This is a genomic window from Roseateles sp. Mitsp63 (assembly GCF_059491535.1).
In genome coordinates, this window is record NZ_CP168509.1 from 5,487,437 (window position 1) to 5,599,272 (window position 111,836).

The 111,836-nt window shown below is 70.0% G+C and carries 101 protein-coding genes (2 of these 101 running past the window's edge); 58 read left to right on the top strand and 43 right to left on the bottom strand.

Annotated elements, in window-relative coordinates:
* From hisH to ACEN96_RS23865, 11 genes are all read right to left on the bottom strand, one after another.
* A protein-coding gene (gene hisH / locus ACEN96_RS23815) for an imidazole glycerol phosphate synthase subunit HisH (protein ID WP_495585501.1) crosses the window boundary here: on the bottom strand, positions 1–426 show its 5' portion. The gene continues 231 nt to the left of window position 1, outside the view; the window shows 426 of its 657 coding nt (coding positions 1–426); the start codon lies at positions 424–426; its stop codon lies beyond the left edge, outside the window.
* A complete protein-coding gene (hisB, locus tag ACEN96_RS23820) occupies positions 423–1,019 on the bottom strand; it encodes an imidazoleglycerol-phosphate dehydratase HisB (protein WP_495585502.1) in 597 nt (198 codons plus the stop codon). The genes hisH and hisB overlap by 4 nt, the downstream gene beginning before the upstream one ends.
* A 35-nt stretch (positions 1,020–1,054) precedes the next feature.
* The gene (gene hisC, locus ACEN96_RS23825) at positions 1,055–2,146 is read right to left on the bottom strand and encodes a histidinol-phosphate transaminase (protein ID WP_495585503.1); all 1,092 of its coding nucleotides are present in this window, start codon (positions 2,144–2,146) and stop codon (positions 1,055–1,057) included.
* Positions 2,143–2,661 (bottom strand): PIN domain-containing protein, encoded by a 519-nt coding sequence (locus tag ACEN96_RS23830; protein ID WP_495585504.1) that lies wholly within the window; start codon positions 2,659–2,661, stop codon positions 2,143–2,145. Before ACEN96_RS23830 ends, hisC begins: the two co-directional genes overlap by 4 nt.
* Complete coding sequence (locus tag ACEN96_RS23835; RefSeq protein ID WP_495585505.1) at positions 2,658–2,876, bottom strand: CopG family transcriptional regulator; 219 nt, start codon at positions 2,874–2,876, stop codon at positions 2,658–2,660. The genes ACEN96_RS23830 and ACEN96_RS23835 overlap by 4 nt, the downstream gene beginning before the upstream one ends.
* A 66-nt stretch (positions 2,877–2,942) precedes the next feature.
* The gene (locus tag ACEN96_RS23840) at positions 2,943–4,493 is read right to left on the bottom strand and encodes a methyl-accepting chemotaxis protein (protein WP_495585506.1); all 1,551 of its coding nucleotides are present in this window, start codon (positions 4,491–4,493) and stop codon (positions 2,943–2,945) included.
* A 146-nt stretch (positions 4,494–4,639) separates the two neighbouring features.
* A complete protein-coding gene (gene hisD / locus ACEN96_RS23845; protein WP_495585507.1) occupies positions 4,640–5,953 on the bottom strand; it encodes a histidinol dehydrogenase in 1,314 nt (437 codons plus the stop codon).
* A gap of 22 nt (positions 5,954–5,975) precedes the next feature.
* On the bottom strand, positions 5,976–6,617 hold the full coding sequence (hisG, locus tag ACEN96_RS23850) for an ATP phosphoribosyltransferase (protein WP_495585508.1): 642 nt from the start codon (positions 6,615–6,617) through the stop codon (positions 5,976–5,978).
* Between the two features lie 115 nt (positions 6,618–6,732).
* Positions 6,733–6,996, bottom strand: a complete 264-nt coding sequence (locus ACEN96_RS23855) for a BolA family protein (protein ID WP_495585509.1) — start codon at positions 6,994–6,996, stop codon at positions 6,733–6,735.
* Positions 6,997–7,024: 28 nt separating this feature from the next.
* The gene (locus ACEN96_RS23860) at positions 7,025–7,807 is read right to left on the bottom strand and encodes an ABC transporter permease (protein WP_495585510.1); all 783 of its coding nucleotides are present in this window, start codon (positions 7,805–7,807) and stop codon (positions 7,025–7,027) included.
* Complete coding sequence (locus ACEN96_RS23865; protein WP_495585511.1) at positions 7,804–8,760, bottom strand: ABC transporter ATP-binding protein; 957 nt, start codon at positions 8,758–8,760, stop codon at positions 7,804–7,806. The genes ACEN96_RS23860 and ACEN96_RS23865 overlap by 4 nt, the downstream gene beginning before the upstream one ends.
* A 92-nt stretch (positions 8,761–8,852) precedes the next feature.
* Between ACEN96_RS23865 and ACEN96_RS23870 the strand changes: the two genes are divergently transcribed.
* Positions 8,853–9,524, top strand: a complete 672-nt coding sequence (locus ACEN96_RS23870) for a TetR/AcrR family transcriptional regulator (RefSeq protein ID WP_343638340.1) — start codon at positions 8,853–8,855, stop codon at positions 9,522–9,524.
* Positions 9,525–9,683: 159 nt separating this feature from the next.
* Entirely contained in the window at positions 9,684–10,013 is a 330-nt protein-coding gene (locus tag ACEN96_RS23875; RefSeq protein WP_495585512.1) for a hypothetical protein, read from the top strand.
* A 70-nt stretch (positions 10,014–10,083) separates the two neighbouring features.
* On the opposite strand, the gene ACEN96_RS23880 is transcribed toward ACEN96_RS23875, so the two are convergent.
* Positions 10,084–11,505 (bottom strand): wax ester/triacylglycerol synthase family O-acyltransferase, encoded by a 1,422-nt coding sequence (locus tag ACEN96_RS23880; protein WP_495585513.1) that lies wholly within the window; start codon positions 11,503–11,505, stop codon positions 10,084–10,086.
* 271 nt (positions 11,506–11,776) lie between these two features.
* Here ACEN96_RS23880 and ACEN96_RS23885 point away from each other — a divergent pair, with 271 nt between their 5' ends.
* On the top strand, positions 11,777–12,028 hold the full coding sequence (locus tag ACEN96_RS23885) for an acyl-CoA-binding protein (protein ID WP_343638345.1): 252 nt from the start codon (positions 11,777–11,779) through the stop codon (positions 12,026–12,028).
* Positions 12,029–12,033: 5 nt separating this feature from the next.
* Here ACEN96_RS23885 and ACEN96_RS23890 read toward each other — a convergent pair whose 3' ends face one another.
* The 4 genes from ACEN96_RS23890 to ACEN96_RS23905 form a co-directional block, all read right to left on the bottom strand.
* Entirely contained in the window at positions 12,034–12,765 is a 732-nt protein-coding gene (locus ACEN96_RS23890; RefSeq protein ID WP_495585514.1) for a hypothetical protein, read from the bottom strand.
* A gap of 110 nt (positions 12,766–12,875) precedes the next feature.
* Complete coding sequence (locus tag ACEN96_RS23895; RefSeq protein WP_495585515.1) at positions 12,876–13,235, bottom strand: hypothetical protein; 360 nt, start codon at positions 13,233–13,235, stop codon at positions 12,876–12,878.
* A 121-nt stretch (positions 13,236–13,356) separates the two neighbouring features.
* Complete coding sequence (locus ACEN96_RS23900; protein WP_495585516.1) at positions 13,357–14,424, bottom strand: aminopeptidase; 1,068 nt, start codon at positions 14,422–14,424, stop codon at positions 13,357–13,359.
* A 25-nt stretch (positions 14,425–14,449) separates the two neighbouring features.
* Positions 14,450–16,540: a molybdopterin-containing oxidoreductase family protein gene (locus ACEN96_RS23905; protein WP_495585517.1), complete on the bottom strand. Its 2,091-nt coding sequence runs from the start codon at positions 16,538–16,540 to the stop codon at positions 14,450–14,452.
* A gap of 203 nt (positions 16,541–16,743) precedes the next feature.
* Here ACEN96_RS23905 and ACEN96_RS23910 point away from each other — a divergent pair, with 203 nt between their 5' ends.
* The 6 genes from ACEN96_RS23910 (at position 16,744) to gshA (ending at position 23,258) form a co-directional block, all read left to right on the top strand.
* Entirely contained in the window at positions 16,744–17,877 is a 1,134-nt protein-coding gene (locus ACEN96_RS23910) for an ABC transporter substrate-binding protein (protein ID WP_495585518.1), read from the top strand.
* A gap of 177 nt (positions 17,878–18,054) precedes the next feature.
* On the top strand, positions 18,055–19,269 hold the full coding sequence (locus tag ACEN96_RS23915) for a M20 aminoacylase family protein (protein ID WP_495585519.1): 1,215 nt from the start codon (positions 18,055–18,057) through the stop codon (positions 19,267–19,269).
* Between the two features lie 72 nt (positions 19,270–19,341).
* A complete protein-coding gene (locus ACEN96_RS23920) occupies positions 19,342–19,941 on the top strand; it encodes a DUF1415 domain-containing protein (RefSeq protein WP_495585520.1) in 600 nt (199 codons plus the stop codon).
* A 152-nt stretch (positions 19,942–20,093) separates the two neighbouring features.
* On the top strand, positions 20,094–20,636 hold the full coding sequence (locus ACEN96_RS23925; RefSeq protein WP_495588672.1) for a cysteine hydrolase family protein: 543 nt from the start codon (positions 20,094–20,096) through the stop codon (positions 20,634–20,636).
* Positions 20,637–20,680: 44 nt separating this feature from the next.
* The gene (locus ACEN96_RS23930; protein ID WP_495585521.1) at positions 20,681–21,670 is read left to right on the top strand and encodes a GlxA family transcriptional regulator; all 990 of its coding nucleotides are present in this window, start codon (positions 20,681–20,683) and stop codon (positions 21,668–21,670) included.
* Between the two features lie 121 nt (positions 21,671–21,791).
* Positions 21,792–23,258: a glutamate--cysteine ligase gene (gene gshA / locus ACEN96_RS23935; RefSeq protein WP_495588673.1), complete on the top strand. Its 1,467-nt coding sequence runs from the start codon at positions 21,792–21,794 to the stop codon at positions 23,256–23,258.
* Here gshA and ACEN96_RS23940 read toward each other — a convergent pair whose 3' ends face one another.
* Positions 23,259–23,750, bottom strand: coding sequence for an acyl-CoA thioesterase (locus tag ACEN96_RS23940; RefSeq protein WP_495585522.1), 492 nt, complete (start codon positions 23,748–23,750; stop codon positions 23,259–23,261). It abuts the gene before it with no gap.
* Positions 23,751–23,826: 76 nt separating this feature from the next.
* Here ACEN96_RS23940 and ACEN96_RS23945 point away from each other — a divergent pair, with 76 nt between their 5' ends.
* The 4 genes from ACEN96_RS23945 to fur all read left to right on the top strand — a co-directional run bounded on the left by ACEN96_RS23945 (position 23,827) and on the right by fur (position 27,556).
* On the top strand, positions 23,827–25,551 hold the full coding sequence (locus ACEN96_RS23945) for an FAD-dependent oxidoreductase (RefSeq protein WP_495585523.1): 1,725 nt from the start codon (positions 23,827–23,829) through the stop codon (positions 25,549–25,551).
* A 128-nt stretch (positions 25,552–25,679) separates the two neighbouring features.
* Entirely contained in the window at positions 25,680–25,862 is a 183-nt protein-coding gene (locus ACEN96_RS23950) for a hypothetical protein (protein WP_495585524.1), read from the top strand.
* A gap of 21 nt (positions 25,863–25,883) precedes the next feature.
* Positions 25,884–27,065, top strand: coding sequence for a PepSY-associated TM helix domain-containing protein (locus tag ACEN96_RS23955; RefSeq protein ID WP_495588674.1), 1,182 nt, complete (start codon positions 25,884–25,886; stop codon positions 27,063–27,065).
* A 29-nt stretch (positions 27,066–27,094) separates the two neighbouring features.
* The gene (gene fur / locus ACEN96_RS23960; RefSeq protein WP_495585525.1) at positions 27,095–27,556 is read left to right on the top strand and encodes a ferric iron uptake transcriptional regulator; all 462 of its coding nucleotides are present in this window, start codon (positions 27,095–27,097) and stop codon (positions 27,554–27,556) included.
* A 408-nt stretch (positions 27,557–27,964) separates the two neighbouring features.
* On the opposite strand, the gene ACEN96_RS23965 is transcribed toward fur, so the two are convergent.
* The 3 genes from ACEN96_RS23965 to phnX form a co-directional block, all read right to left on the bottom strand.
* Positions 27,965–28,876 carry an NAD(P)-dependent oxidoreductase gene (locus ACEN96_RS23965; RefSeq protein ID WP_495588675.1) on the bottom strand — a complete coding sequence of 304 codons (912 nt, stop codon included), beginning with the start codon at positions 28,874–28,876 and terminating at the stop codon, positions 27,965–27,967.
* Between the two features lie 355 nt (positions 28,877–29,231).
* Positions 29,232–29,867 (bottom strand): glutathione S-transferase family protein, encoded by a 636-nt coding sequence (locus tag ACEN96_RS23970; protein WP_495585526.1) that lies wholly within the window; start codon positions 29,865–29,867, stop codon positions 29,232–29,234.
* A 64-nt stretch (positions 29,868–29,931) separates the two neighbouring features.
* Positions 29,932–30,783, bottom strand: coding sequence for a phosphonoacetaldehyde hydrolase (gene phnX / locus ACEN96_RS23975; protein WP_495585527.1), 852 nt, complete (start codon positions 30,781–30,783; stop codon positions 29,932–29,934).
* A gap of 281 nt (positions 30,784–31,064) precedes the next feature.
* Here phnX and ACEN96_RS23980 point away from each other — a divergent pair, with 281 nt between their 5' ends.
* The 3 genes from ACEN96_RS23980 (at position 31,065) to ACEN96_RS23990 (ending at position 35,069) form a co-directional block, all read left to right on the top strand.
* Positions 31,065–32,792, top strand: coding sequence for an ABC transporter permease (locus ACEN96_RS23980; protein WP_495585528.1), 1,728 nt, complete (start codon positions 31,065–31,067; stop codon positions 32,790–32,792).
* A 10-nt stretch (positions 32,793–32,802) separates the two neighbouring features.
* Positions 32,803–34,128: an ABC transporter ATP-binding protein gene (locus ACEN96_RS23985; protein WP_495585529.1), complete on the top strand. Its 1,326-nt coding sequence runs from the start codon at positions 32,803–32,805 to the stop codon at positions 34,126–34,128.
* Positions 34,129–34,202: 74 nt separating this feature from the next.
* On the top strand, positions 34,203–35,069 hold the full coding sequence (locus ACEN96_RS23990; RefSeq protein WP_495585530.1) for a HEAT repeat domain-containing protein: 867 nt from the start codon (positions 34,203–34,205) through the stop codon (positions 35,067–35,069).
* Here the strand turns inward: ACEN96_RS23990 and ACEN96_RS23995 are convergent.
* Together ACEN96_RS23995 and ACEN96_RS24000 are read right to left on the bottom strand one after the other, a co-directional pair.
* Positions 35,027–35,623, bottom strand: a complete 597-nt coding sequence (locus ACEN96_RS23995; protein ID WP_495585531.1) for a DUF4411 family protein — start codon at positions 35,621–35,623, stop codon at positions 35,027–35,029. The two genes, ACEN96_RS23990 and ACEN96_RS23995, sit on opposite strands and share 43 nt — an antisense overlap.
* 1 nt (position 35,624) lies before the next feature.
* On the bottom strand, positions 35,625–36,491 hold the full coding sequence (locus ACEN96_RS24000) for a DUF8813 domain-containing protein (RefSeq protein ID WP_495585532.1): 867 nt from the start codon (positions 36,489–36,491) through the stop codon (positions 35,625–35,627).
* A 279-nt stretch (positions 36,492–36,770) separates the two neighbouring features.
* On the opposite strand from ACEN96_RS24000, the gene ACEN96_RS24005 reads away from it, so the two are divergent.
* From ACEN96_RS24005 to ACEN96_RS24045, 9 genes are all read left to right on the top strand, one after another.
* The gene (locus ACEN96_RS24005; protein ID WP_495585533.1) at positions 36,771–37,685 is read left to right on the top strand and encodes a LysR substrate-binding domain-containing protein; all 915 of its coding nucleotides are present in this window, start codon (positions 36,771–36,773) and stop codon (positions 37,683–37,685) included.
* 107 nt (positions 37,686–37,792) lie between these two features.
* Positions 37,793–39,472 carry a malonate decarboxylase subunit alpha gene (gene mdcA, locus ACEN96_RS24010; RefSeq protein ID WP_495585534.1) on the top strand — a complete coding sequence of 560 codons (1,680 nt, stop codon included), beginning with the start codon at positions 37,793–37,795 and terminating at the stop codon, positions 39,470–39,472.
* 59 nt (positions 39,473–39,531) lie between these two features.
* Positions 39,532–39,855 carry a malonate decarboxylase acyl carrier protein gene (gene mdcC / locus ACEN96_RS24015; RefSeq protein ID WP_495585535.1) on the top strand — a complete coding sequence of 108 codons (324 nt, stop codon included), beginning with the start codon at positions 39,532–39,534 and terminating at the stop codon, positions 39,853–39,855.
* Positions 39,852–40,760 (top strand): biotin-independent malonate decarboxylase subunit beta, encoded by a 909-nt coding sequence (locus tag ACEN96_RS24020; protein WP_495585536.1) that lies wholly within the window; start codon positions 39,852–39,854, stop codon positions 40,758–40,760. The genes mdcC and ACEN96_RS24020 overlap by 4 nt, the downstream gene beginning before the upstream one ends.
* An 18-nt stretch (positions 40,761–40,778) precedes the next feature.
* Positions 40,779–41,480, top strand: a complete 702-nt coding sequence (locus ACEN96_RS24025; RefSeq protein WP_495585537.1) for a biotin-independent malonate decarboxylase subunit gamma — start codon at positions 40,779–40,781, stop codon at positions 41,478–41,480.
* A 30-nt stretch (positions 41,481–41,510) separates the two neighbouring features.
* A complete protein-coding gene (gene mdcG / locus ACEN96_RS24030; RefSeq protein WP_495585538.1) occupies positions 41,511–42,191 on the top strand; it encodes a malonate decarboxylase holo-[acyl-carrier-protein] synthase in 681 nt (226 codons plus the stop codon).
* Positions 42,192–42,201: 10 nt separating this feature from the next.
* The gene (gene mdcB, locus ACEN96_RS24035; RefSeq protein ID WP_495585539.1) at positions 42,202–43,074 is read left to right on the top strand and encodes a triphosphoribosyl-dephospho-CoA synthase MdcB; all 873 of its coding nucleotides are present in this window, start codon (positions 42,202–42,204) and stop codon (positions 43,072–43,074) included.
* Between the two features lie 13 nt (positions 43,075–43,087).
* Complete coding sequence (locus tag ACEN96_RS24040; protein WP_495585540.1) at positions 43,088–44,005, top strand: ACP S-malonyltransferase; 918 nt, start codon at positions 43,088–43,090, stop codon at positions 44,003–44,005.
* 166 nt (positions 44,006–44,171) lie between these two features.
* Positions 44,172–45,542, top strand: a complete 1,371-nt coding sequence (locus ACEN96_RS24045; protein WP_495585541.1) for an SLC13 family permease — start codon at positions 44,172–44,174, stop codon at positions 45,540–45,542.
* Positions 45,543–45,558: 16 nt separating this feature from the next.
* On the opposite strand, the gene ACEN96_RS24050 is transcribed toward ACEN96_RS24045, so the two are convergent.
* On the bottom strand, positions 45,559–45,876 hold the full coding sequence (locus ACEN96_RS24050; RefSeq protein ID WP_495585542.1) for a DUF3331 domain-containing protein: 318 nt from the start codon (positions 45,874–45,876) through the stop codon (positions 45,559–45,561).
* A gap of 140 nt (positions 45,877–46,016) precedes the next feature.
* Between ACEN96_RS24050 and ACEN96_RS24055 the strand changes: the two genes are divergently transcribed.
* Together ACEN96_RS24055 and ACEN96_RS24060 are read left to right on the top strand one after the other, a co-directional pair.
* Positions 46,017–46,667 (top strand): TetR/AcrR family transcriptional regulator, encoded by a 651-nt coding sequence (locus ACEN96_RS24055; RefSeq protein WP_495585543.1) that lies wholly within the window; start codon positions 46,017–46,019, stop codon positions 46,665–46,667.
* Between the two features lie 148 nt (positions 46,668–46,815).
* On the top strand, positions 46,816–47,394 hold the full coding sequence (locus ACEN96_RS24060) for a thioredoxin family protein (protein WP_495585544.1): 579 nt from the start codon (positions 46,816–46,818) through the stop codon (positions 47,392–47,394).
* 36 nt (positions 47,395–47,430) lie between these two features.
* Here ACEN96_RS24060 and ACEN96_RS24065 read toward each other — a convergent pair whose 3' ends face one another.
* Complete coding sequence (locus ACEN96_RS24065) at positions 47,431–48,177, bottom strand: response regulator (protein WP_495585545.1); 747 nt, start codon at positions 48,175–48,177, stop codon at positions 47,431–47,433.
* Between the two features lie 197 nt (positions 48,178–48,374).
* Here ACEN96_RS24065 and ACEN96_RS24070 point away from each other — a divergent pair, with 197 nt between their 5' ends.
* Together ACEN96_RS24070 and ACEN96_RS24075 are read left to right on the top strand one after the other, a co-directional pair.
* Positions 48,375–48,980 (top strand): 2-hydroxychromene-2-carboxylate isomerase, encoded by a 606-nt coding sequence (locus ACEN96_RS24070; protein WP_495585546.1) that lies wholly within the window; start codon positions 48,375–48,377, stop codon positions 48,978–48,980.
* Positions 48,977–50,359 carry an ATP-binding protein gene (locus tag ACEN96_RS24075; protein WP_495585547.1) on the top strand — a complete coding sequence of 461 codons (1,383 nt, stop codon included), beginning with the start codon at positions 48,977–48,979 and terminating at the stop codon, positions 50,357–50,359. Before ACEN96_RS24070 ends, ACEN96_RS24075 begins: the two co-directional genes overlap by 4 nt.
* Before the next feature lie 454 nt (positions 50,360–50,813).
* Here ACEN96_RS24075 and ACEN96_RS24080 read toward each other — a convergent pair whose 3' ends face one another.
* The gene (locus tag ACEN96_RS24080; RefSeq protein WP_495585548.1) at positions 50,814–51,602 is read right to left on the bottom strand and encodes a fumarylacetoacetate hydrolase family protein; all 789 of its coding nucleotides are present in this window, start codon (positions 51,600–51,602) and stop codon (positions 50,814–50,816) included.
* A gap of 154 nt (positions 51,603–51,756) precedes the next feature.
* Positions 51,757–52,362, bottom strand: a complete 606-nt coding sequence (locus tag ACEN96_RS24085; protein WP_495585549.1) for a TetR/AcrR family transcriptional regulator — start codon at positions 52,360–52,362, stop codon at positions 51,757–51,759.
* 88 nt (positions 52,363–52,450) lie between these two features.
* On the opposite strand from ACEN96_RS24085, the gene ACEN96_RS24090 reads away from it, so the two are divergent.
* The gene (locus tag ACEN96_RS24090) at positions 52,451–52,918 is read left to right on the top strand and encodes a nuclear transport factor 2 family protein (RefSeq protein WP_495585550.1); all 468 of its coding nucleotides are present in this window, start codon (positions 52,451–52,453) and stop codon (positions 52,916–52,918) included.
* 13 nt (positions 52,919–52,931) lie between these two features.
* On the opposite strand, the gene ACEN96_RS24095 is transcribed toward ACEN96_RS24090, so the two are convergent.
* Genes ACEN96_RS24095 through ACEN96_RS24110 form a run of 4 tightly spaced genes read right to left on the bottom strand, consistent with a single transcriptional unit; the run spans position 52,932 to position 57,780 of the window.
* Positions 52,932–53,957 (bottom strand): NUDIX domain-containing protein, encoded by a 1,026-nt coding sequence (locus ACEN96_RS24095; protein ID WP_495585551.1) that lies wholly within the window; start codon positions 53,955–53,957, stop codon positions 52,932–52,934.
* A gap of 24 nt (positions 53,958–53,981) precedes the next feature.
* Positions 53,982–55,688, bottom strand: a complete 1,707-nt coding sequence (locus ACEN96_RS24100) for an NAD+ synthase (RefSeq protein WP_495585552.1) — start codon at positions 55,686–55,688, stop codon at positions 53,982–53,984.
* A gap of 11 nt (positions 55,689–55,699) precedes the next feature.
* Positions 55,700–56,932 (bottom strand): nicotinate phosphoribosyltransferase, encoded by a 1,233-nt coding sequence (pncB, locus tag ACEN96_RS24105; RefSeq protein ID WP_495585553.1) that lies wholly within the window; start codon positions 56,930–56,932, stop codon positions 55,700–55,702.
* 14 nt (positions 56,933–56,946) lie between these two features.
* The gene (locus tag ACEN96_RS24110) at positions 56,947–57,780 is read right to left on the bottom strand and encodes a cysteine hydrolase family protein (protein WP_495585554.1); all 834 of its coding nucleotides are present in this window, start codon (positions 57,778–57,780) and stop codon (positions 56,947–56,949) included.
* A gap of 217 nt (positions 57,781–57,997) precedes the next feature.
* Between ACEN96_RS24110 and ACEN96_RS24115 the strand changes: the two genes are divergently transcribed.
* Positions 57,998–58,669 (top strand): NUDIX hydrolase, encoded by a 672-nt coding sequence (locus ACEN96_RS24115; protein ID WP_495585555.1) that lies wholly within the window; start codon positions 57,998–58,000, stop codon positions 58,667–58,669.
* 71 nt (positions 58,670–58,740) lie between these two features.
* Here ACEN96_RS24115 and ACEN96_RS24120 read toward each other — a convergent pair whose 3' ends face one another.
* Positions 58,741–59,535, bottom strand: a complete 795-nt coding sequence (locus ACEN96_RS24120; protein ID WP_495585556.1) for an isocitrate lyase/PEP mutase family protein — start codon at positions 59,533–59,535, stop codon at positions 58,741–58,743.
* 359 nt (positions 59,536–59,894) lie between these two features.
* Here ACEN96_RS24120 and ACEN96_RS24125 point away from each other — a divergent pair, with 359 nt between their 5' ends.
* A complete protein-coding gene (locus ACEN96_RS24125; RefSeq protein WP_495585557.1) occupies positions 59,895–62,027 on the top strand; it encodes a TonB-dependent siderophore receptor in 2,133 nt (710 codons plus the stop codon).
* A 17-nt stretch (positions 62,028–62,044) separates the two neighbouring features.
* Entirely contained in the window at positions 62,045–63,163 is a 1,119-nt protein-coding gene (locus tag ACEN96_RS24130; protein WP_495585558.1) for a PepSY-associated TM helix domain-containing protein, read from the top strand.
* Here the strand turns inward: ACEN96_RS24130 and ACEN96_RS24135 are convergent.
* Both ACEN96_RS24135 and ACEN96_RS24140 read right to left on the bottom strand, forming a co-directional pair.
* Positions 63,062–65,905: a lipase family protein gene (locus ACEN96_RS24135; protein ID WP_495585559.1), complete on the bottom strand. Its 2,844-nt coding sequence runs from the start codon at positions 65,903–65,905 to the stop codon at positions 63,062–63,064. The genes ACEN96_RS24130 and ACEN96_RS24135 overlap by 102 nt on opposite strands.
* A gap of 70 nt (positions 65,906–65,975) precedes the next feature.
* Positions 65,976–68,567 (bottom strand): tetratricopeptide repeat protein, encoded by a 2,592-nt coding sequence (locus ACEN96_RS24140; RefSeq protein WP_495585560.1) that lies wholly within the window; start codon positions 68,565–68,567, stop codon positions 65,976–65,978.
* Between the two features lie 237 nt (positions 68,568–68,804).
* On the opposite strand from ACEN96_RS24140, the gene ACEN96_RS24145 reads away from it, so the two are divergent.
* Positions 68,805–69,887 (top strand): hypothetical protein, encoded by a 1,083-nt coding sequence (locus ACEN96_RS24145; RefSeq protein WP_495585561.1) that lies wholly within the window; start codon positions 68,805–68,807, stop codon positions 69,885–69,887.
* Here the strand turns inward: ACEN96_RS24145 and ACEN96_RS24150 are convergent.
* Positions 69,839–70,822 carry a LysR substrate-binding domain-containing protein gene (locus tag ACEN96_RS24150; RefSeq protein WP_495585562.1) on the bottom strand — a complete coding sequence of 328 codons (984 nt, stop codon included), beginning with the start codon at positions 70,820–70,822 and terminating at the stop codon, positions 69,839–69,841. The two genes, ACEN96_RS24145 and ACEN96_RS24150, sit on opposite strands and share 49 nt — an antisense overlap.
* Before the next feature lie 115 nt (positions 70,823–70,937).
* Here ACEN96_RS24150 and ACEN96_RS24155 point away from each other — a divergent pair, with 115 nt between their 5' ends.
* The 5 genes from ACEN96_RS24155 to ACEN96_RS24175 are packed head-to-tail and all read left to right on the top strand — an operon-like array spanning position 70,938 to position 76,869.
* Positions 70,938–71,939 (top strand): tripartite tricarboxylate transporter substrate binding protein, encoded by a 1,002-nt coding sequence (locus ACEN96_RS24155; protein ID WP_495585563.1) that lies wholly within the window; start codon positions 70,938–70,940, stop codon positions 71,937–71,939.
* Positions 71,940–71,955: 16 nt separating this feature from the next.
* Positions 71,956–73,503 (top strand): UxaA family hydrolase, encoded by a 1,548-nt coding sequence (locus ACEN96_RS24160; protein WP_495585564.1) that lies wholly within the window; start codon positions 71,956–71,958, stop codon positions 73,501–73,503.
* 13 nt (positions 73,504–73,516) lie between these two features.
* Positions 73,517–74,968 carry an NAD-dependent succinate-semialdehyde dehydrogenase gene (locus ACEN96_RS24165; protein WP_495585565.1) on the top strand — a complete coding sequence of 484 codons (1,452 nt, stop codon included), beginning with the start codon at positions 73,517–73,519 and terminating at the stop codon, positions 74,966–74,968.
* Between the two features lie 14 nt (positions 74,969–74,982).
* On the top strand, positions 74,983–75,783 hold the full coding sequence (gene hpaI / locus ACEN96_RS24170) for a 4-hydroxy-2-oxoheptanedioate aldolase (protein WP_495588676.1): 801 nt from the start codon (positions 74,983–74,985) through the stop codon (positions 75,781–75,783).
* Between the two features lie 21 nt (positions 75,784–75,804).
* Positions 75,805–76,869 (top strand): tartrate dehydrogenase, encoded by a 1,065-nt coding sequence (locus ACEN96_RS24175; RefSeq protein WP_495585566.1) that lies wholly within the window; start codon positions 75,805–75,807, stop codon positions 76,867–76,869.
* A gap of 184 nt (positions 76,870–77,053) precedes the next feature.
* On the opposite strand, the gene corA is transcribed toward ACEN96_RS24175, so the two are convergent.
* The 3 genes from corA to ACEN96_RS24190 all read right to left on the bottom strand — a co-directional run bounded on the left by corA (position 77,054) and on the right by ACEN96_RS24190 (position 80,395).
* Complete coding sequence (gene corA / locus ACEN96_RS24180) at positions 77,054–78,022, bottom strand: magnesium/cobalt transporter CorA (RefSeq protein ID WP_495585567.1); 969 nt, start codon at positions 78,020–78,022, stop codon at positions 77,054–77,056.
* A gap of 52 nt (positions 78,023–78,074) precedes the next feature.
* Positions 78,075–79,301 (bottom strand): Fic family protein, encoded by a 1,227-nt coding sequence (locus ACEN96_RS24185; RefSeq protein ID WP_495585568.1) that lies wholly within the window; start codon positions 79,299–79,301, stop codon positions 78,075–78,077.
* 98 nt (positions 79,302–79,399) lie between these two features.
* Complete coding sequence (locus tag ACEN96_RS24190) at positions 79,400–80,395, bottom strand: LysR family transcriptional regulator (protein WP_495585569.1); 996 nt, start codon at positions 80,393–80,395, stop codon at positions 79,400–79,402.
* 148 nt (positions 80,396–80,543) lie between these two features.
* On the opposite strand from ACEN96_RS24190, the gene ACEN96_RS24195 reads away from it, so the two are divergent.
* The 4 genes from ACEN96_RS24195 (at position 80,544) to ACEN96_RS24210 (ending at position 84,191) form a co-directional block, all read left to right on the top strand.
* Positions 80,544–80,798: a hypothetical protein gene (locus ACEN96_RS24195; protein ID WP_495585570.1), complete on the top strand. Its 255-nt coding sequence runs from the start codon at positions 80,544–80,546 to the stop codon at positions 80,796–80,798.
* 288 nt (positions 80,799–81,086) lie between these two features.
* Positions 81,087–82,304, top strand: coding sequence for a Fic family protein (locus ACEN96_RS24200; RefSeq protein WP_495585571.1), 1,218 nt, complete (start codon positions 81,087–81,089; stop codon positions 82,302–82,304).
* Between the two features lie 40 nt (positions 82,305–82,344).
* The gene (locus ACEN96_RS24205; RefSeq protein ID WP_495585572.1) at positions 82,345–83,322 is read left to right on the top strand and encodes a Fic family protein; all 978 of its coding nucleotides are present in this window, start codon (positions 82,345–82,347) and stop codon (positions 83,320–83,322) included.
* Positions 83,323–83,345: 23 nt separating this feature from the next.
* Positions 83,346–84,191, top strand: coding sequence for a phosphatase PAP2 family protein (locus ACEN96_RS24210; protein ID WP_495585573.1), 846 nt, complete (start codon positions 83,346–83,348; stop codon positions 84,189–84,191).
* Here ACEN96_RS24210 and ACEN96_RS24215 read toward each other — a convergent pair.
* Positions 84,161–84,952, bottom strand: coding sequence for a metallophosphoesterase family protein (locus ACEN96_RS24215; RefSeq protein ID WP_495585574.1), 792 nt, complete (start codon positions 84,950–84,952; stop codon positions 84,161–84,163). The genes ACEN96_RS24210 and ACEN96_RS24215 overlap by 31 nt on opposite strands.
* Positions 84,949–85,947 (bottom strand): diacylglycerol/lipid kinase family protein, encoded by a 999-nt coding sequence (locus ACEN96_RS24220; protein ID WP_495585575.1) that lies wholly within the window; start codon positions 85,945–85,947, stop codon positions 84,949–84,951. Before ACEN96_RS24220 ends, ACEN96_RS24215 begins: the two co-directional genes overlap by 4 nt.
* A 190-nt stretch (positions 85,948–86,137) precedes the next feature.
* Between ACEN96_RS24220 and ACEN96_RS24225 the strand changes: the two genes are divergently transcribed.
* A complete protein-coding gene (locus ACEN96_RS24225) occupies positions 86,138–86,884 on the top strand; it encodes a sulfite exporter TauE/SafE family protein (protein ID WP_495585576.1) in 747 nt (248 codons plus the stop codon).
* Between the two features lie 36 nt (positions 86,885–86,920).
* On the opposite strand, the gene ACEN96_RS24230 is transcribed toward ACEN96_RS24225, so the two are convergent.
* The gene (locus ACEN96_RS24230; protein WP_495585577.1) at positions 86,921–88,792 is read right to left on the bottom strand and encodes a methyl-accepting chemotaxis protein; all 1,872 of its coding nucleotides are present in this window, start codon (positions 88,790–88,792) and stop codon (positions 86,921–86,923) included.
* 242 nt (positions 88,793–89,034) lie between these two features.
* Positions 89,035–89,391, bottom strand: a complete 357-nt coding sequence (locus tag ACEN96_RS24235) for a hypothetical protein (protein ID WP_495585578.1) — start codon at positions 89,389–89,391, stop codon at positions 89,035–89,037.
* 310 nt (positions 89,392–89,701) lie between these two features.
* Between ACEN96_RS24235 and ACEN96_RS24240 the strand changes: the two genes are divergently transcribed.
* The 11 genes from ACEN96_RS24240 to ACEN96_RS24290 all read left to right on the top strand — a co-directional run bounded on the left by ACEN96_RS24240 (position 89,702) and on the right by ACEN96_RS24290 (position 105,612).
* A complete protein-coding gene (locus tag ACEN96_RS24240; RefSeq protein WP_495585579.1) occupies positions 89,702–90,919 on the top strand; it encodes a LacI family DNA-binding transcriptional regulator in 1,218 nt (405 codons plus the stop codon).
* A 315-nt stretch (positions 90,920–91,234) separates the two neighbouring features.
* Positions 91,235–92,500, top strand: a complete 1,266-nt coding sequence (locus tag ACEN96_RS24245; protein WP_495585580.1) for an ABC transporter substrate-binding protein — start codon at positions 91,235–91,237, stop codon at positions 92,498–92,500.
* Positions 92,501–92,514: 14 nt separating this feature from the next.
* A complete protein-coding gene (locus tag ACEN96_RS24250; protein ID WP_495585581.1) occupies positions 92,515–93,450 on the top strand; it encodes a carbohydrate ABC transporter permease in 936 nt (311 codons plus the stop codon).
* 15 nt (positions 93,451–93,465) lie between these two features.
* A complete protein-coding gene (locus ACEN96_RS24255) occupies positions 93,466–94,338 on the top strand; it encodes a carbohydrate ABC transporter permease (protein WP_495585582.1) in 873 nt (290 codons plus the stop codon).
* Positions 94,339–94,431: 93 nt separating this feature from the next.
* The gene (locus ACEN96_RS24260) at positions 94,432–95,790 is read left to right on the top strand and encodes a GH1 family beta-glucosidase (RefSeq protein ID WP_495585583.1); all 1,359 of its coding nucleotides are present in this window, start codon (positions 94,432–94,434) and stop codon (positions 95,788–95,790) included.
* Positions 95,791–95,804: 14 nt separating this feature from the next.
* Positions 95,805–96,905 (top strand): ABC transporter ATP-binding protein, encoded by a 1,101-nt coding sequence (locus ACEN96_RS24265; RefSeq protein ID WP_495585584.1) that lies wholly within the window; start codon positions 95,805–95,807, stop codon positions 96,903–96,905.
* Between the two features lie 209 nt (positions 96,906–97,114).
* A complete protein-coding gene (locus tag ACEN96_RS24270) occupies positions 97,115–100,171 on the top strand; it encodes a TonB-dependent receptor (protein ID WP_495585585.1) in 3,057 nt (1,018 codons plus the stop codon).
* Between the two features lie 134 nt (positions 100,172–100,305).
* Positions 100,306–101,031, top strand: a complete 726-nt coding sequence (locus ACEN96_RS24275) for a SapC family protein (RefSeq protein ID WP_495585586.1) — start codon at positions 100,306–100,308, stop codon at positions 101,029–101,031.
* Positions 101,028–102,026 (top strand): cupin-like domain-containing protein, encoded by a 999-nt coding sequence (locus ACEN96_RS24280; protein ID WP_495585587.1) that lies wholly within the window; start codon positions 101,028–101,030, stop codon positions 102,024–102,026. The genes ACEN96_RS24275 and ACEN96_RS24280 overlap by 4 nt, the downstream gene beginning before the upstream one ends.
* A gap of 10 nt (positions 102,027–102,036) precedes the next feature.
* The gene (locus tag ACEN96_RS24285; RefSeq protein ID WP_495585588.1) at positions 102,037–103,560 is read left to right on the top strand and encodes a tryptophan halogenase family protein; all 1,524 of its coding nucleotides are present in this window, start codon (positions 102,037–102,039) and stop codon (positions 103,558–103,560) included.
* 408 nt (positions 103,561–103,968) lie between these two features.
* Positions 103,969–105,612 (top strand): hypothetical protein, encoded by a 1,644-nt coding sequence (locus ACEN96_RS24290; RefSeq protein ID WP_495585589.1) that lies wholly within the window; start codon positions 103,969–103,971, stop codon positions 105,610–105,612.
* 118 nt (positions 105,613–105,730) lie between these two features.
* Here ACEN96_RS24290 and katG read toward each other — a convergent pair whose 3' ends face one another.
* A complete protein-coding gene (katG, locus tag ACEN96_RS24295; RefSeq protein ID WP_495585590.1) occupies positions 105,731–107,935 on the bottom strand; it encodes a catalase/peroxidase HPI in 2,205 nt (734 codons plus the stop codon).
* Positions 107,936–108,256: 321 nt separating this feature from the next.
* Here katG and ACEN96_RS24300 point away from each other — a divergent pair, with 321 nt between their 5' ends.
* Entirely contained in the window at positions 108,257–110,881 is a 2,625-nt protein-coding gene (locus tag ACEN96_RS24300; RefSeq protein WP_495585591.1) for a phosphocholine-specific phospholipase C, read from the top strand.
* A gap of 8 nt (positions 110,882–110,889) precedes the next feature.
* Positions 110,890–111,456: a cohesin domain-containing protein gene (locus ACEN96_RS24305; protein WP_495585592.1), complete on the top strand. Its 567-nt coding sequence runs from the start codon at positions 110,890–110,892 to the stop codon at positions 111,454–111,456.
* A 3-nt stretch (positions 111,457–111,459) separates the two neighbouring features.
* Here the strand turns inward: ACEN96_RS24305 and ACEN96_RS24310 are convergent, their stop codons facing one another.
* Positions 111,460–111,585 (bottom strand): hypothetical protein, encoded by a 126-nt coding sequence (locus ACEN96_RS24310; RefSeq protein WP_495585593.1) that lies wholly within the window; start codon positions 111,583–111,585, stop codon positions 111,460–111,462.
* Positions 111,586–111,824: 239 nt separating this feature from the next.
* On the opposite strand from ACEN96_RS24310, the gene ACEN96_RS24315 reads away from it, so the two are divergent.
* Positions 111,825–111,836, top strand: partial view of an ABC-three component system protein gene (locus ACEN96_RS24315; protein WP_495585594.1) — the beginning only. 936 nt of this gene lie beyond the right edge of the window; 12 of the gene's 948 nt are visible here — the first part of the coding sequence; it begins with the start codon at positions 111,825–111,827; the stop codon falls past the right edge of the window.

The following is a 111,836-nucleotide window of genomic DNA, read 5'->3' on the forward strand; positions in this document are numbered from 1 at the left end:
GCGCTGGCGCACGCGGTTCCAGCCCATCTGCGGCACCTTGTAGCGGCTGCCGTCGGGCTGCAGCTGCCCGTCCAGCCGGAAGCGCTTCACGCGGCCGGGAATCAGGCCCAGGCCCGGCGTGTCCTGCTCCTCGCTATGGTCCAGCAGCATCTGCATGCCGACGCACACGCCCATCAGCGGCTTGTTGGCCGCCGCGTCCAGCACCGCCTCCTTCATGCCGCTGCCGGCGAGCTCGCGCATGCAGTCGCGCATCGCGCCCTGGCCGGGCAGCACGATGCGCTCGGCGGCCAGCACGTCCTCCGGCCGCGACGTGATCACGACCCGCACGCCCTGGTCCTGCGCCGCGGCCATCACCGCCTGCGAGACCGAGCGCAGGTTGCCCATGCCGTAGTCGACCACGGCGACGGTCCGGGGGGCGCTGCTCACAGCGTCCCCTTCGTCGACGGGATGACGCCGGCCGAGCGCGGATCCAGCGTCATCGCCATGCGCAGCGCGCGGCCGAAGGCCTTGAACATCGTCTCGCACTGGTGGTGCGCGTTGTGGCCCTTGAGGTTGTCCACGTGCAGCGACACCAGCGCGTGGTTGACGAAGCCCTGGAAGAACTCGTAGGTCAGCTGCGTGTCGAAGGCGCCGACCGAGCCGGCGGTGAACTTGACGTCCATCTCCAGGCCGGGCCGGCCGGAGAAGTCGATCACCACGCGCGACAGCGCCTCGTCCAGCGGCACGTAGCTGTGGCCGTAGCGGGTGAGGCCCTTCTTGTCGCCGATCGCCTGCGCGACCGCCATGCCCAGCGTGATGCCGACGTCCTCGACGGTGTGGTGGCCGTCGATGTGCAGGTCGCCCTTGGCCTCGATGTCCAGGTCGATCAGCCCGTGGCGGGCGATCTGGTCGAGCATGTGGTCGAAGAAGCCGATGCCGGTGTTCAGCGTCGACTGGCCGGTGCCGTCCAGGTTGACGCGCACGCGGATCTGCGTTTCCTTGGTGTCGCGGCGGACTTCGGCGATGCGTTCGGAGCTCATGGGGATTCCAGCGAAATCAGGGGGACGGGACAGCTTCAGACCGCCTCGAGGCCGGCGCCCAGCGCCGCCAGCATCGCCGCGTTCTCGTCAGGCGCGCCCACGGTCAGGCGCAGGCAGCCGGCCAGCAGCGGATGCATGCCGGAGACATTCTTGACCAGCACGCCGCGCGCCTTCAGGTCGGCATGCAGCCGGTTGGCGTCGGGCACGCGCACCAGGATCATGTTGCCTTCGCTCGGGAATGCGCGCACCAGGGGCATCGCGGCCAGCGCGGCCTGGAGCTTCTCCCGCTCGGCGCGCAGCGCGGCGGCCTGGCGCTCGTACTCGCCGGCATGTTCGAGCGCGAACAGCCCCGCTTCCGCGTTCAGCACGCTGATGTTGTAGGGCGGGCGCAGCTTGTCGATGTGATGGATCAGCTCGGCGTGGCCCATCAGGTAGCCGATGCGCACCCCGGCCAGGCCGAACTTGCTCATCGTGCGCATGATCAGCACCTGCGGATGACGCTCCATCAGCGCCATCGCGTCGCGCGCGGCGAAGGGCTGGTAGGCCTCGTCCATGACGACCAGCCCCGGCGCGGCCTGCGCGATGCGCTCGATGACGGCCTCGTCCCAGAGGTTCGCGGTGGGGTTGTTCGGGTAGGCCAGGTAGACGATCGCCGGCTGGTGCTCGGCGATCGCGGCCAGCATCGCGGCCTCGTCGAGCTCGAATTCCGCCGTCAGCGGCACGCCGACGAAGTCCAGGTGCTGGTACTTGGAGGACAGCTCGTACATGACGAAGCCGGGCACCGGCGCCAGCACGGCGACCCGCTGCCCCGGCCTGCAGACCGCCATCGCGAGCAGCGAGATCAGCTCGTCCGAGCCGTTGCCCAGCATCAGCGCCTTGCCCTGCGGCAGCTTCGCGTGATCGGCCAGCGCCTGCGCCAGTTGCTGAGTGCGTTCGCCCGGATAGCGGTTGATCGCGACGGCGCCCAGACGCTCGCCCAGGGCGCGCTGGAGCGCCTGCGGCAGGCGGAACGGGTTCTCCATCGCGTCCAGCTTGATCAGGCCGGCGGAGGCATGCACCTGGTACGCGTGCATCGCGCGGACGTCGTCGCGCAGCACGCCGAGGGCTCGGTCGAGGGACGCTTTCATGGGGTCACGGCCAGGGAAGGAAGGGAATCGGACGGGGAGACGCCCGCCGGCAGCGCGCGCAGCGGGTCGACGATCAGGACGCTGTCGTAGAGCTGCCCGTGCGGCAGCGCCAGGCTCAGCAGGGTCTCGCAGCCTTGCGCCTTGGCGGCGGCGACGATCAGCGCGTCGGCATAGGGCAGCGCGAAACGGCTCTCGAGCGACCACGCCGACTCGACCGTCGCGTGATCCGTCGACCACGGCGCCCAGCGCTGGTAACGGCGCACCTCGGCGCGGGCATCGCCGTTGGGCATGGCCGGCGCGATGCGCGTCGTCACCGCGCGGTAGAAGTCATTCAGCACCTGGCTAGAGCTTCGGCCCAGCCGCCGCTGCCACAGCACGCGCAGCCAGAGCATCGCCTGCGCCCGTCTCGCGGGGTCGGCGCCGTCCTCGCTCAGGATCAGCACCGAGGTGTCGACGAACACCGGACAGGTCAGCTCGATGGAAGCGCCGATGGAAGCGTCGATGGCGGTGCTCACAGCAGCTCCCGTCCCGGGTAGGGCTGGCCGTCGGAAGCCCAGGTGCGCTCGCGATGCAGCCAGTCCTGCAACGCGCGCTCGTAGGCGTCGTCGTGGCGCATCTTCTCGGCGAGCAGCTCGCCCACCAGGCGCGACACGCTCGTGTTGCGCCGCGCCGCCTCCAGCCTCGCCCACTCGGCGACGCTGTCTTCCATGGTGACGGTGACGTTCTTCATGAGGGCCGCAGGGTAACACGAAGTTCGTGTTGCACGAACTTCGTGTGCCGTGAAGCCCTGGTTCCCTTACCCGTGCAGGCGGAACTGGCCCACCACATGCTGCAGGCTGCCCGCCTGCTCGCGCAGCGATTCGGAGGCGGCCGAGGACTCCTCGACCAGCGCCGCGTTCTGCTGCGTGACCTCGTCCAGGCGCCGCACGGCCTGGCCGACTTCCATGAGGCTGGTGCTCTGTTCCTGCGTGGCGGAGGAGATCTCCTGGATGATGTCCGTGACCCGCTGCACCGCGCCGACGATCTCGCGCATGGTCTCGCCGGCGTCGCCGACCAGCCGCGCGCCCGCCTCGACCCGCTCCACCGAGGAGCCGATCAGCGCCTTGATCTCGCGCGCCGCCTCGGCGCTGCGCTGCGCCAGCGAGCGGACCTCGCCCGCCACGACCGCGAAGCCGCGGCCCTGCTCGCCCGCGCGGGCCGCCTCGACGGCCGCGTTCAGGGCGAGGATGTTGGTCTGGAAGGCGATGCCGTCGATGGTGCCGATGATGTCGGCGATCTTGCGCGACGAGGCATTGATCTGGTCCATCGTGTTGACGACCTCGGACACCACCACGCCGCCGCGGTCCGCGACCTGGCTCGCGTTCAGCGCCAGTTGGCTGGCCTGGCGCGTGGCGTCGGCGTTCATGCGGACGGTGTCGGTCAGCGCCTGCATCGTGGCCGAGGTCTCTTCCAGGCTAGACGCCATCTGTTCGGTGCGGGCCGACAGATCGCTGCTGCCGGCGGCCACTTCGCTGCTCGACATCGCGATGCTCTCGGCGCTGGTGCGCACCGTCGACAGCGACCGGCTGAGCGCGCCCTGCATCGCCGACAGGGCCTGCGCGAGCTGGCCCAGTTCATCGCGGCGCGAGGTGTCGATGTCGACGGTCAGGTCGCCCTCGGCCACGCGGCTCGCGACGCCGACCATGTCGGTCAGCGGCTTCACCGTGCTGCGCGTCAGGTAGATCGCGATGGCGATGCCGGCGGCCAGCGCGCTGGCGATCAGCACCGTCATCGTCGTCAGCACCGCCTTGTAGGCCAGGCGCGATTCCTCGACGCTCTGCCGGCCACCTTCGGTGTTGATGTCGACCAGCTTCTGCACCGCGCCGACCACCTCGGCGAAGGCGGCGCCGGACTCGCCGGAGACGGTGGCCAGGTACTCGCCGCGATTGCCGGCCTTGCGCGCGGCGATCAGCTTGTCCTGGATGACGAGGAAGGCGGCGTACTTGTCCTTGGCGACCTTCCACTGCGCGGTCTCCTCGGGCGAGGACATGAGCCCCTCGTAGTCCTTGGCCAGTCCGGGCAGGACCTTCTCGCGCAGGGTCTTGATGCGCTCCTGCTCCTGCTCGACCTCCAGGATCACGTCCTTGAGGCACATGGACATCTCGGCGCGGCGCAGCTCGTTGAGCTGGCCCCGCAAGGCATTGATCGCGTTGATGGACGGGATCCAGTCGGAGCCCATCTCCTCGACGTTGCCCTGGATCACCTGGATGCGGGTGATCGCGACTACGCCCACCAGCACGGTGGCCAGCAGCACCGCCGCGAATCCCAACGTAATGCGTACGCCGACGCGCAGGTCAGAAATCTTCATGCTTCGCCGTCCTTGTTCTTGAGCAGGCAGCAGCGATGCTAGATCGGCGCGCAAATGGGCGAGCAGCGAAACAGCGGCGAAAGTGGCGGTTTATCCACGGGCCAGGGTTTGCCCCCGGTCACCGCGTGAAATCTGCGCGAGCCGGCTCAGCGCTTGAGCCGCAACTCCGCCGCCCGCGCGTGCGCCTGCAGGCCCTCGCCGTACGCGAGCGTCGCGGCGATCGGCCCCAGCAGCTGCGCGCCGGCCTCGCTGACCTCGATCAGGCTGGAGCGCTTCTGGAAGTCGTAGACGCCCAGCGGCGAGGAGAAGCGCGCGGTGCCCGAGGTCGGCAGCACGTGGTTGGGCCCGGCGCAGTAGTCGCCCAGCGATTCGCTGGTGTAGGCGCCGAGGAAGATCGCGCCGGCATGGCGCAGCAGCGGTTCCCAGCGATGCGGATCGGCGCTGGAGACCTCGAGGTGCTCAGGCGCGATGCGGTTGCTGATCTCGCAGGCCTCCTCCATCGAGCGCGTCTGGATCAGCGCGCCCCGCCCTTGCAGCGAGGCCCGGATCACGTCGCGCCGCGGCATGCCGGGCAGCAGGCGCTCGATGGCCTCGCGCACCTGCGCGATGTAGGCCGCGTCGGGGCACAGCAGGATGCTCTGCGCGAGCTCGTCGTGCTCGGCCTGGCTGAACAGGTCCATCGCGACCCAGTCCGGCGGCGTCGTGCCGTCGGCGAGCACGAGGATCTCGCTCGGTCCCGCGATCATGTCGATGCCGACCTGGCCGAAGACATGCTTCTTCGCGCTGGCGACGTAGGCATTGCCCGGGCCGGTGATCTTGTCCACGCGCGGCACGGTCGCGGTGCCGAAAGCCAGCGCCGCCACCGCCTGCGCGCCGCCGATCGTGAAGGCGCGGTGCACGCCGGCGACGTAGGCCGCGGCCAGCACCAGCGGGTTCTTCTCACCGCGCGGGGTGGGCACGACCATCACGATCTCGGGCACGCCGGCGACCTGCGCCGGCATCGCGTTCATCAGCACGCTCGACGGATACGCGGCCTTGCCGCCCGGCACGTAGATGCCGACCCGGTCCAGCGGCGTGACCTTCTGGCCCAGCAGCGTGCCGTCCTCGTCGCGGTAGCTCCAGCTCTCGCCGCAGGCCTGCTTCTGGCGCTCGTGATAGCGGCGCACGCGCTCGGCGGCCTGGGTCAGCGCCTTGGCCTGCTCGACGGGCAGGCCGTCGAAGGCGGCCTTCAGTTCGTCGCGGGTCAGCTCCAGCGCCGCCAGCGAAGCGGCCTGCAGGTGATCGAACCGGGCCGTGTACTCGAGCACCGCCGCGTCGCCGCGCGCCCGCACGTCGGCCAGGATCCCGGCGACGCGCGTCTCGATCTCGGCGTCGGTCTCGGCCGACCAGTGCAGCACGCGCTGGAACTGCGCGTCGAAGTCGGCATCGGTGGTGCTCAGGGTGCGAAGGGTCGTCGTCATGGGGAACTCCGGGTCTCTGGCCTCAGGCGGCGGGAATGGCCGAGCCGATCGCGTCGATCAGCGGCTTGAGCGCCTCGCGCTTGAGCTTGAGCGCCGCCTGGTTGACCACCAGCCGCGAGGAGATGTCCATGATCCGTTCGACCTCGACCAGCCGGTTGGCCTTGAGCGTGCTGCCGGTGGAGACGAGGTCGACGATGGCGTCGGCCAGGCCGGTCAGCGGCGCCAGCTCCATCGAGCCGTAGAGCTTGATGAGGTCCACGTGCACGCCCTTGTCGGCGAAGTGCTGGCGCGCGATCGAGGTGTACTTGGTCGCCACGCGCAGCCGCGAGCCCTGGCGCACGGCGTTCTCGTAGTCGAAGTCGTCGCGCACCGCGACGCTCATGCGGCACTGCGCGATGCGCAGGTCCAGCGGCTGGTACAGGCCCTGGCCGCCATGCTCGATCAGCACGTCCCGGCCGGCCACGCCGAGGTCGGCGCCGCCATATTCGACATAGGTCGGCACGTCGGTCGCGCGCACGAGCACGACGCGCACCTGGGCCTGGTTGGTGGGAAGGATCAGCTTGCGGGAGCTGTCCGGGTCTTCCAGCACGGAGATGCCGGCCGCCGCCAGCAGCGGCAGGGTCTCTTCGAAGATGCGGCCCTTGGAGAGTGCCAGGGTGATCATGCGATGTCCTCGGTGAACGCGCGCCTCGCGACGAAGCGCTTCGGGCTGTTCAGCGGGACGGCAGCGGGTTCACCGGACGGGCCACACCGCCACCCGCCTCACGGCCGGGTGGCTGTCAGTGATGGTGAGACGCGCTGCCTTGCTGCGCGAACTCGGCGGGGGTCAGCGTCTTCATCGACAGCGCGTGGATCTGCTCGCGCATGCGATCGCCCAGTGCCTGGTACACGCGCTGGTGGCGCTTGATCCGGCTCAGGCCCTCGAACTCGGCCGACACGATCGTCGCGAAGAAATGGCGCCCGTCACCCTCGACCTGGAGCTCGCTGCAAGCGAGACCCTGGGCGATGTAGCTCTGGACTTCTGCGGGGGTCGGATCGGCCATGATGGGGCGGGATTCTACCCGGGCGCTTTCAGTGACGGATCTTGTAGCCGCGGCGCAGCAGTTCCAGCGCGAACGCCGCGACGATCGCCAGCGCGATCGCCACCACGCCCAGGCTGATCCACGGCGAGGCGTCGCTGACGCCGAAGAAGCCATGGCGGAAGCCGTCGATCATGTAGAAGAACGGGTTCAGGTGGCTGACGCCCTGCCAGAACGCCGGCAGCGAATGCACCGAGTAGAAGACGCCCGACAGGAAGGTCATCGGCATCACGATGAAGTTCTGGAAGGCGGCCATCTGGTCGAACTTCTCCGCCCACAGGCCGGCGATCAGTCCCAGCGATCCCATCAGCCCGGCGCCCAGCACCGCGAAGGCCAGCACCCACAGCGGATTGGCCATGCCCGGCGGCGCGAACCACACGGTGGCGATGAACACGCCCGCGCCGACCATCAGCCCGCGGATGACGGACGCGCCGACGTAGGCCAGGAACCAGGCCCAGTGCGACAGCGGCGAGACCAGCAGGAACACCAGGTTGCCGGTGATCTTGCTCTGGATCAGCGACGAGGAGCTGTTCGCGAACGCGTTCTGCAGCACGCTCATCATCACCAGGCCGGGGATCAGGAAGCTGGTGTAGCCGACGGTGCCGTAGACCTTGACGTGGTCCTCCAGCACATGGCCGAACACCAGCAGGTACAGCACCGCGGTGAGCACCGGCGCGCCCACGGTCTGGAAGGCGACCTTCCAGAAGCGCAGCACCTCCTTGTAGAACAGCGTGCGCGCGCCTTCGAGGCGGATCGGGAAGTGGCTGGCGCTCATGCGCGGCCCCCTTGCATGATTTCGATGAAGACGTCCTCGAGGTCGGCGCGGCCGATCTCCAGGTCCTCGATCGGGACGGCGGCCTCGCGCAGCGTGGCCAGGATGCCCTCGACCTCCGCCGCGTCGTGCGCGGTGATCTGGACGATGCGGCCGGTGCTGCGCGCGCGCCCGGCCAGCGCCAGCGGCAGCGCCGAGTCCGTCTTGAACTGCAGCATCGTCGACGCGGTGCCGGCGAGCAGCTCCGAGGTCCGGTTGAGCGCCACGATCTTCCCCTGCTTCAGCATCGCGATGCGGTGGCAGAGCGCCTCGGCCTCCTCCAGGTAGTGCGTGGTCAGCAGCACGGTGTGGCCCTCGCGGTTCAGGCGCGCGATGAACTGCCACAGCGTCTGGCGCAGCTCGACGTCGACGCCGGCGGTGGGCTCGTCCAGCACGATGACCGGCGGACGGTGCACCAGCGCCTGCGCGACCAGCACGCGGCGCTTCATGCCGCCCGAGAGCTGGCGCATGTTGTTGTGGGCCTTGTCGGCCAGGCCGAGGTTGAGCAGCAGCTCGTCGATCCAGTCGTCGTTGTTGCGCACGCCGAAGTAGCCGGACTGGATGCGCAGCGTCTCGCGCACGCTGAAGAACGGGTCGAAGACCAGCTCCTGCGGCACGATGCCGAGCTTGCTGCGGGCTTTGGCGTAATCGTCCACGACGTCATGGCCGAGCACCGACACCTGCCCGCCGCTGGCGCGCGACAGGCCGGCCAGGATGCTGATCAGGCTGGTCTTGCCGGCCCCATTGGGACCGAGCAGGCCGAAGAACTCGCCGGGCTGGATGTCGAAGCTGACACCGTCCAGCGCGCGGAGCTGTCCGGCGCGGTAGGTCTTGCTGACGTTGTTGAATCGCAGGGCGGGCGGACCGCCGGCCGGCGCGGGCATGGCGGCCGGCTGTTGTGGGGAGCTTGCGGGCATGGGCGGCGATTGTAGGCAGCGGCCCTGTCCCGCGCCCGCCTGGGGACATGACAGAATGCGGCCACTTTCCCCCCCACCTCGCCCACGGGCCCATGGCCACCAAGAAGCCGCGCAGAACCGCCGAACGCATCCTCGAAGTCACGCTGGACCTCTTCAATCGCTTCGGCGAGCCGAATGTCTCGACCACGCTGATTTCCGCGGAACTCGGCATCTCGCCCGGCAACCTGTACTACCACTACCCGGCCAAGGACGAGCTGATCAACGCGCTGTTCAACCGCTACGACAAGGCGCTGTCGGAGCTGCTGGCCGCGGTGCACAACGTGCGCAACGTGGAGGACGCCTGGCTGTTCTTCCACATGCTGTTCGAGCTCATCTGGCAGCACCGCTTCCTGTATCGCGACCTGAACGACCTGCTGTCCAAGAACCGCAAGCTGGAGACCCATTTCCAGCACGTGCTGGAGCAGAAGACCCAGGCGATGGCGGGTCTGCTGGGCGGGCTGCAGGCCAGCGGCGCGCTGACGATGCAGGTGCGCGAGGCCGTGCCGACGGCCAATGCGATGGTGGTGCTGCTCAGCTACTGGCTGAGCTACGAGTACGTGCGCGACCCGCGCAACGCGCTCGAGCCCGAGCGCGCCGGCGAGGCGCTGATGCGCGGCGCCTTCCATGTGCTGGGGCTGCTGCTGCCGTACCTGGAGCCCGGCTCGCGGGATCACCTGTTCCAGCTCGCCGGCAAGTACCAGCCGGCCGGCGCGGGCACGGCCTGACCCCCGCGGCGCGGCCTCGATAGCATCGCGACCGCTGGCGGGCCTCCGAAGAAACCCTGGATTCGTGCGAAGCCGGACCCCCTGGTCGCGGTTGGCGCTGGAAAACGACACCCTATAAATTAGGGATATCGCATTCACCGACATCGAGGGACCGACTCCATGAAGCGCATCCTGATCTCCGCCGCCGTGCTGGCCCTGATCGCTCCGCTGGCGCAAGCCGCCACCGCCGAGAACGCCGACGCCAAGGCGCTGCGCGCCGAATGCGCCAGCCAGCACGCGGTGAAGTTCGAGCAGCCGGCCGACGCCAACGAATACCGCTTCGTCTACAACCGCGGCGAGTACCGCGGCGAAGCCACCGCCGGCCAGGCGGTCGCCTGCGGCCAGACCCAGTACGCCGAGTACCTGGCCAGCGCCGATCCGGTCCGCGTGATGAATGCCTATCCGACCGCCGCCGGCCGTCCGCAGCCGGCCAAGAAGGCCGCCCGGTAAGGCGTCCCTCCACAGCGACGAACGCCGCCCGAGGGCGGCGTTCTGCATGGCGCGGCCGGACGGCCGGCGCTCAGTCCTTCGCCTCCCAGGGGAGCATCAACGCGAGCGTCAGCAGGTGCTGGAACTCGGGCTCGAAGTGGGCCACGATGCGCTCCGGATCGGGACACAGGCCAGCATCGGCGATGAGCCCGAACTGCACCTGGCCGGCGTAGGTCAGGATGCTGATGCCCAGGCTCATGTCGCCGGCCTGGGGCGCCCAGAACATGACGCGCTCGACGGCCGCGCCGCACAGCTGCAGCGCCTGCGCGGGGCCCGGCACGTTGGTCATCAGCGCGGTCGCCTTGCGCGACAGCGTCTTGAGCATCGCGCGCTGCGCCGCTTTCTCGACCGAGCCGGAGGTCGCCATCAATCCCAGCGACAGCGCCGGCTGCAGGCTGTCCTTCACCGCCTGCGTCCGCGCGTGGACCGCATAGAGCCGCTTGACCGGATTGGCGATGCCCACCGGCATCGGCAGCGGCACCATGCCGAAGCGGTTGCCGAGCTGCCAGGCCGTCTCCAGCGGACGCAGGTTGACCGGGACCAGCGCGCGGATCTCCTGGTCCTGGAGGTCGTCTCCCTGCTCGCGCAGGTACAGGCCGATCGCGCCGGCGACGCAGCTCAGCAGCACGTCGTTGACCGACACGTTCATCGACTTGCCCACTGCCTTGACCGCGTCCAGTGACAGCGGCGCCGCCCAGGCGACGCGCTTGTCGCGGCCGGCCTTGCCCTTGAGGCGGGTCCTGGCATCGTCGGGCGCCTCGGTGAGCGCGGCGGCGTCCTGGAGCACCTGCCGGCCAAGCCGCTCGGCCGGCGAGCCGCCCTTGGCGCCCGGGGCCGAATGTTCCTGGATCTCGCGCACGGTCCAGGCGTTGATGGGCTTGACCATGGCATCGGCGAGCCATTCGGGTTCAAGAGGCTCGGCGGCGCCGGTGGACGGCGTGGATCCGCCGGCTTTCGATCTGGCGGTCCTGCCGCCCTTCTCCTTGGGCGCGAGCGGCGGCGCGGTCCCGCCGTCGGTGATCGACAGCAGCACCGCGATCAGCGCGATGCCGTCCGCGATGCAGTGATGGACGCGGGCGATCAGCGCGCTGCCGCCGTCGTAATGCTCGATCAGATGGAGCTGCCACAGCGGGCGCGCCGGATCGAGCGGCTCGGCGGCGAGCTCGGCGAGGCGGTCCTGCAGCGCGCGCTCGAGCGGCCGGCCGCGGCGGCGCTTGAGCGTCTCGGGAACGACGTGGCGGGCGATGTCGACCTCGGCATCCTCGACCCACCAGGCGCTGTCGCCGGACTCGACGACGCGCTGGCGGAAACGCGGGAAGCGCAGCAGGCGCTCGGCCACGCGGGCACGCAGGTCCTCGAGGGCGATGGCGGGCTTCAGCAACAGCACGCCGTGGATGATCATCCGGTTGGCCTCGGTGTCCAGGCGCAGCCAGGCGGTGTCGACCTTGGACATGGGCTCGGCGCCGCGGGGCAGTCCGGGAGCGGCCGGCCGGGGGGACCTGGCGGTCCTGGCGGCCTGGGCGGGCTTCGGTGCGGGCGCGGCGGAAGTGGGCAATGCGGTCTCCTGGTCGGCGGGGGCGGATGTCGCGGCGGCGAAGCCCGGATGATGCGTCATCTAGAGAGGCGGCCCCAGTCCGCGGCGGGGGATGGGGTGGGTAACATCGCGGCGATCCGTCCTGATTGTCGCCAACGGGACGCCCTGCTCATCGCCACGGGAGACACACATGAGCCTCAAGGACCAGTTCGACGCGGCCGTCGCCGATTCCAAGACCCTGCCCGAGCGGCCGGACAACCAGACCCTGCTGCAGCTGTACGCGCTGTTCAAGCAGGCCACGGCCGGCGATGTCGAGGGGGACCGCCCCGGCATGACGGACTTCGTCAACCGCGCCAAGTGGGACGCCTGGAAGGCCCATGAAGGCAAGTCCAGCGATGACGCCATGCAGGCATACATCGATCTGGTCGAAGGATTGAAGTAAGCCCTTCAAGCGCCGGCGCCCGCGCCGGACTCGCCTCGAGGCCGCCCCGCAAGGGCGGCCTTGCCGCTTCTACGGGTACGCGAGGAACGCCTTGGAAGGCGGCCCACCGACATCTCCGGCGCTCGTTGCGGGGCGAGGGGGTTGCGCGCGTGAACGTCCGCCCATTCCGCGCAATCACTCGCCCAGCCCAGCGCGTCCTGCGCAATGTCGTCGAACCGGCTGATCCGGAAGTTCGAGCCGATCGTCAAGGTCTGAGCCCAAGAAGCCAGACGACGCTCCGACAGGCGGTCCTTCGAGAACTTCTGCAAGCCTGCCACCAGGAGAAACGACACCTCAATCTCCCGGCCACATCCAGCGGTCAACGTGGCGATTGCCTGGTTCAGTGTCGAGTGATGATCGACAAAGTGCCAATCGACCAGCTGACTGAATCCATCGAGAAAGTCATGGCCCCAATACAGCAGCCTCCGACTGCCTTGTTCGAACAAGGATTTCGGGAGGGCGCCCTGGCATTCGACGAGAAGCAGGCGGGGCGCCAAGTTGAACTGTTTGGGCACTTGCGGAAGGGCAAAGTCAGCTCGCATGTCGCCGAGGCAGAGTTCGCGCGCGACATGCGTGGGAACGAGGTGCCGTCCGGCATGCGCCAACAGCGCGATTCGCGCGGTGGAACCGCCGAACCACGTCAAGAGGGGGAGCTCCTTCATACCCTCCTCGCCAGCGTCATCCAGCAATTTCGCCAACGAATGTCCCGCAACGATCAAGTCGGCGGGTGCATGCTCGCAGCGGTGGAACTGATTGCCTGGAAGGAGACCGGCAGCCTCCTTGCAACGGACACCTCGCTTTGCCATGCTCAGTTCGCCCCCCACGTCGGCAGCTCGTTGTAGAGCGCCATGATGGTCACCAGTTCCGGGGTCCGCCGCACCACCATGCAGTGATGCTGGAACCTCTCCGACAGCTCGGCGAGTTCGCACCCATTCGCCTTTGGCTCAAAGCTCAATCGATTGGCGGCAATCACGGCGTAGAGCGCCTGTTGACGAGAATGCGGCCACCACTCCAGAACACGTTGTGCGCCTGGGTTCACCACAATGCCGCTACGCCCGCGCGGTGGCGAGAAGCCGTACAGACAAGCCGGAATCAATTGGACGCCGTGAGCGCGGGCTCGACTCCACTTGGGCCGCTCCGCTCGACGAATCTGGTTGAAGGCGATCATGAAGGCTCCATCGAGAGATGAGAAGCCAATCACTCTAGGACTGCTGCGGGGAGAGAGTCAGCAGCTCGCCATGACATTTCTCAAAGGGCCGTCAGCCTCCCGCCTCGGGGGGAGTCTGTCATCACCGCGTCAGCTGCGCTCGCCGCTCGTCCTTCGGCAGCCCGGCCAGGCGCTTCACCTCGCCATAGAACCGCTCCCAGTCCCCGCCCTGCCGCTCGAACAGGCGCACGAAGTCCGGCACCAGGTCCGTATAGCTGCCCTGGATCGCCAGCGCCGGCGTGTTCAGGCCCGCCACCCAGCGGTCGAAACGCGTATCCCCACCCCATTGGTCGCGCTTCATCGCCGCGTAGTCGGCGCGCAGCTTCGCGAACGCCGCCGCCTTGCCCGCGCGCTTCTCGTCGTCGCTGGCCGTGCTGCGGAAGACCTCCTGCAGCTGCTCGCGCGTGGCCTTCAGCAAGGCCTGGACCTGATCCTGCCGCTGTCTCGAGAGCTCATCCTCCCGCAGCGCCTCCGGCCGGTCCTTCATCCAGCGCGCGACGCCGATCTGCTCGACCGCCGTCGCAAAGCTCTCGTTGAACGCCGTGTCGTCGCTCGCATAGGCGACCTGGTGCGCGAGCTCGTGGAAGATCATTCGCGCCAACTGCCCTTCCGGATACCGGATGAAGGTGTTGAGCAGCGGATCCCCGCCCAGCCAGTTGCTCCATCCCAGCGACGAATAGGCCGGCACACCGTACACATAAGGCTCGAGGCCCTCCTTGCGCAGCGACTGCGCCTCCTCGCGCGCGGCGTCCGGCGAGAAGTAGCCGCGATACCCCGCGCAGCCCATGATCGGATAGCACCAGGTCGTGAGCTGCAGGCTCAGCTCCGGCGTGGCCACCACGTTCCACACCGCCGCGCCGCGCTTGAGATCGGCATAGCGGCGGTAGCTGCCGTTGTCGGGCAGCTTCAACGCCGACGAGGCATAGTCGCGGATCGACTGCGACAGCACCAGCTGCCGCCGCACCTCCGGATCGAGGTCAGGCTGCGCAAGCCACTCGTCGACCGGCTTGGCCGAGCGCACGAGCGACAGGTGTCCCGACAGCGACTGCCCGTAGTACGACAGCTGCGCGCAGCCGCCGAGCATCAGCAGCGGCGCCGCCAGCAGCGCCAGCAAGGCCCATCGCGTCCACGCGGTCCGCCGTCCGGTCATCGCGCCTCCGATGCCCTCATGCCGCTCAGGCCGCGGCCACCTCGACGAGGCAGTCGTAGAAGCACGGCGCGCGGCCCATGTCGGTGAGCCGCTGATGCGTCACCTCGTTGACGTTGCGCCCGTCCGCGCCCAGCTTGCGCCACCAGATGCCCAGCCCGTGCACGACGCCCTCGCGCGCCCGGGGACTCACGTCCAGCCGGCACACATAGCTGCCCCGATCGTTGAACACGCGCACCGGCTGGCCATCCGCCAGCCCTCGCGAGGCCGCGTCGCCGGCGCTCATCTCCAGCACCTGCTCGCCCTCGATGTCGCGCAGGCTCTTCACGTTCACGAAGGTGCTGTTCAGGTGGTTGCGCGCCGGCGGCGAGATCATCGCCAGCGGATAGCGCGCCGCCAGCGCCGGCGCGCTCGCGCGGCTCTCGTAGTTGGGCACGTAGTCCGCGCCGCGCGCATCGGCCTTGCCGTCCCTGGACGGGAAGCCGCCCTCGGCGAACGGCGCCTCGGCCAGCGGCAGCTTGAACCAGCCGCGCTCGCGCAGCGCCGCCAGGTCGATGTCGTCGCGGAAGGCCTGCCGCAGCAGCGCCTCGTCGTCGTCCTGGAAGGCCGGCTCGTCGAAGCCCATCGCCGCGGCCAGGTCGCGGAAGATCCACGTGTTGGGCCGCGCCTGGCCCAGCGGCGCCACCGCCGGCTCGTTCACCAGCACGTCGGTGTGGCCGTAGCTGGTGTGGATGTCCAGGTGCTCCAGCTGCGTCGTCGCCGGCAGCACGTAGTCGGCCAGGTCGGCCGTGTCGGTCATGAAGTGCTCCAGCACCACCGTCAGCAGGTCCTCGCGCTGGAAGCCGGCCACCACCTTCGGCGACTCCGGCGCCACCGCGACCGGATTGCTGTTGTAGACGATCAGCGCCTCGACCTTCGGGCCGAACCCGGCCGAGGCCTCGCGCAGCAGGTCGTCGCCGATGGTGCTCATGTTGATCGTCCGCGAGGGCCGCCCCGCGCGCAGTTCGGGGCGCTCCAGCGCCGGGTTCTTGAACGGCGCGAACCAGCCCGAGCTCGACAGCAGCATCCCGCCCGCCCGATGCCGCCATGCGCCGGTCAGGCAGGGCAGCAGCGCGATCAGCCGCACCGCGTTGCCGCCGCCGCGCACGCGCTGCATGCCGTAGTTCAGCCGGATCGCCGCCGGCGCCGTGGTCGCGTAGTCGCGCGCCAGGCCGCGCACCTCGCCGGCCGTCAGGCCGCATTCCGCCGCCGTGCGCTCCGGCGTCCAGGCCAGCGCCCGCGCCTTGAGCTCGTCCCAGCCCTCGACATGGCGGGCGATGTAGTCGTGGTCGAGCCAGCCGTTGGCGATCAGCTCATGCATCAGTCCCAGCGCCAGCGCCCCGTCGGTGCCCGGCAGCAGCGCCAGGTGCTGGTGGCACTTGTCGGCGGTCTCGGTCTTGCGCGGGTCGATGCAGACCAGCTTCGCGCCCTCGCGCTTGGCCTGGTTCGCGAAGGTCCAGAAATGCAGGTTGGAGGCAATCGAGTTGCTGCCCCAGATCAGGATCAGTTTCGACTCGGCGAAGAACGGCAGATGCATGCCGACCTTGTGGCCGTAGGTCGCCGTGAGGGCCGCGCCGCCGGCCGACGCGCAGATGGTGCGGTCCAGGCAGGACGCGCCCAGCCGGTTGAAGAAGCGCCCCGCCATGGCCTCGCCCTGCAGCAGGCCCATGGTGCCGGCGTAGCTGTACGGCAGGATCGCCTGCGGGTCGCGCGCCGCGATCGCGCCCAGCCGGCCGGCGATCTCCGCGAGCGCCTGGTCCCAGCCGATGCGCTCGAAGCGCGGCGGCTCATGCTTGGCGCTGACGCGCTTGAGCGGATGCAGCACGCGCTCGGCGTGGTAGGTCCGCTCGGGATAGCGCGACACCTTCGTGCACAGCGCGCCATGGGTGCTCGGATGCTCCGGCTGCCCCTGCACCTTCACGACCTTGCCGTCCTCCACGGTGATGCGCAGCGCGCAGGTGTCGGGGCAGTCGTGCGGACAGGCCCCCTTCACCACTCGCGAGGGCGCGCCGGTGCGCGATGCGGGCGTCCGGGCGAGGGCCGGATCATCATGGCCGGGGGCCTGTGGCAAGGGGGTCACGGTCGGTTCTCGGAAGGCGGACAACGGGCGTCAACTATTGCACAGGCGCCACACCTTGCGTTTTCTTACGGAACATCGCGACAACGCTGGACTCACGAAACGCTAAGCTCGCGCGTTGGGGGGCCGGAATAGGTCGTGTCGAGCCCCCTGGCGCCTGCCGTCCGGCGCGCCACAACATCTATCGCACCCCCTGGGAGCTTCTCTTGGATCGCCGCCAACTCCTCGCCTCCGCCAGCGCCCTGGGCGCGCTCGCCACCCTTCCGATTCCCACGGCCGTCCGCGCGCAAGGCAAGCGTCTGGTGCTGGGCCAGTCCGCGCCGCTGACCGGCCCCGCCGCCCAGTTGGGCCTGCAGATGCAGGCCGGCGCCAAGCTCTTCTTCGACGCCCAGAACGCCGCCGGCGGCATCAACGGCACCACCATCGAGCTGCGCACGCTGGACGACGGCTACGAGCCCGACCGCTGCAAGGCCAACACCGAGAAGCTGATCGCCGACGACGTGTTCGCGCTGTTCGGCTACGTCGGCACGCCGACCTCGCTGGCCGCGCTGCCGCTGGTCAACCAGGCCAAGATCCCCTTCGTCGCCCCCTTCACCGGCGCCGAGGCGCTGCGCGATCCGTTCAGCCCCTGGGTCTATCACGTGCGCGCCTCGTATTACGACGAGACCGCCCTGATCGTGAAGCAGCTGACCCACCTGGGCCTGATGCGGATCTCGGTCTTCCACCAGAACGACGCCTACGGCAAGGCGGGCCTGGACGGCGTGCTGCGCGCGATGAAGCCGCTGTCGCTCCAGCCGCAGGCCACCTCCACCGTCGAGCGCAACAGCGTCGACGTCGCCAAGGCCGTCAAGGACCTGGTGCAGACCGGCTCGCCGCCGGAGGCGATCGTCATGATCAGCGCCTACAAGAGCTGCGCCGCGTTCATCCGCGCCGCGCGCAAGGCCGGCTACGGCGGCGTGTTCTACAACGTCTCCTTCGTCGGCACGCAGGCGCTGCAGGACGAGCTGGGCCCCGACGCGATGGGCGTGGTCGTCAGCCAGGTCATGCCCTATCCGTTCGGCACCCAGGTCGGCGTGGTCCACGACTACCAGCAGGCCGCGACCAAGGCCGGCCAGAAGTTCAACTACACCGCCATCGAGGGCTACATCGGCGCCAAGGTCATCAGCGAAGGCATCCGCCGCATGACCCGCCCGACCCGCGAAGGCCTGGTCGCCGCGCTGGACAGCCTGCAGAACTTCAACGTCGGCGGCTTCAACGTGAACTTCCGGCCCAACCGGCACGTGGGATCGAGCTTCGTCGAGATGACGCTGCTGACCAGCGACGGACGCGTCAAGCGCTGATCGCCCCCGTCCGCGCCCCATTTCCGGGCGCGCGGGTACACTGGCCCGACATCAGCGGCGCCGCCGTGAGCGGCGCCGCGGCTTTTCTGGCGGCGCCTCCCCGATTCGACTGGACGGCGGCGCGGCCTTCGCGGCAAGCCCGACGCGCTGTCGCGACGACATCGGAGTGCCCGCACCATGAAGCTGATCGAACCCATCCTGGCCGACGCGCCCGCCATCGCCGCGCTGCGACGCGACCTGCATGCCCATCCCGAGCTCTGCTTCCACGAGGACCGCACCTCGGACCTGATCGCCCAGGCGCTGGCCGAGTGGGGCATCCCGGTCCACCGCGGCCTGGGCAAGACCGGCGTGGTCGGCACCATCCACGGCCGTGACGGCGGCGCCAGCGGCCGCGCGCTGGGCCTGCGCGCCGACATCGACGCGCTCCCGATCACCGAGCACAACACCTTCCCCCACGCCAGCAAGCACCCCGGCAAGATGCATGCGTGCGGCCACGACGGCCACACCGCGATGCTGCTGGCGGCGGCCAAGCACCTGGCCGCGCACCGCGACTTCGACGGCACCGTCCACGTGGTGTTCCAGCCGGCCGAGGAAGGCGGCGGCGGCGCCCGCGAGATGATCAAGGACGGCCTGTTCAGGCAGTTCCCGGTGGAGGCGATGTTCGGCATCCACAACTGGCCCGGCATGGCGGCCGGCCAGTTCGCGCTCAAGACCGGGCCGGTCTTCGCGTCGAGCAACGAATTCAAGATCGTGATCAAGGGCAAGGGCGCGCACGGCGCGATGCCGCACCTGGGCACCGATCCCGTGGTCGTCGCGGCGCACCTGGTGCAGGCCTTCCAGACCATCATCACGCGCAACAAGCGGCCGATCGACGCGGGCGTGATCTCGGTGACGATGATCCATGCCGGCGAGGCCACCAACGTGATCCCCGAGCGCTGCGAGTTGCAGGGCACGGTCCGCACCTTCACGCTGGAGACGCTGGACCTGATCGAGCGCCGCATGCGGCAGATCACCGCCGCCACCGGCGACGCCTTCGAGGTGCAGTGCGAGTTCTCGTTCCACCGCAACTACCCGCCGACGATCAACCACCCCGCCGAGACCGAGTTCGTGCGGGGCGTGCTGACCGAGATGCTGGGCGCGCCCAATGTCCAGGAGTTCGAGCCCACGATGGGCGCCGAGGACTTCAGCTACTACCTGCAGGAAGTGCCGGGCTGCTACTTCCTGATCGGCAACGGCGACGGCAGCCACCGCGAAGGCGGCCATGGGCTCGGCCCCTGCATGCTGCACAACCCCAGCTACGACTTCAACGACGAGCTGATCCCGCTGGGCGGCTCGATGTGGGTGCGGCTGGTCGACGCGTGGTTCAAGCAGCCGCGGCCGGCCCGGGGCTGAACGGTCCCTCTTCCTGGCGCCCTCTTCCTGCCGCCCCTTTTCCGACAACAACGACTTCCCGCCCCACGCCCGATGACCGCACCGCTTCAGCCCGACCAGGAAAAGACCGTCCGCGACGACACGCAGCGCTGGCTGCAGCGGGCGGTGATCGGGCTCAACCTGTGCCCGTTCGCCAAGAGCGTCGAGGTCAACCAGCGCCTGCGCACCGTGGTCAGCGCCGCGCGCACGCCGGAGGAGCTGCTGAAGGACCTGGCGCATGAGCTGCTCTTGCTCAACCGCGCCGATCCGGAGGAGACCGAGACCACGCTGCTGGTCCATCCCTGGGTGCTGAACGACTTCCTGGACTTCAACGACTTCCTCGGCGCCGCCGACGCGCTGGTCGAGGACCTGGACCTGGACGGCGTGCTGCAGGTCGCCAGCTTCCACCCGGACTACCAGTTCGAGGGCACCGAGGCCGACGACGTCGACAACTTCAGCAACCGCTCGCCCTACCCCACGCTGCACCTGCTGCGCGAGGAGAGCATCGAGCGCGCCGTCGAGACCATGCCCGACACCGACGCGATCTACGAGGCCAACATCGACACGCTGCGCCGCATCGGCCGCAAGGGCTGGGAGGCGCTGGACGTCGAGGCCAAGCTGCCGCTGGCGCAGCGCGCGCCGCGCGACGAGTGATCGTCCGCGCCGATGTCCTGATTTGACCGCGACCGGTCCGTCGGCGGCGCGACGGACCGCGCCCCCGCCGGCACGATGGACCCCATCAACCCACCGATGGAGTCCTCGATGACCACCGCCTCCCGCGCCGCCCCTCGCCCGCCACCGCCGTCCTGCTGATCGACGTGCAGGAGTCGTTCCGCCACCGCCCGTACTGGAACGACACCGACTGGCTGGCCTTCCTGGAACGCACCAACGCGCTGCTCGACGGCGCCGCCGCCCGCGGGCTGCCGATCGTGCGCATCCTCCACACCGACGGACCGGCCACGGCGGAGAACCCGTTCTCGCTGGTCAGCGGCCATGTCCGTCCGATGGACGAGCTGGCGCAGGTGCCGATCGCCGCGGAGTTCCTCAAGCGCCGCCATAGCGCGCTGGTCGGCACCGGCCTGTCGGTCTGGCTGACCGAGCAAGGCATCCGCCGCCTGATCGTGGCCGGCATCCGCACCGAGCAATGCTGCGAGACCACGACCCGCCACGCCAGCGACGAGGGCTGGACCGTCGACTACGTGACCGAGGCGACACTGACCTTCCCGATCCCGCATGCCAGCGGCGCGGTCGTGGGCGTGGACGACATCAAGCTGCGCACCGAGGTCGCGCTGCAGGGCCGATTCGCCGACATCGTGACCGTCGAACAGGCGCTCGCGCGCGCCGCCTGAGTGCCGCCAAAGCGCCGCCATCGGCTCCGGTGCATACTGCGGCGATGTCCATTTCCGACGCCATTCCCATCGACGTCTGGATCCTGGCCGAGCGGCACACGCTGCTGCTCGACCTGGCCGGCGCCGCCGAGGCCCTGCGCCTGGCCAACCAGGCGCTGCGCCGGCGCGGCGATCCGGAGGCGTTCCGCCTGCGCTTCTGCGGCGCGTCCGCGTCGGCCGCCAGTTCGGTCGGGCTGATGCTCGCCGCGCTCGAGCCGCTGCCGGCGCTGGGCGAGCGCGACTGGCTGATCCTCAGCGGCCGCCGCCATCCGCATCCCGGCGACGCGCCGGACGGTGTCGCCGAGCGCGAAGAGGACCTGCGCATCGAGCGCTGGCTGCACCACGAAGGGTCCGCGCTGCTGGCCGGCGGCCAGGGCCGGCTGCTCAGCATCTGCGCCGGCGCGCTGCTGGCGGCGCGCGCCGGCCTGCTCGACGGACGCCAGTGCACGACCCATCACGAATCGCTCGACGCCTTGCGCGCCGCGGCGCCGCGCGCCGACGTGCAATCGAACCGCGTCTTCGTGCTCGACGGGCCACTCGCCAGTAGTGCCGGCATCACCGCCGGCATCGACCTGGTGCTCGCGCTGATCGCCGAGCACTGCGGCGAGGCGATCGCCGCCTCGGTCGCGCAGGTGATGGTGGTCTACCTGCGCCGCGGCCCGCAGGATCCCGAGCTCTCGCCGATGCTGGCGCACCGCCATCACCTGCACCCGGCGCTGCACCGCGCGCAGGACGCCGTCTGCGCCGATCCGCGCGCCGATTGGAGCCTGGCCCGCATGGCCGAGGCCGCGCATGTCACGCCGCGGCACCTCACGCGGCTGTTCGCGCAGCATGGCGGAACCACGCCGCTCGACTACCTGCGCGCGATCCGCCTGGAACTGGCAAGGCGTGAAATCGCACGAGGGGTACGTCCCGCGCAGGCCGCGCTGGCGGCCGGTTTCAGCTCCGATCAGCAGCTGCGCCGGACCCGCCGGCGCCTAACACAATCCGCATAACGCCCAGACGAGCGGGTTTCACTGAGTTCTGTTAACTTGCGCGCCCACAGTGAATGAGGAGCGGCTTTTGAACGATTGGCTGAAGCGACTGGAGGCCCTGGATCCGGCCCGTCTGGCGGGCATGCGCCGCGGGGTCGAGAAGGAAAGCCTGCGCGCCCTGCCGACCGGCGCCTCGCTGGCGCTCACGCCGCATCCGGTGGCGCTGGGCTCGGCGCTGACGCATGAGACCGTCACCACCGATTTCAGCGAATCCCAGCTCGAGCTGATCACCGGCGTGCATGCCTCCGCCGAGGCCTGCGAACGCGAGCTCACCGAGATCCACCAGGCCGTCGTGCGCAGCCTGGGCGACGAACTGATGTGGGCATCCAGCATGCCCTGCCTGCTGCCCGCCGACGAGACCATCCCGATCGGCCGCTATGGCGCCTCCAACATCGGCCGCGCCAAGAGCGTCTACCGCATGGGCCTGAGCCACCGCTACGGGCGGCGCATGCAGACGATCTCCGGCATCCACTACAACTGGTCGATGCCGGGCCTGGACAACGCGGACCACTTCGCGCTGATCCGCAACTTCCGCCGCCACTCCTTCCTGCTGCTGACGCTGTTCGGCGCCTCGCCGGCGCTGTGCGCGAGCTTCGTCGCCGGCCGCGAGCACGGCCTGCAGACCCTGACCGACGGCACGCTGCACATGCCTTTCGGCACCTCGCTGCGCATGGGCCGGCTCGGCTACCAGAGCGACGCGCAGGCCTCGCTCTCGGTCAGCTACAACAGCCTGGACGGCTACGCCGCCTCGCTGCAGGACGCGCTGACGCGGCCGTACGCCGCCTATGAGAAGGTCGGCATCGTGAGCCCGGGCGGCGAGTACAACCAGCTCTCGACCACGCTGCTGCAGATCGAGAACGAGTTCTACGGCACGATCCGCCCCAAGCGCACGATCCGCTCCGGCGAACGTCCGCTGCATGCGCTGCGCGAGCGCGGCGTCGAGTACATCGAGGTCCGCTGCATGGACCTGGACCCGTTCGAGCCGGTCGGCATCGCGGCCAGCACGATGCGTTTCCTGGACGTCTTCCTGCTGCACTGCTGGCTGACCGACAGCCCCAAAGACACGCCGGACGAACTGGGCGCGCTGGCGCGCAACCAGCATCGCACCGCGTCGGCCGGCCGCGAGCCGGGCCTGAAGCTGGAACGCCGCGGCGGCGAGGTGCTGCTGCGCGACTGGGGCCGGGAGCTGCTGGCCGAGTTCGCGCCGATCGCGGCCAAGGTGGACGCGGCGCTGGGCGGCTCGCTGTATCGCCAGGCGCTGGCGCAGGCGGCCGAGCGCTGGGAGCAGCCGGATCAGCTGCCGTCGGCCCGCGTGCTGGCGGCGATGCGCGAGCGGCATGAGAACTCGCACCTCGGCTTCGTCGCGGCGCAGTCCGACGCGGCGCGCCGCCATGTGCTCGAGCAGCCCTTGCCGGAGGGCCTGATGGCGCGCTTCGAGAAGTCCGCCCGCGCGTCGCTCGAGGCGCAGGCCGCGATCGAGGCGGCCGACACGATCGACTTCGAGACCTTCCGCCAGCAGTACCTCGATCCGGCGCAGCTGCAGGGCTGATCAGCCGGGGAGCGACGAGCTGCGCAGCTCGTCGTGACGGCGCTGCAGCTCCTGGCGCAGCTTCTTGCGCTCGAGCGCCGCCTCCCAGCGGCGCTTCTCGTCCGGGGTGGCCGGCGTCAGCGGCGGCACCGGCACCGGGCGGCTGTCCTCGCCCACCGCCACCATCGTGAAGAAGCAGCTGTTGGCGTGCCGCACCACCTGGTCGCGGATGTTCTCGGTCACCACCTTGATGCCGATCTCCATCGACGAGGTGCCGGTGTAGTTCACCGAGGCCAGGAAGCTGACCAGCTCGCCGACGTGGATGGGCTGGCGGAACATCACCTGGTCCACCGACAGCGTCACCGTGTAGCGCCCCGCGTAGCGGCTCGCGCAGGCGTAGGCGACCTGGTCGAGCAGCTTCAGGATGGTGCCGCCGTGGACATTGCCGGAAAAGTTGGCCATGTCCGGCGTCATCAGCACCGTCATCGTCAGTTGATGCGAGGGGAGGTCCATGGCGCGCGATCCTACTCTCCCTTCCGGCGCTTGCCGCTGGCACGCGCGTCGGTTAGGGTGCGCGCCAGGAGGTTCCATGGCCCAGGTCCAGCAGCCCAACATCGCGGAGACGCGCGGTGCCCAGATGTTCCCCGCGCTCGGCGTCGCCGACATCGCGCGGGTGGCGCGTTTCGGCCGCTTCCGGCGGTATTCCCAAGGCGAATGGGTGGTCCGCGCCGGCGACGCCGGCATGGGCATGCTGCTGATCCTCAGCGGCGAGATCACCGTCTCGCAGCGCGACAGCCTGGGCCACGTCACGCCGATCCACCGCCACGGCCCCGGCGGCTTCCTCGGCGAGGTCGGCCAGCTCAGCGGCCGGCCGTCGTTCATCGACGCGATCGCCGAGACCGAGGTCGAGGCCGTCGACGTCAGCCCGCCGCAGCTGCGCGCGCTGCTGATCGCCGAGGCGGACCTGGGCGAGCGCCTGACCCGCGCCTTCATCCTGCGCCGCGTCGGCCTGATCGAGGCCGGCGCCAGCGGCGCGACGCTGATCGGCCGCGCCAAGGCCGCGCCGGTGATGCGGCTGCGCAGCTTCCTCGGCCGCAACGGCTACCCGCACCAGCAGCTCGAGCCCGACCAGAACGACGACGCCCGCGCCCTGGCCGCGCAGTACATGACCGAGGGCGTGCAGATGCTGGTCATCTGCCCCGGCGGCGAGGTGCTGGTCGACCCGAGCGACGACGAGGTCGCGCGCTGCATGGGCATCGTCGACATGCGCGAGCGCACCGAGCTGTATGACGTCGCCATCATCGGCGCCGGGCCGGCCGGCCTGTCGTCGGCGGTGTACGCGGCGTCCGAGGGCCTGTCGGTGCTGGTGCTGGACTGCCGCTCGTTCGGCGGACAGGCCGGCGCGAGTTCCCGGATCGAGAACTACCTCGGCTTCCCGACCGGCATCTCCGGCCAGGCGCTGGCGGGCCGGGCCTTCGTCCAGGCGCAGAAGTTCGGCGCGGACATGCTGATCCCAGCGAAGGTCACGGCGATGAGCTGCGAGCGCCACGGCGTCGAGGACGAACTGCGCCTGTCGCTCGAGGACGGCCGCACCGTGCGCGCGCGCACCGCGGTGATCGCCACCGGCGCGCGCTACCGCCGCCCGGAGCTCGAGGCGCTCTCCCGCTTCGAGGGCCGCGGCGTCTGGTACTGGGCCTCGCCGATCGAGGCCCGCATCTGCAGCCGGCAGACGGTCGTGATCGTCGGCGGCGGCAACTCGGCCGGCCAGGCGGCGGTGTTCCTCGCGAATCACGCGGCCCGGGTGATCATGCTGATCCGCGGGCCGGGCCTGGCGGCCACCATGTCCCGCTATCTGATCGACCGCATCCAGGGCACCGCCAACATCGAGCTGCAGCCGCATCAGGAGCTCTGTGGGCTCGAGGGAGGCGATGCGCTCGAGGCCGTCTCCTGGCGGGACCGCCGCAATGGCAAGGAGCACCGGCTGGCGCTGCAGCACCTGTTCATGTTCATCGGCGCCGAGCCGGAAACGGGCCTGATCGCGGATTGCGGGCTGGAACTCGACGCGGCTGGATTCATCATCACCGGCCGGGCCTGCGCCTGCCCGCTGTCCGAGTACAAGCCCGAGCTGCTGGAATCCAGCATCCCGGGCGTGTTCGCGGTGGGGGACGTGCGCTCGGGCTCGGTCAAGCGGGTCGGCGGCGCGATCGGCGAAGGCGCGCAGGTCGTGGCCAGCATCCACCAGTACCTCGCCCGGCAGGACGCGGCGCGCGCGGAACGCGTCGGCCAACCCGCCGGCGCCCGCGCGCCGGCCTGAGCGCCCCGCGCGGGCGCCACGCCGCCCGCGCTTTCCTTTCCTCGCCCCGACGCACGCTCACGCGAGCACCGCAAGCGCGGCCTTGCCTCTAGAATGCGAATAATTGTTATTTGCAGGAAAGCCGCGTCATGCTTTCTCCCGAATCCCGCCGCCTCTGGGCCTGGCCGATCGCGCTGGGCCTGCTGAGCACGTCCGGACTGCTCACGGCGCTGGTCTCCGACGACTGGGGCGACACCTGGTCCTGGGTCGGGCTGGGCGTGCCGGTGTTGGTCATCGCCTGGTTTGCCTGGCGGCCCCAGCGGGCGGACTGAACTCCAGAGGACCCGACGATGCTGAGCTCGCGCGCCATCCGGATCTGGACCTGGCTCCACAAGTGGACCAGCCTGATCTGCACCCTCTTCATGCTGCTGCTGTGCCTGACGGGCCTGCCGCTGATCTTCCACCACGAGATCGGACACCTGCTGGGCGACGAGATCGAGGCGCCCGAGCTGCCCGCGGCGATGGACGGGCGGCGCGTCTCGCTGGACACGATGGCCCGGGCCGCCAACGCGCAGCATCCGAAGCTGATCATCCAGTACGCCGGCGAGAACGAGGACGACCCCCGCCTGTGGTGGTTCACGCTCGCCGCGACGCCGGAGCCCACCGCGGACTACAAGTCCGTCGCCGTCGACGCGCGCACCGGCCTGGTCGTGCGCGAGTACCGCATCGGCGAGGGCTTCATGGACCTGATGTTCCGGCTGCACGTGGACCTGTTCGCGGGCCTGCCGGGCAAGCTCTTCCTCGGTTTCATGGGGCTGCTGCTGCTGATCGCGCTGGTCAGCGGCGTGGTGCTCTACGCGCCGTTCATGCGCAAGCTCGACTTCGGCGCCGTGCGCAAGGACCGGTCCACGCGCGTGAAATGGCTGGACCTGCACAACCTGATCGGCATCGCGACGCTGGTGTGGTGCTTCGTCGTCGGCGCGACCGGGATGATCAACACCTGGGCCGAGCTGCTGGTGCAGTACTGGCAGTACGACAAGGTCAGCGCGCTGCTGGCGCCCTACAAGGACCAGCCGCTGCTCAAGGCCGGGGAACGCGCGCCGCTGCAGGGGTCGCTGGACACGGCGATGCACGCCGGCGAGAAGCGCAAGGTCTCGTTCATCGCCTTCCCGGGGACCGCGTTCTCCAGCCCGCACCACAACACCTTCTTCCTGAAGGGGTCGACGCCGCTGACCTCCAAGCTGCTGCAGCCGCTGCTGATCGACGCCCGGACCTCGCAACTGACCGCCGCGCCCGAGCTGCCGTGGTACCTGACCGCGCTGCTGGTGTCGCAGCCGCTGCATTTCGGCGACTACGGCGGCATGCCGATGAAGATCCTCTGGGCCCTGCTGGACGTGGCGACCATCGTGGTGCTGGGCAGCGGCCTGTACCTGTGGCTGCGCAAGCCGCAGGGCGCGAGGAAAGGTGCCAGGCGCGCCGCCGGAGCCGCCGGTGACCTGGACGAGACCCAATCACCCGAAACCGCGGCCGCCTGATCGCCAGTCCGCCCGATCGCTTCCCCGCAATGCCTGACTCCCACAAGCCCGACTCCCCGAAACACCAGATCGAGAGCCTGCAATCGAGCGGCCTGAAGGCCACGCTGCCGCGGATCAAGGTGCTGCAGATCTTCGAGCAATCGACCCAGCGCCACCTCAGCGCCGAGGACGTCTACCGCCTGCTGCTGCAGGACGGCGCCGACATCGGCCTGGCGACGGTGTACCGGGTGCTGATGCAGTTCGTCGAGGCGGGACTGCTGGCGCGCCAGCACTTCGAGTCCGGCAAGGCGGTGTTCGAACTCAACTCGGCGCAGCACCACGATCACATGGTCTGCCTGGCCTGCGGCCGGGTCGAGGAGTTCTACGACGCCGGCATCGAGCAGCGTCAGCGGGAGATCGCCGAGGAGCGCGGCTACGAGCTGGTGGAGCACGCGCTGGCGCTGTATGGCCTGTGCTCGGATCCGGCATGCCAGGCCAAGCGCCGCCGTTGAGCTGCATGCGGGCCGGCGAGGCGAATCCGCACAATCCGGCAGTTCCCTGTTGAATACTGGATGGGCATACAGTACATTTCCATCCATCGCAGCCATTCACGGCTGCCACAGGAGATGGCAATGCAGATGCTCAAGCAAACGGTCTGGTCTTCGTTGAACAACGCGGATGCCTGGGTGGTGTGCATCGGCGTCATGTCCTGCCTGGGATTGGCGACGGGTCTGCTGGGTTGAGATCCTAGCGAGCCGGCGCCTCCGGAGTTCCGTTCGCGGAGCCGCGGTCCCCTCTCGAGGGGACCTGTCTTTTTCAGTTCTCAAGTCTTGGTCCGCTGCCCTCACCGGGGCAGCGGATTTTTTTCGTCCGCGGCGTCGGGTCCTGCGCTTCACGCACTCGACGAAGGCCCGACGCGTTCACAGCGGCGTGAGCACCGGCTCACCGGCTTCCCAGCGCCGGGCGTTCTCCAGGAACAAGTCGATGGTCGCCTGGACCGACTCCGGCGACCAGCCGGCGATGTGCGGCGTGAGGATCACGTTGGGGAATCCGAGCAGCGCCTCGGGCGGCTTCGGTTCCGATTCGTAGACGTCGAGCGCGGCGCCGCCCAGTTCGCCGGCGGCGAGCGCCGCGGCCAGCGCGGCCGTGTCGACCAGGCTGCCGCGCGCGATGTTGACCACGTGGCCCTGCGGCCCCAGCGCCTTCAGCACCTCGGCATTGACCAGGTGCTTCGTCGCCGGCCCGCCCGGCGCGGCCACCACGATGAAGTCGGCCCAGCGCGCCAGCTCCACCGGCGTGGCGAAGTACGGGCAGCCGAGCGCGTCATGGCGCTCGCGGCGGTTGTGATAGCCGACCTCCATGTCGAAGGCCAGCGCGCGCCGGGCGATGCGCAGACCGATGGTGCCCATGCCCAGGATGCCCAGCCGGCGGCCGTTGACGCTGGGGCGCAGCGGCAGCGCGTCGCGCCAGACGCCGGCGCGCAGCGCCTGCTCCTGCTGCGGCAAGGCCCGCACCGAGGCGAGCAGCAAGGCCATCGCGTGATCGGCGACACAGGAGTCGTTGGTGCCCGCGCCGTTCCACAGCGTGATGCCGCGCGCCTTGGCGGCGGCCACGTCGATCGCCTCGTAACCGGCGCCCTGCGCGGCGGCCGCGCGCAGCTTGGGCATCGCGGCGATCTCGTCGGCGCGCAGGCCGATCGCGCCGATCGTCAGGACGATCTCGATGTCCCCGCCCTGCTCGGCGATCGCCGCCGCGCGCGCCTCGGCGGTCGGGGCGTAGATCACGTCGTGGTGCGCGCGGAGCTGCGACAGATGGGTCTCGGCCGTCGGCATCAGGACGAGCAACTTGCGGCGGGAAGCAGGGGAAGGAGTGGCGGACACGGCGACCTCGAAAGGGAAGACGGAGGAAGGCGGAAGGTTCGCCGGCCATGATAGGAGCGGGCTCCGCGACGTCCGCCGAGGCGCGCACGCGCTTCGCACGGCGGCGGCACTCGCTCCTTCTTACCCCCTCGCCCCCGCGGGGAGAGGGAGGGGAGAGGGGGCTCGTGCCACAGCGCTGCTGCCCTTCGAAGCACCCCCTCTCCCCTGCCCTCTCCCCCCTCGCGGGGGGCGAGGGAGTTCTTGCGCAAGGCAAGTGCGGGCAGCCCTGTCTTACCCCCTCGCCCGCTTGCGGGCGAAAGAGGGCGCCTCAGTCCTCGAGCGGAAACCTTGCGCGCCAGAAGTTCTGCAGCCGCGGGTCGGCATCGACACGCTCGACCACGGGCGTCATCCGCGGCGCCGCTTCGTGGAAGCGCTCGCGCCAAGGGCCGAAGCGCGACACCACCGCCACGTAGAGGTCCAGCACCGTCAGCTCGTCGCCGAGCAGGTAGCGCCCCGGCGTCACCTGCGCGTCCATGACGCTCCAGCAGAACGCGATCCGGTCATGCACCGCGTCAACCACCTGATCGCGCTGCTCCGGCCGGGCGCCGATGCGCGTCACGTCGGGCTTGATCCAGTGCAGCGAGTAGATCGCCGACGACACGAACACCATCCAGCGCAGGAACTCCGGCCGCCGCGGATCACCAACCAGCGGCGCAAGCCGCGCCTGTGGATGCGCATCGGCCTGATGAATGAGGATCGCGGCGCTCTCGGTCATGACGCGGCCGCCGTCGTCGACCAGCGTCGGGATCTGCCGCATCGGATTGGTCGCGCCGACCCGCACGCGGGCCGCCTCCTCCGCCCAGGTGGCGCCTTCGATCAGGTCGAAGTCGATGCCGAGCAGGATCAGCGCCGCCTCGACCGCCGTCGAGCCCGATGCCGCCGATCCGAAGAGCGTCCATCCCATGCCGCGTGCCCCGTGAAAGCAAAGGCGCATTGGAGGGGATGCCCTCCCCGGCGTCAATCCGCGCTCAAGGGCGCTCGCCGCGCGCCATCCGCGCGTCGATCTCGGCCAGCGCCTTCGGCAGCGAGGCGACCGAGTCGATCACCAGGTGCGCGCCCGCCGCCAGGAGGCGCTCCGCCGCGGCCGCGCGCCGAGCGGCGACCTCGGCATCCGGCAGCGCCTGCAACTGCTCGAGCGTCAGGCCGGTCTCATTCCCCGACAGACTCAGCCCCACGGCCCACATGCCGGCGCGGCGGCCTTCCTCGATGCCCGGCGCCGTGTCGTCGACCTTCACGCAGGCCCGCACGTCGCCGATGCCCAGCGCCAGCACGTTGGCCAGCGCCATGAACGGCCCCGGGCGGCCGCCTGCCGGGAGTTCGTCGCCCGCCACGACGTAGTCGGCCTCGATGCCATCGGCCTTGGCCTGTGGCAGCAGCACATCCAGCACCTGGCGCGGATAGCCCGAGCAGGAACCGATCTTCAGCCCCGCGCGCCGCAGCGCCGCCAGCACGTCGGGCGCGCCCGGGATCGGCTGCGAGTAGCGGCCGACCTTCTCGATCTGCATCGGCATGAAGCGCTCGTAGATCGCGTCGATGTCGGCATCGGTCGACGGCTGGCCAAGGCGCGCGCGCCATTGCGACTGCAACCGCGGATCCTCGAGCAGCGTGCGGATGTGGTCGCGCTTGGACAGGCCCATCGGGCCGCGCGCCTGGTCGAGCGTCAATGCGATGCCGAAGGTCGCGAACGCGTCGACGAAGATCTGCGTCGGCGCCAGCGAGCCGTGGTCGACGAGCGTGCCGGCCCAGTCGAAGACGACGGCCTGCAGATGCGGATAGGGCGTCGCGTGGGTCGGCGCCATGGCGGAAGCGGTGGAGGTCATGCGTGGGTCCCGAGGACGAGGCGGTGAGCGGATGCCGGCACTCTATGAAACGAACATGACAGCCGAGCCATCTGCCCGAAGGAGCGCCGCGATGGCCTCTTGCTGAACTCGTGCTTCGACGCCGCCGAAGGACTTCGGCGCTAGGCTCGCGGACGCGACAGGCTGCGGCCAGACCCCGGACAGGTTTCTGAAGGGCGGCCCGGGCATCCTGCGCAGCTCCGCGCGGCAGGCCTTCGAGGGAGGCCGCCCCGCGCGCCATGCAGAACGAGAAAGCGACGCTCATGGACCGCCGCCACTACTATCCGCGCCCGGCCGTCGAGGCCGGCACCAACCGCTGGGACTGGGCCCTGCTGCCGCTGGTGCTCGCGCTGCTGGTCCTGCTGGCCTACGGCGCCGCGCAGATGGCCCGCCCCTTCGCGCTGGGCGATCCGCTGCCGCTGTCGCTGGACCCGTCCCACCTGCCCTACTACCTGCTGCGCACCAACCTGCGCATGCTGGCCGCGATGGTGCTGGCGCTGCTCTTCAGCGCGGTCTTCGCGGTGCTCGCCGCCAAGGTCCGCGCCGCCGAGAAGGTGCTGGTGCCGATGCTCGACATCCTGCAGTCCATCCCCATCCTGGGCTTCCTGTCGATCACGGTGACCGGCTTCATCGCGCTCTTCCCCGGCAACCTGCTGGGCGTGGAATGCGCGGCCATCTTCGCGATCTTCACCTCGCAGGCCTGGAACATGGCCTTCAGCCTCTACCAGTCGCTGCGCACCGTGCCGTCCGAGCTCGACGAGGCCGCGCGCGTGTTCCAGCTCTCCGGCTGGCAGCGCTTCTGGCGCCTGGAGCTGCCCTTCGCGATGCCCGGGCTGCTGTGGAACATGATGATGTCGATGTCGGGCGGCTGGTTCTTCGTCGTCGCGTCGGAGGCGATCGCGGTCTCCGACCAGAGCATCAAGCTGCCCGGCGTGGGCTCCTACATCGCGCTGGCGATCGAGGCCCGCGATCTCGGCGCCATCGGCTGGGCCATCGTGGCGATGCTGGTCGGCATCCTGCTCTACGACCAGCTGGTGTTCCGGCCGCTGGTGGCGTGGGCGGACAAGTTCCGCTTCGAGGACAGCGGCACCGACGCCGCGCCCAACTCCTGGATGCTGAACTGGCTGCGCCGCACCTCGCTGACGCGGCGCGTCGCGGCCTGGACCGTGGCGCGGCTCGAGGGCAGCCTGGTCTGGTTCCGCCGCCACCATGACGGCACCTCCATCCGCGCGCGGCCGCGCATCGCCAGCGCCACCTGGCAGCGCGCCTGGGACGCGGTGATCGCCGCGGCGGTGATGGTGGCGCTCTACCACCTGATCCGCTTCGTCCACAGCGAGGTCGGCTGGGGCGAGGCCGGCCATGTCTTCGGCCTGGGCCTGCTGACGCTGATCCGCGTGATGGTGCTGATCGCGCTGGCCGCGCTGGTGTGGGTGCCCGTCGGGATCTGGATCGGCATGAACCCGCGCTGGTCCGGCCGGCTGCAGGCGGTGGCGCAGTTCCTGGCGGCCTTCCCGGCCAATCTGCTGTTCCCGGTGGTGGTGGTGCTGATCGTGCGCTGGAAGCTCAACCCGGACGTGTGGCTGTCGCCGCTGATGATCTTCGGCACGCAGTGGTACCTGCTGTTCAACGTCATCGCGGGCGCGTCCAGCATTCCGGCCGAGCTGCGCCACGCGGCGCGCAACCTCGGCCTGAGCGGCTGGCTCAAGTGGCGGCGCTACCTGCTGCCGGCGGTGTTCCCCAGCTTCGTCACCGGCGCGATCACCGCCAGCGGCGGCTCCTGGAACGCCAGCATCGTGGCCGAGTACGTCTCCTGGGGCGACACCACGCTGCAGGCCCATGGCCTGGGCAGCTACATCGCGGAGATGACCGCCAAGGGCGACTTCCCGCGCATCGCGCTGGGCATCGGCGTGATGTGCATCTTCGTGATGAGCCTGAACCATTTCGTCTGGCGGCGCCTGTACCGGCTGGCCGAGGACCGCATGCACCTGTGAGGACACCGGCATGACCGCATCCATCATCGAACTCCACGGCGTCGGCAAGCGCTTCCGCTCGGCCGACGGCCATCCGCGGCCCGTGCTGGAGGACGTGGACTTCCATCTGCGCGAGGGCGAGATCGTGGCGCTGCTGGGCCAGTCGGGCTCGGGCAAGAGCACGCTGCTGCGGATCATGGCCGGGCTGGTGCCGGCCGACGCGGGCCAGGTGCGCTATCGCGGCCAGCCGCTGTCGGGACCGGCGCGGGGCGTGAGCATGGTGTTCCAGTCGTTCGCGCTGTTCCCGTGGCTGACGGTGCAGCAGAACGTCGAACTGGGCCTGGAGGCGCGCGGCGTCGCCAAGGCCGAGCGCGAGGCCCGGGCCGAGGCGGCGATCGCGCTGATCGGGCTGGGCGGCTTCGAAGGCGCGCTGCCGCGCGAGCTGTCGGGCGGGATGCGGCAGCGGGTGGGCATCGCGCGCGCGCTGGTGACCGATCCGGACGTGCTGCTGATGGACGAGGCCTTCTCGGCGCTGGACGTGCTGACCGGCGAGCGGCTGCGCGAGGACATCCTGGAGCTGTGGGACGGCGGGCACATGCCGACGCGGGCGATGCTGGTGGTGTCGCACAACATCGAGGAGGCCGTGATGATGGCCGACCGCGTGCTGATCTTCGCGAGCGACCCGGGGCGGATCCGCTGCCAGCTGTCGGTGCAGCTGCCGCGGCCGCGCGATCCGGAGAGCGCCGACGTGCGCGCGCTGATCGACGAGGTCTATGCGCTGATGACGGCCGGCGCGGCGCGCCCGGCGCGCACGGCCGGCGCGGTGGACGCGGCGACGGCGCCGGCCCCGCTGGCCGAGCGCCTGCCGGCGGCGGACGTGGCGCGGATGGACGGCCTGCTGGAGCTGCTCACCGAATCGCCCTTCGACGGCCGGGCGGACCTGCCGCAGCTGTGCGAGGAGGCGGGCCTGCCGGACTCGGAGCTGCTGCCCGTCGCGCACGCGCTGGCGCTGCTGGGGCTGGCGCAGCTCGACAGCGGCGACCTGCAGCTGACGCCGCTGGGGCGGCGCTACGTCGAGGGCTCGCATGGCCTGCGGCGCGACCTCTTCGGCCAGCAGCTGATGGCGCATGTGCCGCTGATCGCGCACATCCGCCACAGCCTGGAGCAGGAGCCGAGCGGCGTGATGCCGGACAAGCCGGTGCTGCGCCTGCTCAGCGAGCACCTGGACGACACCGAGGCCGATGCGGTGTTGCAGACCGCGGTGACCTGGGCGCGGCACGGCGAGGTGTTCGAGTACGACTACAACACCGGTGCGCTGCGGCTGCCGACGGGCGAGGACGACACGGCGACGCGCTGATCGGCCGGGCGGCGATCGGCTGGGGTTGGGCCGGATGGATAGAGTCGAGGCTTCGCGTCCTCGAGCCTGCCCCGATGAAACGCCTTGCCCGTTCCCGGCTGAAGTCTCACAGCACCGACCGCCTGCTGCGCCAGGCGCTGCGGCACTGGCATGCCGACGCCGGCTGGCGCGCCATCCAGGAACTCCAGTTGAGAGGGTCGCCGTCGCTGCTGGCGACGATCACCGCGATGAGCGCGAGCCCGCGCGCGCGGCGCCGCGCCGTCGCCTTGTCGATCGCCAGCCAGCTGACGCGCCGGGTGCAAGGCGAATGCACCATGTTCGCGGAGGCCGAGACCCAGCAGCTCCTGCTGCGGGGTCTGTCGGACCCGCATCACGACGTGGTCCGCGCGGCGGTGGGCGGACTGGGCCACCGGCCGCACGCGGCCAGCGTGGAGGCGCTGCTGCGGCTCGCGACGAGCACGGACAGCCAGATGCGATGGCAGGTCGCCGTGGCGCTGGGGTCCTACGAAGAGCCAGAAGCGATCGAAGGCTTGATCCGCCTTTCCTCCGATCCGTCGAATGAGGTGCGGGACTGGGCCACCTTCGGCCTGGGCACGCTGCGCGACGACGACACGCCGGAGATCCGCGCGGCGCTGCGCCGCAACCTGAGCGATGACGACCTCGATGTGCGCGGGGAAGCGCTGGTCGGGCTCGCGCGGCGTGGAGACGACGGCATCGTCGAAGCGCTGATCAAGCTGCTCACGCCCGACTGCCATGTCTACGAACTGGATGCCGCGGAGGCGCTCGCCGACCCACGGCTGGTTGAGCCGCTGAAGGCGCTGACCAAGGTCGCCGGCCCGTCATCCACGAACGCGTACTGGCAGGCGCGGCTGGACGACGCGCTGGAAGCTTGTTCGAGTCAGGCGGTTCCCGTTGGCACCGAAGTCAGCAAAGCTTCCTGAGCATCCGCCGCAAAAGTGCTTCTCGCAGAATCGACGCCCGCAAGATTCGCCCCTTCGTAGGGCTCGTGCACGGGTCCGAGCACGAAGCGGGCCCTCAGCTCGCGAAGCATCAGATGCGGCTCGATGCAGCGGACGCCCATGGCCGCGCACACGTCTGGAATCTTGATCTTCTTCCTCGATTCGGGAGCAGACTTTTCCCAGGTCACAACCGTATGGCCACGCGCCATCGCGTGAGCCACGAGGTACATGTCCGCGGAGTCGATGAATTCCAGAATCACCGTATCAAGCAGCTTCTGTCGGTTGACCCATTGCACGAGCTCGCCGAGCTTCAGTTCGACCGTCGCGTCCTTGGAGAGGAAGAAATCGGGCGATTGCGCATTCACCCATGGACGGATGACGTCGTCGAGGAGTTCGTCCCGGACCTGCGTGATGCTGAAGATCTGGCCATCCGCATGACTGACGGTCAGCCAGCGCCAGAAGGCCGGACAGAAGTCCATGCCGTAGTGAACGTTCTTCGCTTCCAGAAGCGTATTGGCGTCAAGCAGATAAGCCATCTCAGGTCCTGCCTTCGAAAGAGCGGCCGATGGCCATGAACAGGTCGCTGTTGGGAACGCCCAGCAGCCGGAAGGCTTCGGTGAACTGAGTCCTGGAACTCATGGTGTGATCCACCAGAGCGCGGGAGAAGCGGCGACTGGCGCGCGTGGTCGCTTGCATGCAGACGTCGGGCTTGGGAGCGGGGTCCAGCACCAGCGAATGCTCGTACGCGGCTCGAGTGAGCGCGCCGATGGCCAAGCCGGCCACCTCATCGCACCAGCGCGCCACGGGACAGATCGTTTCGCCGCTGGCCCTCTCGCCACTGACGCCCGAGATCCCCAGCCAGAGCAAGGCGAGATGCCACACCAGCGAGCGCAGGCGCTCCTCCATGTCCAGCGCGCCGTTGATGAAGATCACGGGCGCCAGATCGTCAGCCAGCGTGATGCCGCGAAAGTCGACGTCGAGCTCAGCCGCCAGATGCGACGGGATATCGCGCGAAACGATGTCATCCACCATCACGAGGATCCTTGCCGACTCGGTCATGTCGACGATGGCGTCGAACAGATCGCCTCGCGCGGCGGGCCCGCGCAGGGGGTGAGTCGAACGCGTCAGGATGAATTCAATGATCCGGGCGGCGCCGTCGACCTTGCCTCCCGCGACGCCGCCGCCGACGAACGCCAGCGGATCTTCATCGTCTTCGAGGAGGAAATCCCGGTACCACCCCTGCCGTCGCTCGCAACGGCGCAGCGTGGCAGCGAGATTCCGGCCATATCGGCCGCGGAAGGTCGCCCGCGCCGGTTCGAACATCATGGGCTGCGGAGCGTTGATGGTCTCTCGGGCCGTCCGCAGCAAGGGGCCCAGGTGTTGATTGCATTCCATGGTGCCCATTGCACTGCGTCATTCGCCGGGGCGCGATCCTCAATTCATTGAGAGATTGGCCTCGATCGAGACATGCAGCTTCAGGTGGAAGACGGCACCGTCCCTCCTCGATCGATGTCGTCCCGGCTGCCTTGGAATCGCCATTGGACGGCGTCGCCTGGCGCGATTCAGCGAAGACTCTTGAGCGCCGGCATGTGGGAGCAGCGCCGGTCCGGCTCCGCAATATCTGCACCCCGCCTTCGCCAGCCGCACAATGAGCGCCTTCCCCCACTGCGCCGCAGCCTGCCCATGCTCCCCCGCATCAGCGAAGAGATCACCTTCCGCAAGCTCGAGATCCTGATCACGTTCCTGGAGAGCGGCAGCCTCGCGCGCGCGGCGGAGAAGCTGGGCACCAGCGCCGTCAGCGTGCACCGCGCGCTGCATTCGCTGGAGGCCGGCACGCGCTGCGCGCTGTTCCGCCTCGAGGGCCGCAACCTGCAGCCCACCGACGCCGCCCACGCGCTCGCCGACGTCGGCCGCGAGATCCTCCAGCGCATGGACGAGGGCATCAACGCCACCCGCGCCCTCGCCGGCTACGCGGCCGAACGCATCCGCATCGGCTCGCTGTACTCGCTGACCAGCGGCACCGTGCCGTCCATGATCATGGCGCTCAAGACCCGCAAGCCCGACGTGCAGGCCGAACTGATCCTGGGCTCCAACGCCGACCTGACCCAGCGCCTGCGCGACGGCACCCTCGACGCCGCCGTCATGGGCCTGCCCGAGGGCGCCACCGACATCGAGACCCACGCCCTGTTCGAGGACACCCTCTACTTCGCCGCCCCGGCCGGCTCGCCCTACGCCCGCCGCGAGGCGATCGACCTGCAGGACTGCGTCGAGGAACGCTTCGTCAGCCTGCAGGAGGGCTTCGTCACCTACAGCCGCTTCCTCGACGCCTTCCGCATCGCCGGCTTCGAGCCGCAGATCGTGATGAAGACCAACGACATCTTCTCGCTCATGAACCTCGTGGGCGGCGGCATCGGCTGCACGCTGCTGCCCGGACGCGTGCGCGCCGTGCTCCCGCCCAGCGTCCGGCTGGTCCCGCTGCAGGACCGCTACGCCGTGCGCCAGACCATCGCGCTGTGCTTCCTCCGCGCCCGCGAGCGCGACCCCAACCTGCTGGCGCTGCTCGCCGCCAGCCGCACGCTGCGCCTGGCCGGCGGCTGACCGCCCATCGAGCGCCACCGGACCGTTCCCGACCGTTCCGCTCGCCGTAACCGTCGGGCGGCGCGGTTGATTGATCGGGCGCCGCGCCCCCCGTACCGTCCGTGCCCATGGACCGCATCCCCATGGACACCAAGGCCCGCGACCGCGCCGCCCGGCTCGCCGCGGCCCGGGACGCGCTCGGCGCGCGCCTGACCGGCAAGCGCGTCGACACCGGCGCCATCGTCGACCTGCTCCACGCCGTGCTCCGGCCCGGCGACCGCGTCTGCCTCGAGGGCAACAACCAGAAGCAGGCCGACTTCCTGGCCAAGGCGCTGGTCCAGCTCGATCCCGCCCGCATCCACGACCTGCACCTGGTGCAGTCGGTGATCGCGCTGCCCGAGCACCTGGACGTCTTCGAGCGCGGCATCGCCAGCCTGCTCGACTTCAGCTTCTCCGGCCCGCAGGGCGCGCGGCTCGCCAAGCTGCTCTCCGCCGGCCGGCTGCGCATCGGCGCGATCCATACCTACCTCGAGCTGTTCGCCCGCTACTTCGTCGACCTCACGCCCAAGGTCTCGCTGATCGCGGCCCAGGCCGCCGACGTCCACGGCAACCTCTACACCGGTCCCAACACCGAGGACACGCCCGCGATCGTCGAGGCGACCGCGTTCTCGGGCGGCATCGTCATCGCGCAGGTCAACGAGCTGCTGCCCGAAGGCACCGCCCTGCCCCGCGTCGACGTGCCGGCGGACTGGATCGACATGGTGGTGCTCGCGCCGACACCGCATTTCATCGAGCCCCTCTTCACCCGCGACCCGGCGCAGATCAGCGAGATCCAGGTGCTGATGGCGATGATGGCCATCAAGGGCATCTACGCCGAGTACGGCGTGCAGCGCCTGAATCACGGCATCGGCTTCGACACCGCCGCGATCGAACTGCTGCTGCCCACCTACGGCGAATCGCTCGGCCTGAAGGGGAAGATCTGCCGCCACTGGGCGCTGAACCCGCATCCCGCGCTGATCCCGGCGATCGAGGCCGGATGGGTGGAGTCGGTGCATTCGTTCGGCTCCGAGCTCGGCATGGAGGACTACCTGCGCGCGCGCCCGGACGTCTTCTTCACCGGCCCCGACGGCAGCCTGCGCAGCAACCGCGCGTTCTGCCAGGCGGCCGGGCATTACGCCTGCGACCTGTTCATCGGCTCGACGCTGCAGATGGACCTGATGGGCAACAGCTCGACGGCAACGCTGGGGCGCATCGCCGGCTTCGGCGGCGCGCCCAACATGGGCGCCGACGCGCGCGGCCGCCGCCACGCCAGCCCCGCCTGGCTGAAGGCGGGCCAGGAGGCGCGCGCCCATCAGAGCGGCGCCGCCGCCACGCCGCGCGGCCGCAAGCTGGTGGTGCAGATGGTGGAGACCTTCCGCGAGCACATGCAGCCCGCCTTCGTCGAGACGCTGGACGCCTGGGAGCTGCAGCGCCAGGCCGGCATGGACCTGCCGCCGATCATGATCTACGGCGACGACGTCACCCATGTCCTCACCGAGGAAGGCATCGCCAACCTGCTGCTGTGCCGCGACGACGCGGAGCGCGAGCAGGCCATCCGCGGCGTCGCCGGCTACACCGCGGTGGGCCTGGGCCGGGACCGCCGCGCCGTGGAGAACCTGCGCGACCGCGGCGTGATCCGGCGCCCCGAGGACCTGGGCATCGATCCGCGCCTGGCCACCCGCAACCTGCTCGCCGCGCGCGGCATGCGCGACCTGGTGCGCGCTTCCGGCGGCCTGTACCGCCCGCCGAAGCGCTTCCGCAACTGGTGAGCCGCGAGCCCGCGCCCCCCCGCCCGCACGACCGCACGACCGCACGACCACGACACGCCATGACACCCCTCCCACCCGGTCTCGAGACCCTGGACTTCCGCTTCGCCGGCACGCGCGCCGTGCCGGCCTTCGCGCCGGTGCTGGTCGGCGTGGTCGGCTCCGGCAACCTCGAGGTGATGCTCGAGCCCGGCGACGGCGCCGACTGCGCGGTCCGCGTGCAGACCTCGGCGCGCGGCTTCGCGCCGATCTGGCAGGCGGTGCTCGACGACTTCCATCGCCGTCACGGCCTGGCCGGCGTGCGTGTGTCCATCAACGACATGGGCGCCACGCCCGCCGTCGTCAGCCTGCGGCTCGACCAGGCCGTCCAGGAGCTGCGCCCATGACCGCCCAGTCCTATGCCGAATGCCCGGCGCGCGAGCGCCTGGCCCTGCTGCTCGATCCGGGCAGCTTCCACGAGTGGCTGCCGCCGCAGGAGCGCCTGATGAGCCCGCATCTGGCGCAGCTCGGCGTGCCCTCGGCGTTCGATGACGGCATCGCCATCGGCCGCGCCACGCTCGATGGGCGGACGGTGTTCGCCGCCGCGCAGGAAGGCGCCTTCATGGGCGGCGGCGTGGGCGAGGTCCACGGCGCCAAGCTCACCGGACTGCTGCGCCGCGCGCTGCGCGACCGCCCCGCGGCGGTGCTGCTGCTGCTCGACTCGGGCGGCGTGCGGCTGCACGAGGCGAATGCCGGTCTCATCGCGGTCTCCGAGGTGATGCGCGCGGTACTCGACGTCCGCGACGCCGGCATCCCGGTCATCGGCCTGATCGGCGCGGCCAACGGATGCTTCGGCGGCATGGGCATCGTGGCCCGCTGCCTCGACAGCGTCGTGATGAGCGACGTCGGCCGCCTGGCGATGTCCGGGCCCGAGGTGATCGAGGCCTCCCATGGCGTCGAGGAGTTCGACGCCCGCGATCGCGCGCTGGTCTGGCGCACGACCGGCGGCAAGCACCGCTGGCTGACGGGCGACTGCGATGCGCTGGTCGAGGACGACGTCGCCGCCTTCCGCCAGGCCGCGATCGACGCGATGAAGGCCTTGCCCGCCGCGCGGCCGGTCACGCCCGAGTCGCTGGAAGCCGAGCACGCGCTGCTCGCCGCGCGGCTGGCGCTCCTCGACGCGCCGGTCGACGGCGACGGCGACGGCGACGACGCGGCCGCGCTGTGGCGCCGGCTCGGCGTCGAGGACGCGGCGCGCGTGCCGGATCTGGACGTGGCGGACGTGGTGCCGCTGCGCGCGCTGGCGCGCTGACCCCCGGAAGGACAAGACATGGACTGGAACACCCTGGCCGCCACGCTGTTCGGTTCCGCCGAGATGCTGACCCTGGACGGCGACTTCCTGCACGGCACGGCGGAGGTCGACGGGCAGCCGCTGACCGTCGTCGGCACGACGCACCATGCGCCGATCGGCGTCCGGCTCGCGCTGGCGCAGGCGCGCGTCGTGCTGGACACCATCGCCCGGCATCCCGGCAGGGCCATCCTGCTGCTCATCGACACCCAGGGGCAGCAGCTGCGCCGGCGCGATGAACTGCTCGGCATCAACCGCGCGATGGCGCATCTCGGGATGGCCATCGACCTGGCGCGGCGCCGCGGCCATCGCGTGCTGGGCCTCGTCTACGACCAGGCGCTGTCCGGCGGGTTCATCACGTCGGGGCTGATCGCCGATGCCTGCGACGCGCTGCCCGAGGCCGAGATCCGCGTCATGCGCATCCCGGCGATGTCGCGCGTGACCAAGCTGCCGGAGGCCATGCTGGAGGAGCTCTCCAAGTTCAACCCGGTCTTCGCGCCGGGCGTCGAGAACTACGTCGCGATGGGCGGCGTGCGGCGGCTCTGGCGCGGCGACCTGCGCGAGGCGCTGAGGCAGGCGCTGGCCGACGCCACGGCCGAGGACCGCCGCGCCATCGAGGGCGCGGCGCGCGGCGGCCGGCGCCTCGCGGCCTCGGTCATGCAGCGCGTGCTCGACGCCGCCTGATCGCGGACATCCATTCCGGGAGACGCCGTCATGACGCGACTTCATCGCCATCAACTGATCCGTCCGACGCCGGCCGCATGGGACCGCTTGCGCGCGAACGCGCGCGATCCGGTCGAGCGTGAATGCCTGACGCTGTGGTCCTCCCGCGGCCTGCCGCTGGTGGTGACGCAGCAGCGCTGCGACGCGGGCAGCGAGCCCGACTGGATCGCGGCGGGGCTGTCCGCGCCGCTGCGCTGGGAATCCCGCCGCATCGGCGTGAGCCTGGCGCGTCGCGAGGTGCTGTTCTTCGACGAGTTCCCGGCCGCCCGCGCGATCACGAAGCTGCTGCCCGCGCGAACCCGGCCGGCCTGGGATGAGTTCTGCCGCGCCGCGCAGGCCGGCGGCGTCCAGCCGCGCGTCTACGGCAGCTACGGCTGGCAGGCGCTGACCGGAATGGCCCATGTGCGGACCGATTCCGACACCGACCTCTGGCTCGGCGTGACCGGCGCCGAGCAGGCCGACGCGATGGCCGCGCTGCTGGCCGGCACCGAGATCGCTGGCCTGCGCCTGGACGGCGAGCTCGTCTTCGATGGCGACAGTGCCGTGTCGTGGCGCGAGTGGCTCACCTGGCGCGCGGGAGGCACGCGCTCGATCCTGGTGAAGTCGATGGGCGGCAGCCGGCTGGCGACCTCGCTGGGCGAGATCGTCCGCGCCCTCAAGGCCGCGGCCTGAGGGCCTGGCGATGCTGTCGATCGCGCCCGCGTCCGCGCCACTCGCCCTGAGCGCGGAGGACCTCGGCCGCGCCGCGGTGCTCGCGCTGCACGACGAGCTGGCGCTGTCGCCCAAACCCGGCCTCGTCACGCTGAGCAGCAGCGGCAGCCACCGCGACATGGACGCGCGGACCTTCCTGCGCAGCATGGCGGCGCTGCGGCCCTACTTCGTGGAGATCGCCGATCTCGGCGCGCGCGGCGCGCCCTTCTCCGAGCTGGAGCGCGCCGGCGTCCACGCCGAAGCCCGCATGTTCGCGGCCACGAGCGGCGTCAACACGCATCGCGGCGCGATCTTCCTGCTCGGGCTGCTGTGCGCGGCAGCGGGTGCGGCCGCCGCGACGCGCTGGCCATTGACGCCCACGGCGATCCGTTCGACGCTGATCGCTCGCTGGGGCGAGGCGCTCCGTCAACGCGCGTCGCGCCCCTCCTCGCTGCCCGGCGGCATCGCGGCGCGACAGCTCGGACTCCGCAGCGCGTCGGAGGAAGCGGCGCTTGGCTTTCCGGCGGTCTTCGACACCGGCGTCCCGGCGATGCGCGCCGCATTCGCGCGAGGCCTTTCGGCCGAACGCGCGCGGCTCGACACCTTCTTCCATCTGATGGCCGTCCTCGACGACAGCAACCTCGCGCATCGCGGCGGCCTGGCGGGCCTGCGCTTCGCGCAAGGCGCCGCGCGCGAGTTCCTCGATCTCGGCGGCGCGGCCCATCCGGACGCGATGCGCCGCGCGGATCGGCTCTCGCTCGAGTTCGAGGCCCGCTGGCTCTCGCCCGGCGGCTCGGCCGACATGCTCGCCGCCCTCTGCTGGATGCGCAGGATAGGCGCGCTCGGCAGCGGGATGGGGCCGTGACGGGAGCGGTGACGTGAGTGTCGCCATCGTCTTCAGCGGTCAAGGGAACCAGCATCCCGAGATGCTGCCGTGGCTGCGCGAGGACGAGCGGCTTCAGCGCCTGCGCGCGATCCTCGGCGTGGAGGACTGGCGCGCCGCGCTCTCCGATCCGGCCTGGTCCCGCGTCAATGCGCATGCGCAGGTGCTGCTCACCGCGACGGGGCTCTCGGCGTGGTCGCAGCTGCGGACGGCGATGGAGGCCGCCTCGCTCGAGGTCGACGCCGTGGCGGGCTACAGCGTGGGCGAACTGGCCGCTTGCGCCGCGGCCGGCGTGTTCACCGCCGACGAGGCGATCGCCCTCGCCCGCCGTCGCGCCGCCTTCATGGATGAGGCGAGCACGCGGGAACCCGGCGGCCTCAGCGGCATCACCGGCATCGATGCAAGGACGCTGGAGGTCCTGCTCAGTGGCACGCGCGCCAGCGTGGCGATCCGCAACGGCGAGGACTCCGCCGTGGCCGGCGGACCGCTGGACGCGCTCGACGCGCTTGAAGCGGCCGTCATCGCGCGGGGCGGGCGCAGCACGCGGCTGGCGGTGTCGGTCGCGTCGCACACGCCGCTGATGCGCGAGGCCGCCGAGGCCTTCGACGACGCGCTGGCCGCCGTGCCGTTGAAGACGCCATCGCTTCCCCTCTTCGACAGCAGCGCCAATCGCGTGTGGCGTGCCGAGGAGGCGAGAAGCGGACTCGCGCGCCAGATCGCCGCGACGGTGCGCTGGGACGAGGTGATGGATCAGCTCGCGGCGCGCGCGCCATCCTGCGTGCTCGAGATCGGCGGCGGCCAGGCGCTCGCGCGGCTGTGGCAGCAGCGTCACCCGTCCATCCCGGCGCGCTCCGCCGACGAGTTCCGCACCCTCGGCGGCGTGCTCGCCTGGATCGCCCGCTGCGCGGGCTGAGCGCCCGGGTTCACCCTCGATCGTTGCAGCGGCCGTAACGGTCTCTTGACGTGCTTGATTGAAGCGGCCCCACGCCGCCGATACCGTCCGGCCCACAAGACACAAGACACAAGACACAAGGCGGCCGGCGTTCGACATGCCGGAGCCGCCGCCACCGGAGACAAGCATGACGGTTCACTGGATGTCGATCCTGCCGCTCGCGGCCATGTTCGTGGTCGCCACGGCGCTGCCGGTCAACATGGGCGTGCTCGCGTTCGTCGGCGCCTTCCTGGTCGGCACGCTGGTCGCCGGCATGAACGCCAAGGCCATCATGGCGGGCTTCCCCGCCGACCTGTTCCTCACGCTGGCGGGCATCACCTACCTCTTCGCGCTGGCGCAGAACAACGGCACGATCGACTGGCTGGTGCGGCTCGCGGTGCGCGGCGTGCGCGGCCGCATCGCGGCCATCCCGTGGATCATGTTCCTGATCGCGGCGCTGCTGACCTCGGTGGGCGCGGTCAGTCCGGCGGCGGTGGCGATCATCGCGCCCATCGCCCTGGGCTTCGCGGCGCGGCACGGCATCCATCCGCTGATGATGGGCCTGATGGTCATCCATGGCGCGCAGGCCGGCGGCTTCTCGCCGATGAGCATCTACGGCGGCATCACCAACAAGATCGTCGCCAAGGCCGGCCTGCCGCTGAGCGAGATCACGACCATGCTCGCGAGCTTCGGCGTGAACTTCGCGGTGGCGCTGGGCCTGTTCATCGCGCTGGGCGGGCCGGCGCTGGTGCGGCGCGGCCGCGTGGCGGAGGACGCCGACATCGCGCCCATTGCGCCGGTGGCGCGCGCGCAGGGCGGCCCGCAGATCTTCGGCGACGCCGAGGCCGCCTCCTATGGCGAGGGGCAGCGGGTCGCGGCCAACCGGTCCTCGATGCTGGGTCAGGTGCAGACGCAGACCTTCGCGCGGACCGACTTCCATCAGGTGATCACCGCGCTGGGCCTGCTGCTGCTGGCGGTGCTGACGCTGGGCTACAAGCTGGACATCGGCTTCGTCTCGATCACCATCGGCCTGGCGCTGAGCCTGATGCAGCCACGCTTGCAGAAGAGCGCGCTGGGCCAGGTGTCGTGGCCGGAGATCATGCTGATCGTCGGCGTGAGCACCTACGTGGGCGTGATGGAGAAGATGGGGACGATCGCCTACGTCGGCAACAGCGTCGCGGACCTGACCTCGCCGCTGCTGGCGGCGCTGCTGCTGTGCTTCGTGGGGGCGGTGGTGTCGGCCTTCGCGTCGTCGACGGCGGTGCTGGGCTCGCTGATTCCGCTCGGGGTGCCCTTCCTGACCGGCGACAACGCCGGCATGGCGATCGGGTTCATCGCCGCGATGGCGGTGTCGTCGACGATCGTGGACGTGAGCCCGTTCTCGACCAATGGCGCGCTCGTGCTGGCCAATGCCAAGGGCATGGACCGCGACCGCTTCTTCCGCCTGCTGCTGCTCTACGGCGCGGCGGTCACCGTCATCGCGCCGGCCGTGGTCTGGGGCCTGTTCGTGGTCCTGTGAGGCTCACGCGTCGACTTCATGCGTCAACAAAGGCCGCCGCGATCATCTCCCCGGCGTTGATCGGCGACGGCTCGTCGACGCGCGGCGTGTAGATCATGTCGCCGGCGCGGATGGCGCAGCCGCTGAGCACGCAGGTGCCATCGCGCCTGGACGGCACCATGTCCCAGATCTGGTAGCCGTAATGGCAGGCGCCGGGGTCGGACCAGGAGATGGCGGCGGTGCGCGGGGTGGGACGGTCCAGCACGTGGATGGTCGGCGACGCGCGCGTGATGCCCGCCCGGGAGGGCGAGGCCAGCAGCCCGTCCGGCACGCCGCCGTTGCCGAGCCATGACACCGTGCGCAGCCAACCGTCACGGGTTGGGTCGCTTGCGAGATCCCTGTGCATGCCGCACCGCCTTTCACGTCCGCCGACAATCCGGCGTCAAAGCCTGAAATAATTCAACGCTTGATGAATATAACAAAGGCGGGCATCGAATGAGCAAGACCCCGAAGTCAGCCGGGGCGCCCCGGCGGCGCGGGCGGCCGAGCGCGGACTGTGCACCAGGCGCGGACCATCTGCTGAGGACGGCGCGGCGCAGCTTCGCGCTGCGCGGCTACGAGGCCACCAGCGTGCGCGACATCGCGCGCCAGGCCGATGTCGATCCGGCGCTGATCGCGCACCACTTCGGCTCGAAGGAGGCGCTGTGGCTGGCGGTGGTCGAGCAGATCAAGGTGCTGCTGGATCCGATGCTGAGTGCGACGGGCGCGCTGCGCGGCGACGCGTCGCTGGGGCCGCGCGAGCGCGTCGAGCGCTGCCTGCTGCTGTTCATCGACCGGGTCTTCGAGCATCCGGACATCGGGATCTTCTTCTCGACGGCGACCGCCGAGGAAGGCGAGCGGCTCAACGTGCTGGTGGACGCGATCGTGCGGCCGTTCAACGAGGTCTCCCTGCCGCTGTTCCAGGACGCGATGGATGCGGGCGAGCTGCATCGCTGCGATCCGACGCTGCTGTTCTCGCTGCTGATGCAGGGCATCAGCAAGACGGTGGCCTACAGCCATGTGCTGCGGGCGGTGTCGCCGCTGCCGGACGATCCGGTCCGCTTCAAGCGCGAACTGACCGAGGTGGCGCTGCATCTGCTGCGCTGAACGCGCGGCGCTGTATCGGCGAGCATCGGAACGTCTTTCCCTGCCCCGCCGGATACACGGGCATACGGAACCCGTATCGCGGCCGGGCCCGGATCCGAAGAATCCATGCCATCGCAGCCCCGGCTGCCTGACTGGAAAGGACTTCCCCATGCGATCGATCCTCCGCCGCTCCGTCTTCCCGCTGGTGCTCGCCGGCGCCGCCACCGCCGCGACGGTGCTGCTGTCGCTGCCGCCGATGTCGGGCACGGCCGCCGCGGCCTCGCTGCTCGGCGGCGCGGGCATGGACGGCAAACCCGCGCCGGCCTTCACCGGCATCAACACCTGGATCAACAGCCCGCCGCTGACGATGGACGGCCTCAAGGGCAAGGTGGTGCTGGTGGACTTCTGGACCTACACCTGCATCAACTGCCTGAACCAGCTGCCCTACGTGAAGGCCTGGCATGAGAAGTACAAGGACCAGGGCCTGGTCGTCGTCGGCGTGCATTCGCCCGAGTACGAGGAGGAGCGCTCCACGGCCGGCCTGAAGGACGCGATCGCGCGGCTGGGCATCCACCACGCGGTCGCGCAGGACAACGACTTCAAGACCTGGAAGAGCTACAACAACCGCTTCTGGCCGGCGCTGTACCTCATCGACAAGCAGGGCAAGGTCGTCTACTCGCACTTCGGCGAGGGCGCGTACCAGCAGACCGAGGCGCAGATCCAGGCGCTGCTGAAGCAGCCCTCGTGAGGTCGAGCGCCGTCAGAGATGGCGCTGCGCCGCCCCTCAGCCGCGGCCTTCCACGGCCATCGACAGCACGTAGCCCTCGCTGCGGACCGTCTTGATGTAGCGCGGTTCGCGCGCGCCATCGCGCAGCCGCTGCCGCAGGCGGCTCACGAGCAGGTCGATCGAGCGCTCGAAGAGCTCGGCCTCGCGCCCCTGCGTGAGGCCCAGCAGCTGATCGCGGCTCAGCACGCGCTGCGGATGGTCGAGGAACACGCGCAGCAGCCGGTACTCGGCGCCGCTGAGCGGCACGACAGTGCCCTCCTGGTCGACCAGGTGGCGCTCGATGGTGTCCAGCACCCATTCGCCGAAGGCCAGCCGCGGCGACTCGTCGCTCGAGCGCATGTTGGGCGGCAGCATGCGCGCGCGCCGGAGCACCGACTTGATCCGCGCCAGCAGCTCGCGCGCCGCGAAGGGCTTGGCCAGGTAGTCGTCGGCGCCCATCTCCAGGCCCAGGATGCGGTCGGCCTCGTCGCCCCGCGCCGTCAGCATGATCACCGGCGTCGCCTTGTGCTTGCCCGCGCGCAGGTCGCGGCACAGCGACAGGCCGTCCTCGCCCGGCAGCATCAGGTCGAGGATCACCAGATCGAAGGGCCCCGCCGTCTCCAGCGCGATGCGCATGTGGCGGCCCGTGGGCACCGCGGTCGCGCGCAGGCCGTTGCGGGTCAGGTAGGTGGTGAGCAGCTCGCGGATCTCGCGGTCGTCGTCGACGATCAGGACGTGATCCAGGGTGGGCGCGGTCGTCTGCATGGGGCGGTGGCGGAACGCTTCGAACGGGATGAGGCGCAATGTACCGGTCCTGCCCCGTCCCCACGCCGTCACCGGCAATGTTGTGTCTCCTGCCCGCGCAGCGGATACACGGGAATACAAAGCCGCCCACAAGCGCGCCGCGCCCGCCTATAAACCAGCCTGCGGCGCCGGCGCCGCGCCCTTCATCGGAGATCCCCGTGAGCCGCGTCATCGATTACTTCTTCGCCCCGCACAGCCCTTGGACCTACCTCGGCCACGAGCGCTTCGCCGCCATCGCGCGCGAGGCGGGCGCGACCGTGCGGCTGATCCCGATCGACCTGCTCAAGCTGTTCGAGGTGTCCGGCGGGCTGCCGCTGTCGCAGCGGCCCAGGCAGCGGCAGGCCTATCGCCTGCTGGAGCTGCGGCGCTTCTCGACGCATCTCGGCATGCCGATGCATGTGGAGCCCGCCTTCTTCCCCGTCGTGCCGCACAAGGCCGCGAGGCTGGTGATCGCGGTGGACCAGGCCGACGGCCCCGGCGCGGCGATGCGCGTGACCGGCGCGCTGCTGCGCGCGGTCTGGGAACAGCAGCGCGACATCGCCGACGACGCGACGCTGACGGACATCCTGGCGGAGCAGGGCCTGCCGGCCGAGCGGCTCGCGCGCTCGGCCGAGGCGGACATCGGCGCGCAGTACGAGGCGAATACGCAGCGCGCGATCGACGCCAGCCTGTTCGGCGCGCCGAGCTACGTCGTCGACGGCGAGCTGTTCTGGGGCCAGGACCGCCTGGACTTCGTCCGGCGGGCGCTGGCCACGCGCGCATGAGGGCGCCTCGCACGCTGTTCGCGCGCGTCTTCTGGCTGATGGTGCTGGGGATCGCGATCGCGCAGGCGCTGGCCTATGTCGCGATCCGGCAGGAGCGGTCGATGGCCCTGCGCGCGCTGATGATGTCGGGTGTCGAGCGCGACATCGCCACCGGCATCGCGGTCCTGGACCGGCTGCCCGCGGCCGAGCGCGCGGCGTGGCTGGACCGGCTCGAACGGCCCAACTACCGTTTCGCGCTCGCCGACCAGATCGATCCGAAGGCCGGTCCGGTGGATCAGTCCGATTTCAGCGGCGCCTTCGTCGACGCGCTGACGCAGGCGATGGCGCCGTTCCGGCTCGAGCGCGCGGCGCAGGTCGGGGCTCGGCAGTACCAGCTGCTGGTGCGCCTGGGCGACGGCGCGCCGGTGACGGTGAACGCGCGCCGCGTCGACATGCCCGTTCCCGAGTGGGTGATGTGGGTGCTGGGCGCGCAGCTCATCGTGCTCGCGCTATGCACCTGGACCGTGGTGCGGCTGGTCACGCGGCCGCTGAACGCGCTCGCGTCGGCGGCGGACGACCTCGGGCCCGACCTGACGCCGCGTCTGATTCCCGAAGGCGGCCCCGCCGAGGTGGCCCGCGCGGCGCGCGCGTTCAATGCGATGCAGCAGCGGATCGCGGGCTACACGGCGGAGCGGGTGGAGATCCTGGCCGCGATCTCGCACGACCTGCAGACGCCCATCACGCGGATGCGGCTGCGCGCGGACCTGATGGCCGACGAGGCGCTGCGAGACAAGTTCCGCCAGGACCTCGACGCGATGCATGCGCTGGTCCGCGAAGGCGTGACCTATGCGCGCACGCTGCACGGCACCTCGGAGCCATCGGCCCGGCTCGACGCCGATGCGCTGCTGGCCAGCATCGCCGGCGACTACGAAGACGCGGGCGAGGCCGTCACGCTGAGCGGCGAGGCGGGCGCGCCCATCGTCGCGCAGCCGCAGGCGCTGCGCCGCATCGTCGTCAACCTGGTGGACAACGCGCTGGCCTTCGGCGGCGCGGCGGAGATCGAGGTCACGCGCAGCGCCGCGCAAGACCCGGCCCCCACCTTGACGATCGCGGTGCTGGACCGGGGTCCCGGGATTCCGGAAGACCAGCTTCAGGCGGTGTTCAAGCCCTTCCACCGGCTGGAGACCTCGCGCAACCGCGAGACCGGCGGCACCGGGCTCGGGCTAGCGATCGCCCAGCAGCTCGCGACCGCGATGGGGGGCGGGCTGACCCTACGGAATCGTCCCGATGGGGGCCTTGAGGCCCGCCTCACCCTCCCCGCGCCAGCGCCGGCCACACTGTCCACGGCTTCTGTGGACAAGTCTGTTGGCTCCACGGGCAGGGATGCTGCAAGCCGTTGATTCGTCACGGAAAACATTGCAGTGCCGCGAAATGAGGCAGTGATCCCGACGGGCCATCCAAAGTCGTTTTCGCGGACCTCGCGGCTATCCCCGCGAACTGTGGACAAGTCTGTTGGCTGCCTCTGCAGGGGTTCAACAACCCGTTGTCACCAAAGGAAAAAGCTTTCAATGCCTCAAAACAAGGCATTGGGATAAACCGGGCGGACAGCGGGCGTCAGGTCTTGACACCCCCTCCGGGATCCGATTGGCAAGCTGCGTTCCCGATTCCAAGTTGCTCACAGTTCCCACGAGTTGTGCACGGTCCCTTCGGTCTGTCCACGGCCTCTGTGGACAAGTCTGTTGGCTGCCCGGGCAAGGATGTCGCAAGTACTTGTTCCCGCAAGGAATTCATTGGGATGCTGCGGAATGAGGCAACGCCCCCCGTTTCCCGCCGAAGGGCGAGACCCGCCCCGGCTCAGACGATGCGAAGTCCCAGATTGGGAAGCCCGTCGATGTGGCAGTCGATCACGTCGCCGCGGACCACCGGACCCACGTTCTCCGGGGTGCCGCTGAAGATGATGTCGCCCGGCTTGAGTTCGAACGCGCGCGACAGCTGCGAGATCTGCTCGGCCACGCTCCAGATCATCTGGCTCAGGTCCGCATCCTGTTTCGTCTGGCCGTTCACCTTGAGCCAGATCGCGCCCTTGGACGGATGGCCACCCAGCGCCTGCACCGGATGGAGGGGGCCGATCGGCGCCGAATGGTCGAAGCTCTTGCCGATCTCCCACGGCTTCTTCTGGTCGCCCATGCCGCGCTGCAGATCGCGGCGGGTCATGTCCAGCCCGATCGCATAGCCCAGCACGCAGTCCAGCGCCTGCTCCGGCGCAATGTCGCGGCCGCCCTTGTGCAGCGCGGCGACCAGCTCGCATTCGTAGTGATAGTTCTTCGTCAGCGTCGGATAGGGATGGTCGGCGACCGTGCCCGGCGCGACGTTCTGGATCGCGTCCGCCGGCTTCTGGAAGAAGAACGGCGGCTCACGCGTCGGGTCGCTGCCCATCTCGCGCGCATGCGCCGCGTAGTTGCGGCCGATGCAGTAGATGCGCCGCACCGGAAAGCGCTGGTCGCCGCCGACGATCGGGATCGTGGTCTGCGGCAGGTCGAAAGGCGTCTTCGCGGTCGACTGCGCCTGGCCGGGCAAGGCGCAGCCGGCCACCGCGCCCGCGGCCATCGCGGCCGAGGTGTTGAGCAAGGAACGACGATCCATCGCGGTCTCCTTCGTGAATGGGAAGTTCTGCGCGAGGCGCCTCCGGGCACCCGCGGCGAAGCGAGCGTAGGCGCCGCTCCGGGCGCCCGCTTCCTCGTTTCCCCTTGAAGGCCTGGACGCGGGGCGAGCCGCGCACGGCGGCGTCGCCCAGGCGTCAGCGCACGGCCTCGTCCATGAGCCGGTCCACGATCAACTGCAGTCCCTTCAGCACCGGCGCCGCGTCCGCGGCGTACTGCGCCTGCACGATGGCGCCGTCGACGGCGAGCGCCAGCGCAGCCGCGAGCTTCCTGCGCTGCCGGGACGCAGGCAGCAGACCCGCGATGGCGCCGGTCATGTCGTCCTTGTGGCGCCGCGTGACCTCGACGACCTCGGGCAGCGCGGGGCCCATCTCGCCGACGCCATTGAGGAAGGCACAGCCTCGGAAGTCCCCCAGCGCCTGGCCGTTGAACCATTCCGCCATCGCGGGCGGCAACGCGGCGATGCCCTTCGCCGCGCCACCGTGGCGCGCCAAGGCAGCGGTGAACCAGCGCATCCATCGCTCATGGCGCAGGTCGAGGTAGGCCAGGATCAGGTCGTTCTTGCTCGGGAAGTGCCGGTAGAACGTGACCTTGGTGACGCCGGACGCGGCGATCACGCGGTCGATGCCGGTGGCGCGGATGCCCTCGGCGTAGAACAGGTCGTGCGCGGCGCGCAGGATGCGGTCGCGGGCAGGCAGCTCGCCAAGGTCCATGCCCGGATCGATGTCGTCACTCGAGTTCATGGGGTCATTGTAGACAGACCTGTCTACCATCGCCAGAATCGGGCATGTAGACAGACCTGTCTACATCTACCAACGAAAGGCCCTGACCATGGAAACCCGCCCGCCCATGCCCCCCTTCACCCGTGAGACCGCGATCCAGAAGGTGCGTCTGGCCGAGGACGCCTGGAACAGCCGCGATCCGGCGCGCATCGTGCTGGCGTACAGCCCCGACACGCAGTGGCGCAACCGGGCGGAGTTCCCGCGCGGTCGGGCGGAGGCGCAAGCCCTCCTCGAGCGCAAGTGGGTCCGCGAACTGGACTACCGCCTGATCAAGGAGCTCTGGGCCTTCGACGGCCACCGGATCGCCGTGCGCTTCGCCTACGAATGGCACGACGACGCCGGCAACTGGTATCGCAGCCACGGCAATGAGAACTGGGCATTCGATGCGAATGGCCTGATGACGCATCGCCACGCGAGCATCAACGACCAGCCGATCAAGGCCGCGGACCGCCAATTCCATTGGCCGCAGGGACGTCGTCCCGACGACCATCCGGGTCTGAGCGATCTGGGCCTCTGAGGCCCGCGGCGCCTCAGTCCTCGATCAGCCCGAGGAAGTGGTCGAGGATCACGAAGTGGTCCTCGAACATCCGCGATTCCATCGCCGCGAGTTCGTCGCGGTGGAACCAGCGCGCCTCCTTGACGTCGTCGCAGCCGACGACCTCCGGCAGCGAGCCCATCTCGCCGAACTTGAAGTGGTGCGCCATCGTGATCAAGCGGCCGCGCGCGCTGCGCAGCGGATCCTCGAAGGTCGCGACGCCATGCAGCGCCGCCAGCACCGAGGCCGGCAGCAAGGGGAAGCGCGTCTCCTCGATCAACTCGCGGATCGCGCAGGCCACCAGTTTTTCACCGCGGTCGAGGTGGCCGCCGGGCACCGCCCAGAGATCCTCGCCGAAGGGCCCTTTGCGCCGCACCAGCAGCACGTGATCACCGACGGTGACGACCGCGTCACCCGTCATGTAGGCCACCGCGGTGTACTTCTTGCGGTAGGCGGCGACGGCGGCGTGCTCGGCCTTGCGCTTCGCGTATTCGGGCAGCCGGCTCCAGGCCTGCAGCCAGGCCCGCACCGGCGCGCTGACGTAGGGCGCCATCACGGTGAGCGCGGCATCCGGGTCGTCGGCCTCGAAAAACACCTGCCGCATCGCCGTCGCGTCGACGTCGGCCAGACGGTCCACCAGTTGCTGCCGCCAGCGTGGGAAGTTGTGGAGGTAGTAGCTGGTGTGATCCTTCTGATGCCCGACCAGCACGATGTCGGCGTCCTCGCCCGCGATCGCCCGCACGCCCATGGTGACGGCGGCGTTCCAGCGCTTGTCGTCGAAGTAGTCGCGCACCGGCAGCACGTGCAGGCGCTCGCGCTGTGCCGGCGACAGGTTGGCCAGCAGCATCTGCCGGCGCTCCTTATGCACGAAAGGGTTGCGCGGATCACGCGCCCGGTGCGACGAGCCCAGCACGGCGATCACCTCGTCGGCCAGACCGAAGGCCGCCTGGAACAGCGCCTCCTGGCCGAGGTGCACCAGTTGCCAACGGCCGACGACGACGGCGACGGTCTTGCGAGTCATGCGGGGTCCTTCCAGATCGGGGATTCAGCCGTGCTTCGCCGCGATCGGCAACTGCCGGCCGCTGCCGAAGGCCCGGGCGCGCAGCCGCACGATCGGCGGCGCCTGGCGGCGTTTGTATTCGTTGCGGGCGATCATGCCCTTGATCCGCGCGATCAGCGCCTGACCTTCGTCGCTCGCGCGCAGCGCCGCGGCCGCCGCCTCCGCGGCACCGCGCTCATCCGGCGCCAGCCGCTCGCCCTCGATCAGGAGCTTGAGCACCTCGTCCAGCACCTCGTAGGGCGGCAGGCTGTCGGTGTCGCGCTGATCGGGCGCGAGCTCGGCGCTGGGCGGCTTGTCGAGGATCGCGGCAGGAATGATCTCGCGCCCGGCGGACTCGTTCAGGTGCCGGCTCAGCGCGAAGACCTCGGTCTTGTACAGGTCGCCGATCAGGCCCAGCCCGCCGTTGGTATCGCCGTAGAGCGTGCAGTAGCCGACGGCGATCTCGCTCTTGTTGCCGGTCGTCAGCAGCAGCGGTCCGTGAGCGTTGGACACGGTCATCAGCAGCGTGCCGCGCACACGGGCCTGCAGGTTCTCGAGGGCCAGCCCGGTGGGCCGTAGCGCCAGCGTGCTTGCGGCCATGGTGTCGGCGACCTGGCGGACGATGTCCTCGATCGGACAGATCTCGAGCGGGATGCCGAGGTTGGCGCACAGCGCCTTCGAGTCCTCGACGCTGCCCGTGGAGGAGAAGCGGGAGGGCATCGTGATGGCCATGACCCGGTCCGCGCCGAGCGCCTCGACCGCCAGCGCGAGCGTCAGCGCCGAGTCGATGCCGCCGGATGATCCCACGACGACGCGATCGAAGCCGCAGCGCCGCGCGTAGTCGCGCAGGCCGAGCACGATCTGCTGGCGATAGAACGCCATGGCGTCGAGGCCGGCGCTGGGCGGCGGCAGCGGCCCGCCGTCGCGCGGGGCGAAGGTGCCGCGGTCGGTTTCGAAGCGCAGCGTGACGATGTGCTCAGCGAAGCGCGCGGCTTCGAAGACGACGCCCGGCTCCGGCTCGATCGCGAAAGAGGCGCCGTCGTACACGAGCTGGTCGTGCCCGCCGATCTGGTTGACGAAGACCAGCGGCAGGCGATGCCGCCAGCACGCGGCCCGGAACACCGCATGACGCAGCTCGCGCTTGCCGACATGGCTTGGGCTCGCATTGATCGAGACGACCAGATCAGGTGCCGCGTCCGCCAGGCGCTGGAACGGATTGATCGCGTAGTCCTTGCCGTCGTCGTTCCAGCCGTCCTCGCAGATCATGAAGCCGACCTGCGCGCCACCAATGCGCAGCACGCGCGCGACATCGGGACCGGGCTCGAAGTGACGGCGCTCGTCGAAGACGTTGTAGGTCGGCAGCAGCTGCTTGTGATAGTCGAGCAGCACCTCGCCGTCGCGAATCACCAGCAGGGAGTTGCGATAGGCCTTGCCGGTGCCAGGGTTGCGCGTCGGCACGCCGACCACCCAGTGCAGGCCGCCGACCTCCCGCGTCGCGGCCAGCAGGTGATCCAGGGCCACGTCCAGGCGCTGACGGAAGTCCTCTTCGTCGAGCAGGTCGGCGGGGTAGTAGCCGGTCAGCGAAAGCTCCGGGAAGACGACGAGGTCCGCCCCCTCATGACGGGCGCGGCGCGCCGCGTCGAGATGCAGCGCCAGGTTGCCATCCAGGTCGCCGATGGTCGGATTGATCTGCGCGAGGGTGATCTTGAGCATGACTTCGCTCCTCAGTTGGCCTTCACGCCAAAGACCTGCCGCAAGTAGTTCAGGAAGGTTTCGTCATCGCACAGCGTCTTGCCGGGCGCGTCCGAGAGCTTGGCCACGGACTGGCCGTTGCAGCGGACGAGCTTCATGACGATGTTCAGCGGCCTGGGTCCGAGGTCGTTGCTCAGATGCGTGCCGATGCCGAAGCCCACCGGCACGCGCGCCGCGAAGTGCGCATGCAGCCGGAAGGCCTCGTCGCAATCGAGCCCGTCGCTGAACACCAGCCGCTTCGCGCGCGGGTCGATGCGCAGGGCCGCGTAGTGCGCGAGCGCCTTTTCGCCCCATGCCACCGGATCGCCACTGTCATGCCGCAGGCCGTCGAACAGCTTGGCGAAGTAGAGATCGAAGTCGCCGAGGAACGCGTCCATGCCGATGACGTCGGTCAGCGCGATCCCGAGGTCGCCGCGGTATTCCTGCACCCAGCCTTCGAGCGCCGCCCGCTGCGACAACCGCAGCTGCACGCCGACGGCCTGATAGGTCTGCAGGTACTCATGCGCCATCGTGCCGATCGGGATCAGCCCATGGCGCCGCGCCAGTTCCACGTTCGACGTGCCCTTGAGCACCTCGGGGATCTCGCGCTTGAGCGTCGCCACCACCTCGTCCTGCCAGTCGCCCGCGAAACGGCGGCGCAGGCCGAAGTCGAAGAACTCGAACGGATACGCCTGGGCGCCCATCGTGCGCGGCACGGCGGCGGCGTAGTCGCGCAGCCGGCCGATCTTCGCCGCGAGCCGCGCGCGCCCTTCGGCCAGCACCGCCGCGCGATCGCCGCCGCACAGCCGGCGGAAGTACAGCTCATTGACGATGGCGAGCACGAAGATCTCGAAGCCCATCACGTGGACCTGCGGCCCCTTCGCGACGATCACGAGTTGACCGGCCTGGGCGCCCTCGCCCGGCCGCGCGTCGATGAAGCGGCGCTGGAACCGGAAGATGCGCAGGAAATCGATGAAGTCGGACTTCATGAAACGCAGGCCGCCGAGGTAGGCCAGCTCCTCGTCGCTGAAGCCCAGCGTGCAGAGATGGTCCAGCTCGCGATTGACCGCCTCGCAGAGCTCGCTCAGCGCAAAGGCCGGCGTGTTGCGGCAGACAAAGCGGTACTCGGCGTCGTTCGCGGGGAAGGCATGCAGCAGCGTCTGCCACATCGTGAACTTGTAGAGATCGGTCTCGAGCAGCGAGCGGATGACAGGCGTGTCGTTCATCGTGACGCTCCGTCTCAGGCCGACAGCGCGCCGAGCGCCTGTGCCGCGGTCATCGACCTGACGCCCAGGGCGCGAGCCCGCTCGGCGAAAGCCTTGGCGCCCGCCTCGAAGCCGCCCACCGGGCTCATCGCGTCCTCGATCAGCACGACGCGGGCGAGGCGCTCCGGGCTCATCCCGGCGAAGAGGTCTTCCGCGGTCGCGGCGACACAGTGGCTGCTGGCCTCGCCGGCGATGAAGGTCAGGCCCGGGAAATCAACGATGCGGTCGACCAGCGCGCGGTTGGTCTGCGTGCGCGGATCGCTCGCGACCGGCACTTCGGCGCGCACGGCGCTGTACTGCTCGGTCATCGGGTTCAGGCCCTTGAGCACCTTCTCGACGGTGCGCAGCCGCGCCGCCTCCCACCGGCCCAGCGCGGCGGCAAGCTCCCCATGGATGTTGTGGCCCCAGGTGCCGACCACGCAGTGCGCCGGCCAGACCATCAGGATGTACTTCCTCGGGCTGGCCTCGAGGGCGTCGAGGTAGCCCAGCACCTGATCGCGCAAGGCCGGATCGCGCGGCGCGAAGCGGCCGGCGCGGACATCCTCCGCCTTGATCTGGGTGAAGGGCGCCACCGGCTGTGCCGCCCCGTCCGCACCGGGCTGTTGCCAGAACGCCGGGCGCTCGATCGCGTAGACCGGGTGCGAATCCAGTGTCACGACGATGTCCGCGATCGCGCCGGCCGCCTGGTCCACCAGCGCGGCCAGGCGCTGCAGATCCGCGTTGGCGCCGGTGACCGGCAGCGCGGCACCGGCGATGTCGCAGAAGTCGTTCTGCGGGTCGACGATCAGCAGTTGGGCGGTCTGGGTCATGAGCTACTCCGTTCGTGTCGTTCGGGATGTCGTGACGCCAGCATATCCCACTTCGTGCCTTTTTGCACTAAGCGGCGATTGCGAAAGTGGAAGGAAGTGAACGGGGATGAAACCAGACGTTTCTCGCTTGAATTACTGATCCGCGTTGCGCATTTGACGGGCCCGCGGCCGGATCGCCATAATTCGTGCCTTCGCGCACTAACAAGAACGTCACGCCGTGGACTTCGAACGCCCCATCGTCACCGTCGACATCGTGCTGCTGACGCTGCTGGAGGGCGCGCTCCACGCGGGACTGGCGCAGCGCGACAAGGCGCCTGCGCTGGGCGCCTGGACGCTGCCGGGCGGCTGGGTCCACACGGACGAGGATCAGGATGCCGATGACGCGGCGGCGCGCATCCTGCGCGAGAAGGCCGGCATCGTGTCGCCGTATCTGGAGCAGCTCCGGACCTTCTCGGGCATGCATCGCGACTCGCGGGGATGGTCGCTCTCGGTGAGCTACTACGCGGTGGTGCCGGGCCAGTTGAACGCCGCGGGCGAGCGCTTCCGCTGGGCGCCGGTCGACGGCCTGCGCTCGCTGCCTTTCGATCACGCGCAGATCCTGCGCACGGCGGCCGAGCGGGTGCGCTCCAAGACGCTGTATTCATCGCTGCCGGTGCACCTGATGCCGGCCGAGTTCTCGCTCGGCGAGCTGCAGCGGACCTACGAACAGGTGCTCGGCGCGGAGCTCGACAAGCGCAGCTTCCGCCGGCGCATCGAGGAGCTCGACGTGATCGAGGAAATCCCGGGCGCCTTCACCAGCGGCGGGAGCCACCGGCCCGCGCAGCTCTACCGGAAGAAGGCGCACGCGCCCGCGCTGAAGATGGCGGCGAGCAATCTGACCGTGAGCTGAGACGGAGCCCCGTCGCCAGCCTACACATTCCCGGCCGAGCTCACCCGCTTCCTGCTCGGCCGTTCCGCGCCTCAGCGCTCGAGGTAGCCGAAGGTCCCCTGGTCGCGGACCTCCTCCGCCGCCAGCCGCGCCGCCTTCATCGCGTGCCGGTAGAGCGACATCGCCAGGCTCACGCGCCGCACGCCGGCCTCGCCGAGCTCGCGCACCGTGAACGAGCGCCCCGGCACGCCGGCCATGAAGTTCACCGGCTTGGACACCGACGCGCACACGCGCCGCACCGCGTCGAGGTCCGGCAGCAGCGGCGCGAACAGCACGTCCGCGCCCGCACGCTCGAAGGCCTGCAGGCGGCGGATCGTGTCATCGAGGTCGTTGACGCCGTGCAGGAAGTTCTCCGAACGCGCGGTCAGCACGAACGGAAAGGGCAGCGCGCGGGCCGCCTCGACCGCGGCGGCGACGCGCTCGACGGCCAGGTCGAAGTCGAGGATGGCCGCGCCGCCTTCGCTCGACGAATCCTCGATCGAACCGCCGGCCGCGCCCGCCTCGGCCGCGAGGCGGATCGTCAGCGCGCAATCCTCGGGACGATGACCGAAGCCGTTGCCGAGGTCGGCGCTCAGCGGCAACGGCGTCGCGCCGGCCAGCAGGCGCACGTGGGCGAGCGTCTCGTCACGGGTCAGCTGGCCATCGCGCTTGCCGGCGGCTTCGGCCGCGGCGGCGCTCGAGGTCGCCAGCGCCGGGAAGCCCGCCGCCTCGAGCATCCGCGCCGAGGCGATGTCCCAGGCATTCGCGATGACGAAGGGCGCGGGGCGCTCATGCAGCGCGCGCAGGGTGGCGGCCTTGTCGGCCAGGCTCGGAGTGGGATGACTCATGGGGGGCCTCTTCGGTAGGACTGGGGGGCGGGTCGGAGGAATGACGCCGGATGCTAGGCCGCCCTCCTGCCGCCGGCTGGCAGGAACCGGACGCGTCCCTCGAACGAGCCACCCGCGCCGGTCTCGGCCTCGCGCAAGGCGGCGCTGGACGGCGCTGGGTGGCGCCCGCACCACGGTTTGGCCGCGTTCGCGAGCCTCCTCGCCCCGCGTGCGCGCGATGCGCACGAATTCCAACCCCAGAAAGTTGCGAACTATTCGCATTTGATAACGTATCGCGTTTGGCGCACTGAGCGCGGCCTTCCGCCCTCCCCTTCCGCCCTCCCGTTTCGCCCCTCGTTCCCCCGTCCTGACCCCTTCCGATGCCGTCCACCGCCTCCCGCGCCGCCGCGCCGCGCCTGTCCCTGATCGCCCTGTCCGTCCTCGCGCTGACCGCGCCGCTCGCCGCCCGCGCGCAAGCCGCCTCCGAACCGGCGAAGAAGCTGCTGGACGAGGTGGTCGTCAGCGGCGTGCGGACGAAGACCTTCGCGCCGACCACCGTGCAGGTCGGCGCCTTCCGCGACCAGGACCCGCTGGACGTGCCGCTGACCAACAACGTGATGCCGCGCGACCTGCTCGACGCGCAGGCGGCGCAGGGTCTCTATGACGCGCTGAAGAACACCGCTGGCGTGACCCGCTCGCAGGTCAGCGGCTCGACCTACGACAACCTGTCGATCCGCGGGATCATCGTGGAGAACCGCGGCAACTACCGCCTCAACGGCAACCTGCCGGTGGTCAACCTGATCGACATCCCGCTCGAGAACAAGGAGCAGGTCGAGGTGCTGAAGGGCGCCTCGTCGATGTACTACGGCATGGTGCCGCCGTCGGGCATCGTGAACTTCGTGACCAAGCGCGCCGGCCCCTCGCCGGTGACCTCGCTGACGACCACCGTCAACGACCATGGCGGCATCAAGGCCCACGTCGACATCGGCCGCCGCTTCGGCGCCGGCGACAGCATGGGCCTGCGCTTGAATGCCGCCACCAGCAAGGAGGAGACCGGCATAGACCGCTACAAGGGCGATCGCGGCCTGGTCTCGGTGGCCTACGACTGGCGCGCGGCCTCGTGGGCCAACCTCAAGGTCGACGTCGAGCATTACCGCAAGAACGTCAGCGAGCAGGCCGCGATCTCGCTGCCGGCCGCCGTCAACGGCACGATCACGCTGCCGCGCGTGCCGGACAACAAGACCAACCTCGCCGGCGACTGGGCCCGCTACGACGCCGAGGCGACCAACCTGCTGGTGCGCGGCGACTTCGCGCTCAGCGACGACTGGGTGCTGAGCGTCGAGACCGGCCGCGCCAAGACCTCGCGCGACCGCAACTACACGACCTTCGGCGCATATGACAACAGCACCGGCGCCGGCACCGCGACGACGACGGTGCTCAAGGGCCAGGCCTACACCAACACCAACCACCGCGTCGAGGCGATCGGCCGTTTCGACACCGCCGGCATCGGCCATGAACTGACCTTCGGCGCGACCTACAACCGCCGCGCCTCCGACGGCTGGACCAGCGCCACCGCCAGCGCCGCGCAGAACCTGTACGCGCCGGTCGACCTGCCGCAGCCCACGGTCACGCTCAAGCAGGCCGGCTATCCGTCGGAAATCAACGACCGCGGCCTCTATGTCTTCGACCGCGTGTCGCTGGGCTCGCAGTGGCAGGTGCTCGCCGGCCTGCGCAAGACCTTCTATCGCAGCGAGGCGACCAACCCCGCCACGCCGGTGGCCACCTACCGCGCGGACAAGATCACGCCCAACGTCTCGGTGATGTGGAAGCCGGTCAAGGACATGAGCGTCTACGCCAGCGCGCTGCGCGGCCTGGAAGAGACCGGCACCGCCCCCTTGAACGCGCTCAACGCCGGCGAGGTGCTGGCGCCCGCCGTCAGCAAGCAGCACGAACTGGGCGTGAAGGCGCGCCTGGCCCGGGTGCTGCTGCAGACCGCGGTGTTCCAGACCGACCGCGCGCTGGCCACGACGATCAACCGCGTGTTCCAGGTCGGCGGCGAGACGCGCTACCGCGGCCTGGAGTTCTCCGCCAGCGGCGAGATCGGCCGCGACTTCGCGCTGGTGGTCTCGGGTCTGGTGCTGGACGCCGAGATCACCAAGGTCGGCTCGGCCAATCCGCTCGAGCTCGGCAAGACGCCGGAGAACACGCCCAAGAACACGCTCAGCCTGTTCGGCGAGTACCGCGTCCCCGCCGTGCCCGGCCTGGCGCTGAACGCCGGCGTCTATCACGTCGGCAAGCGCGCGGTGAACAACAGCAACCAGGCCTGGATCAGCGGCTACGAGACGCTGTCCGTCGGCGCGCGCTACCAGACCGCGCTGCTGGGCAAGGCGGTGAGCCTGCAGGCCAACCTCGACAACGCGACCAACAAGGACTACTGGAGCACCGCCGGCAATGGCCTGCTGGGCGTCGGCGCGCCGCGCACGCTGCGCCTGACGGCCAAGGTCGACTTCTGATGGCGACGGAGCGCCCCATGGCCCTGATGACCGCCCGCCGCCTCTGGATGTGGCTGCACCGCTGGACCGGGCTGACGCTCGGGATGCTGCTCGCCGCGGCGGCGCTGCTGGGCACGCTGATGACGGTGCTGCGCCCGCTCGACGAGGCGATGCATCCCGAGCTGTTCCGCGCGCCGGCGCGGACGCCGGCCGCCCTTGCCGCGGTGGACGCGGCCGACGCGCAGACCCTGCGCCAGCCGCTGGAGACGCTGCGGCGCCGCGCCGCCGACGAGTTCGGCCCGAAGGCGACGCTGACGATCCGTCCGCCGCGCGAGGACGGCGAGTCGCTGCGCGCGATCATCCGCGGCGCGGCCTGGGACGGCACGATCTACCTCGATCCGGTGACCGTGCGCGAACTCGGCCGGCGCGGCGAGGCCGAGGGGCTCGCCAACACCGTCTTCGAGCTGCACAGCGCGCTGCTGCTCGGCGACACCGGCAAGGCGGTGCTCGCGATCACGGCGCTCGCCTACCTCGCGCTGCTGGTCACCGGCCTGATCCTGTGGTGGCCGATGAACGCGGCGCAATGGCGGCACGCGTTCAAGCTCAAGCTGGACAAGGGCACGACGCGCGGCCTGTTCGACCTGCACCGCTTCGGCGGGGCGGTGCTGGGGCTGCTGATCGCGGTGGGCGTGGCGAGCGGCGCCTGGATGGCCTGGCGGCCGATCGGCGGCTGGGTCAACGCGCTCGCGGGCGACACCGCGCCCAAGCCGCCCAAGGTCGGCAAGGACCATGGCGAGCGCGTGCCGCTCGACCTCATCGTGGCGCAGGCCCGCGCGCGCTGGCCCGAGGCGCGCCTGGGCTTCGTGCAGCTCGGCACCACGGACGCCAAGCCGGTGCGGCTGCGCTTTCGCGTCGCCGGCGAGCCGCATCCCAACGGCCTGTCCTCGATCTGGGCCGACCCGGTCGATGGGCGGGTGCTGGCGCAGCAGCGCTGGGACGAGCTGGACCTCGCCGGCCGCTCCACCGCGTGGATCTATCCGCTGCACGCGGGCGAACTATTCGGCCTGGCCAATCGTGTGATCACGGGCCTGGTGGGCCTGGCGCTGTTCGCGATGGGCGTCACCGGGGCGTGGCTGTGGTGGCGCCGGCGGCGCTGAGGGCCTGATCAACTCGTCGATGCAGCGCGCCACCGCGTCGCTGCCGGGATCCGGATCGAAGTAGTGCGTGTGGGCGCCGCCGCCGATGCACAGGTCCTTGCGCGGCGGGTCGTCCAGCGCGACCGCGCCCGCATCGTAGAAGGCCGCCGTGTGCTGGACGCCTTCGGGCGCCGGCTGCCAGATCCATCGCCCCACGTAGTCGCCGGCCGTGAACACGTTGGTCCACCGGTCGACGCCCAGGTCGCCGAGCTTGGGACCCTCCAGCACCCAGCGGTAGAGATCCGGGAAGCGCGCGGCGTACAGCTGCCGCAGCGGACTGCCGGCGGTGAACAGGTGGACCTCGACCTCGTCCAGCCATTGCCCCAGCAGCGCCGCCCGGCTGCCGTCGCCGCGGCGGGCGCGGTACGCCAGGTAGCGCAGCAGGTCCGTCGTGATGACGGTGCCCTGGCTGTGCGCCACGATGACCACGCGCGTGGCGCCTTGCTCCTTCAAGTGCTCCAGCAGCGCGACATAGCGCGCGAAGATGCGCGCCCGCGGGATCGCGCCGCGCGGGAACTCGCGCAGGTAGTTGTCGATGTCCAGCATCGCGTCCAGCGGCGCGCGCAGCCAGGGCGCGTACTTGGACAGCGTGCGGCCCAGCAGCGACAGCGCGCCCAGCGCCGAGACCGAGCCGGTGACGAAGGGCGCGAGCATCGCCTGCGACTGCAGGCCGCCGATGATCAGCAGCAGCTTCAGCTCCGCGATGAAGAACGGCGCGAACAGCTGCGTCGCCTCGATCAGCAGCAGCAGCCCGATGACGATGCCCACGGCCGCGCTGACCAGCGCCACCAGCGACACGAAGCCCTCCAGCCGCTCATGGCTGTCCGTCAGCCAGCGGCCCAGGTCGCCCGGGCTGCCGATACCCCGCTCCAGCTCCGCCAGCACGCTGGGCACGAGCATCGCCAGGATGTACAGGATCAGCGCGAACAGCAGCAGCGCGACGGCGCAGAAGCTCGCCGTGCTGTACACGTAGCGCAGCGTCAGGAAGCTCTCGGCCGGCAGCACCCGCGTGCTCAGCGGCTCCAGCAGCAGCTGGAAGCCCCAGAAGTCGGCCGCCACCTCCTGCTGGAGCTCGAACAGCCAGGGGCGGTAGCCCCATTTGCCGGCCGCGTTCTCCAGCACCTGGTGCGAGGTCGCCCAGATCACCATGCCGACCGCCGTGAACGAGGTCAGCGACACGCAGAGCCCGAGCCGGGCGGTGGTGACGCTGGCGCGCGCCTCCGGTCCCAGGCGGGCCTGCCGCAGGCCGCGCGCGATCCAGAACAGCAGCATGAAGGCGGCCACGCCCCACCACAGGTAGCTGCCCAGCAGCGACACCTCGAAAGCCCGCAGCGCGGCCTGGGTCCACCAGACCCAGACGTCCGCCTCCGGCGGCACCGGCTGCGCGGGCCCGAAGCCCGGAGGATCCAAAGCCGGCGGGAACACCGACGGCGCGTCCCGCATGGTCGCGGCGATGATGCCGTAGCTCACGGCGAGGAAGACGAGTCCGATCCGGCGCGTGGACACGAAGCGGCGATCGGCGACGCGCAGCCCGGCGTCGCAGGCGACGGCGAGCGCGGTCAGCAGGGCCAGGCCGAGCACCCACGGCGTCGCGTAGCCCAGGTACAGGACGGTGCCGGCCAGCACGGCCTCCAGCACCAGCACCGTGCGCGCCGGCCAGGATCTGATCCATCGGTAGGCGAGCCACCAGGCCGCCAGCAGGGGTCCGACCACGGCCAGCACCAGCTTGGCGGAGTTCGCCGCCGTGCCGCCGTCACCGGATCCGGCGCCCGCTCCGCCGTTGAGCACCGACATCAGCACGATGAACAGGCCGGTCAGCACCGACTGCAGGAACAGGTTGGCCAGCAGGTGGGCGAAGCCCCAGTCGAGCGCCGTCTGCAGCCGCGAGAGGCGGCGCCAGCCCTGCTGGGCGGCGGGGGAGGCCTTCGCGACTTCGGCGCCCTTGCGCGCGTGGTCGATCGTGTCGCGGGCGAGCTTGGACAGCCGGAACAGGATGGTGAACAGCTCGGTGAGGATGGGCGGCAGGGCACTGGACAGGCGGGACAGGTCGGCCCAGTACATCTCGTGGAAATCGATGCGCCGGGCGTTGTCGTCCGGCGCGCCGGACGCGTCCGTGCGCGTCAGCCAGATGCGGCGGCACTCGTAGGGCTCCGCGGCCGTGCCGCCGCGCTGCGCCTTGAACAGCAGGTAGTCGGTGAAGGCGAGGCCGAGGTCGGGGCGCTCGTCCGTCAGCCGGTCGCGGGGCGCATCCGCCGCCGGCGCGGTCCGGACCGAGGCCTCGTAGCTCGCGACCCGGGCCCGCACCGCCCCTTGATGCTCGCCCTGCGCCGCCCGGTCCAGCCAGCCGGGCCGCAGGAAGTCGGAGCGCAGCGATTGCCGCAGCGCCTTCATCGCGGGCGGCGTCTCGTGGGGATCGGGCATCGCCGGCACGCTGCCCTCGAGCGGCGGCACCTGGAGCATCAGGCAGTCGGAAGCCGCCTCGCTGTAGCGCACGCCGTCCGGCGGCCGCGTGGTCAGCAGCGAGGCCAGCGTGCGGACGGTGTCTCCCGGCGCCTGGTCCGCGACGCCGTGCACCGTGACGACGGCGGTCCGTTGCCGCAGGGGCGACGGCGTCCCGGGTTGAGATCCCTTGCGGTCCCAGATCCGCGCGCGAGCGCGGCGCGCGCCGAATGGGTCGCGCTCGTCCGGCGCGGTGTCGGCCATGGCATGACGCTCCCTGTGTCGTTCCCGGCATCGTGACATCCGGACAGGGGCGCGTCACGCGACACCATCCTCAAGGCATGGGATGTCCCCCGCCTCCCTGGCCCTCCTTGCCCGCACCGCCGGGCGCGCCCATCCCCAGCCGCTCGAAGACCTGCAGCTCGCGCGCCCCGACGGCGTGCGCCAGCATCCAGGCCGAGCGCGGCTTGAAGTAGACGTACTCCGGCGGCGTGCCCGCGGCGATCCGGTCGCGCAGCGGTTTCCACGCCGCCTCGGCCTCCGCCGCGCGGTCCAGCCGGCGCAGCGCCGCGCCCTTCACCGCCAGCGCGAGGTCCAGCCACGGCGCGATCGCCAGCGCCCGATCGGCCGCCTTCAGCGCCCCGGCCCCATCGCCGCCCTCCAGCGCCAGCCAGCCCTGCAGCGCGAGCACCGACGGATCCTCCGGATCAAGCAGCGCCGCCGCGCGCAAGGCATCGCGCGCGGCGTCCAGGCGCCGCGCCATCAGCAGGTCCTGCGCATGGTCGATGCGCAGCTCGATCAGGCCGGAGCGCTCGCGCACGACGCGGTCGTACAGCGCGAACGCCGCTTCCCAGCGCCCGGCCAGCGCCAGCGCGGTCGCCTTGCCCCACAGCGCCTCGGGCTTGTCGGCCTGCGCGGCGAGCGCGGCGTCGTACGCGGCGATCGCACCCTCGACATCGCCCAGGTCGCGCAGCACGCCGCCCGCCGCGAGGTTCACGCGCAGCGAATCCTCCGCGTTCATGCGCTCGCCGCCGGCGCGCAGCTCCTTGGCCACCGCCGGCAGCGGCACGCCCAGCCAGCGCCGCGCCTCGGCGACGGCCACGCGCACGTTGGCGCTGCCGCCATGGGCCGCCAGCGCCGCATCGGCCAGCGGGCCCACCAGCGCGCGATCGCCGCGGATCGCGCGGATGCGCAGCATCGCCAGCTGCGCCGCCTCGTTGTCCGGCGCCAGCGCCAGCGCCTGCTTCTGCTGCTCGAGCGCGCCGTCGACGTCGCCGGTCTCCAGCCGGCGCCCGGCCTCGTTGCTCATCGCGATGGGCAGGCTCGCGCTCGCGTCGGTGCGCGCCTGCAGCTTCAGCACCAGGCGCTGCAGGTCGGGATCCAGCTCGGCCAGGCGCTCGCGGACGATCTCGCGCGTGTCGTAGGCGTCGCGGCGAGGCGAGGCCTGCGCGTTCACCCCCTCGGCGAAGTACTCCCAGACCGTGCCGCTGGCGTAGCGCGACAGGAAGGCCTTGCCCGTCTTCGCGTCGCGCGCCTTGGCGGCGCGGTACAGCGCCTCGATCTCGCGCCAGTCGTCGGGGCCGAGCACGCCGTGCACCTGGTGCGACAGCTCATGGAGCACGGTGTTGTAGCGGTCGGCGATCAGGCGCTCGACGTCCTCGAAGCCGGTGACCGTGTTGTGGCCGCCGGCGCCGCGCACGTCGTCCCACAGCCGCGAGTCCGTGTCGATGCGCGCATCGCGCAGCGACTCCAGCTTGGGCGTCTCCGACAGACGCTGCCACATCGGCTTGATGTAGTGCGTGGCGCTGCCCTCGACCAGCACCGGGATGTAGCTCCTCCACGGCGCCACCGACAGCGCGACCCGCTTGCGGATGCGCGGCGACAGGTCCTGCCAGTTCAGCACGTAGCGCTCGATGCCGGGCACCTCGGGCATCGGCGCCGCGGCGAAGCGGGCTTCGTAGCCCTCGCGGTGCACCTCGACGGCCAGGCGCTGGAACTCGAGCGCCTTGGCCAGCACCGCGTGCGCGCGGCCATGGTCCGGACAGGCCTTGAGCGCCTGGCGCGACAGCGCCCGCGCCTGACCGGGATCGCCTGCCTCGAGCGCGTCCGAGGCGCGGCGCACCAGGCGCTCGGCCTCGTCGAAGCGGGCGCCCTCGTCGCGGCGCAGCTCGGTGTAGTTGCGGCGCGCGTAGCCATTGCCCAGCAGGTAGTGCGCGTGCTCGTCGTACGGGTTGTATTCGAGCGCCTGCTGCGCGGCGGCGGTCGCGTCGGCCGTACGGGCCAGGCGGATGAAGGTCTCCGCCAGGGCGCCGAGCGTCTCCGCGCCGCGGCGCCAGGCGATGCTTTCCTCCAGCCGCTTGAAGGCGGTGTCGAAATCGCGCTGCTGGTAGGACCACTGGCCGAGCGCGCGCAGCGCCTCGCCCTTCTCGCGGGAGGTCGACGCCGCCTGGAGCGCGCGGTCCAGCAGCCCCTTCGCGCGTTCATCCTGGTGCAGCGCGAGCGCCAGCTCGCCGGCGGCGAGCAGGTCCACGGCGTCGGCCGTGCCGTGCTCGATCGTGGTGCGCGTGCGGCGGTCGATCTCGGCCAGGTCGTCCCGGGCGCGCAGGCCGTCGTAGAGGACGGTGCGCTCCTCGGGGCCCAGTGCCGGCTTGGCGGCCAGCGCCTTCAGCAAGGGCAGCGCGCGCGGAAAGTCCTGCGTGCGCAGCCAGACGCGCAGCCGCGTGAGCCGCGCCGCCGGGCGGTCGTCGAGCCGGTCCAGCGACGCGGCGGCTTCGTCGACGCGGCCAGCCTCGACCAGCGCGTCGACCAGCTCCGGCGTTGGCGCGGTGGCCGCCTCGGCGACGGCCACCGGCGCGGAGGGCTCGGCCGCCGGCGCTGGCGCGGCGGTCAGGATCAGCAGGGCGGCGCTCAGTGCGCCAAGGGGCATCGGAGCTCGGGATCGGGGCATCGTCATGGGGAGTCAATCGCCGGAGGGAATCGAGGCACCGACTGTCCCACACGCGCCCGGCAGCTTTTTCCGACCAAGGAGACCCAGGGCAAGACCCGGCCCCGGGGGCGCCGGCAGGCGTCCCCCAGGGCGGCGACGGTCCGCCGCCGCGCCGGGAACCTCATCTGCCCCAGGCCGGTCGACACCGGTCCCGTCGTTTCCGGTGCACCCGACCTGATGCCGCTGTACCACCTGCCCCCTTCCCCCGTCCCGCCCGTTCCGGTCGGCCTCCCGCCACCCGCCGGACTTGCCTCCTCCACTTCCGGCAGCCCGTCCCCGGCCGATGCCGCCGCGCCCGCCAGCCCCTCGGCGACGGCCTCGCGCGCCCTCGAGCGGCGCTGGGCGCAGTCCGTCGCCGCGCATGCGCTCTGGTCCCGCCAGGCACCGGTGGTGCCGCTGCTGCTCGACTGGCTGCGCGACGCCGACGACATCGCCCGCCGGCTCGGCCACGCGATGTGGCGGCACTTCGCACAGCATCTGTTGCAGCACGCCAGTACGCGCGACCTGCGCGCGATGGGGCTGGACGAGCGCGTCGAGGCGCGGCTCTGGACCTCCTGGCCGGAATGGCGCACCGCGGGCTTCCGCATCGCCGACGCGCCCGGACGCCTGCACCGGGCCGTGGTCTGGTGGGAGGACGGCCGCCTGCCCGAGTACCCCCGCGACGACGGCGTCTTCGAGGCGCCCTATGGCGCGGCACTGTGGCTGGACGGCCGGCTGCTGCCCTATCCGCAGGAGCTGACCTTCGGCTGCTCGATCAATGGATCGGGCGAGTGGATCGACGACCGCTACTTCGTCGTCGACGTCGACGGCCCGCCCGAGCACCCCGACTACATCGAGGAACGCGCCAACGGCCGCGGCTCGGTGCTGAGCCTGCTGGTCGTGGACGCGCGCCGCCGCAGCTGCCACCTGGTCAACCCGCGCGCCCACGAGCCCTGGCTGCGTCCGCGCATCACCGTGCAGACCGACGGCCGCTGGCGCATCGATCCCGGCATCGACGCCAGCGCCGGCACCGCGCTCTACGACGAGGACGCGGACCGGCCGGCCGCGCCGTCGCGGCTGATGCTGCCCTCGGACCTGCCGCCGCCCTCGATCGAGGCGGAGATCCCCGCCGACGAGGCCGAACCGCGCTCGCTGGCGCCGGCCTGGCGCTACGTCGTGGACCTGTGGAACGCGGACAGCGTCCGCCTGACCGGGTTGCTCGGCGAGATGAACTACGAGCTCGCCCTGGACAGCTTCCGCGACGCCGCCCTGGGCTGGTGAGCCGCCGCGGCCTCGCGGCAGTTCGCCATGAACTGCTCCGCGGCCGGCGTCGGGCGGCGCTGGCGCAGCGTCATCAGGCCCACGGGCGGCAGCTCGATCGGGATGTCGATCGGCAGCACGGCCGCCAGCCCCTCGCGCGCCAGGGTGCGCGCGACGTTGTCCGCCACGAAGGCCGCCGCACCACGCTGGCGCAGGAAGGTCAGCGTGACCAGGAAGGACGCGCTCTCGATGATGTCGCTCGGCGGGTCGAGCTGCTGCGCATAGAACAGCTGGTTCAGCTTGATCCGGGACGAGGCCCAGGGCGGCGGCATCACCCAGGGCATGCGCGCCAGCGCGGCCCATGGCGGCTGCCGGGGCTTGCGCGCGGTGGCCAGCGCATGGTCGGGCCGCACGACGATGCGCATCGGCTCCTCGTACAGCGGCTCCATCGTCAGGTCGGGCGCGGCGTAGCCGGGCTCCAGCCGCGACACGATGACGTCGAGCTCGCCAGTGCGCAGGCGCGGCAGCAGCCGGGTCAGGTCGCCCTCCTCGATGTGGACCGTCGTCAGCGAGGACTGCCGCTTGAGCCGCTCGACCGCGCCGGCGACCACGCCGGGCGTCGCCACCACCATCGCGCCGACGCTGACCCGGCCCGCCGCGCCGCTGGCCACGGCGGCGATCTCGTCGCGGGTGCGGGCGTAGTCCGACAGCACCGAGCGCGCGAAACGCACCACCGCCTCGCCGAACGGCGTCGGCTCGGTGCCCCGCGTCGAGCGCGTGAACAGCGTCAGCCCGAACATGCGCTCGACCTCGGCCAGCGACTTCGATACCGCCGGCTGCGTCTGCGAGAGGAACTCCGACGCGCGGCCCAGGTGGCGGAACTGGTCCAGCGCCACCAGCATCTGCAGGTGGCGCAGCTTCAGGTTGGAACGCAGGACGCGGTCGATCTGGCTCATGGGGGCGCATCTTAGTCTTCATGCCGTTCATGACATGAAGGCTGTCCAGTTCTTCATTTGAGGTGCATGGAGCCGATGCCCACAATGCGGCGCAAAGACCACCAGGAGACAAGCCATGACCATCCGCACGGACCGCCGCCGCGTCCTGCTCGCCGGCGCCGCAGGCCTCGGTGCCGCCGCGCTGTCGCTGCCGCGCCTCGCGGGCGCCACCGCGGCCTACCCGGGCGAGCGCGCCCTCACCTTCATCTGCCCCTGGCCGGCCGGCGGCACCGCCGACGTGACGATGCGCGCGCTGTGCCTGGCCGCCTCCAAGGCGCTGGGCCAGACCGTGATCATCGAGAACCGCGCCGGCGCCTCCGGCATGCTCGGCACCAAGGTGCTGTCGCAGGCCAAGCCCGATGGCTACACGATCGGCCAGATTCCGATCTCGGTGACGCGCTTCGCGCAACTGCGCACCGTGCAGCTGGATCCGCTCAAGGACCTGACCTACCTGGCGCGCGTCAACGGCCAGACCTTCGGACTGGTGGTGCGCGCCGAGTCGCCATGGAAGACGCTGGCCGAGTTCGTCGCCGCGGCCAAGGCCAAGCCCGGCCTGATCACCTACGGCAGCGCCGGCATCGGCGGCGCGACGCATGTCGGCATGGAGGAGTTCAACCTGCTCGCCGGCATCCAGCTCAACCACATCCCCTACAAGGGCGGCGCGCCGGCGCTGCAGGACCTGCTCGGCGGCCAGGTGGACGCGGTGGCGGACTCCAGCTCGTGGGCGCCGCATGTGAAGTCCGGCAAGCTGCGGCTGCTGGCCACCTGGGGCGAGACGCGGACCAAGGACTTCCCCGGCGTGCCCACGCTCAAGGAGAGCGGCTACCCCCTGGTCGTCGACGCGCCCAACGGCATCGGCGCGCCCAAGGGCATGGACCCGGCGATCGTGGCCAGGCTGCGCGACGCGTTCCGCAAGGCCGCCGCCGATCCCGACTTCATCGCCACCTGCGACCGCATCGACTCGCCGGTGATGTACCTGGACCAGCCGGACTACGAGAAGTACGTCCAGGCCACCTACCGCAAGGACACGCAGCTGATCGAGCGCCTGAAGCTGCGCGAGCTGCTGGCCAAGGGCTGAGCGAGAGACCCCGACGATGACCGCTTCTTCCACCGCCGACACGGGCGCCTCGCCGCTGCTGCGCCTGCACCGCGACGACAACGTGCTGATCGCGCGCCAGGTGCTGACGCTGGGACAAGCGCTGCCGGAGTTCGGGCTGCGCCTGAAGGCGCAGGTGCCCGCCGGCCACAAGATCGCGGCGCGCCGCATCGCCGCCGGCGAGCCGATCCGCAAGTACAACGCGGTGATCGGCGTCGCGGCGCGCGACATCGACGCCGGGGACTACGTGCACGCGCACAACATCGCGCTGGTCGATTTCCATCGCGATCCGGCCTTCGGCGCGGACGTGCGGCCCATCGACTACGTGCCCGAGGCCGAGCGCGCGACCTTCCAGGGCATCGTGCGCGCCGACGGCCGCGTGGCGACGCGCAACTTCATCGGCATCGTCGCCTCGGTCAACTGCTCGTCGACGGCGATCAACCGCATCGCCGCGCACTTCACGCCGGAGCGGCTCGCGGCATGGCCGAACGTCGACGGCGTCGTCGCCTTCGCCCAGACCAGCGGCTGCGGCATGTCCTCGCCCAGCCCCCACTTCGACCTGCTGCGCCGCACGATCGCCGGCTATGCGAGACACCCCAACCTCGCGGGCGTGCTGATCGTCGGCCTGGGCTGCGAGCGCAACCAGGTCGCGGACTTGGTCGCGTCGCAGCATCTGGTCCCCGGCCGCAACCTGCGCACGCTGGTGATGCAGGAGACCGGCGGCACCCGCGCCACCATCGATGCCGGCATCCGCGCGGTCGAGGAGATGCTCCCGGCGGCCAACGACATCGCGCGCCAGACGGTCAGCGCGGCGCACCTGAAGATCGGCCTGGAATGCGGCGGCTCGGACGGCTTCTCCGGCATCGGCGCCAATCCGGCGCTGGGCGCGGCGATGGACATCCTCGTGCGTCATGGCGGTACCGCGATCCTGTCGGAGACGCCGGAGATCCACGGCGTCGAGTACATGCTCACCCGGCGCGCGGTCAGCGCCGAGGTCGGCCAGAAGCTGCTGGACCGGCTGGCCTGGTGGGCGGAATACACCCGCGGCCACAACGGCCAGTTCAACGGCGTCGTCGGCCCCGGCAACCAGGCGGGCGGGCTGGCCAACATCTTCGAGAAGTCGCTGGGCTCGGCGATGAAGGGCGGCACCACGCCGCTGCAGCAGGTCTACGAATACGCCGAGCCCATCGATCAGGCGGGCTTCGTGTTCATGGACTCGCCGGGCTATGACCCGGTCGCCACGACCGGCCAGATCGCCAGCGGTGCCAACCTGATCTGCTTCACCACCGGGCGCGGCTCGATGTTCGGCTCCAAGCCGGCGCCGACGATCAAGCTCGCCAGCAACACGCCGATGTTCACGCGCCTGGAGGAGGACATGGACATCAACTGCGGCTTGGTCATCGACGGCGCGCTGAGCATCGAGCAGATGGGCCGGCGCATCTTCGACCACATCCTGCGCGCCGCGTCCGGCGAGCCGACCAAGAGCGAACTGCTCGGCCTGGGCGACCACGAGTTCGTGCCCTGGCACCTGGGCATCGTCAGCTGACCTGAACCACCCCATGCAAACGAAGAACCACATCGCCGGCCGCTGGTGCGACGCGGCATCCGGCGACCGCTTCCCGGTCGTCGACCCGGCCGACGAGGCGCGCATCGCCGAGGTGCCCGACAGCGGCGCCGACGACGCGCGGGCCGCGGCCGACGCCGCGCACGCCGCCTTCCCTGGCTGGCGCGCGGTGCCGGCCAGGCAGCGCGCCGCGATGCTCAAGCGCTGGAACGATCTGATCCTGCGCGACCAGGACCGGCTTGGCGCGCTGATCTCGCAGGAGCAGGGCAAGCCGCTGGCCGAAGGGCGCGCCGAGATCGCCTATGCGGCCAGCTATGTCGAGTGGTTCGCCGAGGAAGCGACGCGCGCCAACGGCGAGGTCATCCCAGCGCCCGTGCAGGGCCGGCGGATGCTGGCGCTGCGCGAGCCGGTGGGCGTCGTCGCGGCGATCACGCCGTGGAACTTCCCGGCCGCGATGATCGCCCGCAAGATCGCGCCCGCGCTGGCCGCGGGCTGCACCGTCGTCGCCAAGCCGGCCGAGGACACGCCGCTCACCTCGCTCGCGCTGGTCGAGCTCGCGGTCGAGGCCGGCCTGCCACCGGGCGTGCTCAACATCGTCTGCGCGTCGCGCGAGCGCACGCCGGAGGTCGTCGACGCGTGGCTCATCGATCCGCGCGTGCGTAAGATCACCTTCACCGGCTCGACGCCGGTGGGCAAGCACCTGGCGCGCGAGTCGGCCGCGACGCTGAAGAAGCTCTCGCTCGAGCTCGGCGGCAACGCGCCGTTCATCGTCTTCGATGACGCCGATGTCGACGCGGCGGTGGACGGCCTGATGGCGGCCAAGTTCCGCAACGGCGGCCAGACCTGCGTGTGTCCCAACCGCGTGTTCGCGCAGGCGGGCATCCACGACCTGTTCGTCGAGAAGCTCGCGGCGCGGGTCGGCGCGCTCAAGGTGGGGCCGGCCAGCCGGGCCGATTCGCAGATCGGGCCGATGATCAACGCCCGCGCGGTCGAGAAGATCGAGCGCCATGTCGACGACGCGGTGGCGCGCGGCGCCCGGGTCGTCACCGGCGGGACGCGCGTGCGCAACGACGTCGCCGCGGGCCCCAACTACTTCGCGCCGACGGTGCTGACCGGCGCGACGGCCGCGATGCAGCTCTGGCAGGAAGAGACCTTCGGCCCGGTGGTGCCGGTGCTGCGCTTCGAATCGGAGGACGACGTCATCGCCGCCGCGAACGACACGCCCTTCGGCCTGGCCGCCTACTTCTACACCCGCGACATCGCCCGCGCCTGGCGCGTCGCCGATGCACTGGAGAGCGGCATCGTCGGCCTCAATGAAGGCGCGATCGCGGCCGAGGCCGCGCCCTTCGGCGGCGTCAAGGAATCGGGCTACGGCCGCGAGGGCTCGACGCACGGGCTCGACGACTACCAGCACCTGAAGTACGTCTGCCAGGGAGGCCTGGCATGAGCGCGCCCGCGGCCATGGACTTCTCCAATCCGTTCAAGCGCGCATTGAAGGCCGGCCAGCCGCAGGTGGGGCTGTGGCTCTCGATGGCGCAGGCCTACAGCGCGGAGGTCTGCGCGACGGCCGGCTTCCAGTGGCTGCTGATCGACGGCGAGCACGCGCCCAACGAGCTGACCAGCACGCTGCAGCAGCTGCAGGCCGTGGCGCCCTATCCGTCGCATCCGGTGGTGCGCGCGGTCAACGCGGACAAGGACGGCATCAAGAAGCTGCTCGACATCGGCGCGCAGACGCTGCTGGTGCCGATGATCGACACGCCGGAGCAGGCGGCCGCCGTGGTCGCGGCGACGCGGTATCCGCCGCACGGCGTGCGAGGCGTGGGCGCGGCGGTGGCGCGCGCGTCGCGCTGGGGGCTGCGGCGCCAGTACCTCGACGAGGCCGATGGCGACGCGTGCGTGCTCGTCCAGGCGGAGACCGCGACGGCGCTGAGGCACCTGGAGGCGATCTGCGCGGTGGACGGCGTCGACGGCGTGTTCATCGGGCCCGCGGACCTGGCGGCCTCGCTGGGTCATCGCGGCCAGCCGACCCATCCCGAGGTGCAGGCCGCCATCGATGGCGCGATCCGCACCATCGTCGCCAGCGGCAAGGCGGCCGGCACGCTGACCGGCGACGCGGCGCTCGCGCGCCATTACCTCGCGCTCGGTGCGAGCTTCGTCGCCGTCGGCATCGACGTGACGCTGCTCGCGCAGGCCACGCGTAGACTGGCCGCGGACTTCGACCTCGCGCCGCCGCAGCCGGCGCCGGCCGGCTCGCCCTACTGATCTCCCGTTGAAAGCACGACCATGAGCAAGACGTACAAGATCGCCGTCATTCCCGGCGACGGCATCGGCAAGGAAGTGATGCCCGAGGGCCTGCGCGCGCTGGAAGCCGCCGCGAAGCGCTTCGGCATCCGCTTCGAGTTCACCCGCATCGAATGGGCCAGTTGCGACTACTACCAGCAGACCGGGCAGATGATGCCGGACGACTGGAAGGCGCAACTGCAAGGACAGGACGCGATCTTCTTCGGCGCGGTCGGCTGGCCGGCGACGGTGCCGGACCATGTGTCGCTGTGGGGCTCGCTACTGAAGTTCCGCCGCGAGTTCGACCAGTACATCAACCTGCGGCCGGTGCGGCTCTTCGAGGGCGTGCCCTGCCCGCTGGCGAATCGCAAGGCGGGCGAGATCGATTACTTCGTGGTGCGCGAGAACACCGAGGGCGAGTACACGAACCTGGGCGGCGTGATGTATGCGGGGACCGATCGGGAGATCGTGATCCAGGAGTCGGTGTACTCGCGCTTCGGCGCGGACCGGGTGCTGAAGTACGCATTCGAGCTGGCGCAGGGCCGCGAGCGCAAGCATCTGACGGTGGCGACGAAGAGCAACGGCATCGCGATCTCGATGCCGTGGTGGGATGGGCGGGCCGACGCGGTGGGCGCGGGGTATCCGTCGGTCACGGTGGACAAGCAGCACATCGACATCCTGTCGGCGCGTTTCGTGCTGCAGCCGGGGCGTTTCGACGTGGTGGTCGCGTCCAACCTGTTCGGGGACATTCTTTCGGACCTGGGACCGGCGACGACCGGCACGATCGGGCTGGCGCCGTCGGCCAACCTGAATCCGGAGCGCTCGTTCCCGTCGCTGTTCGAGCCGGTGCATGGCTCGGCGCCGGACATCTACGGCAGGAACATCGCCAATCCGGTCGCGATGATCTGGTCCGGGGCGCTGATGCTGCAGTTCCTGGGTGAACAGGCGGCGCATGACGCGATCCTGGCGGCGATCGAGAAGACGCTGGCGTCGGGGCCGCGCACGCGTGACCTCGGCGGCGAGGCCAGCACGACCGAGATGGGGCAGGCGATCGCGGCGCTCATCTGAGGCCGGTCTCCAGGGGCAGCAGCGCTGGGGCAAGAACTCCCTCGCCCCCCGCGAGGGGGGAGAGGGCAGGGGAGAGGGGGGTGCTTCGAAGGGCAGCAGCGCTGTGGCACGAGCCCCCTCTCCCCTCCCTCTCCCCGCTGGGGCGAGGGGGTAAGAAGAAGGAGCGAGGCCGCCACCGGGAGCGCTACAGCCAGCCCGCTCGCCTGAACCGCCAGAACAGCACGCCGCAAGTGGCGGCGATGACGCCCAGCGCCGCCGGATATCCCCATCGCCACTTGAGTTCCGGCATGACCTCGAAGTTCATGCCCCAGATCCCCGCGAACGCGGTCGCCGCCGCGAAGATCCCTGCCCATGCGGCCAGCCGCTTGGTGATCTCCGAATCCTCGATCGCCGCCATCGACAGATGGACCTGGATCGCCGTGGTCGCCGAATCCCGCAGCGTGTCGAGCGCCGACTGCATGCGCTCCAGATGGTCGTAGACATCGCGGAAGTACTCCCGCGTGTCCTCGCAGATCGGCGGCACGCGCCCGCGCACCAGCTTGCCGACGGCATCCAGCAGCGGCGATACCGCGTGCTTCACCGTCGTGACGCGCTGCTTGAGCGCATACACCCGGCGGATGTTCTCGCGCGTGACGCCGGGCTCGAAGATCTGTCCCTCGATCGCGTCGAGCTCCGCCTCCAGCGCCTCGATCACCGGGAAATAGCGATCCACGACCGCGTCCATGATCGCGTACATCACGAAGCCGGGCCCGCGCTTGAGCATGTGCGGTTCCTTCTCCGCGCGGGCGCGCACGCCGAGCAGGTTCTGCGCGACGCGGTTGCGGATCGACAGCACGAAGTTGCTGCCGGCGAAGATCGACACCTCACCGGTGCAGAGTTCGTCGGTGGGCGTGAACTGCACGGTCTGCATGACGGCGAACAGCGTGTCGCCGTACTCCTCGACCTTGGGCCGCTGCTGCCCGTGCAGCGCATCCTCGACGGCGAGTTCGTGGAGGTCGAACTCCTCCTTCATCGCGAGGACTTCCTCGGGCGCGGCATCGCGCAGGGCGACCCAGACGAAGCAGTCGGGCAGCTTCAGGTAGTCGCTGATCTCTTCCGGCCTGATGTCGGCGAGCCGGCGGCCGTCGCGGTAGGCGACGCAGTTGATGAGCATGGTCCCTCGTTCTTGTGAGCGGCTTGATCCGGCGAGCGTAGCCCGGACTGGATCAAGAGGGCATCAAGACAAACCGGGAGGGCGATACCCCATCCGCCGCTTCCGATGGACGGGGGAGATCCTCCTCCTGCTCCCGGTCCAGCAGGTTGAGGAAATCCGTATAGACATGGATGCAGTCGCCGGCCAAGCCCGGCGCTTCGCGCAGCAGACCGAGCTCCGTCAGAATCGCGGCCGCGCGGCCGACCGCCCCCGAGTCCAGGCCGGTGAGCGCCATGAGGTCGGCGGAGCGAGCGACCGGCCGCTGGCACAGGGCACGATGAACCTGCAGGAGCGCGTCGTCCACCCGCATCGCCGAGCGGATCCGCGCGCCGTCGATGACCCTCAATGCCGCGAGCGCCTCGGCCGTGCCCACCGCCTGTGACGCCGTGTTCGCCACCGCCGTCGCGAAGAAGCGCAGCCAGGCTTCCCAGTCGCCGTGCTCGCGCACGTCCTGCAGCAGGCGGTAGTACGTTTCCCGGTGACGCTTGAAATGGAGCGACAGGTAAAGCAGCGGCGCCCGCAGGACACGCTCGTGGACCAGGATCAGTGGAATCAGCAGCCGGCCGAGACGGCCGTTGCCATCGAGGTAGGGATGAATGGTCTCGAACTGCAGATGTGCCAGCGCCGCCTTGATCAAGGTCGCGGTCGGCGCCGGTTGATCGTTGAGGAACTTCTCTAGGTCGGACAGGCAGCCAGGCAAGCGGTTCGGTGGCGGGGGCACGAACTGGGCTGCGCGAGGCGACCGTCCGCCAATCCAGTTCTGCGTCCGCCGGATCTCGCCCGGCGCCTTGCCCGCGCCACGGCCATGGCTCATCAACAGCGCATGCATGTCGTTCATCAGACGCGTGCACAGCGGCATGCCGGCCTTCAGCCCCGCGAGCCCGCAATCGAGCGCGGCGACATAGCAGGAGACCTCCCGCACGTCATGCAGCGGCACGCCCGGCGCGCCATCGGCTTCGTACAGCAGGAGGTCGGAGAGCGACGACTGCGTGCCCTCGATGCGCGACGACATCACCGCTTCCTTGCGCACGTAGCCGTAGAGCAGCACCGGGGTCTCCGGCATCCGCGAGACCATGCCGTCCAGCCGGCCGATCGCCAGGTGCGCGGCGCTCAGGCGCTCCTGCAGATCCGCGTCGAAGCTCAGTGCTGGCACCGGTGGCAGCGGCCGGGGCACGAAGGCGCGGCAGACCTCGCCGCCGGCGATGGATGGTTCGTGGTGTCCGGTGAGTCCGCGTTGCATGAAGGCTCCTCGATGAGAAGCCCGCGATGCTCCGCGTTGCGACGGCGAAGGCAATGACCGATATGCGCTAGGCCGCAGCCCGCGGCCAGGCCCTGGTGTCAGGCGGCCCCCGTGCGCGGCAGCGCCCGCGCGCCGGCCGCGACGACATCGGCGATCTCCCCGATCACCTGGCGCAGCCAGCGCTGGGCCGGATCGATCTCGGCACGGACGTGCCAGACCTGGCTGATGTCGATGCCGCGCAGCGCGAAGGGCGGCAAGCGGCAGGCGAGCTGGCCGGCGAAACCGGTCGCGGGCACGAAGCTGTCCGGCAGCACCGTGATCAGGTCGGACTGCTGCACCGCCATCGCGCCGGTGAAGAAGCTGTTGACCGTCATCGCCACCGTGCGCTTGCGCCCCATCTGCGCGAGCGCGTCGTCGACGAAGCCATGCGCGCGGCCGCCGAAGCTCACGCGCAGGTGCTGCGCGGCGCAGTACGCGTCCAGCGTCAGCGCGCCGGGCTCGGCCAGCGGATGGTCCGCGCGCATCACGCAGACATAGCGGCTCGCGTATAGCGCCTCCCGGCGGAAGGCGGCGCTGTCGTCCTCGACCTGCAGCTGCTCCATCAGGTCGGGGAAGAAGCCGATCGCCAGGTCCGCCCAGCCCTGCTCCAGCAGCTCGCGCGGATCGCGCGTGGTCAGCGGCACGACGCGCAGCCCGACGTGGATGCCCTCCTCCAGGAAGCGCCGCGCCAGCTGCGGCACGACCAGCGCGGCGGTCGCGTCCGCCATCGCCAGCGTGAAGCTGACCGTGTTGCCGGCGGCGCGGGGATCGAAGACCTGCGGCTCGAGCGCCAGTTGCAGGCTGGACAGCGCGCGGCGCACCACCGGCCAGAGCGCCTGCGCATGCGGCGTGGGCTCGACGCCGGTGGAGGTGGGGATGAAGAGCTCCTCGTGGGTCGCCTCGCGCAGCCGACGCAGCGCGTTGCTGACGGCGGGCTGCGTGATCGACAGCCGGTGGGCGGCACGGGTGACGTGGCGCTCTTCCATCACCACGTCGAAGACGCGCAGCAGGTTCAGGTCGAGCGTCCGGAAGTTGACGGGGCGGGGGGTGCTCATCGGGCGGATGCTAATTCCGTCACGGGGCATTTCCGCCAGTGATGACCCGATTCGGAAGCGCAATTGGCGTCCCCTACGTAAAAACCGCAATATCTCGACCACGGCGCCAGGACCTTCGTCCGGTGCCTCGAAACAGAAGGGAAACGCCATGATCACCACCACGCTGAATGTCCAAGTGATGGCTGCCGACGCAGCCCGGGCCCGCACCGCGAGCGCGGCCGGCGAGCGTCTGGTGGGCCTGGCGCTGCGCGCCGGCCGGGCCGTCGTCGGCGCCGTGCACACCGTCGCCGAACTCCGCCCCCGCGAAGCCGTCCTGCGCGCCGCCGAGGAACAGTCGGCCGAGCGTCCGGACCTCGCTTTCTCCCTGCGCCGCGTCGCGCGCAACGGCTGGATGATGTACTGACCGGGTTTCTTCGGGACGCCAGACCAGCGTCCGCTCCTGCAAGGAAAGGCCGGGCCGCGAGGTCCGGCCTTTTTCTTTGCGGCGCGGCTTCCGCGCGCGGTCGTCGCGCGACATCCTCGCGCCGCCGCAAAGGGGGTGCGCCAGTCGGGGTCCGTCAAGTCGAGCGCAGGTCGCGCCGCCGCCACCTGTTTTTTGGCCGGGTCACCCGCATTCGGATCGCAACATCGTCGCCTTGTTGTCCGAAGAGCGGGGTGAGCAATGGATGCAGTGATTCAAGCCGGATGGACGATGCCTCGGGCGCCGGGGCGTGTCCCCTTCGGTGGTCGCGAGCCGGCATGGCTTCGCGCGGCGGAACCCGGCGCGCCGTATCTCCCCGACGACCGTAGTCCGGTCGACTGGTCCGAGGCCTCGTTGCGCCTGCAGGCACGGCTGGACGTCCCTTTGTCCGACCGGCCGCTCGCCAGCCACGACCGGTCTCTCGTCGAGCGCTATGTGCCCAATGCGTCCTCGCTGCTTCCCAAGGCACTGGCCGATCAGCTGTTCCAGGCCAGCCGGTGGTACGAGACGCTGCCGCGAGGCGCCTTCGCGCGAGCCGTCGAGGAGGTGTTCGTGCTCGACCTGGCCTGGTCGTCGTCGAGGCTGGAAGGCAACCCGCTGTCTCGAAAGCAGAGCCAGGCGATCTTCAGCCTGGGCAGGCTGATCGAGGATCCGCGCTCGGCCCACGATGACGAGGTGCGGATGCTCATCAACCACAAGAACGCCGTCGAGTATCTGGTCCATGCGGCCCCCAATCAGCGCTTCAGCGTGGAGTTCGTCTTCGCGGTCCACGACCTGCTGATGGACGGTCTCCTGTCCGATCGCCTCGACCAAGGCCGGATCCGGTCGCACGAGGTCGAGGTCGTTGGCGCGGCGTTCGAGCCGGAGCAGCGGCCCGACGCGCTCCGCGATCTGCTCGATCTGGTGCTCGCCAAGGCCGCCGCGATCCGCAACCCGGTCGAGGCCGCCTTCTTCCTGTGGGTCCACCTTGCGTATCTGCAGGCGTTCGCCGATGGCAACAAGCGCACGAGCCGCGTGGTGGCCAACCTGCCGCTGCTACTGCGCAACTGTGCGCCGCTCTCGTTCGAAGGCATCGATGAGTTCGACTACGGGCGAGCCATGCTCGGCGTGTACGAGCGCCAGGATTTCTCGATGGCCGCCGATCTGTTCGTGCACACGTACCGGAGGTCGATGCGCAAGTACGTCGCCCTGCTCGCGACACGGCCGCGCATCGACGTCCGCGTCGCCCGCTTCCGGGATGAGCTGCTGCGCGTGATCCGCGCGGTGGTCGTGGAGCGGCGATCCGCCGCGGCCGCCATCGCGTTCGAGTGCCTGGAGCCGTCGGATGCGGGAGAGTTCGGCGAGCTGCTGGCGGAACGGCTCAGGACCTTGGCGCCTCGCCACGCGTTGCGATTCGACATCGATGAGCCCTTGATCGACAGCTGGATCGCGGCGGGCCGGCCGCATTGACGGACAACGGCGAAGCACCCATGACTGAACGAGGTAAGCGATGAGCCTTCTCTTCGATATGCCGGTAGCGGCGGCGATGGAACTCGCCGAACCAGAAGCGGCCTATGACCCGTCACTGCCAGGCGCGCCGGCGTGGTCCGAGCGATCGCGGCAGATGTTCGACTTCATGGAGATCCCGGTCGACTTTCGTACCCGGACGCCCTATCGCCGCGAGTTTCTTGACGCCTACCAGCCCAACGTCGACTCGCTGCTGCCGCCATCACTGGCCAGTTCGCTCCATTCGGAAGCGCGATGGGACAAGGGGCGGTGCCAGTTCCACGGAGCGCTCAGCCTGATGACGGACTTCGTGGCGGACTTCTGCTGGTCCTCGTCGAAGCTGGAAGGCTGCGCGCTGTCGCGCGCGGAGTCGAACGCGCTGCTGAGCCTCAGCCCCGACCTCCAGAACGGCGCGGCGGCGCGGAGCGAGCACGCGCGGATGGTGCTCAATCATCATCACGCCTTGGAGATCCTGGCGTCTCGACCGGACGATCGCTTGGACCTGCAATTGATCCTGGATGTGCACGAGGCGCTGATGGACGGCCTGCTGCCCGCGGCGCAACGCGGGAGGGTCCGCGGCGTTGGCATCTACATCAAGGGTACGGCCTACAGGCCGTCCAAGGACTTCCCCCTGCTGCGGGAGATGCTCGAGCAGATCGCCGCCAAGGCGTCGGCGATCCGCAATCCCGTCGAAGCCTCGTTCTTCCTCTGGCTGCATCTGGCTTACCTGCAGGCCTTCCGGGACGGCAACAAGCGGACCGGACGTCTATGCGCCAACAAGCCGCTGTTGCGGGGCAACTGCGCGCCGCTCAGCTTCAGCGGCATCGACCCGCATGACCATGTCGTCGCGCTGCTTGGCGTCTACGAGCGCAACGACGTGTCCGTCGCCGTCGATCTGTTCGAGTGGATGTACCGGCGGTCGATGAAGAAGTATCCGTGGCTGTTGTCGGAAGGCGGTGGCTTCATGCAAACGGCGCGTTAACACCCACCACGCACAATGCGCGCATGTTTTCCGTCTCCCTCCTCGACGCCGCCAGCTTCGCCGGGCGGCATGCGCTGACGATCTACGGCGTCCTGCTGTTCGTGGTCGTCCTCACCGCCTGGATCGGCTCGCGCGCGCTGCTGCCCGACCGCGGCGGCGCGCCCGCCAGGCCCGAACCGCTCTCCCCCGCCGCGCTGCTGCTGCGCTTCGCGGCCGGCTTCGCCTTCCTGGTCGGCGGCGCGATGCTGTTCGCCGAGATCGCCGAGGCGCTCCACACCGAGCACACGCTCGGCCAGCTCGACGAGGCCTTCATCGTCGCGATGATCGACCAGGTGCCCGATGCCGCGCTGCATGCCTTCTTCCTGCTGACGACGGTCGGCAACCGCGACACGCTGATCGGCATCGGCGTGGTGGTGGCGCTGTTGCTGCTGGCGCTGCGCCGGCCAGGGCTGTCGCTCGGCTGGTCGCTGGCGATGCTGGGCAACGCCGCGCTCAATCCGCTGCTGAAGCAGGTCTTCGAGCGCGCCCGCCCGGTGCATCCGACGCATTGGCTCACCGAGGACGGCTTCAGCTTCCCGAGCGGCCACAGCTCCGGCACCATCATCACGATGGGCATGCTGGCCTACCTGGCGGTGCGGCTGCTGCCCAGACGCTGGCACGTGCCGGCCTGGATCCTGGCCGCGGGGCTGGCGTTCTCGGTGGGCGCGAGCCGGGTGTTCCTGCGCGTGCATTTCCCGAGTGACGTGCTGGCCGGCTTCGCGTCGGGCGCGGCCTGGCTCACCGTGTCCATCGTCAGCATCGAGTTCGCACGCTGGGCCCGCCGGCGCCGCGCCGCCGTTCAGAACAGCGGCGTCGAACTCACGCGCTGAAAAAGCCCCGCCGTCTCGTCGACGTCCCAGCGTTCGGCCAACGCGGCGCGGCCGGGGCCCGCCCGGATCACGTTGACCGAGTTCGGAATCCCGCCGCGCACGCGCGTGCTCAGCGCGGTGCCGGCCTGGATCGCCCAGACGGGCCGCGGCAGGTCCGTCCGGCGCTCATGCAGCGGGAGCACATAGGGCAGATGGATGTGGCCGCCGATCACGGCATCGACGCCGGCCTCCGACCAGCGCCTCACGGCCTCGGCGTGGCCGCGCAGCAGGTTGACCATGTCGGAGGTCCGCGTCACCGCCACGGGCTGGTGCACGGCGATCATGCGCACCTGGCCGGGCCGCGCCCGCGCGAGCCGCTGCGCCGTGCGCTCGATCTGCGGCGCCGAGACCTCGCCATGCTTGTGGCGATAGCGGCGCGTCGTGTTGAGCGCGATCAGCAGCAGGTCGTCGGCCTCGAACTCGCCGTCCTGGGCGGGGCCGAAGACGCGCTCATAGCGCTGGTAGGGATGCAGGAAGCGCGTGTGCAGCGCATAGAGCGGGATGTCGTGATTGCCGGGGATGATCAGCCGCGCGGGGACCTCCAGCTTGTCGAGGAAGGCCTTGGCGCGCGAGAACTCGATGGCGCGGGCGCGCTGGGTGATGTCGCCGGTGATCAGCACCAGGTCCGGCCGCAGCTCGCCGCACAGGCGCTCCAGCGCGGCCATCGCCATCGGGCGTTCGGTGCCGAAGTGCGGATCGGAGACCTGCAGCACCACCGTCATCGACCGGCCTCCGATTCCGCCGCCGCGAGGCTGGCCTGGGCCTGACGCCGCTCTTGCGCGAGGCCATCGGGGCGGATCAGCATCAGCGGATGCGGCGCGACCTCGAAGCGTAGCGGGAGCGTCATCCAGAGCACCTCGCCATCGGTGGCGACCTTGACGCGCCGCGTGCCGAAGCGATGCGGGCGGACGGTGAGCCGCTGGAAGGCGAAGTTGACGATCTGGTCGGCGTCGCGGAGCCGGCCGAGCGCGCCGCGCAGGAGCAGCTTCAGCAGGCCCCATCGGCCGACCGGCTTGAGCATCACGCCGGCGAGGGAGCCGCCGTCGATGGCGCGCGACTCGGGCAGCCCGACCTGTTCCATCTGCAGCGCGTTGTTGCCGACGAACACCGTCGGCGTGCGCACTTTGCGTGGCTGGCCATGGAGTTCGATCGTGAGACTGAGGCTGCGATGACCGCGCAGGATGGTGGCGAGCACGGCGCCCGCGGCGACCAGGCGGCTGCGGCCGAACTGCTGCTTCCAGGCCTCGCGGTCCTCCAGCGACTGGGGGTAGAGGCCGAGGCTCGCGTTGACGATGAAGACCCGCTCGTTGAGCAGGCCGACCTGCACCGGCGAGGCGGTTTCGGTGAGCAGCACGCGCAGCGCGCCGTCGAGGTCGGCGGGAATGCCATGGGTGCGGGCGAAGTAGTTGAAGGTGCCGCGCGGCAGCACGCCGAAGGCGCAGCCGCTGCCGAGCACGGCCTGCGCGACGCAGTTGATCGTGCCGTCCCCGCCCGCGGCGACGACGACGCCATCCGCATCGCGGGCGCGGCGCACGGCGTCGCTCGCGATGGTGGGGAGCTGGTCGGGGGATTCGACGGGCAGGAGTTCGCAGACGCGTCCGGCGGCCCGGCAGGCGGCCTCGACGGCGGGGCCGACCTCATCCCGGTCCCCATGGCCCGAGGCGCGGTTGAACACGACGAAGAGCGGCGGAGAGCGGGAGGAGAGGGACTCGGTCATGGGCGGAGATGGACGGTGGATGCGGCACGACGGCGAGGTGGATGCCGGACGATAACCGGCTCGGCAAGCGGTGGTCCCGCGGTTCGCCTTCTCTTCCCTCTCTCTTCGGAGTCACCGCGTCATCCGCTGAGCGGTATATCCATCGCCCGTCGGGATCGACAGCAGCGAACCGCCCCGGGAAGATGCGCCCATGGATTCCACTTCCTTCTCGGCGCTCGCGCCTTGGCTCGGCATCGCCCTCGTGTTCATCCTGGCCGGTGGCGTCAAGGGCATCACCGGCATGGGCCTGCCGACTGTCGCCATGAGCCTGCTCGGCCTCTGGATGGCACCCGCGCAGGCCGCGGCGCTGCTGGTGATGCCGTCGCTGGTCACGAACGCCGCGCAATGCCTCGGTCCCGCATGGCGGCGGCTCATGGCCACGCTCTGGCCGGTCTGGATCGGCATGGTGGCGACGACCGTCTGGGGCCCCGATCTCAGCACGCTCGCGCCCATCGACGCACGGCTCGCGCTGGGCGCGATCCTCGTCGTGTACGGGCTCTGGGGCCTGTGGAAGCCCGCCGTTCCGCAGGTCTCGCACAGTGCCTGGTGGATCGGCCTTGCCGCCGGACTCGCGACCGGCTTCGTCACTGCGTCGACGGCGGTCTTCGTGCTGCCGCTGGTGCCTTACCTGCAGGCGCTGCGCCTGGACAAGGACACGATGATCCAGGCGCTCGGCCTGTCCTTCACCGTCGCGACGCTCGCGCTGGCGGCGCGGCTGCACGCCTTTGAAGGCGGCACGCTGCTGTCGATTCCGCCGTTCGTGGCGCTGGCGGGGGCGATCGTCGGACTCGCGTTCGGTGCCGCCGTGCGGGCGCGCATCAGCGCGGCGACCTTCCAGCGCACGCTGTTCCTCGTGTTCATCGCGCTCGGTGCGGCCAACCTGTGGCGCGGGCTGTGATCGAAGCGCACGCCAGAGTCGCCCTGCAGGGTCGACTCAGCTCAATCGGAACGCCGACGCGAGTTCATTCATCCGCTCCGCCTGATCGTTGAGCGAGGCCGCCGACGCGGCGGCTTCCTCGACCAGCGCGGCGTTCTGCAGGACCATGCGCTCGACGTCCGTGAAGGTGCCGCGCAGCTGCTGAAGGCTGGTGGCCTCGTCCGCGATCTCGTGGGCGATGCGGCCGATCTCGGCGCTGACGGCGCCGATGCCGCGCTCGATGCCGGCGATCGCGTCACCGGCGGTCTGCACTTCGGACTGGCCGCGCTCCACGCGCGCGACCGATTCGCCGATGAGCACCTTCACCTCGCCGGCCGCGTCGGCGCTGCGCTTGGCGAGGTTGCGCACCTCGGCGGCGACGACCGCGAAGCCGCGTCCCTGCTCGCCCGCGCGGGCCGCCTCGACGGCCGCATTGAGCGCCAGGATGTTGGTCTGGAACGCGATCGCGTCGATCACCGAGACGATCTCCGACATCCGCTTGGAACTCGCGCCGATCGAGCTCATCGTGTCCACGAAGCCCTGGACGAGGCGGCCGCCGGCGGCCGCGCTCGCGCTCGCCTCGTCCGCCAGCGAGCGGGCGCGCTCCGAGGCTTGCGCCGTGGCATCGAGCGTCTCGGACAGGCCCTGCACGTTGCTCGAGGCTTCCTGGACGCGCGCGGCGGCCTGCTCGCTGCGGATGCTCAGGTCCTGATTGCCGGAGGCGATCTCGTCGGCGGCGCCGTGGATCTCGCCCGAGGCCACCTGCATCTGCGTGACCAGGCCGCGCAGGCGGTCGCGCATCGAGCGGATCGCATCGAGCATCCGGCCCAGGTCATCCCTCGTGTGCCACGACGAGTCGGCTGTGAGATCGCCCTGCGCGATGCGCTCGGTGAGCTGCTCGGCCTCATGGATCGGACGCCACACACCCAGCAGCGTGCGCCACAGCAGCAGGCCCAGCGCGGCGAGGCCGCCGATCACGACGATCGAGGTGAGCAGCAGGCGGTGCGACATGCTGGTCTCGCTCTCGTCGAGGCGCTGGGCGAGCGTGTCCATCATCCGGGCCGACAGCTCGGACTGCAGCACGGTGCCTTTCTTCAGCGTCGCGACCAGTTGATCGAGCGGGTAGTTCACGTCCTTGGCCGAGGCGTCGAGCGCCTCCAGCACGACCTGGCGCTGCTGCGCGACGCGTTGGAGCGCTCCGGTGTAGTCGCTGGCGCGTTCCGCGTCCGCGGCGGCCGCGTGCCGCAAGGCGGCGGTGAGCTGGCGCAGATCCGCGCGGTAGCGGCCCGATGCATTGCCCACGGCGGCGACGTCGTCGACCGCGGCGGCGGACGCGATCGCGCCGAGCTCGGCGAGCGTGTCGGTGAGCCGGGGCGCGACCTGAAGGCCCGCGACGATGTTGAAGTAGGTCGCGCCTTCGCGCTGCATCACGAGGTCGGAATGCGCGTTCAGCTGCGAGACGGCGTCGAAGAGGTGGTCGAGCAGCACGCGGTACTGCGGCGATTGCACCTGCAGCATCTGGTTCACGCCCTTGCCGTGGAGCGCCTTGAACTCCTCGTGGATCTGCTTCGCGTCGTCGACGAGCGGCTCGCTGTGGCGCACGCGCGCGAGTTCGATGAGCACGGCATCGAAGTCCTTGTCGAGTTTTGCGGCGGCGGCGTCGCGCGCGGCGGCCTGCTCGGGATGGGAGGACGCGGTGGCGGAGGCCATGCGGTGATCGGAGAGATCGGCGATCACGCGCTGCCATGCCTGGTTGGCGGGCAGCGCGGCGCGCTGGGCCTGCACGTTGCGCAAGGCGCTCAGCAGATTGAAGCCGAGCTGCGCGGTGGGGAGCAGACAGACCGCGCCGCACAAGAGGGCGACGAGGGCGAGACGGTGCTTGAGGGACATCGGGCGGGACCTGGGAGGCCGGTACTTCTGAAGACGCCGCGAGTCTTGCAACCGAGTGTTACGACTCCGGGAAGGCCCGGAGGGGCGCCGCAGAGGCGGCGAGGAAGCGTGGGTTTTTAACGGTTTGAGCGGGGACGGCGACGTCACCAGCGCCTCCCCGCGAGGGCATCGGGCGCTGTAATGGCCTCAGCACCTGAGCCTTATTAGCCCGCCATGCCGAAAGAGGTGATCCCTTATAGGCGCTAGAGTCGCCCTGTACTAATGAGATACCCTACGAATTCTGCGTGCAGGCCTTCTCCGATTTTATTTCCATCTTGGTCCACCACGAAGAGTCGGCCCTTTTCAGCCAAAGCCGTACCCCCATCCAAGGCGGTTAGCATTGAAATAGCGAAGCCTTGCAGGCATTCGGAAACCATTCGACGAATATTCTCTTGACTGACCGACCCTTCGGCCACTGCCAGTTGCAGTGCCCGATAGGTTTGAGCGTCATCGACCCATTCAATATTGGCATTGGGGTCCGAGGCTGCGTCCACACTAGACTTTGTCCAATAGTCCAGCATTGAAGCGAGGTCCCTGAAGAGATCATCTTTATCTGCCATCAGCACTCTCTTGGAAGTCGGCCTTACAAAGCCAAAGTTGAATCGGCCATCAATTTCTCTGCGACCTTTCAAAACATCGGGCGCCACCTCAATTGGATCTACCCTTCGATCCTTTTGATTATGCCGGAGCCGACAAGCCGATCCATTTCCATAATCTCAAACCGATCCCCCACTGAAATATCATCACCAAAATGCTCCCAACTGGGAAATGAAATCTTTGCGGAGATGGTTTCACCCGGGAAGTGCAACGCGTCATCCTCGTAACGGTGAAACCCACTGATCAAATAATCGACACCCTCAAACTTGTGGTGTGGAGCATATCCACTTCTCACCCCGCCATGTTTGGGCCGATCAACTTCTGAAAGAAGAAGAATTTCGGCAAGAACTTGAAATTTTTGCATTCGAGCATCCTTCCTTAAAGTCAAAATGCGTGGTCATCCCCCTGGTCGCCCCGCCGCCCTCGTCCCTTAAACTCGCCCGCGCCCACGACAACGCTATCCCGCCCATGAAGAGCACCAAGACCGCCCGCCCGTCATCCAAGGTGACGCTGGGCATGGTCGCCGAAGCGAGCGGGGTTTCGCCGAGCACCGTCTCGCGCATCCTCAACGGCACCGCCGTCGTCAGCCAGGAAAAGAAGGACGCCGTCGACCGCGCCATCGCCGAGCTCGGCTTCGTCCCCAACCCGATCGCGCGCGTGCTCGCCGGCGGGCGCTCGCAGAGCGTCGGCGTCGTCACCCAGTCCATCGACAGCCCCTATTACGGCGTCGCGCTGCGCGGCGTCGAGGAGGTCCTCGACGCCGCCGGATTCATCCCGCTGTTCGCCAGCGGGCATTGGAACGCGAAGGAAGAACAGCGCTGCATCGACACGCTGCGCGCGCGCCGCGTCGATGGGCTCATCGTGCTCACCGGCCGGCTCAGCGATGAGGCGCTGCGCAAGCTCGCGAAGGAACTGCCGGTCGTGGTCACCGGACGGACGCTGAAGGCGCAGGGGTTGTATTCGCTGAACTTCAACGACTTCGAAGGCGCGCGCCTGGCCACGCATCATCTGCTCGCGCAGGGGCATCGCAAGATCGCGTTCATCGCTGGAGACCCGGTCCACCCCGATGCGCAGGAGCGGCTGCGCGGGTATCGGGCGGCGCTGGAGGCAGCGGGAGTCAAGTACAAGCCGGCACTGGTGCTGCCGGGCATGTTCCATGAAGAGAGCGGGTTGATGGCGGTTGAGCGGCTCATCGACAGCCGCGAGCCGTTCACCGCGATCTTCGCGGCCAACGACCAGATGGCGTTCGGGGCATCGCTGGCGCTGTATCGGCGGGGACTGCGCGTGCCGGAGGATGTGTCGATCGTCGGATTCGATGATCTCGCGGGCGCGGCGCATTGCATTCCGCCGCTGACCACCATCCATCAGGCTGGGCTCGAGCTCGGGCGCTGCGCTGCGCAGGCGCTGCTGGACCTGCTCGCGGACAAGACGCCGACGGCGCAGCTCCCGGAGCCTCGGCTGATCGCGCGGTCGTCGACACGGGCGATTTGAGCTTCGCGGCGCTGCCGTACTTCGAAGACCCCTCTCCCCTGCCCTCTCCCCGCAAAGCGGGGCGAGGGAGTTGCATGCTCGGCACTCTGCCTACTCGCGGGGAGAGGGATTCATTCGACGCTCAATGCTGCGAAGTCAACTCCCTCGCCCCGCGTGCGGGGAGAGGGCAGGGGAGAGGGGCATCGACTCACAGCGCGAAGCGCTGCTGGACTGAAGGCCAACGGCCTTCCTAGCGATAACCCTGTTACGTTCCTCCGTTGACATCGATACCATGAAAGCGCTTTCATAACGACGCGAATGACGGAGACAAGCAGCATGCGGCAGTGGGTCCGATGGATCTCGGCGGTGGCGTTGACCCTGGGCATGAGCCTGGCGGGGCCGGGCGTTGCCATCGCGGAAACCACCCTGACGGTCGCCGCATTCCCCGCCATCGACGAGATCGTCCGCTCCGCCCTCCCCGCATGGCGCGCGCAGCATCCCGACGTGGAGGTGAAGATCGTCAGCCGCGAGCTCAATGACCACCACACCGCGATGACCACGGCGCTCTCCACCGCCAAGGGCCTGCCGGACGTGATGGCCCTGGAGATCGGCTATCTCGGCCGTTTCGCTCAGGGCACCGGCCTCGAGGACCTGTCCAAGCCCCCTTACGAGCTCACGCGCGAGCGCGACCGCTTCACCGCCTACGCCTTCGATCAGGCGACCACGCCCGCGGGCGCCGTGCTCGCCGTGCCGACGGACATCGGCCCGGGCACGCTGCTCTACCGCGCCGACCTGCTCGCGAAAGCCGGCCTCAAGGAGACCGACCTCACCGCCAGCTGGGACGGCTACGTCGCCGCCGGCGTGAAGCTCAAGGCCGCGACCGGCGCCTACCTGCTGGCCCATGCCCGCGACATGAAGGACATCCTGATCCGCACCGGCCTGCAGCCCGGCGAGGGCCTCTACTTCGACAAGGACTCCCGCCCGCTGGTGACCTCCGCGCGCTTCGTCCGTGCCTTCGAGCTCGCGCGCGCCGTGCGCCGCCAGCAGCTCGATGCCAAGGTCACCGCCTGGTCCTCCGACTGGACCGAGGGCTTCAAGCGCGGCGGCATCGCGACGCAGATGTCGGGCGCCTGGCTCGCCGGCCACCTCAACAGCTGGCTCGCCCCCGGCACCCGCGGCAAGTGGCGCGCGGCGCAACTCCCCGAAGGCGCCTTCGCCGCCTATGGCGGCACCTTCTTCGCGATGGCCCGCCACGGCGACGCCGCCCGCAAGCCCCTGGCCTACGAGTTCATCCGCTTCATGACGACGAACCGCGCCCAGCAGCTCGCCGCGTTCAAGGCGCAGGACGCCTTCCCCGCGCTGGTCGACGCCCAGACCGATCCCTTCTACGACCAGCCGCTGCCCTTCCTCGGCGGCCAGGCCGCGCGCCGCGACTGGCGCGACGCCGCCGCCCACATCCGCGCCTTCCCGGTCCACAAGCAGGACGCCTTCGCCCGCGAGGTCATCGACACCGAGCTCGACAAGGTCCTCGACCGCGACAAGGACATCGCCACCGCGCTCGCCGACGCGCAGCGGCTGCTCCAGCAACGCGCCCGCCGCTGACCCGGATTCCGACGATGAGCTTGCGCCTCCCCTCCGCCCTGCGCCTGTCGCCCCGCCACGCGCCCTACGCGCTGCTCGCGCCCTTCCTGCTGCTGTTCGCGGTCTTCGGCCTGTTCCCGCTGCTGTTCTCGCTCTACCTGGCCTTCCACAGCTGGGAGCCCACCAGCGGCCTGGCCGCCATGCACTGGGTCGGCCTGGACAACTTCGCCTTCGCGCTGCAGGACGAATGGTTCTGGAAGTCGCTGCGCAACACCGGCTGGCTCGCGATCGCCTCGGGCGTCCCGCAGCATCTGGTCGCGATCCCGCTCGCCACCTTCCTGCACCTGGCCTTCAAGCGCTGGCGCAATCCGATGGTCGGGGCCTACTTCCTGCCCTACATCACCTCCTCCGTCGCCATCGCGATCCTGTTCAGCTCGCTGTTCTCCACCGACTACGGCCTGATCAACCTCGCCCTGGCCGCGCTGCGCGAGATCCCGCTGCTCGGCCACCTGGTGCCGCAGGCCGCGGTCGACTGGCTCAACGACCCCGACGCGCTCAAGCCCGCCATCTCGATGATCGTGTTCTGGCGCTACGTCGGCTTCAACGTCGTGCTCTACCTGGCCGCGCTGCAGACCATCCCGCCCGATCTCTACGAGGCCGCGACCATGGACGGCGCCAGCCGCCTGCAGCAGTTCTTCCACATCACGCTGCCCAGCCTGCGCCCGATGATCTTCTTCGGCGTCACGCTCAGCGTCATCGGCGGCCTGCAGCTGTTCGAGGAGCCCTTCATCCTCACCGGCGGCAAGGGCGGCTCCGACCAGGCCGGCATGAGCGCCGCGGTCTACCTCTACCGCAACGCCTTCGACTTCAACGACTTCGGCGCCGCCAGCGCGATGTCCTGGCTGCTGTTCTTCATCGTGGCCGCGCTGACGTGGCTGACGAACCGCGCCTTCCGCCGCAAGGGCGACTGAGGCCCGAGCCCGACCATGAGCACCACGATGCCCGCCCCCTTCGACGCCGCCGCGCCGCGCGCCGCCCAGCCGCCCCGCATGACCGCCTGGGCCGCCTACCTGCTGGTGGGCGCCGGCGCGCTGATCATGCTGGCGCCGTTCTATTTCATGTTCGTCTTCGCGACGCACTCGCGCACCGAGATCTTCAGCCTGCCGCCGCCGCTCTGGTTCGGCGACGACTTCCTGAACAACGTCGCGATCCTCACCCAGCGCCTGCCCTTCTGGCGCAACCTCGGCCTGAGCCTGTATGTCGGCGTGTGCAACACCGCGCTCACGCTGCTGTTCTGCTCGATGGGCGGCTACGCCTTCGCGATGTACGAGTTCCGCTTCAAGAAGGCGCTCTTCGGCCTGGTGATGGGCACCATGCTGCTGCCCAGCTTCATGAACATGATCCCCAGCTTCATGATCATGGACCTGCTCGGCTGGATCGATCAGCCGCGCGCGCTCTACATCCCCGGCGCGGCCAGCGCCTTCGGCATCTTCCTGATGCGCCAGTTCATCAGTTCCGCGGTCCCGCGCGAGCTGGTCGAGGCCGCCCGCATGGATGGCTGCGGCGAGCTCGGCATCTACGCCCGCATCGTGCTGCCGCTGCTCAAGCCGGCGCTCGGCACGCTGGGGCTGATCACCTTCATCTCGTCCTGGAACAACTTCATCGGGCCGCTGGTCGTCATGCGCTCGCCCGACATGTACACGCTGCCGCTGGCGCTGCGCAGCCTGCAAAGCCCCGTCGACACCGAGTGGGGCGCGCTGATGGCGGGCTCCGCCATCGCGACGCTGCCGCTGATCGTGCTCTTCGTCCTGTGCTCGCGTCAGCTCATCTCGGGCCTGACCGTCGGCGCGGTGAAGTGACGCCCGGCGCCCGCCCCCGCATCCGCATCCGCATCCGCATCCGCATCCGCATCCGCATCCCGCCTTCCAACAACCATAAGCACGCCTGCCCCGATGTCATCCTCCACCCTGCCGACCGCCTCCGCCAAGCGCTTCCCCGACGACTTCGTCTGGGGCGTCGCCACCAGCGCCTTTCAGATCGAGGGCGCCCATGACGCCGACGGCAAGGGCCCATCGATCTGGGACAGCTTCTGCCGCCAGCCCGGCGCGATCGCCGACGGCAGCAGCGGCGACGTCGCCTGCGACCACTACGCGCGCTGGGAGCAGGACCTGGACATGATCCGGGACCTGGGCGTGCAGGCCTACCGCTTCTCGGTGTCGTGGCCGCGCGTGCGCCCCAGCGGCGATGGCGAATGGAACGAGGCCGGCCTGGCCTTCTACGAGCGGCTCGTCGACGGCCTGCTGGCGCGCGGCCTCAAGCCCTACCTGACGCTGAACCACTGGGACTTGCCGCAGGCGCTGCAGGACATCGGCGGCTGGGGCAACCGCGCCACCGTCGAGCGCTTCGTCGAGTACGCCGTCGGCATCGCCAGGCGGCTGGGCCACAAGGTGGTCTCGATCGCCACGCACAACGAGCCCTGGGTGGTCGCGCAGCTCGGCCACGAGAGCGGCGTCTTCGCGCCCGGCTTGAAGGACCGCCGCCTGGCCGCGCAGGTCTCGCACCACCTGCTGCTCAGCCACGGCCTGGCCGTGACCGCGATGCGCGAGCTGCGGCTGCAGGCCTCGCTCGGCATCGTGCTGAACATGGCCCCGATGTATCCCGCCACCGACTCCGACGCCGACCGCGCCAAGGCCCGGCTCGAGGACGGCAAGCTGCGCCGCTGGTACATGGATCCGCTGTTCAACGGCCACTACCCGCGGGACGTGATCGAGCACCTGGGCGACGACGCGCCGTGCATCGAGGACGGCGACATGGACCGCATCCGCGTGCCCATCGACTTCGTCGGCATCAACTACTACTCGCGCGGCATGGCCAGCGCGGACGGCAGCTTCGACGCCAGGACCAGCGGCCTGGAGCTCACCGACATGGGCTGGGAGGTCTACCCGCAGGGCCTGACCGACCTGCTGGTGTCGGTGCATCGCGACTATCCGGCGGCCCGGCGCCTGTACGTGACCGAGAACGGCGGCGCCTTCCCCGATCCGGTCGGCGCCGACGGACGCGTGCACGACGCCGACCGCACCCGCTACCTGGACACGCACATCGCCGCCGTCGGCGACGCGATCGCGCAGGGCGTGCCCATGGGCGGCTACATGGTGTGGAGCCTGATGGACAACTTCGAATGGGCGTCCGGCTACGAGAAGCGCTTCGGCATCGTGCACGTCGACTACGCGACGCTGCAGCGCACGCCCAAGGACAGCGCGCTCGCGTACCGCGACTTCGTGCTGCAACGGCGCGCCGGGCGCCAGGGCTGAGCGGGAGCACCGTCATGGGACAAGTCACGCTGCGCGGCATCCGCAAGCGCTACGGCGATCACGAGGTCATCCAAGGCCTGGACCTGGACGTGCGCGACGGCGAGTTCATGGTCTTCGTCGGCCCGTCGGGTTGCGGCAAGAGCACGACGCTGCGCATGATCGCGGGCCTGGAGGAGATCAGCGGCGGCGACCTGCTGATCGACGGCCAGCGCGCCAACGACCTGCGCCCCGCCGACCGCGGCGCGGCGATGGTGTTCCAGAGCTACGCGCTCTATCCGCACATGACGGTGGCCGAGAACATGGGCTTCGCGCTGAAGATGGCCGGCGTGGGCCGCGCCGAGCGCGAGGAGCAGGTGCGCCGCACCGCCGAGGTGCTGCGCATCACCGAGCTGCTGCAGCGCACGCCGAAGCAGCTGTCCGGCGGCCAGCGCCAGCGCGTCGCCATCGGCCGCGCGATCGTGCGCAAGCCCAAGGTCTTCCTGTTCGACGAGCCGCTGTCCAACCTGGACGCGGCGCTGCGCGTGGACATGCGCATCGAGCTCACGCGGCTGCATCAGCAGCTCGGCACGACCATGATCTACGTCACCCACGACCAGGTCGAGGCGATGACGATGGGCGATCGCATCGCCGTCTTCAACCAGGGACGCATCGAGCAGCTCGGCGCGCCGATGGACCTCTACCGCCATCCGGCCAACGAGTTCGTCGCCGGCTTCCTCGGCGCGCCCAAGATCAACTTCATCGAGCGGCCCGACGCCAACACGCCGGGCGCCGCGCGCCAGCTGTGGGACGCGCTCGGCGGCGCCGCGCGGCCAGCGGCGAAACGCCTCGGCCTGCGGCCCGAGCACCTGCGCCTGGCCGCGCCAGACGAGCCGGCCGCCGTGCCCGCCACCGTCGCGCTCGCCGAGCACCTGGGCGATGTCTCGATCCTGCATCTCAAGGTGGACGGCCTGCCCGGCCTGATCACCGCCAAGCTGCCCGCCGGCGCGGCCTCGCTGCACGACGGCGACGCGGTGCGCCTGCTCGCCGACGCCAGCCATGCGCTGGCCTTCGATGCGGAGGCGCGCGCGCTCGAGCCACGCGCCGCCCTGGCCGCCAGCGCCACCGCCGCCGCCTGAAGGCGGCTCCCCTTTCCGCAGTACCCCGCGCCGCTGTGGCGCGGATCCCTCGCTAGGGAAAGTCAGTAGAGGACCCGGAGCCGAAGCGGATAAATTCTGAAAGCGCTTTCAGACGCATCCGGCAACGCGACCGGCACCAGCTTGCCCTGCATCATTCGGGCCCGCCATCGAGGGGGGTCATGGCCAAGACTGAGAGAACAAGGAGACAAATGAAGCACGTCCACCCCACCCGACAGCGGCCCGGCCGCGGTCCGCAGCGCCAGCCGGTGGCCGCCGCCTGCGCCCTGCTGTTCCTCGCCGCCGCCGCGCACGCGCAGCAGGCGCCCGCCGCGCCTGATGCCGCCGCCTCCGACGCGCAGCGCAAGGCCGATGCGCAGATCGACACGGTCGTCGTGACCGGCATCCGCCAGTCGCTGGACACCTCGCTGAACCTCAAGCGCCAGCAGCGCGGCGTGGTCGACGGCATCGTCGCCGAGGACATCGGCAAGTTCCCCGACACCAACCTGGCCGAATCGATGCAGCGCATCTCGGGCGTGTCGATCGACCGCTCGATGGGCGAAGGCTCCAAGGTCACGGTGCGCGGCGTCGGCCCCGACTTCAACCTGGTGCTGCTGAACGGCCGGCAGATGCCGGCCTCGACGATCGCCGACACCGGTCCGTCCAACTCGCGCGCCTTCGACTTCGCCAACCTGGCCTCGGAGTCCATCTCCGCGCTGGAGGTCTTCAAGACCAGCCGCGCCAGCACGCCCACCGGCGGCATCGGCGCGACCATCAACATCAAGACCGCGCGCCCGCTCGACACCAGGAAGACGGTGGCCAGCATCGGCGTGAAGGCGGTGCATGACGCGGGCAACTCGCGCCTGCCGGACAACCTCAAGGGCGACAGCGTGACGCCGGAAGTCTCCGGCATCTACAGCTCGACCTTCGCGGACGGCAAGTTCGGCATCGCGCTCAGCGGCAGCTTCCAGAAGCGCGACCTGGGCTACAACAGCGCCGGCGTGCCCAATGGCTGGCTGCCGTTCCGCGGCGACGAAGGCGGCTGGGGATCGATCCCGCAGGCCGGCCAGCCGGGCTCGGAGCGCATCACGAACCGGCCGGGTCCCACCGATGTCTACTCGGTGCCGCAGAACCTGAACTACAACATGAACGGCGTGAGCCGCGAGCGCACGAACGGCCAGCTGACGCTGCAGTTCGCGCCGGTCAAGTCGCTGGTGGCGACGGTGGACTACACCGCGTCGCAGAACAAGATCCACACGCGCCGCAACGACGTCTCGGCCTGGTTCAACTTCGGGCCGTCCACCAGCTCCTGGACCCAGGGGCCGGTCTCGGCGCCGCTCACCTACAGCGAGATCATCGACGCCACCAAGAGCCCCGCCGACATCGCCATGGGCGGCGCCGACTTCGCGGTGAAGAACAAGAACCAGTCGCTGGGCTTCAACCTCGACTGGAAGGCGAGCGACAAGCTGCGCTTCGAGTTCGACGCCCACCACTCCACGGCCACCTCCGGCGCGGACAGCCCCTGGGGCACGAACAACGTCATCGGCACGGCCAGCTACACGCGCGGCACCACCACGGTGGACTTCAGCCAGAAGCTGCCGGTGCTGATGATCGATGGCGTGGCCGATCCGGCGCTGCAGAAGGTCACGGGCTCGTCCTTCCGCAACAGCTACATGAAGTCGCAGGTGGACCAGCAGCAGCTGCGCGGCAACTGGAAGATCAGCGACGAGTCCAAGCTGGACTTCGGCCTGGGCCTGTCCAAGGTGCGCAACCGCTCGGCGTATTCCAACGTCCAGCTCGACACCTGGGGCGGCGCCACCAGCGAGGCCGACTACCCGGACAACGTCTGGCAGCAGCAGAACCTGCACGACTTCTTCGGCAACATCTCGGGTGGCGGCGATCCGCGCCTGTTCAGCCGCTTCTACACCTTCGACTTCGCCACGGTGCGCAACCTCGCCGCGGCCGCCGCGGCGGCGGCCAAGGCCAAGGATCCGAACAGCCCGCTGTCGGCCGACAAGTACCTCGCGTCCAGCGTCTTCGACACCGACCGCCGCACCAGCGAGAAGTCCACCAGCGCCTACGCCGAGTACACGCACGAGTGGGAGCTGTGGGTGCCGATGAGCGCCACGATCGGCATGCGCTACGAGAAGACCAAGGTCACCTCGAGCGCGCTGGTGCCGATCGCCACGGGCATCAGCTGGGGCTCCAACAACGAGCTGACGGTGAAGAAGGGCACGCCCGGCTTCACGACGCTGGACGGCAGCTACAAGTACTGGCTGCCCAGCATCGACTGGGACGCGGACCTGACCGACAAGCTCAAGCTGCGCGCGAGCTATGGCACCTCGCTGGGCCGGCCGGGCTGGGACGCGATCCAGGGCGGCCAGACGCTCAACGACCTGGCCCGCATCAACGGCGGCACCGGCGCGCAGGGCAACCCGGCGCTCAAGCCGCTGAAGTCCAAGAACATCGACTTCTCGCTGGAGTACTACTACGCGCCCTCGAGCTACGTGGCGGCGGGCTACTTCCGCAAGAACATCTCGAACTACATCGGGTCGACGCTGGTGAACATGACCCCGTTCAACCTGCACACCCCGATCGGCGGCAAGTACTACCAGGCGGCGCAGACGACCGGCGCCTGCAATGGCGACATCACCTGCATCCGCGACTACATCCTCAACAACTTCAACGGCCAGCCGGGCGTGACGAAGACGGGGACCGCGAACGGCCATGCGACCGGCGACATCGTCGGCCAGCCGGACGATCCGGTCGCCAACTTCCAGATCACGGTGCCGGCCAACACGCGGTCCAACAGCCTGAGCGGCTTCGAGCTGAACGTGCAGCACGCGTTCGGACGCAGCGGTTTCGGCGTGGCGGCGAACTACACCAAGGTCAAGTCGGGGCTCAAGTACGACAACATGAGCTTCGACCAGCAGTACGCGCTGGTGGGGCTGAGCGACTCGGCCAACCTGGTGGGCTTCTTCGAGAACAGCACCTTCAGCGTGCGCGTGGCCTACAACTGGCGGGACAAGTTCCTGGCGGCGGTCAATGACGGCAACACGCTGGGCCGCTCGGCGCCGATCTACACGGAGCCGTACTCGCAGGTGGACGTGAGCCTGGGCTACAACTTCAGCGACCGGCTGAGCTTCCAGGCGGAAGTGATCAACCTGGGCGACTCGGTGCTGCGCCAGCACGGCCGGACCTCGGAGGAGGTGTTCTCGGTGACGCAGACCGGACGCCGCTACATGCTGGGCATGCGCTACAAGTTCTGAGCTCGCCGGAAGGTCTCCTGGCGTTTCCCGGCGCGCGGCGTCCTCACCGATCCGCGCGCCGGGCCATTTCCGGCGACCTGGCCTCCAGACTTCTCCTCTTCCGCGGCGCGTCCCGTTCGACCACGATTGCCCTCATGACCACAGTCCTCCTGAACGGCCGCGACCACGGCGCAATGCGCGTCGTGACCCGCCCTGGCAGCGCCTACGGCGACGCGGCGATGAGCGCGCCGCTGTTTCCCGCGGAGTTCCGCAACGCGCAGGCGCATTACCCGATCGTCTTCCGCGACGACGGCGGCGGCCTGCATCCGGTGGCGCTGTTCGGCCTGGCCGAGGGGCGCAACCTGTTCCTCGCGCAGTCCGGACCGGACACGGTCTGGGACGCGCACTACCTGCCCTGGTCGGTGGAGCGCCAGCCCTTCATGATCGGGCGCGGCGGCGGCCCTGGCGGGGACGGCGAGCTGCAGCTGCACGTGGACCTGGCGCATCCGCGCGTGCGGCTGGCCGAGGATGGCGACACCGCGCTCTTCGATGCCGACGGGCGTCCGACGGCCCACGTCGAGCGCGCCGCCTCGCTGCTGCGCGCGATCCACGAGGGCATGCTGGCGCTGCCGGCGTTCATGGACGCGCTGCTGACGCACCGGCTGGTCGAATCCTTCGTGCTGGACATCGAGTCCGGCGAGGGCGCGATCACGCGCATCGCCGGCTTCCACGCGATCCATGAGGAACGGCTGGCGGCGCTCGACGGCGAGGCGCTGGCCGCGCTGCAGCGCGCCGGCCACCTCGAGCCGATCTACATGGCGGTGGCGTCGATGTCGCAGCTGCGCGGCCTGATCGAGCGGCATCGCCGCCAGGGCGCGTGAAGCCGATCCGCGAGATCGCGGCCGCGCCAGGCCGGCTGCCCGAGGGCCTGCTGGAGGCCGCGCAGCCCGTCGTGCTGCGCGGGCTGGTCGCGCATTGGCCGATGGTCGAGGCGGCGCGGCGGTCCGATCGCGCGGCGGTCGACTACCTGCGCCAGTGCTGGCGCGACGAGGCGGTGGCGATCATGACCGGGCCGCCGGAGATCGACGGCCGCTTCTTCTACAACGACGACCTGACCGGCTACAACTTCGGCCGCCAGGACGCGCCGCTGCCGGCGGTGCTGGAGGCGCTGCTGGAGCTGCGCCGCGATCCGCGGCCGCCCTGCTTCTACATCGGCTCGACCTCGGTCGACACCTGCCTGCCGGGCTTTCGCGCGCGCAACGACCTGGACGTCGGCCATCCCGATCCGCTGGTGAGCGTGTGGCTGGGCAATCGCAGCCGCATCGCGCCGCACTACGACGTGCCCGACAACATCGCCTGCGTGGTGGCGGGACGGCGCCACTTCACGCTGTTCCCGCCGGAGCAGCTGCCCAATCTCTACGTCGGCCCGCTCGACTTCACGCCGGCCGGTCAACCGGTCAGCCTGGTCGATCTGAAGCGGCCCGACTTCGTGCGCTACCCGCGTTTCGCCGAGGCGCTCGCGCACGGTCAGGACGCGATCCTGGAGCCCGGCGACGCGCTCTACATCCCCAGCATGTGGTGGCATCACGTGGAGGCCCTGGAGGGCTTCAACGCGCTGATCAACTACTGGTGGCGGCAGTCGCCGGAGCACATGGACTCCCCGGTGACGGCGCTGATGCTGGCGCTGCTGACGATGCGCGACCTGCCGCCGGCGCAGCGCCGGGCCTGGGAGGGGATCTTCGGCCATTACGTCTTCCATGCCGACGGCGAGACCGCGGCGCATGTCCCCGAGCACGCGCGGCATGCGCTGGCGCCGCTGACCGATGACGGCGCGCGCCATCTGCGCGCGCACCTGATCCAACGCCTGCAACGCTGAGGAGCGCCCGATGAGCCAGGACCCGATGAATCGCCGCCCGGTGCGGCGCGTGGTGATCGCCGGCGGCGGCACCGCCGGCTGGATGGTGGCGGCCTGCCTGTCGAAGACGCTGGGACGCGGGCTCGACCTGACGCTGGTCGAGTCCGACGAGATCGGCATCGTCGGCGTGGGCGAGGCGACGATCCCGACGCTGCTGACCTTCAACCACCTGCTCGGCATTGCGGAGCAGGAGTTCATGTCGGCGACGCAGGCGACGTTCAAGCTCGGCATCCAGTTCGAGGGCTGGCGCGATGTCGGCGAGGACTACATCCACTCGTTCGGCACGACCGGCACCGACCACTGGACGGCGGGCTTCCAGCACTTCTGGCTGAAGGGCCGCGAGCGCGGGCTGGCGACGGCGTACGGCGACTACTGCCTGGAGCTGCGCGCGGCGCAGGAGCAGCGCTTCGCGCACCTGCCGCGCGCGGGGATGAACTACGCGTTCCACATCGACGCGACGCTCTATGGCCGCTACCTGCGCCGCTTGAGCGAAGGCCACGGCGTGAAGCGCGTCGAAGGGAAGATCGCCGAGGTGCTGCGCCACGGGCCCGAGGGGGACCTGCGCGCGCTGCGCCTGCAGGATGGCTCGGAGATCGAGGGCGATCTCTTCATCGACTGCACGGGCATGCGCTCGCTGCTGCTGGGGCAGACGCTGGGGGTGGGTTATCAGGACTGGTCGCACTGGCTGCCGTGCGACAGCGCGATCGCGGTGCAGACGGCGTCGGTGCGCGACGCGGTGCCGTACACGCGCTCGATCGCGCATCCCTGGGGCTGGCAGTGGCAGATCCCGCTGCAGCACCGCGTGGGCAACGGGGTGGTGTTCAGCAGCCGCTACACGGATGACGCGACCGCGCAGGCCGCGCTGATGGGCAACATCGAGGGCGAGGTGCTGACCGCGCCGCGGGTGATCCGGTTCAAGCCGGGACAGCGCGAGGTTGTGTGGAAGCGCAACGTGGTGGGCGTCGGGCTGTCGAGCGGGTTCCTGGAACCGCTGGAGTCGACCAGCATCCACCTGATCCAGCGCAGCGCGATCCGGCTGATGCAGATGTTCCCGAAGGACGGGATCCGGCAGTCCGACATCGACGAGTACAACGCGCAGATGGCCGATGAACTCGAGCACATCCGCGATTTCATCGTGCTGCATTACCACGTCACGAAGCGGACGGACTCGCCGATGTGGCGGGACATGCGGGAGATGGCGCTGCCGGAGTCGCTGCGGCACCGCATCGAGTTGTTCCGCGAGACGGGGCGGGTGTTCCGCGCGCCGAATGAGCTGTTCACGGAGAACTCATGGATCCAGGTGATGCTGGGCCAGGGGCTGATGCCGGAGCAGCATCATCCGATCGCGGATCTGATGGACGACCGCGAGCTGGGCGGCTTCCTTGGGGAGATGCGCGAGCGCATCGAGCACACGGTGCGGCAGCTGCCGACGCATCAGCAGTACGTGATGCGGTATGCGCCGGCGGTGACGCCGAAGGCGGCGGCGGCGGCCTGACCCTCGCCCTTGCCTCAAGAAACTCCCTCGCCCCCCGCGAGGGGGGAGAGGGCAGGGGAGAGGGGGTGCTTCGAAGGGCAGCAGCGCTGTGGCACGAGCCCCCTCTCCCCTCCCTCTCCCCGCGGGGGCGAGGGGGTAATACGGGCGGCGCTCGATCGTCTGACCCCCTCGCCATCCAGCGCGTCACTTTCTGAGCAGGACGTCACGGACGAATCGGCGCGGATCGGCATCTTCGCCACAACCCTCCTGCTTCTTCTGAGCCGGACTTCACAAATTCCTGTGCGACGGACCTCTTTCGCTATCCGCACAGCGAACCAACCGCTTTACACAGCAGAAAATTTCTCGCGCCGCGGACCGTCTCCGGTCGCTGGCCCCAGAAAGCACAAACCAAGCGAAAGAGCTGCCCCTATGAAGATCCAGAACCGATCGACCGCGACCGCGGCCCTGGCGTCCGCCGCCCTCCTGCCCGTGCTGCTCGCGGCCTGTGGCGGCGGCGGTGGCGACTCCTCGTCGCCCGCGCCCAACCCGGCGCCCCAGTCCCTCGTCGTCACCGGCACCGCCGCCACGGGCGCCGCCCTGGCCAGCGCCTCCGTCAAGCTGACCTGCGCCACCGGCACCGCCACCGTCACCGCGTCGGCCACCGGCACCTTCTCCGCCACCATCGCCAACGGCGCCCTGCCCTGCGTGCTGACCGCCACCAGCAGCGACGGCAAGACCGAACTCCACTCCGTCGCCGCCGGCACCGGCAGCGCCGCCACCACCGTCAACATCACGCCGCTGACCGAGCTGCTGATCGCCCGCCTCGCCGGCGGCGATCCCAAGACCTTCGTCTCCGGCTTCGCGGCCAACACCGCCATCTCCGCCAGCGACGTCGCCGCCGCGCAGACCGCGCTGCTGCAATCGCTCACCAACGCCGGCCTCAACACCAGCGCCGTCACCGACATCGTCGGCGGCTCGCTGACCGCCGGCAGCGGCGCCGGCTACGACGGCGTGCTCGACAAGCTCGGCACCCTGCTCAAGGGCGCGAACGCGGCCCTCTCGGACCTGGCCGGCGCCGTCGCCTCCAGCAACAAGTCCGGCAGCGACACCACCGGCTCCGTGCTGGGCACCGTGCTCGCCGCCGCCCCCGGCGACTGCCCCGGCTTCAAGACCGGCACCCTGCGCGTGCTGGACCTCACCGGCGCCAAGTACTCGCTGATGAAGGTGGACACCACCGCCATGACCGTCACCGGCACCGACGGCACCTTCCCGCTGACCAAGAACGCCGCCTGCGACTACAAGATCGGCAACCCCGCCGGCACCCGCGCCCTGGTCTCGCGCTCGGGCATCGTCATCTTCACTTCCGGCATCGGCACGGGCGGCCAGGTCGGCGTCGCCTTCCCCGAGCAGAAGCTCGAGGTCGCCGCGCTCGCGGGCAATTACGACTTCGTGAACTACGACGTCACCGGCTACGCCGGCTTTGGCGACACCGTCTTCACCGCCGACGGCAAGAACGGTCTGTCGCACAACTGCAATGGCTACGGCGCCTGCGCCGACGACGCGCAGACCAAGGGCCGCCTCGTGGCCAACGCCAATGGCGGCTTCGACTATGCCGACGACCCGCAAGGCGACCACGCCCGCGTCTTCGCCTTCCGCAACGCGTCGGGCCGCAACTTCCTGGTCGCGCAGCATGACGACGGCGCGGTCACCGTGCTGGCCGCCAAGGACAAGCTGGCCCTGCCGGCCGTCAGCCGTGTCGCCGGCTACTGGCAGCTGAGCGTGAACAGCGCCGGCCTCAGCACCACCGTGGCCGACGCCAACACGATCACGGCCGCCGATCCGGTCACCGGCCTGGTGAGCCGCAGCTTCGCGAACGACAGCCACACGGACAAGCTCACCTACAACGCGCCGTATGACGGCATGCGCTACCGCGCCGCCAACGCCTGCCTGAGCTCGACCGGCGGCGCCTACGCCTGCAACGCCGTGGTGCAACTGCCCTACGGCGGCGTGCAGGTGGCCGTCAGCGCCGACCCGACGAAGAACTTCGTCACCGTGACCGTCGACAAGCCCTGATCCCCAGGGACTGCCCGATCGCAGCGCCAGCCGGCGCCGCGTCGGGCCGATGAACACTGCGCGCCGGGGCGGGCGGTGTCCGGAACCGGACGCCTCCCGCCCCGGCGGCATTTGAGGATCACTTCAGTTCGAAGCGGTCCAGGTTCATCACCTTGGTCCACGCGGCGACGAACTCCTGAACGAAGCGTTCCTGCGAGTCATCGCTGGCATAGACCTCGGCCAGCGCGCGCAGCTGCGAGTTGGAGCCGAACACCAGATCCGCGCGGGTCGCGGTCCACTTCAGCTGACCCGTTGCGCGGTCACGGCCTTCATAGCGCTCGGCGGCCTCGGAGGTCGGCTTCCAGGCGATGCCCATGTCGAGCAGCGTCGAGAAGAAGTCCGTGCTCAGCACGCCGGGCCGCGTGGTGAGGACGCCGTCGGGGCCCGTGGTCGCGCCAAGACTCCGCAGGCCGCCGACCAGCACGGTCAGTTCCGGCGCGCTCAGCGTCAGCAGCTGGGCCTTGTCGATCAGCAGCGCCTCGGCGGGCACGCTGTAGCTCGTCTTCAGGTAGTTGCGGAAGCCATCGGCGATGGGTTCCAGCACCGCGAAGCCCTCGACGTCCGTCTGCGCCTGCGACGCATCGACGCGGCCCGGCGTGAACGGCACCACCACCTGATGGCCAGCCTCCTTCGCCGCCTGCTCGATCGCCGCGGCACCGCCCAGCACGATCAGATCGGCCATCGAGACCTGCTTGCCGCCGGCCGCGGCGGCATTGAAGTCGCGCTGCACCGTCTCGAGCGCGGACAGCACCTTGGCGAGCTGCTCCGGCTGGTTCGCCTCCCAATCCTTCTGCGGCGCCAGACGGATGCGCGCGCCGTTGGCGCCGCCCCGCTTGTCGGAGCCGCGGAAGGTCGAGGCGCTGGCCCACGCGGTCGACACCAGCTCGCTCACCGTCAGGCCGAAGGCGAGGATCTGCGCCTTCAGCGCGGCGATGTCCCTGGCGTCGATCAGCGCGTGGTCGACGGCCGGCAGCGGGTCCTGCCAGAGCAGGTCCTCGGCCGGCACTTCCGGACCGAGATAGCGCGACTTCGGGCCCATGTCGCGGTGGGTCAGCTTGAACCAGGCGCGGGCGTAGGCATCGGCGAAGGCGGCCGGATCCTGGTGGAAGCGGCGCGAGATCGGCTCGTAGACCGGATCCATGCGCAGCGACAGGTCGGCGGTCGTCATCATCGGCGCGTGCTTGCGCGACGGATCGTGGGCGTCCGGGATCATGTGCTCGGGCTTGACGTCCTTGGCCACCCACTGGTGCGCGCCCGCCGGGCTTTTGGTCAGCTCCCACTCGTAGCCGAACAGCATGTCGAAATAGCCGTTGTCCCAGGTCGTCGGGTTGGGCTTCCATGCCCCCTCGATGCCGCTGGTGGTCGTGTGCACGCCCTGGCCCGATTCGAACTGGTTGAGCCAGCCCAGCCCCATCGCCTCGAGCGGCGCGGCCTCCGGTTCCGGACCGACCAGCTTCGGATCGCCGGCGCCATGCGCCTTGCCGAAGGTGTGGCCGCCGGCGACCAGCGCGACGGTCTCCTCGTCGTTCATGCCCATGCGGCCGAAGGTGTCGCGCACGTCGCGGCCCGAGGCCACGGGATCGGGGTTGCCGTCCGGGCCTTCCGGGTTCACGTAGATCAGGCCCATCTGCACGGCGGCCAGCGGCGTCTCCATCTGGCGCTCGCCCGAGTAGCGGCTGCCCGGCTTGTCGCTGGTGGCGAGCCATTCGGTCTCGGCGCCCCAGTAGACGTCCTCCTGCGGCGCCCAGATGTCCTCGCGCCCGCCGGCGAAGCCGAAGGTCTTGAAGCCCATCGATTCCATCGCGACGTTGCCGGCCAGGATCATCAGGTCGGCCCACGACAGGCGGTTGCCGTACTTGCGCTTGATCGGCCACAGCAGGCGGCGGGCCTTGTCCAGGTTGCCGTTGTCGGGCCAGCTGTTGAGCGGCGCGAAGCGCTGGTTGCCGGCGCTGGCGCCGCCGCGGCCGTCGGCGCTGCGGTAGGTGCCGGCGCTGTGCCAGGCCATGCGGATGAACAGGCCGCCGTAGTGGCCCCAGTCGGCCGGCCACCAGGGCTGCGAGTCGGTCATCAGCGCCGTCAGGTCGCGCTTCACCGCGGCGAGGTCGAGCTTCTTGAATTCCTCGGCGTAGTTGAAGCCGGCCGGCATCGGGCTGGTGTCCGGCGTGTGCTGATGCAGGATGCGCAGGTTCAGCTGATTGGGCCACCAGTCGCGGTTGGAACGGGTGCCAGCCGAGGCCGGGATGCTCTTCTTGCCCGAGAACGGGCACTTGCTTTCACTGCTCATGAGGTCTCTCTCTGTGACGGGGTCTCTGGTGGAACGGGGAACGGAGGGTGAGGATGGATCAGGCGAGCCGGCCTCACCACTCTCGGATGGCAGAGCGCGAGCTGGGGGATCACGATCCGGCGATGGGGCCAGGTGTTGCGGGATGGACGAAGTCTCTTCACCCGCGGGCCGGTGGTCCAGTCGATTGCGCTTATGACGGTCATAGGAAACCTTTCGAGACCGGCCCGGGGCGAAACATCGCCCCATGACACGGTGGCTTCACGCGGCTGTCTTTCTGCAACCAAAGAATCACGCGCTTCACGACCTCCTCAGGGGCGCTTCATGAGCACGACATCCCGCCGGTCCTTCCTGACCGCGGCGGTCGCCGGCATGGCCACGAGCCATTCGTTCGCGCAGACCCTCCGCCAGGCGCTGGCCACGCCGGCCAACAACGCCACCGGCAGCCTCGCCGACATCGAGCACGTGGTCATCCTGATGCAGGAGAACCGCTCGTTCGACCACTATTTCGGCACGCTGTCGGGCGTGCGCGGCTTCAGCGATCCGCGCCCGATCGCGCTGCCGACCGGCCAGCCGGTGTGGATGCAGCCGGGCAACACGGCCGGTTCGCAGGTGCTGCCCTACCACTTCGACATCCGCAACACCAATGCGCTGCGCGTCGGCCTGGACCACAGCTGGAAGGGCACCGAGGCGGCGTGGAAGGACTGGAACGCGTGGATCGCCAAGAAGTCGCCGCGCACCATGGGCTACTTCGACCGCAGCGACCTGCCCTTCTATTACGCGCTCGCCGACGCGTTCACGGTCTGCGACGCGTACCACTGCTCGATCTTCGGCCCGACCGATCCGAACCGCTTCTACGCGCTCAGCGGGCACAGCAACGGGGTGATGACGGGCATCGCCGATTCGAAGCTCTACAACGTCACGAATGGCGTCTACAACGCCGACATCGCCAACGACAACCCCGCCGCCAAGGGCAACGAGTGGCAGACCTATGCCGAGGTGCTGGAGGCGGCCGGCGTGAGCTGGGAGGTCTACCAGGAGTGGGACAACTACGGCGACAACTACCTGCAGTACTTCAAGAACTTCCGCGTCGATGCGAACGGCCAGAAGCTGACGAGCGCTTCGCCGCTGTACCGCCGCGGGCGGGCGATGGCGGCGGGCTCGACGCAGGCCAACGCCGCGGGCACGACAGGGCAATGGCTGATCGATCAGTTCGCCGCCGACGTGCGCGGCGGACAGCTGCCGCGCGTGTCCTACATCTGCGCGCCGTCCGAGTACTGCGAGCATCCGTCCGACACGCCCAATGCCGGCGAGAACTTCACCGCGCGGCTGCTGCAGGCGCTGGTGCAGTCGCCGGAGGTCTGGTCGAAGACGGCGCTGATCCTGACCTATGACGAGAACGACGGCTTCTTCGACCACATGCCGTCGGTGATGGCACCGCTGAACGCGGACCGCGGCCGCGCGACGTTGGCCAACGCGACGCAGGGCGAAGTGGCCGGCGGCCAGCCGGTCGGCCTGGGCCCGCGCGTGCCGACGATGGTGATCTCGCCGTGGAGCAAGGGCGGGCGCGTCTGCTCGCAGCTGTTCGATCACACCTCGCTGATCCGCTTCACCGAGGAGTGGCTGGTCAACGGCAAGGGCTATGCGCGCTCGAGCGTGCAGTGCAATGGCATCTCGCCATGGCGGCGCGCGGTTTGCGGCGACATGACCAGTGCCTTCGACTTCAAGTCCGGCGGCACTGACTTCCCATCGGGCGTGCCGGCGACGGCGGTGTACTTCAAGGGCTGGGGCACGAAGGACGCGCTGCCGCCGGCCAATCAGAGCCTGCCGCGCCAGGAGAAGGCGGCGAGCGGCGTGCCGCGCCGCGCGATGCCGCTGCCTTACCGCTCGGCGGTCGAGGGCATCGCGGCGACCAACGCGCGCCAGTTCGCGCTGAGCTTCGCCAACGAAGGCAGCGCGACGGCCGCGTTCATCGTGTACTCGACGCTGCGCGCCGATGGTCCGTGGCACTACACCGTCGAGCCGGGCAAGCGCATCGACCAGGAGGTCTGGAACTGGGGCAGCGCCGGCATGCAGCTGGCGGTGCACGGCGACAACGGCTTCCTGCGCGAGTTCCGGATGAGCTTCGACGGCATCGGCCGCCTGGCCGCGGCCAGCCTGAAGGAACAGCCGGCCAGCGCGAGCGTCACGCTGACGCTGCGCAACGCGAGCACGCAGCCGATGCGCTTCCGTGTCGCCGACAACGCGTATGGCGACAAGGCGGTGGTGACCGTGGACGTGCCCGCGGGATCGAGCCGCGATCACGTGCGCGCCGTGACGGCGAGCTTCGGCTGGTACGACCTGCTGGTCACCATCGACGGCGACAACGCGTTCCAGCGGCGCCTGGCGGGCCATGTCGAGGGCGCGGGACTGGACTACACCGATCCAGTGCTCAACGGCCTCGCGCAGGTCACCTGGAACGCGCCGCCGGTGCTGCCGCCGGGCACGCCGCAGGCGACGTTCAAGGCCGACGCCGACCGCGTGCGCGTCAGCGGCAGCGTGTCGGTGAGCTGGACCGGATTGCCTGCCGGCAACACGCACTGGATCGGCCTGTATCGCGTCGGCATGACGCCGGGCGGCCCGGGCTCGCTGAAGTGGAACTACGTCGCGAGCCCGTCGGGATCGCAGGTGTTCTCGCTCGCGGGGCAGCCCGAGGGCGACTACTTCCTCGGCCTGTTCCTCAACGATGGCTACGGCGAAGCCGCGCCGCGCCTGCCGGTGAAGGTGCGCAGGAACGGCGATGTCAACGGCGATGGCGCCGTCACCGCGGCCGACCGCGACACGCTGCGCAACGCGATCGGGAGCTGTGCCGGCGACGCGCGCTTCGAGCCGCTGGCCGACATGGATGGCGACAAGTGCGTCACGCAGGCCGACTACCGCGTCTGGTACCAGCTCTTCAGCGCCCAATGAGGATGACCATGAACTTCAAGCCCTTGCTCGCGATCGCCGCGCTCGCGCTCTCTTCCCTTTCGGCGCAGGCCGCCACCGTGTCGCTCACGCCGGCCGCGCCGGCGACGGCCGGCCAGGGCGTGGATCTGCTGATCAGCGTCTCGGAGCCCTTCGCGGGGCTGGCGGCCGACGAAGAACTGCTGTCCTTCGGCTTCCGGCTGAGCTACGACCCGGCGCGCCTGTCGTTCTCGAGCTTCACGCCCTCGGCGGGCTGGGACGACGACAGCGGATGGCTGGGCGCGGGACAGTTCGGCGGCTCGGCGTTCCCCGGTGTCGCCAACAGCGGGCAGGGCTCGCTGCTGCTGGGCACGCTGCACTTCGACGCGCTGCAGGGCGGACTGGCGCAGATCAGCCTGATCACCGATCCCGGCAACCTGAACCACGGGCTCAACTTCCTGTGGAGCGGCGCGCAGCCGCTGAATGCGTCGATGGACCTGCCGGTGGCGGCGGTGCCGGAGCCGGCGTCGGCGCTGCTGGCGGCGCTGGGGCTGGCCGCGCTGGGATTGATCACGCGGCGCCGGAGCGCGGCGCGCTGACGTTCAGACCGGCATTGGCGTGACCACGCTCAACACCCAGGTCACGCCGAAGCGATCGCTCAACATGCCGTGGAGCAGCGACCCGCCGAAGGGGCCGAGCTCCTGCTGGATCGATGCACCTTCCAACAAGCGTTGCCAGGCTTGGCAGGGGTGAATGGACCGATCCCGGCACACCATGTGGAGTGATCGGACTCCCCCAAATGTAGGAATCGAATTGACCGCCCCTGGCAGCAGGGACTGCTGACGCATGCTTCGCGCCATGAGGGCCGTTGCGCCGTTGGTACAGGGGTGAAATTCACCCGGCTCAGGCGACCGCAGAATTTCCGAATCGCCGCGATGGTTTGCGGCGAGTCGCTGCGAGGATCGCCGTGCCACGCCAT

What these genes read in the sequence shown, in the direction of transcription:
- ACEN96_RS23965 (WP_495588675.1), bottom strand. Translation starts at nt 28,876, where the DNA reads ATGCCGACGGCCGAGACCCATCTGTCGCAGCTCCGCGCGCACCACGAC.
- phnX (WP_495585527.1), bottom strand. Translation starts at nt 30,783, where the DNA reads ATGACCTCCACCGCTTCCGCCATGGCGCCGACCCACGCGACGCCCTAT.
- ACEN96_RS23940 (WP_495585522.1), bottom strand. Translation starts at nt 23,750, where the DNA reads ATGGACCTCCCCTCGCATCAACTGACGATGACGGTGCTGATGACGCCG.
- ACEN96_RS23870 (WP_343638340.1), top strand. Translation starts at nt 8,853, where the DNA reads ATGGCCACCAAGAAGCCGCGCAGAACCGCCGAACGCATCCTCGAAGTC.
- ACEN96_RS24300 (WP_495585591.1), top strand. Translation starts at nt 108,257, where the DNA reads ATGAGCACGACATCCCGCCGGTCCTTCCTGACCGCGGCGGTCGCCGGC.
- hisG (WP_495585508.1), bottom strand. Translation starts at nt 6,617, where the DNA reads ATGATCACCCTGGCACTCTCCAAGGGCCGCATCTTCGAAGAGACCCTG.
- ACEN96_RS24160 (WP_495585564.1), top strand. Translation starts at nt 71,956, where the DNA reads ATGACCGCTTCTTCCACCGCCGACACGGGCGCCTCGCCGCTGCTGCGC.
- ACEN96_RS24190 (WP_495585569.1), bottom strand. Translation starts at nt 80,395, where the DNA reads ATGAGCACCCCCCGCCCCGTCAACTTCCGGACGCTCGACCTGAACCTG.
- ACEN96_RS23970 (WP_495585526.1), bottom strand. Translation starts at nt 29,867, where the DNA reads ATGGGATGGACGCTCTTCGGATCGGCGGCATCGGGCTCGACGGCGGTC.
- fur (WP_495585525.1), top strand. Translation starts at nt 27,095, where the DNA reads ATGCCTGACTCCCACAAGCCCGACTCCCCGAAACACCAGATCGAGAGC.
- ACEN96_RS24090 (WP_495585550.1), top strand. Translation starts at nt 52,451, where the DNA reads ATGGAAACCCGCCCGCCCATGCCCCCCTTCACCCGTGAGACCGCGATC.
- ACEN96_RS23840 (WP_495585506.1), bottom strand. Translation starts at nt 4,493, where the DNA reads ATGAAGATTTCTGACCTGCGCGTCGGCGTACGCATTACGTTGGGATTC.
- ACEN96_RS23985 (WP_495585529.1), top strand. Translation starts at nt 32,803, where the DNA reads ATGACCGCATCCATCATCGAACTCCACGGCGTCGGCAAGCGCTTCCGC.
- mdcC (WP_495585535.1), top strand. Translation starts at nt 39,532, where the DNA reads ATGACACCCCTCCCACCCGGTCTCGAGACCCTGGACTTCCGCTTCGCC.
- ACEN96_RS24245 (WP_495585580.1), top strand. Translation starts at nt 91,235, where the DNA reads ATGCGGCAGTGGGTCCGATGGATCTCGGCGGTGGCGTTGACCCTGGGC.
- ACEN96_RS24045 (WP_495585541.1), top strand. Translation starts at nt 44,172, where the DNA reads ATGACGGTTCACTGGATGTCGATCCTGCCGCTCGCGGCCATGTTCGTG.
- ACEN96_RS23855 (WP_495585509.1), bottom strand. Translation starts at nt 6,996, where the DNA reads ATGGCCGATCCGACCCCCGCAGAAGTCCAGAGCTACATCGCCCAGGGT.
- ACEN96_RS23880 (WP_495585513.1), bottom strand. Translation starts at nt 11,505, where the DNA reads ATGTCCAAGGTCGACACCGCCTGGCTGCGCCTGGACACCGAGGCCAAC.
- ACEN96_RS24020 (WP_495585536.1), top strand. Translation starts at nt 39,852, where the DNA reads ATGACCGCCCAGTCCTATGCCGAATGCCCGGCGCGCGAGCGCCTGGCC.
- ACEN96_RS23860 (WP_495585510.1), bottom strand. Translation starts at nt 7,807, where the DNA reads ATGAGCGCCAGCCACTTCCCGATCCGCCTCGAAGGCGCGCGCACGCTG.
- ACEN96_RS24025 (WP_495585537.1), top strand. Translation starts at nt 40,779, where the DNA reads ATGGACTGGAACACCCTGGCCGCCACGCTGTTCGGTTCCGCCGAGATG.
- ACEN96_RS24100 (WP_495585552.1), bottom strand. Translation starts at nt 55,688, where the DNA reads ATGCTCAAGATCACCCTCGCGCAGATCAATCCGACCATCGGCGACCTG.
- ACEN96_RS24250 (WP_495585581.1), top strand. Translation starts at nt 92,515, where the DNA reads ATGAGCTTGCGCCTCCCCTCCGCCCTGCGCCTGTCGCCCCGCCACGCG.
- ACEN96_RS24255 (WP_495585582.1), top strand. Translation starts at nt 93,466, where the DNA reads ATGAGCACCACGATGCCCGCCCCCTTCGACGCCGCCGCGCCGCGCGCC.
- pncB (WP_495585553.1), bottom strand. Translation starts at nt 56,932, where the DNA reads ATGAACGACACGCCTGTCATCCGCTCGCTGCTCGAGACCGATCTCTAC.
- ACEN96_RS24305 (WP_495585592.1), top strand. Translation starts at nt 110,890, where the DNA reads ATGAACTTCAAGCCCTTGCTCGCGATCGCCGCGCTCGCGCTCTCTTCC.
- ACEN96_RS24265 (WP_495585584.1), top strand. Translation starts at nt 95,805, where the DNA reads ATGGGACAAGTCACGCTGCGCGGCATCCGCAAGCGCTACGGCGATCAC.
- ACEN96_RS24260 (WP_495585583.1), top strand. Translation starts at nt 94,432, where the DNA reads ATGTCATCCTCCACCCTGCCGACCGCCTCCGCCAAGCGCTTCCCCGAC.
- ACEN96_RS24270 (WP_495585585.1), top strand. Translation starts at nt 97,115, where the DNA reads ATGAAGCACGTCCACCCCACCCGACAGCGGCCCGGCCGCGGTCCGCAG.
- ACEN96_RS24155 (WP_495585563.1), top strand. Translation starts at nt 70,938, where the DNA reads ATGACCATCCGCACGGACCGCCGCCGCGTCCTGCTCGCCGGCGCCGCA.
- corA (WP_495585567.1), bottom strand. Translation starts at nt 78,022, where the DNA reads ATGCTCATCAACTGCGTCGCCTACCGCGACGGCCGCCGGCTCGCCGAC.
- ACEN96_RS23915 (WP_495585519.1), top strand. Translation starts at nt 18,055, where the DNA reads ATGAAGCTGATCGAACCCATCCTGGCCGACGCGCCCGCCATCGCCGCG.
- ACEN96_RS24275 (WP_495585586.1), top strand. Translation starts at nt 100,306, where the DNA reads ATGACCACAGTCCTCCTGAACGGCCGCGACCACGGCGCAATGCGCGTC.
- ACEN96_RS23875 (WP_495585512.1), top strand. Translation starts at nt 9,684, where the DNA reads ATGAAGCGCATCCTGATCTCCGCCGCCGTGCTGGCCCTGATCGCTCCG.
- ACEN96_RS24230 (WP_495585577.1), bottom strand. Translation starts at nt 88,792, where the DNA reads ATGTCCCTCAAGCACCGTCTCGCCCTCGTCGCCCTCTTGTGCGGCGCG.
- ACEN96_RS24195 (WP_495585570.1), top strand. Translation starts at nt 80,544, where the DNA reads ATGATCACCACCACGCTGAATGTCCAAGTGATGGCTGCCGACGCAGCC.
- ACEN96_RS23950 (WP_495585524.1), top strand. Translation starts at nt 25,680, where the DNA reads ATGCTTTCTCCCGAATCCCGCCGCCTCTGGGCCTGGCCGATCGCGCTG.
- ACEN96_RS24095 (WP_495585551.1), bottom strand. Translation starts at nt 53,957, where the DNA reads ATGACTCGCAAGACCGTCGCCGTCGTCGTCGGCCGTTGGCAACTGGTG.
- ACEN96_RS24080 (WP_495585548.1), bottom strand. Translation starts at nt 51,602, where the DNA reads ATGGATCGTCGTTCCTTGCTCAACACCTCGGCCGCGATGGCCGCGGGC.
- ACEN96_RS24110 (WP_495585554.1), bottom strand. Translation starts at nt 57,780, where the DNA reads ATGACCCAGACCGCCCAACTGCTGATCGTCGACCCGCAGAACGACTTC.
- hisC (WP_495585503.1), bottom strand. Translation starts at nt 2,146, where the DNA reads ATGAAAGCGTCCCTCGACCGAGCCCTCGGCGTGCTGCGCGACGACGTC.
- mdcB (WP_495585539.1), top strand. Translation starts at nt 42,202, where the DNA reads ATGCTGTCGATCGCGCCCGCGTCCGCGCCACTCGCCCTGAGCGCGGAG.
- ACEN96_RS23900 (WP_495585516.1), bottom strand. Translation starts at nt 14,424, where the DNA reads ATGACCGGACGGCGGACCGCGTGGACGCGATGGGCCTTGCTGGCGCTG.
- ACEN96_RS24210 (WP_495585573.1), top strand. Translation starts at nt 83,346, where the DNA reads ATGTTTTCCGTCTCCCTCCTCGACGCCGCCAGCTTCGCCGGGCGGCAT.
- ACEN96_RS23885 (WP_343638345.1), top strand. Translation starts at nt 11,777, where the DNA reads ATGAGCCTCAAGGACCAGTTCGACGCGGCCGTCGCCGATTCCAAGACC.
- gshA (WP_495588673.1), top strand. Translation starts at nt 21,792, where the DNA reads ATGCGCCGCGGGGTCGAGAAGGAAAGCCTGCGCGCCCTGCCGACCGGC.
- ACEN96_RS24000 (WP_495585532.1), bottom strand. Translation starts at nt 36,491, where the DNA reads ATGGGCACCATGGAATGCAATCAACACCTGGGCCCCTTGCTGCGGACG.
- ACEN96_RS24075 (WP_495585547.1), top strand. Translation starts at nt 48,977, where the DNA reads ATGAGGGCGCCTCGCACGCTGTTCGCGCGCGTCTTCTGGCTGATGGTG.
- ACEN96_RS24140 (WP_495585560.1), bottom strand. Translation starts at nt 68,567, where the DNA reads ATGCCCCTTGGCGCACTGAGCGCCGCCCTGCTGATCCTGACCGCCGCG.
- ACEN96_RS24235 (WP_495585578.1), bottom strand. Translation starts at nt 89,391, where the DNA reads ATGGCAGATAAAGATGATCTCTTCAGGGACCTCGCTTCAATGCTGGAC.
- ACEN96_RS23865 (WP_495585511.1), bottom strand. Translation starts at nt 8,760, where the DNA reads ATGCCCGCAAGCTCCCCACAACAGCCGGCCGCCATGCCCGCGCCGGCC.
- hisD (WP_495585507.1), bottom strand. Translation starts at nt 5,953, where the DNA reads ATGACGACGACCCTTCGCACCCTGAGCACCACCGATGCCGACTTCGAC.
- ACEN96_RS24060 (WP_495585544.1), top strand. Translation starts at nt 46,816, where the DNA reads ATGCGATCGATCCTCCGCCGCTCCGTCTTCCCGCTGGTGCTCGCCGGC.
- ACEN96_RS24290 (WP_495585589.1), top strand. Translation starts at nt 103,969, where the DNA reads ATGAAGATCCAGAACCGATCGACCGCGACCGCGGCCCTGGCGTCCGCC.
- ACEN96_RS24215 (WP_495585574.1), bottom strand. Translation starts at nt 84,952, where the DNA reads ATGACGGTGGTGCTGCAGGTCTCCGATCCGCACTTCGGCACCGAACGC.
- ACEN96_RS24220 (WP_495585575.1), bottom strand. Translation starts at nt 85,947, where the DNA reads ATGACCGAGTCCCTCTCCTCCCGCTCTCCGCCGCTCTTCGTCGTGTTC.
- katG (WP_495585590.1), bottom strand. Translation starts at nt 107,935, where the DNA reads ATGAGCAGTGAAAGCAAGTGCCCGTTCTCGGGCAAGAAGAGCATCCCG.
- hisB (WP_495585502.1), bottom strand. Translation starts at nt 1,019, where the DNA reads ATGAGCTCCGAACGCATCGCCGAAGTCCGCCGCGACACCAAGGAAACG.
- ACEN96_RS24130 (WP_495585558.1), top strand. Translation starts at nt 62,045, where the DNA reads ATGGCCCTGATGACCGCCCGCCGCCTCTGGATGTGGCTGCACCGCTGG.
- ACEN96_RS24185 (WP_495585568.1), bottom strand. Translation starts at nt 79,301, where the DNA reads ATGCAACGCGGACTCACCGGACACCACGAACCATCCATCGCCGGCGGC.
- hpaI (WP_495588676.1), top strand. Translation starts at nt 74,983, where the DNA reads ATGGACTTCTCCAATCCGTTCAAGCGCGCATTGAAGGCCGGCCAGCCG.
- ACEN96_RS24120 (WP_495585556.1), bottom strand. Translation starts at nt 59,535, where the DNA reads ATGAGTCATCCCACTCCGAGCCTGGCCGACAAGGCCGCCACCCTGCGC.
- ACEN96_RS24150 (WP_495585562.1), bottom strand. Translation starts at nt 70,822, where the DNA reads ATGAGCCAGATCGACCGCGTCCTGCGTTCCAACCTGAAGCTGCGCCAC.
- ACEN96_RS24145 (WP_495585561.1), top strand. Translation starts at nt 68,805, where the DNA reads ATGCCGCTGTACCACCTGCCCCCTTCCCCCGTCCCGCCCGTTCCGGTC.
- ACEN96_RS23995 (WP_495585531.1), bottom strand. Translation starts at nt 35,623, where the DNA reads ATGGCTTATCTGCTTGACGCCAATACGCTTCTGGAAGCGAAGAACGTT.
- ACEN96_RS23895 (WP_495585515.1), bottom strand. Translation starts at nt 13,235, where the DNA reads ATGATCGCCTTCAACCAGATTCGTCGAGCGGAGCGGCCCAAGTGGAGT.
- ACEN96_RS23835 (WP_495585505.1), bottom strand. Translation starts at nt 2,876, where the DNA reads ATGAAGAACGTCACCGTCACCATGGAAGACAGCGTCGCCGAGTGGGCG.
- mdcA (WP_495585534.1), top strand. Translation starts at nt 37,793, where the DNA reads ATGGACCGCATCCCCATGGACACCAAGGCCCGCGACCGCGCCGCCCGG.
- ACEN96_RS24205 (WP_495585572.1), top strand. Translation starts at nt 82,345, where the DNA reads ATGAGCCTTCTCTTCGATATGCCGGTAGCGGCGGCGATGGAACTCGCC.
- ACEN96_RS24225 (WP_495585576.1), top strand. Translation starts at nt 86,138, where the DNA reads ATGGATTCCACTTCCTTCTCGGCGCTCGCGCCTTGGCTCGGCATCGCC.
- ACEN96_RS23930 (WP_495585521.1), top strand. Translation starts at nt 20,681, where the DNA reads ATGTCCATTTCCGACGCCATTCCCATCGACGTCTGGATCCTGGCCGAG.
- ACEN96_RS23990 (WP_495585530.1), top strand. Translation starts at nt 34,203, where the DNA reads ATGAAACGCCTTGCCCGTTCCCGGCTGAAGTCTCACAGCACCGACCGC.
- ACEN96_RS23980 (WP_495585528.1), top strand. Translation starts at nt 31,065, where the DNA reads ATGGACCGCCGCCACTACTATCCGCGCCCGGCCGTCGAGGCCGGCACC.
- ACEN96_RS24055 (WP_495585543.1), top strand. Translation starts at nt 46,017, where the DNA reads ATGAGCAAGACCCCGAAGTCAGCCGGGGCGCCCCGGCGGCGCGGGCGG.
- ACEN96_RS24175 (WP_495585566.1), top strand. Translation starts at nt 75,805, where the DNA reads ATGAGCAAGACGTACAAGATCGCCGTCATTCCCGGCGACGGCATCGGC.
- ACEN96_RS24065 (WP_495585545.1), bottom strand. Translation starts at nt 48,177, where the DNA reads ATGCAGACGACCGCGCCCACCCTGGATCACGTCCTGATCGTCGACGAC.
- mdcG (WP_495585538.1), top strand. Translation starts at nt 41,511, where the DNA reads ATGACGCGACTTCATCGCCATCAACTGATCCGTCCGACGCCGGCCGCA.
- ACEN96_RS23920 (WP_495585520.1), top strand. Translation starts at nt 19,342, where the DNA reads ATGACCGCACCGCTTCAGCCCGACCAGGAAAAGACCGTCCGCGACGAC.
- ACEN96_RS24135 (WP_495585559.1), bottom strand. Translation starts at nt 65,905, where the DNA reads ATGGCCGACACCGCGCCGGACGAGCGCGACCCATTCGGCGCGCGCCGC.
- ACEN96_RS23945 (WP_495585523.1), top strand. Translation starts at nt 23,827, where the DNA reads ATGGCCCAGGTCCAGCAGCCCAACATCGCGGAGACGCGCGGTGCCCAG.
- ACEN96_RS24125 (WP_495585557.1), top strand. Translation starts at nt 59,895, where the DNA reads ATGCCGTCCACCGCCTCCCGCGCCGCCGCGCCGCGCCTGTCCCTGATC.
- ACEN96_RS24085 (WP_495585549.1), bottom strand. Translation starts at nt 52,362, where the DNA reads ATGAACTCGAGTGACGACATCGATCCGGGCATGGACCTTGGCGAGCTG.
- ACEN96_RS24005 (WP_495585533.1), top strand. Translation starts at nt 36,771, where the DNA reads ATGCTCCCCCGCATCAGCGAAGAGATCACCTTCCGCAAGCTCGAGATC.
- ACEN96_RS24285 (WP_495585588.1), top strand. Translation starts at nt 102,037, where the DNA reads ATGAGCCAGGACCCGATGAATCGCCGCCCGGTGCGGCGCGTGGTGATC.
- ACEN96_RS24200 (WP_495585571.1), top strand. Translation starts at nt 81,087, where the DNA reads ATGCCTCGGGCGCCGGGGCGTGTCCCCTTCGGTGGTCGCGAGCCGGCA.
- ACEN96_RS24165 (WP_495585565.1), top strand. Translation starts at nt 73,517, where the DNA reads ATGCAAACGAAGAACCACATCGCCGGCCGCTGGTGCGACGCGGCATCC.